Source organism: Litoreibacter ponti, from assembly GCF_003054285.1.
In the GTDB taxonomy this organism is placed as follows: Bacteria; Pseudomonadota; Alphaproteobacteria; order Rhodobacterales; family Rhodobacteraceae; genus Litoreibacter; species Litoreibacter ponti.
This window is the reverse complement of sequence record NZ_QBKS01000001.1, coordinates 1389817-1501363: the sequence shown is the minus strand read 5'-3', so window position 1 is coordinate 1501363 and position 111547 is coordinate 1389817. Positions and strand designations below refer to the sequence as shown.

The 111547-nt window shown below is 58.9% G+C and carries 110 protein-coding genes, 2 tRNA genes and 1 pseudogene (1 of these 113 cut by a window edge); 53 read left to right on the top strand and 60 right to left on the bottom strand.

All coding sequences use genetic code 11. From position 1 onward, the window contains the following. Window positions 1-84: 84 nt before the first annotated feature. The 9 genes from brxL to C8N43_RS07495 all read right to left on the bottom strand — a co-directional run bounded on the left by brxL (window position 85) and on the right by C8N43_RS07495 (window position 14871). On the bottom strand, window positions 85-2181 hold the full coding sequence (gene brxL, locus C8N43_RS07535; protein WP_211308572.1) for a BREX system Lon protease-like protein BrxL: 2097 nt from the start codon (window positions 2179-2181) through the stop codon (window positions 85-87). After that, entirely contained in the window at window positions 2178-4706 is a 2529-nt protein-coding gene (locus C8N43_RS07530; RefSeq protein WP_107845006.1) for a PglZ domain-containing protein, read from the bottom strand. The genes brxL and C8N43_RS07530 overlap by 4 nt, the downstream gene beginning before the upstream one ends. 3 nt (window positions 4707-4709) lie before the next feature. Beyond that, window positions 4710-6419 carry a hypothetical protein gene (locus tag C8N43_RS07525; protein WP_211308571.1) on the bottom strand — a complete coding sequence of 570 codons (1710 nt, stop codon included), beginning with the start codon at window positions 6417-6419 and terminating at the stop codon, window positions 4710-4712. A 173-nt stretch (window positions 6420-6592) separates the two neighbouring features. Further along, a complete protein-coding gene (locus tag C8N43_RS07520; RefSeq protein WP_107845005.1) occupies window positions 6593-8482 on the bottom strand; it encodes an Eco57I restriction-modification methylase domain-containing protein in 1890 nt (629 codons plus the stop codon). Window positions 8483-8484: 2 nt separating this feature from the next. After that, a complete protein-coding gene (gene brxC, locus C8N43_RS07515) occupies window positions 8485-12111 on the bottom strand; it encodes a BREX system P-loop protein BrxC (RefSeq protein ID WP_107845004.1) in 3627 nt (1208 codons plus the stop codon). A 27-nt stretch (window positions 12112-12138) separates the two neighbouring features. Then, a complete protein-coding gene (locus tag C8N43_RS07510) occupies window positions 12139-12714 on the bottom strand; it encodes a BREX protein BrxB domain-containing protein (RefSeq protein WP_107845003.1) in 576 nt (191 codons plus the stop codon). Further along, window positions 12695-13483 (bottom strand): DUF1819 family protein, encoded by a 789-nt coding sequence (locus tag C8N43_RS07505; protein ID WP_107845002.1) that lies wholly within the window; start codon window positions 13481-13483, stop codon window positions 12695-12697. The genes C8N43_RS07510 and C8N43_RS07505 overlap by 20 nt, the downstream gene beginning before the upstream one ends. Then, window positions 13480-13992 carry a BrxE family protein gene (locus C8N43_RS07500; protein WP_211308570.1) on the bottom strand — a complete coding sequence of 171 codons (513 nt, stop codon included), beginning with the start codon at window positions 13990-13992 and terminating at the stop codon, window positions 13480-13482. The genes C8N43_RS07505 and C8N43_RS07500 overlap by 4 nt, the downstream gene beginning before the upstream one ends. Further along, the gene (locus tag C8N43_RS07495) at window positions 13993-14871 is read right to left on the bottom strand and encodes a BrxR family helix-turn-helix transcriptional regulator (RefSeq protein ID WP_107845001.1); all 879 of its coding nucleotides are present in this window, start codon (window positions 14869-14871) and stop codon (window positions 13993-13995) included. A gap of 617 nt (window positions 14872-15488) precedes the next feature. On the opposite strand from C8N43_RS07495, the gene C8N43_RS07490 reads away from it, so the two are divergent. The 7 genes and pseudogenes from C8N43_RS07490 to C8N43_RS07460 all read left to right on the top strand — a co-directional run bounded on the left by C8N43_RS07490 (window position 15489) and on the right by C8N43_RS07460 (window position 21501). Continuing rightward, window positions 15489-16367, top strand: a complete 879-nt coding sequence (locus tag C8N43_RS07490; protein ID WP_107845000.1) for an ArdC family protein — start codon at window positions 15489-15491, stop codon at window positions 16365-16367. Beyond that, window positions 16364-16567 (top strand): hypothetical protein, encoded by a 204-nt coding sequence (locus tag C8N43_RS07485; RefSeq protein ID WP_025060004.1) that lies wholly within the window; start codon window positions 16364-16366, stop codon window positions 16565-16567. The genes C8N43_RS07490 and C8N43_RS07485 overlap by 4 nt, the downstream gene beginning before the upstream one ends. Next, window positions 16564-16767 (top strand): annotated as a pseudogene (locus C8N43_RS07480) (hypothetical protein); the annotation flags it as partial. The gene C8N43_RS07485 and the pseudogene C8N43_RS07480, both read left to right, overlap by 4 nt. Before the next feature lie 7 nt (window positions 16768-16774). Continuing rightward, complete coding sequence (locus C8N43_RS07475; protein WP_107844999.1) at window positions 16775-17056, top strand: hypothetical protein; 282 nt, start codon at window positions 16775-16777, stop codon at window positions 17054-17056. Window positions 17057-17230: 174 nt separating this feature from the next. Next, on the top strand, window positions 17231-17821 hold the full coding sequence (locus C8N43_RS07470) for a hypothetical protein (protein WP_107844998.1): 591 nt from the start codon (window positions 17231-17233) through the stop codon (window positions 17819-17821). Beyond that, window positions 17808-19616: a relaxase/mobilization nuclease domain-containing protein gene (locus tag C8N43_RS07465; RefSeq protein ID WP_107844997.1), complete on the top strand. Its 1809-nt coding sequence runs from the start codon at window positions 17808-17810 to the stop codon at window positions 19614-19616. The genes C8N43_RS07470 and C8N43_RS07465 overlap by 14 nt, the downstream gene beginning before the upstream one ends. Beyond that, window positions 19609-21501, top strand: a complete 1893-nt coding sequence (locus tag C8N43_RS07460; RefSeq protein ID WP_107844996.1) for a type IV secretory system conjugative DNA transfer family protein — start codon at window positions 19609-19611, stop codon at window positions 21499-21501. Before C8N43_RS07465 ends, C8N43_RS07460 begins: the two co-directional genes overlap by 8 nt. Window positions 21502-21598: 97 nt before the next feature. Here the strand turns inward: C8N43_RS07460 and C8N43_RS19460 are convergent, their stop codons facing one another. From C8N43_RS19460 to C8N43_RS07385, 16 genes are all read right to left on the bottom strand, one after another. Further along, window positions 21599-22564 (bottom strand): hypothetical protein, encoded by a 966-nt coding sequence (locus tag C8N43_RS19460; RefSeq protein WP_146174186.1) that lies wholly within the window; start codon window positions 22562-22564, stop codon window positions 21599-21601. Between the two features lie 4 nt (window positions 22565-22568). Continuing rightward, window positions 22569-23657 carry an AAA family ATPase gene (locus C8N43_RS07455; protein ID WP_107844995.1) on the bottom strand — a complete coding sequence of 363 codons (1089 nt, stop codon included), beginning with the start codon at window positions 23655-23657 and terminating at the stop codon, window positions 22569-22571. Further along, a complete protein-coding gene (locus C8N43_RS07450) occupies window positions 23654-24826 on the bottom strand; it encodes a DUF262 domain-containing protein (RefSeq protein WP_211308568.1) in 1173 nt (390 codons plus the stop codon). The genes C8N43_RS07455 and C8N43_RS07450 overlap by 4 nt, the downstream gene beginning before the upstream one ends. 150 nt (window positions 24827-24976) lie before the next feature. Further along, window positions 24977-25975, bottom strand: coding sequence for a TrbL/VirB6 family protein (locus tag C8N43_RS07445; RefSeq protein ID WP_107844993.1), 999 nt, complete (start codon window positions 25973-25975; stop codon window positions 24977-24979). 9 nt (window positions 25976-25984) lie between these two features. After that, entirely contained in the window at window positions 25985-26176 is a 192-nt protein-coding gene (locus C8N43_RS07440) for a DUF4177 domain-containing protein (protein ID WP_107844992.1), read from the bottom strand. Then, on the bottom strand, window positions 26169-27164 hold the full coding sequence (locus C8N43_RS07435; RefSeq protein WP_107844991.1) for an ATPase, T2SS/T4P/T4SS family: 996 nt from the start codon (window positions 27162-27164) through the stop codon (window positions 26169-26171). Before C8N43_RS07435 ends, C8N43_RS07440 begins: the two co-directional genes overlap by 8 nt. A gap of 2 nt (window positions 27165-27166) precedes the next feature. Next, window positions 27167-28483 carry a TraB/TrbI/VirB10 family type IV secretion system protein gene (locus C8N43_RS07430; RefSeq protein WP_107844990.1) on the bottom strand — a complete coding sequence of 439 codons (1317 nt, stop codon included), beginning with the start codon at window positions 28481-28483 and terminating at the stop codon, window positions 27167-27169. After that, the gene (locus C8N43_RS07425) at window positions 28476-29171 is read right to left on the bottom strand and encodes a TrbG/VirB9 family P-type conjugative transfer protein (protein WP_107844989.1); all 696 of its coding nucleotides are present in this window, start codon (window positions 29169-29171) and stop codon (window positions 28476-28478) included. Before C8N43_RS07425 ends, C8N43_RS07430 begins: the two co-directional genes overlap by 8 nt. A gap of 3 nt (window positions 29172-29174) precedes the next feature. After that, complete coding sequence (locus C8N43_RS07420; protein WP_107844988.1) at window positions 29175-29825, bottom strand: VirB8 family type IV secretion system protein; 651 nt, start codon at window positions 29823-29825, stop codon at window positions 29175-29177. Between the two features lie 4 nt (window positions 29826-29829). Beyond that, on the bottom strand, window positions 29830-30609 hold the full coding sequence (locus tag C8N43_RS07415; RefSeq protein WP_107844987.1) for a type IV secretion system protein: 780 nt from the start codon (window positions 30607-30609) through the stop codon (window positions 29830-29832). Continuing rightward, window positions 30606-31754: a lytic transglycosylase domain-containing protein gene (locus tag C8N43_RS07410; RefSeq protein WP_211308567.1), complete on the bottom strand. Its 1149-nt coding sequence runs from the start codon at window positions 31752-31754 to the stop codon at window positions 30606-30608. Before C8N43_RS07410 ends, C8N43_RS07415 begins: the two co-directional genes overlap by 4 nt. Window positions 31755-31897: 143 nt before the next feature. Beyond that, the gene (locus C8N43_RS07405; protein ID WP_107844986.1) at window positions 31898-34264 is read right to left on the bottom strand and encodes a VirB4 family type IV secretion/conjugal transfer ATPase; all 2367 of its coding nucleotides are present in this window, start codon (window positions 34262-34264) and stop codon (window positions 31898-31900) included. Next, window positions 34254-34532, bottom strand: a complete 279-nt coding sequence (locus C8N43_RS07400) for a VirB3 family type IV secretion system protein (RefSeq protein ID WP_107844985.1) — start codon at window positions 34530-34532, stop codon at window positions 34254-34256. Before C8N43_RS07400 ends, C8N43_RS07405 begins: the two co-directional genes overlap by 11 nt. Before the next feature lie 7 nt (window positions 34533-34539). Beyond that, a complete protein-coding gene (locus tag C8N43_RS07395) occupies window positions 34540-34830 on the bottom strand; it encodes a TrbC/VirB2 family protein (RefSeq protein ID WP_107844984.1) in 291 nt (96 codons plus the stop codon). After that, a complete protein-coding gene (locus C8N43_RS07390) occupies window positions 34830-35408 on the bottom strand; it encodes a lytic transglycosylase domain-containing protein (RefSeq protein WP_107844983.1) in 579 nt (192 codons plus the stop codon). The genes C8N43_RS07395 and C8N43_RS07390 overlap by 1 nt, the downstream gene beginning before the upstream one ends. 64 nt (window positions 35409-35472) lie before the next feature. After that, window positions 35473-35799 (bottom strand): hypothetical protein, encoded by a 327-nt coding sequence (locus C8N43_RS07385; protein ID WP_107844982.1) that lies wholly within the window; start codon window positions 35797-35799, stop codon window positions 35473-35475. Window positions 35800-35992: 193 nt separating this feature from the next. Here C8N43_RS07385 and C8N43_RS07380 point away from each other — a divergent pair, with 193 nt between their 5' ends. Beyond that, a complete protein-coding gene (locus C8N43_RS07380; RefSeq protein ID WP_107846283.1) occupies window positions 35993-36250 on the top strand; it encodes a hypothetical protein in 258 nt (85 codons plus the stop codon). A gap of 213 nt (window positions 36251-36463) precedes the next feature. On the opposite strand, the gene C8N43_RS19455 is transcribed toward C8N43_RS07380, so the two are convergent. The 4 genes from C8N43_RS19455 to C8N43_RS19445 are packed head-to-tail and all read right to left on the bottom strand — an operon-like array spanning window position 36464 to window position 40781. Continuing rightward, window positions 36464-37240 (bottom strand): alpha/beta hydrolase family protein, encoded by a 777-nt coding sequence (locus C8N43_RS19455; protein ID WP_146174184.1) that lies wholly within the window; start codon window positions 37238-37240, stop codon window positions 36464-36466. Further along, entirely contained in the window at window positions 37233-37910 is a 678-nt protein-coding gene (locus C8N43_RS07375; RefSeq protein ID WP_107844981.1) for an HAD hydrolase-like protein, read from the bottom strand. The genes C8N43_RS19455 and C8N43_RS07375 overlap by 8 nt, the downstream gene beginning before the upstream one ends. Beyond that, a complete protein-coding gene (locus C8N43_RS19450; RefSeq protein WP_146174183.1) occupies window positions 37900-39642 on the bottom strand; it encodes a hypothetical protein in 1743 nt (580 codons plus the stop codon). The genes C8N43_RS07375 and C8N43_RS19450 overlap by 11 nt, the downstream gene beginning before the upstream one ends. Further along, window positions 39624-40781, bottom strand: a complete 1158-nt coding sequence (locus C8N43_RS19445; RefSeq protein WP_158269938.1) for a hypothetical protein — start codon at window positions 40779-40781, stop codon at window positions 39624-39626. Before C8N43_RS19445 ends, C8N43_RS19450 begins: the two co-directional genes overlap by 19 nt. 433 nt (window positions 40782-41214) lie before the next feature. Here C8N43_RS19445 and C8N43_RS07365 point away from each other — a divergent pair, with 433 nt between their 5' ends. The 4 genes from C8N43_RS07365 (at window position 41215) to C8N43_RS07350 (ending at window position 45189) form a co-directional block, all read left to right on the top strand. Beyond that, entirely contained in the window at window positions 41215-41400 is a 186-nt protein-coding gene (locus tag C8N43_RS07365; protein ID WP_107844979.1) for a hypothetical protein, read from the top strand. A gap of 101 nt (window positions 41401-41501) precedes the next feature. Continuing rightward, complete coding sequence (locus tag C8N43_RS07360; RefSeq protein ID WP_245912943.1) at window positions 41502-42596, top strand: KamA family radical SAM protein; 1095 nt, start codon at window positions 41502-41504, stop codon at window positions 42594-42596. Between the two features lie 3 nt (window positions 42597-42599). Next, a complete protein-coding gene (locus C8N43_RS07355) occupies window positions 42600-43820 on the top strand; it encodes a DedA family protein (RefSeq protein WP_107844977.1) in 1221 nt (406 codons plus the stop codon). Continuing rightward, window positions 43813-45189 carry a hypothetical protein gene (locus C8N43_RS07350; protein ID WP_107844976.1) on the top strand — a complete coding sequence of 459 codons (1377 nt, stop codon included), beginning with the start codon at window positions 43813-43815 and terminating at the stop codon, window positions 45187-45189. The genes C8N43_RS07355 and C8N43_RS07350 overlap by 8 nt, the downstream gene beginning before the upstream one ends. 383 nt (window positions 45190-45572) lie before the next feature. Here C8N43_RS07350 and C8N43_RS07340 read toward each other — a convergent pair whose 3' ends face one another. Both C8N43_RS07340 and C8N43_RS07335 read right to left on the bottom strand, forming a co-directional pair. Beyond that, the gene (locus tag C8N43_RS07340; RefSeq protein WP_107844974.1) at window positions 45573-45773 is read right to left on the bottom strand and encodes a hypothetical protein; all 201 of its coding nucleotides are present in this window, start codon (window positions 45771-45773) and stop codon (window positions 45573-45575) included. 2 nt (window positions 45774-45775) lie between these two features. Beyond that, window positions 45776-45988, bottom strand: coding sequence for a helix-turn-helix domain-containing protein (locus C8N43_RS07335; protein WP_107844973.1), 213 nt, complete (start codon window positions 45986-45988; stop codon window positions 45776-45778). 416 nt (window positions 45989-46404) lie between these two features. On the opposite strand from C8N43_RS07335, the gene C8N43_RS19800 reads away from it, so the two are divergent. After that, window positions 46405-46788, top strand: a complete 384-nt coding sequence (locus C8N43_RS19800) for a hypothetical protein (RefSeq protein WP_245912940.1) — start codon at window positions 46405-46407, stop codon at window positions 46786-46788. A 2-nt stretch (window positions 46789-46790) separates the two neighbouring features. Here the strand turns inward: C8N43_RS19800 and C8N43_RS07325 are convergent, their stop codons facing one another. Next, window positions 46791-47105, bottom strand: a complete 315-nt coding sequence (locus tag C8N43_RS07325; protein WP_107844971.1) for an Arc family DNA-binding protein — start codon at window positions 47103-47105, stop codon at window positions 46791-46793. 84 nt (window positions 47106-47189) lie between these two features. Between C8N43_RS07325 and C8N43_RS07320 the strand changes: the two genes are divergently transcribed. The 3 genes from C8N43_RS07320 to C8N43_RS07310 are packed head-to-tail and all read left to right on the top strand — an operon-like array spanning window position 47190 to window position 48628. After that, window positions 47190-47384 (top strand): Arc family DNA-binding protein, encoded by a 195-nt coding sequence (locus tag C8N43_RS07320; RefSeq protein WP_107844970.1) that lies wholly within the window; start codon window positions 47190-47192, stop codon window positions 47382-47384. Window positions 47385-47408: 24 nt separating this feature from the next. Further along, window positions 47409-47600, top strand: coding sequence for a hypothetical protein (locus tag C8N43_RS07315; protein ID WP_107844969.1), 192 nt, complete (start codon window positions 47409-47411; stop codon window positions 47598-47600). Further along, a complete protein-coding gene (locus C8N43_RS07310) occupies window positions 47597-48628 on the top strand; it encodes a site-specific integrase (protein ID WP_107844968.1) in 1032 nt (343 codons plus the stop codon). Before C8N43_RS07315 ends, C8N43_RS07310 begins: the two co-directional genes overlap by 4 nt. Before the next feature lie 68 nt (window positions 48629-48696). On the opposite strand, the gene C8N43_RS07305 is transcribed toward C8N43_RS07310, so the two are convergent. Then, window positions 48697-48770 (bottom strand) — tRNA-Cys (locus tag C8N43_RS07305). A 132-nt stretch (window positions 48771-48902) separates the two neighbouring features. On the opposite strand from C8N43_RS07305, the gene C8N43_RS07300 reads away from it, so the two are divergent. The 3 genes from C8N43_RS07300 to C8N43_RS07290 all read left to right on the top strand — a co-directional run bounded on the left by C8N43_RS07300 (window position 48903) and on the right by C8N43_RS07290 (window position 52049). After that, window positions 48903-49556 carry a protein-L-isoaspartate O-methyltransferase family protein gene (locus tag C8N43_RS07300; RefSeq protein WP_107844967.1) on the top strand — a complete coding sequence of 218 codons (654 nt, stop codon included), beginning with the start codon at window positions 48903-48905 and terminating at the stop codon, window positions 49554-49556. Between the two features lie 73 nt (window positions 49557-49629). Further along, window positions 49630-51000, top strand: coding sequence for a TolC family outer membrane protein (locus C8N43_RS07295; protein WP_211308566.1), 1371 nt, complete (start codon window positions 49630-49632; stop codon window positions 50998-51000). A gap of 74 nt (window positions 51001-51074) precedes the next feature. Next, complete coding sequence (locus C8N43_RS07290) at window positions 51075-52049, top strand: hypothetical protein (protein ID WP_107844965.1); 975 nt, start codon at window positions 51075-51077, stop codon at window positions 52047-52049. A gap of 17 nt (window positions 52050-52066) precedes the next feature. Here C8N43_RS07290 and C8N43_RS07285 read toward each other — a convergent pair whose 3' ends face one another. After that, on the bottom strand, window positions 52067-53527 hold the full coding sequence (locus tag C8N43_RS07285) for a cobyric acid synthase (protein WP_107844964.1): 1461 nt from the start codon (window positions 53525-53527) through the stop codon (window positions 52067-52069). A gap of 55 nt (window positions 53528-53582) precedes the next feature. On the opposite strand from C8N43_RS07285, the gene C8N43_RS07280 reads away from it, so the two are divergent. After that, window positions 53583-54158, top strand: coding sequence for a cobalamin biosynthesis protein CobQ (locus C8N43_RS07280; RefSeq protein ID WP_107844963.1), 576 nt, complete (start codon window positions 53583-53585; stop codon window positions 54156-54158). Here the strand turns inward: C8N43_RS07280 and C8N43_RS07275 are convergent. Beyond that, a complete protein-coding gene (locus C8N43_RS07275; protein ID WP_107844962.1) occupies window positions 54155-54610 on the bottom strand; it encodes an Lrp/AsnC family transcriptional regulator in 456 nt (151 codons plus the stop codon). The genes C8N43_RS07280 and C8N43_RS07275 overlap by 4 nt on opposite strands. Window positions 54611-54730: 120 nt before the next feature. On the opposite strand from C8N43_RS07275, the gene putA reads away from it, so the two are divergent. The 4 genes from putA to C8N43_RS07255 are packed head-to-tail and all read left to right on the top strand — an operon-like array spanning window position 54731 to window position 60566. Further along, on the top strand, window positions 54731-58078 hold the full coding sequence (putA, locus tag C8N43_RS07270; protein ID WP_107844961.1) for a bifunctional proline dehydrogenase/L-glutamate gamma-semialdehyde dehydrogenase PutA: 3348 nt from the start codon (window positions 54731-54733) through the stop codon (window positions 58076-58078). A gap of 42 nt (window positions 58079-58120) precedes the next feature. After that, window positions 58121-58861 carry a rhomboid family intramembrane serine protease gene (locus C8N43_RS07265; protein ID WP_107844960.1) on the top strand — a complete coding sequence of 247 codons (741 nt, stop codon included), beginning with the start codon at window positions 58121-58123 and terminating at the stop codon, window positions 58859-58861. Beyond that, entirely contained in the window at window positions 58858-59718 is an 861-nt protein-coding gene (locus C8N43_RS07260) for a glycosyltransferase family 10 domain-containing protein (RefSeq protein ID WP_107844959.1), read from the top strand. Before C8N43_RS07265 ends, C8N43_RS07260 begins: the two co-directional genes overlap by 4 nt. Further along, window positions 59715-60566 carry an alpha-1,2-fucosyltransferase gene (locus tag C8N43_RS07255; RefSeq protein ID WP_107844958.1) on the top strand — a complete coding sequence of 284 codons (852 nt, stop codon included), beginning with the start codon at window positions 59715-59717 and terminating at the stop codon, window positions 60564-60566. Before C8N43_RS07260 ends, C8N43_RS07255 begins: the two co-directional genes overlap by 4 nt. Here C8N43_RS07255 and efp read toward each other — a convergent pair. After that, window positions 60563-61126: an elongation factor P gene (gene efp, locus C8N43_RS07250; protein WP_107844957.1), complete on the bottom strand. Its 564-nt coding sequence runs from the start codon at window positions 61124-61126 to the stop codon at window positions 60563-60565. The genes C8N43_RS07255 and efp overlap by 4 nt on opposite strands. Before the next feature lie 215 nt (window positions 61127-61341). Here efp and C8N43_RS07245 point away from each other — a divergent pair, with 215 nt between their 5' ends. Continuing rightward, a complete protein-coding gene (locus C8N43_RS07245; protein ID WP_107844956.1) occupies window positions 61342-61656 on the top strand; it encodes a DUF6280 family protein in 315 nt (104 codons plus the stop codon). A gap of 90 nt (window positions 61657-61746) precedes the next feature. Here the strand turns inward: C8N43_RS07245 and C8N43_RS07240 are convergent. Continuing rightward, window positions 61747-61832, bottom strand: a tRNA-Leu gene (locus C8N43_RS07240). 49 nt (window positions 61833-61881) lie between these two features. Next, window positions 61882-62445, bottom strand: a complete 564-nt coding sequence (locus C8N43_RS07235; RefSeq protein WP_107844955.1) for a tetratricopeptide repeat protein — start codon at window positions 62443-62445, stop codon at window positions 61882-61884. Between the two features lie 117 nt (window positions 62446-62562). Between C8N43_RS07235 and C8N43_RS07230 the strand changes: the two genes are divergently transcribed. Then, window positions 62563-63618, top strand: a complete 1056-nt coding sequence (locus tag C8N43_RS07230; protein ID WP_245912939.1) for an AbrB family transcriptional regulator — start codon at window positions 62563-62565, stop codon at window positions 63616-63618. 12 nt (window positions 63619-63630) lie between these two features. On the opposite strand, the gene metG is transcribed toward C8N43_RS07230, so the two are convergent. Both metG and C8N43_RS07220 read right to left on the bottom strand, forming a co-directional pair. Next, window positions 63631-65349, bottom strand: a complete 1719-nt coding sequence (gene metG, locus C8N43_RS07225; protein ID WP_107844953.1) for a methionine--tRNA ligase — start codon at window positions 65347-65349, stop codon at window positions 63631-63633. 93 nt (window positions 65350-65442) lie between these two features. Beyond that, window positions 65443-66666, bottom strand: coding sequence for an MFS transporter (locus C8N43_RS07220; RefSeq protein WP_107844952.1), 1224 nt, complete (start codon window positions 66664-66666; stop codon window positions 65443-65445). A 133-nt stretch (window positions 66667-66799) separates the two neighbouring features. Between C8N43_RS07220 and C8N43_RS07215 the strand changes: the two genes are divergently transcribed. Further along, the gene (locus C8N43_RS07215) at window positions 66800-67354 is read left to right on the top strand and encodes a hypothetical protein (protein ID WP_158269937.1); all 555 of its coding nucleotides are present in this window, start codon (window positions 66800-66802) and stop codon (window positions 67352-67354) included. On the opposite strand, the gene C8N43_RS07210 is transcribed toward C8N43_RS07215, so the two are convergent. Further along, a complete protein-coding gene (locus C8N43_RS07210; protein ID WP_107844950.1) occupies window positions 67346-67948 on the bottom strand; it encodes a YceI family protein in 603 nt (200 codons plus the stop codon). The two genes, C8N43_RS07215 and C8N43_RS07210, sit on opposite strands and share 9 nt — an antisense overlap. A 515-nt stretch (window positions 67949-68463) precedes the next feature. Here C8N43_RS07210 and C8N43_RS19440 point away from each other — a divergent pair. Next, a complete protein-coding gene (locus tag C8N43_RS19440; RefSeq protein ID WP_146174181.1) occupies window positions 68464-69042 on the top strand; it encodes a VPLPA-CTERM sorting domain-containing protein in 579 nt (192 codons plus the stop codon). 170 nt (window positions 69043-69212) lie between these two features. Here C8N43_RS19440 and C8N43_RS19435 read toward each other — a convergent pair whose 3' ends face one another. Beyond that, window positions 69213-69476, bottom strand: coding sequence for a hypothetical protein (locus tag C8N43_RS19435; protein ID WP_146174180.1), 264 nt, complete (start codon window positions 69474-69476; stop codon window positions 69213-69215). Between C8N43_RS19435 and C8N43_RS07205 the strand changes: the two genes are divergently transcribed. The 3 genes from C8N43_RS07205 to C8N43_RS07195 are packed head-to-tail and all read left to right on the top strand — an operon-like array spanning window position 69458 to window position 71501. After that, complete coding sequence (locus C8N43_RS07205; RefSeq protein ID WP_146174179.1) at window positions 69458-69844, top strand: hypothetical protein; 387 nt, start codon at window positions 69458-69460, stop codon at window positions 69842-69844. The two genes, C8N43_RS19435 and C8N43_RS07205, sit on opposite strands and share 19 nt — an antisense overlap. A 3-nt stretch (window positions 69845-69847) precedes the next feature. Further along, a complete protein-coding gene (locus tag C8N43_RS07200; RefSeq protein ID WP_107844948.1) occupies window positions 69848-71101 on the top strand; it encodes a glycoside hydrolase family 108 protein in 1254 nt (417 codons plus the stop codon). Next, the gene (locus C8N43_RS07195; protein ID WP_158269936.1) at window positions 71082-71501 is read left to right on the top strand and encodes a hypothetical protein; all 420 of its coding nucleotides are present in this window, start codon (window positions 71082-71084) and stop codon (window positions 71499-71501) included. Before C8N43_RS07200 ends, C8N43_RS07195 begins: the two co-directional genes overlap by 20 nt. A gap of 298 nt (window positions 71502-71799) precedes the next feature. Here the strand turns inward: C8N43_RS07195 and C8N43_RS07190 are convergent, their stop codons facing one another. From C8N43_RS07190 to nanR, 7 genes are all read right to left on the bottom strand, one after another. Continuing rightward, window positions 71800-72636 (bottom strand): phosphogluconate dehydrogenase C-terminal domain-containing protein, encoded by an 837-nt coding sequence (locus C8N43_RS07190; protein WP_107844946.1) that lies wholly within the window; start codon window positions 72634-72636, stop codon window positions 71800-71802. A gap of 31 nt (window positions 72637-72667) precedes the next feature. After that, a complete protein-coding gene (locus C8N43_RS07185; RefSeq protein ID WP_245912938.1) occupies window positions 72668-74014 on the bottom strand; it encodes a four-carbon acid sugar kinase family protein in 1347 nt (448 codons plus the stop codon). 2 nt (window positions 74015-74016) lie between these two features. Continuing rightward, window positions 74017-75273, bottom strand: coding sequence for a ribulose-bisphosphate carboxylase large subunit family protein (locus C8N43_RS07180; RefSeq protein WP_107844945.1), 1257 nt, complete (start codon window positions 75271-75273; stop codon window positions 74017-74019). After that, the gene (locus tag C8N43_RS07175; RefSeq protein ID WP_107844944.1) at window positions 75270-76850 is read right to left on the bottom strand and encodes a TRAP transporter large permease; all 1581 of its coding nucleotides are present in this window, start codon (window positions 76848-76850) and stop codon (window positions 75270-75272) included. Before C8N43_RS07175 ends, C8N43_RS07180 begins: the two co-directional genes overlap by 4 nt. After that, window positions 76851-77498, bottom strand: coding sequence for a TRAP transporter small permease subunit (locus C8N43_RS07170; RefSeq protein ID WP_107844943.1), 648 nt, complete (start codon window positions 77496-77498; stop codon window positions 76851-76853). Between the two features lie 97 nt (window positions 77499-77595). Next, the gene (gene dctP / locus C8N43_RS07165; RefSeq protein WP_245912937.1) at window positions 77596-78615 is read right to left on the bottom strand and encodes a TRAP transporter substrate-binding protein DctP; all 1020 of its coding nucleotides are present in this window, start codon (window positions 78613-78615) and stop codon (window positions 77596-77598) included. Between the two features lie 325 nt (window positions 78616-78940). Beyond that, on the bottom strand, window positions 78941-79678 hold the full coding sequence (gene nanR / locus C8N43_RS07160; RefSeq protein WP_107844942.1) for a transcriptional regulator NanR: 738 nt from the start codon (window positions 79676-79678) through the stop codon (window positions 78941-78943). Between the two features lie 494 nt (window positions 79679-80172). Here nanR and C8N43_RS07155 point away from each other — a divergent pair, with 494 nt between their 5' ends. The 5 genes from C8N43_RS07155 to C8N43_RS07135 all read left to right on the top strand — a co-directional run bounded on the left by C8N43_RS07155 (window position 80173) and on the right by C8N43_RS07135 (window position 85631). Beyond that, the gene (locus tag C8N43_RS07155) at window positions 80173-81117 is read left to right on the top strand and encodes a LysR substrate-binding domain-containing protein (protein ID WP_211308595.1); all 945 of its coding nucleotides are present in this window, start codon (window positions 80173-80175) and stop codon (window positions 81115-81117) included. A gap of 117 nt (window positions 81118-81234) precedes the next feature. Further along, entirely contained in the window at window positions 81235-82764 is a 1530-nt protein-coding gene (locus C8N43_RS07150; RefSeq protein WP_107844940.1) for an amidase, read from the top strand. Beyond that, complete coding sequence (locus C8N43_RS07145; RefSeq protein ID WP_245912934.1) at window positions 82736-84049, top strand: TRAP transporter large permease; 1314 nt, start codon at window positions 82736-82738, stop codon at window positions 84047-84049. The genes C8N43_RS07150 and C8N43_RS07145 overlap by 29 nt, the downstream gene beginning before the upstream one ends. Window positions 84050-84073: 24 nt before the next feature. Continuing rightward, window positions 84074-85048, top strand: a complete 975-nt coding sequence (locus tag C8N43_RS07140) for a TRAP transporter substrate-binding protein (protein WP_107844939.1) — start codon at window positions 84074-84076, stop codon at window positions 85046-85048. A gap of 55 nt (window positions 85049-85103) precedes the next feature. Continuing rightward, window positions 85104-85631: a TRAP transporter small permease gene (locus C8N43_RS07135; RefSeq protein ID WP_107844938.1), complete on the top strand. Its 528-nt coding sequence runs from the start codon at window positions 85104-85106 to the stop codon at window positions 85629-85631. Window positions 85632-86120: 489 nt separating this feature from the next. On the opposite strand, the gene C8N43_RS07130 is transcribed toward C8N43_RS07135, so the two are convergent. After that, complete coding sequence (locus C8N43_RS07130) at window positions 86121-86783, bottom strand: ImuA family protein (RefSeq protein WP_107844937.1); 663 nt, start codon at window positions 86781-86783, stop codon at window positions 86121-86123. A gap of 109 nt (window positions 86784-86892) precedes the next feature. Between C8N43_RS07130 and C8N43_RS07125 the strand changes: the two genes are divergently transcribed. The 7 genes from C8N43_RS07125 to C8N43_RS07095 all read left to right on the top strand — a co-directional run bounded on the left by C8N43_RS07125 (window position 86893) and on the right by C8N43_RS07095 (window position 93359). After that, window positions 86893-87933, top strand: a complete 1041-nt coding sequence (locus C8N43_RS07125) for an aldo/keto reductase (protein ID WP_107844936.1) — start codon at window positions 86893-86895, stop codon at window positions 87931-87933. 66 nt (window positions 87934-87999) lie between these two features. Continuing rightward, on the top strand, window positions 88000-89331 hold the full coding sequence (locus C8N43_RS07120) for a DUF5691 domain-containing protein (RefSeq protein WP_107844935.1): 1332 nt from the start codon (window positions 88000-88002) through the stop codon (window positions 89329-89331). Window positions 89332-89439: 108 nt separating this feature from the next. Then, the gene (gene bcoG, locus C8N43_RS07115) at window positions 89440-90345 is read left to right on the top strand and encodes a 3-dehydrocarnitine:acetyl-CoA trimethylamine transferase BcoG (RefSeq protein WP_107844934.1); all 906 of its coding nucleotides are present in this window, start codon (window positions 89440-89442) and stop codon (window positions 90343-90345) included. Beyond that, on the top strand, window positions 90342-90887 hold the full coding sequence (locus C8N43_RS07110) for a lipocalin family protein (protein ID WP_245912933.1): 546 nt from the start codon (window positions 90342-90344) through the stop codon (window positions 90885-90887). Before bcoG ends, C8N43_RS07110 begins: the two co-directional genes overlap by 4 nt. After that, window positions 90884-91180 (top strand): hypothetical protein, encoded by a 297-nt coding sequence (locus C8N43_RS07105; protein WP_107844933.1) that lies wholly within the window; start codon window positions 90884-90886, stop codon window positions 91178-91180. The genes C8N43_RS07110 and C8N43_RS07105 overlap by 4 nt, the downstream gene beginning before the upstream one ends. Beyond that, entirely contained in the window at window positions 91177-92616 is a 1440-nt protein-coding gene (locus C8N43_RS07100; RefSeq protein WP_107844932.1) for a carnitine 3-dehydrogenase, read from the top strand. Before C8N43_RS07105 ends, C8N43_RS07100 begins: the two co-directional genes overlap by 4 nt. Next, window positions 92613-93359, top strand: coding sequence for an SDR family oxidoreductase (locus C8N43_RS07095; protein ID WP_107844931.1), 747 nt, complete (start codon window positions 92613-92615; stop codon window positions 93357-93359). Before C8N43_RS07100 ends, C8N43_RS07095 begins: the two co-directional genes overlap by 4 nt. 59 nt (window positions 93360-93418) lie before the next feature. On the opposite strand, the gene C8N43_RS07090 is transcribed toward C8N43_RS07095, so the two are convergent. Beyond that, the gene (locus C8N43_RS07090) at window positions 93419-94333 is read right to left on the bottom strand and encodes a helix-turn-helix domain-containing protein (RefSeq protein WP_107844930.1); all 915 of its coding nucleotides are present in this window, start codon (window positions 94331-94333) and stop codon (window positions 93419-93421) included. A 100-nt stretch (window positions 94334-94433) separates the two neighbouring features. Between C8N43_RS07090 and C8N43_RS07085 the strand changes: the two genes are divergently transcribed. Beyond that, window positions 94434-95342 (top strand): fatty acid desaturase, encoded by a 909-nt coding sequence (locus C8N43_RS07085; RefSeq protein WP_107844929.1) that lies wholly within the window; start codon window positions 94434-94436, stop codon window positions 95340-95342. Window positions 95343-95366: 24 nt separating this feature from the next. Next, window positions 95367-96257: a DMT family transporter gene (locus C8N43_RS07080; RefSeq protein ID WP_107844928.1), complete on the top strand. Its 891-nt coding sequence runs from the start codon at window positions 95367-95369 to the stop codon at window positions 96255-96257. Here C8N43_RS07080 and C8N43_RS07075 read toward each other — a convergent pair. Further along, the gene (locus C8N43_RS07075; RefSeq protein WP_107846278.1) at window positions 96254-96538 is read right to left on the bottom strand and encodes a GNAT family N-acetyltransferase; all 285 of its coding nucleotides are present in this window, start codon (window positions 96536-96538) and stop codon (window positions 96254-96256) included. The genes C8N43_RS07080 and C8N43_RS07075 overlap by 4 nt on opposite strands. A 52-nt stretch (window positions 96539-96590) precedes the next feature. Here C8N43_RS07075 and C8N43_RS07070 point away from each other — a divergent pair, with 52 nt between their 5' ends. Next, the gene (locus tag C8N43_RS07070; RefSeq protein ID WP_107844927.1) at window positions 96591-96983 is read left to right on the top strand and encodes a rhodanese-like domain-containing protein; all 393 of its coding nucleotides are present in this window, start codon (window positions 96591-96593) and stop codon (window positions 96981-96983) included. 118 nt (window positions 96984-97101) lie between these two features. Continuing rightward, window positions 97102-98040, top strand: a complete 939-nt coding sequence (locus C8N43_RS07065) for a helix-turn-helix domain-containing protein (RefSeq protein ID WP_107844926.1) — start codon at window positions 97102-97104, stop codon at window positions 98038-98040. Window positions 98041-98172: 132 nt separating this feature from the next. On the opposite strand, the gene C8N43_RS07060 is transcribed toward C8N43_RS07065, so the two are convergent. From C8N43_RS07060 to C8N43_RS07050, 3 genes are all read right to left on the bottom strand, one after another. Then, window positions 98173-98481 carry a hypothetical protein gene (locus C8N43_RS07060; RefSeq protein ID WP_146174178.1) on the bottom strand — a complete coding sequence of 103 codons (309 nt, stop codon included), beginning with the start codon at window positions 98479-98481 and terminating at the stop codon, window positions 98173-98175. 200 nt (window positions 98482-98681) lie between these two features. Then, on the bottom strand, window positions 98682-99782 hold the full coding sequence (locus tag C8N43_RS07055; RefSeq protein ID WP_107844924.1) for a class II histone deacetylase: 1101 nt from the start codon (window positions 99780-99782) through the stop codon (window positions 98682-98684). After that, window positions 99782-100018 (bottom strand): hypothetical protein, encoded by a 237-nt coding sequence (locus C8N43_RS07050; protein ID WP_107844923.1) that lies wholly within the window; start codon window positions 100016-100018, stop codon window positions 99782-99784. The genes C8N43_RS07055 and C8N43_RS07050 overlap by 1 nt, the downstream gene beginning before the upstream one ends. 126 nt (window positions 100019-100144) lie before the next feature. Here C8N43_RS07050 and C8N43_RS07045 point away from each other — a divergent pair, with 126 nt between their 5' ends. Further along, on the top strand, window positions 100145-100852 hold the full coding sequence (locus tag C8N43_RS07045; RefSeq protein ID WP_107844922.1) for a M48 family metallopeptidase: 708 nt from the start codon (window positions 100145-100147) through the stop codon (window positions 100850-100852). Beyond that, complete coding sequence (locus C8N43_RS07040) at window positions 100849-101229, top strand: diacylglycerol kinase (RefSeq protein WP_107844921.1); 381 nt, start codon at window positions 100849-100851, stop codon at window positions 101227-101229. The genes C8N43_RS07045 and C8N43_RS07040 overlap by 4 nt, the downstream gene beginning before the upstream one ends. 51 nt (window positions 101230-101280) lie before the next feature. Here C8N43_RS07040 and C8N43_RS07035 read toward each other — a convergent pair whose 3' ends face one another. From C8N43_RS07035 to rimO, 3 genes are all read right to left on the bottom strand, one after another. Further along, window positions 101281-101586 carry a hypothetical protein gene (locus tag C8N43_RS07035; protein ID WP_146174177.1) on the bottom strand — a complete coding sequence of 102 codons (306 nt, stop codon included), beginning with the start codon at window positions 101584-101586 and terminating at the stop codon, window positions 101281-101283. Between the two features lie 504 nt (window positions 101587-102090). After that, on the bottom strand, window positions 102091-102759 hold the full coding sequence (locus tag C8N43_RS07030) for a DUF4386 domain-containing protein (protein WP_107844919.1): 669 nt from the start codon (window positions 102757-102759) through the stop codon (window positions 102091-102093). A gap of 289 nt (window positions 102760-103048) precedes the next feature. Beyond that, window positions 103049-104425: a 30S ribosomal protein S12 methylthiotransferase RimO gene (gene rimO, locus C8N43_RS07025; RefSeq protein ID WP_107844918.1), complete on the bottom strand. Its 1377-nt coding sequence runs from the start codon at window positions 104423-104425 to the stop codon at window positions 103049-103051. 124 nt (window positions 104426-104549) lie between these two features. Between rimO and C8N43_RS07020 the strand changes: the two genes are divergently transcribed. Beyond that, the gene (locus tag C8N43_RS07020; protein ID WP_107844917.1) at window positions 104550-105224 is read left to right on the top strand and encodes a VPLPA-CTERM sorting domain-containing protein; all 675 of its coding nucleotides are present in this window, start codon (window positions 104550-104552) and stop codon (window positions 105222-105224) included. A gap of 84 nt (window positions 105225-105308) precedes the next feature. Here C8N43_RS07020 and C8N43_RS07015 read toward each other — a convergent pair whose 3' ends face one another. Further along, a complete protein-coding gene (locus tag C8N43_RS07015; protein WP_245912931.1) occupies window positions 105309-106376 on the bottom strand; it encodes a hypothetical protein in 1068 nt (355 codons plus the stop codon). Window positions 106377-106920: 544 nt separating this feature from the next. Here C8N43_RS07015 and C8N43_RS07010 point away from each other — a divergent pair. Next, window positions 106921-108909 carry an AsmA family protein gene (locus C8N43_RS07010; RefSeq protein WP_107844916.1) on the top strand — a complete coding sequence of 663 codons (1989 nt, stop codon included), beginning with the start codon at window positions 106921-106923 and terminating at the stop codon, window positions 108907-108909. 169 nt (window positions 108910-109078) lie between these two features. On the opposite strand, the gene C8N43_RS07005 is transcribed toward C8N43_RS07010, so the two are convergent. Then, window positions 109079-109648 carry a GcrA family cell cycle regulator gene (locus tag C8N43_RS07005; RefSeq protein WP_107844915.1) on the bottom strand — a complete coding sequence of 190 codons (570 nt, stop codon included), beginning with the start codon at window positions 109646-109648 and terminating at the stop codon, window positions 109079-109081. 419 nt (window positions 109649-110067) lie between these two features. Between C8N43_RS07005 and C8N43_RS07000 the strand changes: the two genes are divergently transcribed. After that, window positions 110068-111243 (top strand): aspartate aminotransferase family protein, encoded by a 1176-nt coding sequence (locus tag C8N43_RS07000; RefSeq protein ID WP_107844914.1) that lies wholly within the window; start codon window positions 110068-110070, stop codon window positions 111241-111243. Continuing rightward, a protein-coding gene (gene argF / locus C8N43_RS06995) for an ornithine carbamoyltransferase (RefSeq protein ID WP_107844913.1) crosses the window boundary here: on the top strand, window positions 111243-111547 show its 5' portion. Its footprint extends 601 nt past the window's final position; the window shows 305 of its 906 coding nt (coding positions 1-305); it begins with the start codon at window positions 111243-111245; its stop codon lies beyond the right edge, outside the window. Before C8N43_RS07000 ends, argF begins: the two co-directional genes overlap by 1 nt.

The following is a 111547-nucleotide window of genomic DNA, read 5'->3' as shown; positions in this document are numbered from 1 at the left end:
CCTCGCAAGGGAAAGAGGTCGACTCAGAGTGAGCTCGCTACTCACAGTGGTGCTTGGCTGGATAAGTATATTGACGTGGAAACACTAATCGTCAATTTCGACCTTGAAGATATCAACCTTTGTTTCCAGGCACTTTCTTAAGCTTAAATCGCTTGCTCCAACCTCGAACCAGCTGCTGGGGCGCTGGTAGAAATCTAAGCCACGCCCAATTTTGATTATCCAACCATTATCAAGGCGAATTTCACGGTCGTGAATATTCGGATTGAGTTCAACATCTAGTACAATGTCCACCTCCAACAGGCTTTGCTTCAAGTCATCAAGCTTTTCATGTATTTCTGCGAGCTGGGTCTTGTCATCATAGCCGGTTACCAAGATTATCTTTTTTACTGTTCCTGATCGCAATGCCGTTTCGCAGAACCGAACAAAATTCTGAATTTGGTGCTGAAGGCGAATGTATGGGTCCTCTATAACTATCGACTTAACGCCAGAAAGATAGGGGCCGATGATCGATTCGTAACTGTGGCCCGTGTCTCCATACATTATGGTGAAGTGTTGTTCACGAAGCTGTGGCGGAACAGCAATTGTTTCGTCCAGTGTTGATGGTGTCGGCTCGCTCTGAACCTTGGGTGCGCTAGTCGTCGACGCTTGGTCTCCATTCGGTTGGGATTCCGTCTGCTCAGAAATGTCGAGCCTTCTCCTTGTCGGTTCCTGAGTGGCTGTCGCGTCTTTTGATTCAGGACAGTGCACAATTACCTCTGTCCCATCGGACTTGAAGTACGAAAGATTTATTAAGGCAAACTCATCGTCTGGTTTGCGTTTGTTCATCTGTTCCTTTACCCGGCGGCGGCATTCCATTGCATACGCAACATATTCTTCGAATTCCACGTCACTCGGTGCACCATTCGGATGAAGTATCTTCAAGAACGCCGCGACAGTTTTCTTGATGCCTTTCTCGTCGCGGCCCTCGACGGCTTTACCCAGGCGAATGCGGCGGTTCACCTCTTCATATCTGTTCGTATGCTTGAATTGATAATGAAAGGCCTCAGCAAGGTAGTCCGTGATAAACCCGTACCTATTGGTCAGGAATGAACTGCTGTTCTTTGGAAACTCCCAGCCAGGAATATATGCTGCGAACCGGTCCATTATTGCCAGATCAAGTTCAGCTGGCAGTGGCTGGAAAAGGTCGTATTCAGTCGAGTTGACGACTTGGCTGACTGACAGATCGATGTTGCCTACAAAACTGAGGCTTGCATCTGCAATGACTTCCGCGCCACGAGAAAATCGTCCATTTGCCATGAAGTCCTTCATGATTTGGATCGTATCGGGATCCCGGACCTTGATCCCACCAACTTCATCAAATGCCACGGTGTCCCAGTAGCCAACCAAGCCAACCTTACGACGAGCGTTGTTATAGAACAGCGTCGCTTTTGTTGCTTGACCGCCAGATATGAGCGTCGCGTAAGGCGAGAATTCACTGAAAAAATATGACTTTCCGGTTCCGCGAGGGCCCAGCTCGATATAATTGTAGTTGGGTTCCACAAGCGGAGCCAGCCGAGCCACGAAGTGCATTTTGACTCGTTGAGAAAGCTTGGACGGTTCCAGGCCAACCGATCTCATGATGACGTTGAGCCAATCATCTCGGGTGAAGGCGCTGCGGCCATCTGTGTACTGCTGAAAGTCAAAGCGCGAGAGCTGAATCGGGCGCAAGTCTTCTATGTAGAACGCGTAGTCATCTTCCTCGATGTCATTATGTGAAAGTGTTACCTCAGCCCAAATTCCACCCTCGAGGAGCCGTTCGTTGTCCCTATAGAATTTTTCTCCAATTGCAATTCTCTGGGAATTGAAGTTCTCCAGCGATGCCCAGTGCCGTTTTTCTTTTTCAACGTATCTAACGTGTACCTTATCAATGAAGCGGTGCTTTCCCTTGGTTGCCACCTTCGATTGAGCGGCATTGGCTTCGTCGGGCCTTACGTAATTATCCTGAAGGGTAGCAAGAACGGCTTCCATACCTGCATCCATTTCAGCCTGATCGTCGCTTGCGCAGTAGCGCGCCAGGAGAAACTCAAGCACGAATGTTGGGACGTTTGTGCCCTTTTTAATCCGATGAAGCAGATCTTTTCGAACCACCTTGCCATCGAAGGTTGACGTGAGGCTCTGGTCCAGTTCGTCCATATCATTCATACGGTATAGTCCGTCTCAAGATTCAGCGCGCTTAGGCTCGCTAGAGTTGTTGGGTTCAGGGCCTTTATCGAGAATTTTCCCTCAAAGTCAGGATCCATTCGTAGCGCGATCTGCTTGCGCTGGCCCGGCGTCAACGTGATTGTGCGTGTTGCGGGGTTCACATCACCACCGGCTCGCGGCTCACCAACCACATTCCCCTTTCCGTCCTGGGCTTCGATAAGGACCTCGACACTTTCTTCTTGAGAGAACATGTCGTCAGAAACCAATGCAATTTCCACTACTGGCACTCGTGTCGTAATTCGTTTCGCGCCGTTTTTGTAGCTGAGTTCGACGCTCATTTTGGCTGCGCTCGAGTGCTCTTCATTATCGAGGCGGGCAATGATCACAGGTACAATGGCCTCCGCCAAGGAAGCTCCGCCGTGGAAGTAAAGGTGTCCAGCTCTGTAGGGAGCCATGCTCTTGGGGAGCGCGATCTGCACAAAGCTGCCTCGAATACCAAGCTTTTCAGAGTTTAAAACAACACTGTGAGAGTCGCTGTTTCCATTTCCAAGCAGGGCCCTGTCATGCGCATTTATAGGCCAATTTCCTTGTGGCTTGGTGCAAACGTCACCGGCTGCGGCATGACTATTGAGGAAAAATCCATGGTCCGTGACGATCACGGCCTCTTTGAACCCCATTCCACGTAGCTTGTGCAAGGCCACACGAATGAGCTTCAAAGTGCTTGGTATCAATCCAAGGGTGGTCTCAGGATTGCTCTCAAGCTGACTATCGATCTCTGTTGATCGTAGCACTAGGAGATCAACGGTGGGCGTGATCTTTGGCTTTCCACGAACGAAGTCGCCCAGAGGCATCTCCTGGAACCGATCACCAAGTTTCTTTCGAAGCACATCCATTCTTTGGGTGACGTTCCCAACCTTGGACGTTCCAAGTTTTGGGGCCAGCGCGTCGCTTTCGATCTCGAGCGAAAGCTGTGTGCGGGCACCAGGAAGAAGGCTGGCCATACCGACAAGGGTTATCGTCGGTAACTGAGCATAGGCAGCCTGCAGCTCGACTGGCCCGTCTTCAGACAGCTGCTTTTCGAGTGTTACGCCAAGTTCATACCGTAGGGCGTCGACCATGAGGTAAGCAATTCTTCGTCCATTTTCCTTCAGGCGGTCGGCCAGAAGTCGGTCATAGACGTCCGAATTGGCCAATCTGCCTTCCGGAGGCCAACCCGCGCTCTCGATGTGCTTAATAAATATTGTTTGGATTTTTTCCGCCAGGCGACGATATCGCGACCGGGCCTGGTCAATGACTTCGTGCATGATGTCGTGGGGATCGAGAAAGTCTCCAACCGCCTGCTCAAATTCGCGTTGAAGGCGGTCCGCTTCTCGCAGGCTTCCAAGATAGAAGTCTAGCAAATCTGCTTGTGATCGGGCGTGTTCCGGTAGCTGGCGTTCGTTGTCGTCACAGCATTCAATCAGCGCCAGGCCGGTCCGGATCAATTCCCACTGTGCCTGGCTTTCTCCTTTGCCGATCCAGACAGAGTTCCTATGGCGACCGATGATGCCGCGGGTCGTGTCAGTTTCGTTGTTTGAGATGCCCTTGATCGCCGCCTTGAGGAAGGTGCGTTCCTCGAATGGGAACGTGTCGCGATCGCCAAGGTCATCGATGTCGCGGCACTGCTCTGGAAGAGAAAGCTCAACCTCAATGGCCTCTGCGCGCTCAATGTAGATGTCCCGCGTTGCGGGGTTGGTGCGGAGGCGATCGCACACATCCTCGACGATCGGCTTTGCTTCGATCGGCGAGTGAGGAACGCCCTTGAGTGTCTCAGGCAGGGGAACCGGCAGATCAAAGACGAACTCGCTGAAGAGAACGAACCTCCAGAGTTCGTCGGCAATCGACGTCCAGGTTTTGCCTCGCGTCTTGACGCTCATCCCCAAGGTCGCGCGCAGGAATTCCCGGGCTTCGTCGCTCCAACCTTCTTGCGACTTGAGGGCGTCGGCTTGCCTAGTACTCGGCGCTAGGAGCGCTGTCAGGATTTCGCGGCCGGAATCGACTCTCAGTGCGGCCCTTAGCTGTGGCCAGCTGGCACCACCGCCGATCGCATCGATCACAGAGAAGGACGGGCCATTAGGCGACCCTGCGAAGACACGGCGGATTTCCGTCGCATGATCTGGCTTCGCGCGCAGGCAAAGGCTCAAGTAGTCGTCACCATCATCCTGGGGAAAGACAGTTCCACTTTGCGCATAGATTGAGAAGGGGTCAGCCTGCTTTTCTTCATCGGTTTCCGTGCGCCGCTGCGGGACATAGACCACCAGCGCGTCAATCTCACGCTTCGCCTTGCCGACTTCACGCAGAGCCATGATCGCTTCCTGGCGGCTCTCGATGCTGCTTTCAGAGGCGTCAATCACACGGATGCGGTCATCGCCAAGCCCCAAGCACAGGTCGTGGTACCGGTGATCGGGGTCGTAGACGACCATGCAGCCCGCTTGCAGAAGGCGGGGGCGCAAAACGGTGTCGCGGATGAAGGTTGCAATGCTCATTCGTTACCCATCTTTCTTGCGGCCGCGGGCCTTTGTGGGTTTGGGTTCGGGCTCGACGTAGAGGTGTTCCAGGTCATGCGCGATGGCGAGGGACTTGTCGGTCTCGCACTTTCCGCGCACGCGGTCGGGCCAGTAGGCCATGGCGAGGTGGGCCCAGTCGTAGTCGCCTTTTTCCAACTTGGTCCAGGTGTCTTTCAGGACCTTCTGCCAGGGCTTGTGACGGAACAGCTGCCAGAGCGGTGAGGCGGTGATCTGGACGCCGTCATCCTGGTTCGGGCGGTAGGTCTGGGCGATGGCCAACAGGGTGTCGCGCAGCTCGATCAGTTCGAGCTCGAGGCCCTGGAGCGCCTCGAAGCTTTTCTCGTCGTCTCGGGACCGGGCGCTGCCTTTGGTGCGCAGGGCGGCGACGTCCTGGCCGACTTGGCTGAGCTTCGGCTCGATGAAGTCGTTAACGGCGGTAAAGAGGGTCTGATCGGTCAGGCTGGGATAGTAGAGCCAGAGCGTGTAGCTGCCCGAACTGGTCGAAATCGGCCAGTAGATCGGGGCCTTGCGACGGCTCTTGCTGTATTGCTTGAGGTGCAGGGGGAAGAAGTCGCGTTGCAGCCAGCGGCGCACATCGGCGGGCACAGGGGCTTCGACGCGGGCGAGCACTTCCTCGATCAGGCGGGCGAGGTCATTCGGATGCCCCTGGTCGTCCACCAAGATGCCGGAATGGGCATGGAATGGCTCTGCGTCGTGGGGCAGCATGCCGGGGCTTTTCGCGGGCAACGGATCGAACGGGTCCGGCTCGGGCGGTGCCTCGCGTTCGCCAGTGGCCAAGCGCCAGTCCAAACGGCCAAAAGCGACGCCAGCGGCCCAGCTGAGCAGACCGTCCGTCTGGTCGATCGCTTCGGCCCCATCGTCGTCTTCGCTTTCGTCAGCGTCTTCGGCTCCGTTGCTGTTGTCCTCCTCCGTCGAAGCGGAAGGACCGAGCGCCGCGGCGCGATCTGCGTCACTGAACCCATAGAGATCAAAGGCGATGTCATCGATCTCGGCCTGGATATCGGCCAGCTCAGTTTCAATCGAAGGTGGGTCGTAGTCTCCAAGACGTGCGCGCAACGCCGCGGGCAAAAGGAAGGCGTGAGACGTCTCATCTATAGTGTCTAAGTTGCGTTTGAGTGACCAGGAGCGATACGCCAGACGCCCCATTTCCTCGGAAGCGTCAGCAGCCAAATCGGGCCATGGTAATACTTGCAAAATGCCAACAATAAATTCTGGATAACCAAATCTACCAAGTGCGACTTTAAAAATATAGTCGAATGCTTTGCTATTGGTCAGGGCCAAACTGGGAAGCAGGTTTTCCTCTGCAAAAAATGCGCAGTATCCTCGAGCAGAAAAACTGCCGCCACGAGAGAGAACTTGTGGTGAAAAGCTGCGCGCACGCAGCGGCCATGTCAGCCCGGCCAGCCCAAAATAGGTACTGCCATCCATTCGAGTTCCAGGAATGGACTTAGTCGTATATCCTGCTCTTAACTCTGCGCCTTCAGTGTGCCATTTCAGGACTAGCTGTTGATCCACATAGTATGGTGAATGGCTTCCACCTTTTGCAAAGGGCAGCCAGCTTTGACCGCGTGTCTCCCACCACGCTCTGACAAAACGATCATCGTTTCCAGTTGTCAGACCATGTTTTACGAAGCGATCCTTGGCTTCAAAAACATCAAACTGGGCAAACATGCTTCGCACATCTTCACTTACCCAGTATGCGAAAGGCGCACCTGGTACCGAACGAAATGAGTCCGGTGCTATCGTGTAAATTTTCGGTCCGTCTGCGTTACGCCTTAGATCGTCACATGCTTCTCGGAGACTCGTAGATTTTTCTTCATCAGCCAAGAGGCGCAGAAATACAGTCATGCCTGCTTCTCCAATACATACGCCGCGGCTTCGACCATGGCATCGTCCATCACGCCCAGCCCCAGATCCGCCATGACCTCGGGTCTTGCGATGCCAAGCACAACTTCTTCACGCCATTTTTGAAAACTGGATAGAAAAAAACAGGTTCGGGATGTGATAGCGCCAATCCGTGCTTCGGCCCTCATGAGTTCCAAGCCGCGCTCTACAAAGATCGATAGCAAGTCGTTTTTGCTGTTCGGAAAAGCTTTCGCCAAGCTTGACTTGGTGTTTGCCGCCAGCGCCCCAAAGGGTGGATTCATAACCACCACGTCGAACACTTCGCGGCAGTGGTCAATCATCCTCAGGCCCTGAAGCGCATCCTCTGCGAATAGACGCCCCTGATAAGTGGATCGCGCCGCGCGCGCGAACTCGGTCAGGGCTTCTTGCAATCGCGTCTCGGCCTTCTGCCATTGCGCCATGTCCTCTTCGCGGAAGAGGTCGCCATGCTCGCCAAACACGGCGCGTACAAGGGCAGGCAATTCCTTCTCAACCTGCAACAGCACCCCAAGCTCTGGCAGACCCTTGAGCAGGAACAGCGTCTTCTCGAACAGCTCTGCATCCAGGGGATCGAGTTTTTCCATGAACTGATTGCGCAGGTCCACCTCGGACGGGGGCGCGACGGCCGCCACCACATGCCCACGCCCTACCTGGGGCCGGTCCTTGGCCTTCACGCCCGCCTCATGCCAGGCCCGCTGCGCCCGCAGCCAAAGCGCCAGCGAAGCGATCTGCGCCGCGCGCGGGTCGATATCGACGCCATAGATGTTGTGTTCGATGATCAGCCGCGGCACATCGTGCAGGAAGGCCTCCTGGTCGGTATAGGTCTGGCTGAGCGGTTTCAGATCAGCGCTGCCACCCGTTTCGGTATCCAGGCAGCCGGGGCCATGGGTCTGCTCCCACGCCCAGGCCTCGCGATAGATCTCCAGAAACAGATCAAAGGCGTAGAGCCCGAAATGCATCGAGCCGCAGGCCGGATCGAGCAGCTTGATCGTGCGCGGGTCGCGCAGGCGTTTGGCGGGTTCGGGCTGCTCGTCCGGTTTCACCAGCAGGTATTGGCAGCGGTCGCGCAGGTCGGTCTGACCACCCGTCCAGTTGAACCAGAGCCGCCCCAGCGTGTTATCGACCAGGAACTCCACCACATAGCGCGGGGTGAAGAACTGGTTGCGCACCGCCAACTCGCGGCTGTTGCGCGGCGCTTGGGACGCATCGCGCATCGCTTTGCGCTCTTCCTTCGAGTTGAAGTACTGGTAAACCCAACCGATCGTCTCATCTTCGGCCCAGAGCGGTTCGATCTCGCCGTGATTGATGAGAGTGAGAACCTGGATCAGCGCGGCCTCACGCGGGAACAGGCGGCCCTGGGGCGAGAAGCGGTCGAAGAGGCCGGGCAAATCCTGTGACAGCTCGTCAAAGACACTTTGGAGATAGACGCGGTAGGCGTCGCCGGTTTCACCCAGGCCGGTGCCTGCCAGCCGGGCGTAGAGCTGGAAGCCCTTGGCCTGGTAGCCGTTGCCGACGGATTCCATCAGCAGCCCGCGGGCCTCGGCCATCCTAAGGGCCGCGAGTCGGTTCAGGACGGTGAAGGCCTGTTCGCGCACGATGCGGTCGAGGCCAGCCTTTGTGTCGGTGTCCGCGCTGGCGCAGTAGTGGGCCAGCGTGTCGCGCAGGATCCGCGCCGTCTCGCGCTGTTGGTCGTTGATGTGGCGTAGGCTTTCGAGCGGGGAAGCCGTGCCGGAAATCGGATCCAGCCCGTAGTCGTTCTGGAGCTGACGAGTGAATTCCTCTTCCAGCGTGCGGCGGGCATCGGTGACGAAGCGTTGGAGGCGGTTACGGGTAGATTGATCAAACGCCATCCTTACTCCTCACTGCCGAAGCTGAACGAGACTTCAATCTCGTCGTAGAGCGCGAGCTGGGCTTTGATCTCATTCAGTTTGAGGATGAGTGCGTCCAGGTCTGCGGGCGATGTCATTTTGGTGGGCACAGAAATCGCCTGTTCGAACTTGGCCGGGCCCTTCTTGCCTTTCTCGGCGCGCTCATCCTCGATCCGCTGGCGGATGCGTTCCTGTCCTTGTCGCTGGATCGAACGCCGAAGCTCGTCGATCGTGCTGCTGATGTCATAGTCACGGGCAAGCAGCTTGCGCAGGCCCGCAAGGTCGTGGGTCGCCGTCAACTCAAGACCGTCCAGCTGGCCGATGGCGCTGCCGCGCTCTTCCTGGGTCAACTCTCCCCATTCAGGCACGCGTTGAAGCTCTTCCGCACCTTCCTTGATGCGTAGTTTTTGCTGGTCTGAAAGCGAGATTACAGCCTCACGGACGCGGCCTTTGACGTGCGTGAGCAGCGAACTGAAGTCCGCGCTATGCTTGAAGAAATCCTCCATTTTGAGGCGTTCGGAGAGTGCCGACAGGTCTTCGCTCAGCTCGTTCCGCAGCTCACCCGGCACGCCTGTATCCGGGAGCGCTTCGATATCTTGGCGGTGCGACTGGAGCTCGCGCAGGGTTCCATCAAGGCCATTGTCCAGCGCACGCTTTACCTCAAGTGCCCATTTGAGGTTGTCGAAGAGTGCAGACGTCTCCGAGCCGAGGCGTTGTGGCGCGTCTGAGGCGTCGGTGAACATGACGTCAGCAAGTTCCTGGTTCATCACTCGGGCACGGTCGCCGCCAGCAAGCCCCAAACCGCCGAGCTTCTCTCCCAACGAGCCGTAGTCGTGTTGGAAGCGTGGGAAATGCTTGGCGGCGGCTTTGCTGATTTCCTGTTCAAGCGGAATGACAATGTCGCCGATTAACTCGGTTAGTCGATCTGCCGCGCGGCCAAGCGTTTCATTGGACGGGCGCTCATCCCGAAGGGCAACGCCTATCTGTTTGAACGAATTGTTTGTCTTGAGCGCGTCGATGGCCTGCTGACCAGCGGCGGTCACTTCTCTACCAGAGACCTTCAATTTGATTTCTCCGGCCATCAGCATGGCGGCAAGAATGTAGCGGGTCGTGTCAGGTGACCATCCGAATGGATCGCTACTAAAGTCGTCTAGAAGCCGCTTCCCATCTACTGTGCCGCGTTTGTCGATGTAGTCTCGAATGCTTGTCATCGCTTTGTGGTCGGTCTTGAAAGATGCTCGACCGGAGGTGGTTTGAACGAGGCCAAGCGGATCAATTCCGCTGCTTATCGCGGCGGGGTTGGCTACCTTCAGGAATTTCTCAGCAGTATCGGTACCTGCACGAACAGGAGCCTCGATGTAGCGATCGAACACCTGCGTCGCCACATCATTCAGGAGCTTCTTGGCTGCATCCAGCAGATTGGGATCCAGAGCAGACACAGCAGTCGCCTGGCCACGAAAAACGAACGATCCGGCCTGGAGCGTTTGCTTGATTTTGCTTTGAAGTTGCGTGGCTAACTTGGCAGCCCTGTCCAATTGGCCAGAACAGTAGTCGCGTACTTCCTGGTCGGGTTCGTTCCGATGAAGTTCGGCAATGCGTTGACACCGATAGATATCGTTTGCCAAATCGTCCATTTCTGGATTTGAGCGGGCAAGCAAGCCGATGATGTTCCGCCCGGTACGGCTGCGAGAGTCGTCGAGCATCCTATTGCGCGCTGCGTCGTAGTCGGTGGCAGCCTCCAGCTCCAGGACCGTCTGGACGGTGTTTTGATCTCCAGCAAGGCTTGTTACGGCACTGCCAGATTGAACTTTGATCCCGGACGCAACAGCCAAAGTCCCGTGGAGGCTGACCCTTGGCAACGGGTCGAATACTTCACGAACAGAGTCGCTAAAGATCCGCCGAACATCGACGGAGCGAAGCGCCAGCGCTCCACGCTCTTGCTCAATATCGCGAAGTTTCTCACTCAAGAAGACAAGGTTTCCGTCCTTCTCTCCGAGCGGAACCAACACGTCGCCGAGCATCTCATCAACAGCTTCTTTCACCTTGTCGAGTTGGGATGCTGAGGTGATTGAGGGATGCATCAAGCTGGCGACATTCTGGACGCTCACGGGCAAATTCCCGAGGATCTGAAGAACCGCGACTGATTTAGCGATATCCTGATGGAGATCGCCATCTGGGAAGCGAATGAGAACTTTCCCAATGGCCTGATGCACTGACGGGAAAGCCCGTCGAATGTCCTTCTCAAGTTCGTCGTAGAGCGTAACGGTCGTCGCAAGCCAGCCAATTGGCTGATCTGCCATGGCGGTTGATCCGCCTTCACCCTTCAGAACATCCTGGACGACCTTAATGGCGGATCGAAGGCCAATGCCTCCAGTCGACTTGGCTAGTGCACCGAGCAGATGGAGAAGAATATCAAAGTGCGCGGGAAGGAAGGGGTACAGGTTTATGAACGTCTCACGGCTGAAGTCGGCATCGTAGTATTTCGCATCTTGGAGCCTCGTGTTTTGCCGAAGCGCTTGACCATGCGCGTCAAACAACTTCCCAAGTTGCTCCTCTCCGCTGGGTGATTTTCCAAGCAGGCGCCGGTAGCAGATTTCCTTAATATCGCTGGATTCCAGATCGATCTGAATCGGAAAACGATCCTTGAGCTTGTAGAGCTTATCTGAGTTGAGTGCGGCCCGTGGATCGTCTTCCGTGAGCGTTTGCTGGGCCGTTGAGATGATCCAGGCTTTGCCATCTCCGAGACGTTTCAGGTTCTTGGCAAGACCATCCAGATTGAGGATCAGGTTGTCGCGGGAAGCAACATATTGACCCACCTCATCGACGATAAAGATGATGTTCTGCTTGCCACTCTTGGAGCGAACAATGTCGATCATCTCCTGGACGCGTTGGTCTTCAAACTGAAAGAATCCTTCCGTGCTCGAAGAGAAGCTCTTCGCCTCTGGGAACAAAGCCGGATACATCACGTGCGCGATTTTTGGGATTAGGCCATCAATAGCCAGGGGGTTGTTCTGTACGCGATCCCATGTCGCGCCTGGCAGTGCTTCTGCGACGAGACGATATAGCTCCTCGGTACGGCCATCTTTTTCGACCATTCGCTCAAATGCCGCGACCTTAAGGTTGCGGGAGTAGCCAGCCCATTGAAGCACCTTAAAGTAGAGGACGGTGGACACGTCCTCCATCGTCGCGCCTGCCAGCATCTCGCTTGCCAGGTCGAGCATCACAACGGCCGCGGGGAAACGCTGTGCAACCGTGTTCAGCAGGGCTTTGGTTTGCGGCTTATGCAGACGATCCTGCAGATATTTGATGAAAGGCGTTCCTTCGATCGTGCGCTGGTCATCGAACGCGAGGCCAAGGTACTTCGTGAACGAGCTTTTGCCCGATCCATAGAAGCCGGAAACCCACACGCCCACTTCATTTTCGCCGCCTGTCTCCATTGCGAGTTGCATGCGATCGAGAAGCCGTCTGAACTGCTCCTCTATGCTTTCGGTCACAACGTATTCGGCAATCTCTGACTTCAGGCGGTCTTCCTGAGCAGTGCCATAAGTGATGACCTTCTCGATGGTCCTGTAGATGTCTTTGCTTGGATCGAAGAGAGATCTAATGCTCATTTTGGTATCCCTGAAACCTTTCTGCCTCTAGCCGCCAACGTGGACAGAGCGGTAATTGCCGTCTTCGGGGTAGAACCCGAGAAACTTGAGGCGGGTCTTGCCGGTGCGAACCCCTGGGTAGAGGAAGATCGTCGGCACATGAAACTTGCCTTGGAGTTGGCTCTCGATCGCGCCAATCCGAAGGAAAGGATGCAGCGCCTCAAGGTCTGTGACCAAAAGCAATGCGCTTGTGTTGCCCTCAAGGGGCTTCAGAGCGTCCTTCAGCCTGCGCAATAGGCCGCCACCATTTGCAACAATATCTGCCAGGGCCAGGTTCGTTCGAGCCCAATCACCTGGGGAAGCTTTGTCTTGTTGAACGCACAAGGACCAGAAGGGGTCTTCCTGCAGAAGTTCCCACAGATTCTCGGCCACCGAAAAGACGTGAACGTCCCATCCTTCTTGGTGCAGCTTTGCCTCCCAAGCTGGCGTTTGCCGCTTAACTTCCAAAATTTGGTCTGGAGAAAAGATGAGGTAGTAGATCGGCTCGAAGCTCGCGTGCCCGAGCTCGCGGCCATGCCGAATCCTCTCACGAAGTTCGTCAAAGTCAGCCCTTAGCGAGGACATCGCAAAGCTCCTCCATGTCGTGTTGCTTCCAGCCAACCCGCACGACATCTCCCGCGGATTGGATAATGATGAGACCTTTCAGAGAAAGACGTTTCATTTCTTCAAGCACGTCGTCCCTCTCCAACCCAAAGAGCTTCCAATCATCATGGTTCAGAATGGCGTTGTCGCCGATGCCACGGAAATGTAGCTCGTAGGCAAGATATGCGCTCGTCGTGGCTGAAATCCGAAACGGAAGAATGCGCCGACTTGATCGTAACCCACGCTCGAGCAATCCGTAGTCTGCGCAACATCCAGTTAGGTACGCAGACACTCGTCGGATCGTTGATTCAGACCACCGTTTCGATGTCTTGCCATCGTCAATTCCCCGTTCAACGAACGCCCGTGCGTCTTCGCTGGAGATCTCTTGGTAGCCGCCCGCATAACGTGCCCAGTAGACGTCGCGAATGAAGTCGCCAAGAATGGGGTTCGCTCGGCTGGTAAAGATGAGCATGAGCTGAACAAGCTCTGATGCGGGGAGTTCGGCGGATAGTTTCTTCAAATGCAGCGCGGGCTCGCCATCAGCCGTCAGGTATCGCGGCGCGAAGCATTCTGAGACAATGTTTCGTAGGCGGCGCGCAGTAATCCCCGGAAATCTCCCAGATTTCAGAGTAATATCATGCAACTGGCTCGCCGACATGCCAGGTGACCACAACTCGAGAAGAGCTCTGGTCTCGTTCACAAGACCCAGCCCTGCCTGCAATTGAGTTGTGTATGGCGCCCGTTCCATCATGCGACCAAGTAAGGAAGAGCTTGCGTCTCGGATGACAGCGCCATCCGGTAGATCTTGCCAATCTTGTCCAAGAGAGCGGATGAGCGGAGTTCGTCGATCTTTCCAACCAGAACAGGTCCGACAGCCTCATCAGCTATTCCATTGCTGACCTTGGAAAGAGCGCTCAGAGCGGATGCTTGATCAACGATCAAGCTGGGATCAAAGAGCTCGAGCAGTTGTGCCTGCACCATTTCGTGCAGGTCTTGTTCGATCTCTTTTGGAAGCCGAAAAATATGGAATGAACCCACGCTCAAGTTTTCGTCGTGGAACCGACGTGCCGCTTCCACTGCGCCATGGTACTGTGCCAGAGGAGCCGTTCGCGAAAACACCGGTTCGAGAAACCGAATGCTTGAAGCCTCGTAAAACGATGTTGGCCACCAATTGCACTGTGACTTCTCGCCAAGAAACCCGACAAGATATCGAAGCTTAATTATTCGCTGCATAAAATCAGACTGCTCACGAGGAACCATCTAGCCCTCTCTTTCTATAGAACTGCCTGGTGCCAGGCCTGCAATTGGGGACACCAAGACAATTTGCTGTTCTTGGGGAGGGCGGGCTGCAGCGTTACTGTCGAGCCCAAGCCGTTTGAGCGCGTAGTACAGCAGCGCGCGTCGAACCTTGATCTTCGCCGTGCCATCGCGCATCCCATAGTCCAGCGCGATCACCTTCTTCTGGTCCTCAGAAAGTTTAGGGTGGGGGCAAATCTCAAGCGTGACGTGCTCTTGCCAGTCCGCATCGGCAGCATCCGTGACCTCACTGGCTTCAACACTGCGCGCCGAGATGATGCGAGAGAGTAGGAAGTCCTTGAATACCTCGTCCGTCCTACAGAACGCCCGAGTGTGCCATCGGAAACCGTCGAACCCGATGGCGTGAGGTGCGATCCATCGCCAGCTCGGCTCGGGGCGCGAAAGGGACTGATACTTCACCTCGATGGCCTCGGATCGGCGGATGGCACCGACAACGGATCGCAGGGTGACAGGGTTCACGCCACGGGCCGGGGTTGGCGCAGCATCATAGGATGGCAATTCAGCGATCCAGGTGTCGTCGCTGTCCATTATGCCATCTGCCAAAGACCGCAGCTGCGCGAGGTAGCGACTGGCGTCAGGTTTCAGGAACTGTGCAGAATAGTCAGGTCCACGAACATAGGCCCGCTCGCTCTTGTCATAGACCATGTTGTCCGGAGCCAGACCGATATAGCGGTTCAGGTCGGCGGAGGCTTGGTTCACCGATAATCCAAACTGCTCCATCAAGTCGCTGCGATTCACATGCCCCTCCCAAAACAATCGAAACTCGATGAACTCGAGGCGCTGCGCGACTCCCCAACGAAGCTCCGATTTTCCGCTTTCCACTTCGCACTCCCGAATCGGCGCGTATGATTAATGTACGCGCACATTTTTTGTGCTGTCTGAACGATAGCGGGGAGCTATGTCGTGTTCAATCGAAATGCTTGGTGTGATTGTCTTTTTCCAGCCGTCGCAACTAGGAGTCTTGGCGGAGATAGATTTATGCAAGTATTTAACAGCGGCAGCTACTTGTATTTTGCCTTAATTTGAGCCCACGCTTAAGCGCGCGGGCAACCTCACCCAATAGACTGCACCTGGGCTCAACGGGCCGTTGTCCCGCTCACCCCGTTCCAGGCATCTTTCCTTTTGTTTGGTCCGCCCAACATCCCTGACCGTGGCGGTCAACCTTAGTCCATCCCCAAAATCAGCCACCAATTTCCCCTGTCTCGCGGGCGAGCCATTCCTCGCGGGGCAAATTGGCGTCTGATTTTGGCGCAGACATTTTCTTTGCAAATGTGGCCGATTGACAGCCCCGTTCAAGGCCGTGGGTCGGGCTTTGCCCTCTCCCACTCTGTTCCGCCGAATACATGCGTATTCGGTCAGATCAGGTGGCCGAGGCGCAGCCCATCGGCGGAAGGGGGCGCGAAGCCTCACCCGCGTCACTTTGATCAAGGAGGCCACAAATGGCACCGAAGTTTGATGTTTATGCCCATGTCACAGACACCATTATTGCAGAGATCGAGGCGGGCACGCCGCCATGGCGCAAGCCGTGGACTGGGAGCGCGTCCGGCATTGCCTTGCCAACCCGTCACAACGGCGAGGAGTATCGCGGGATTAATGTCCTGATGCTTTGGGTCATGGCCGCCAAGCAAGGCCATGTGTCCAGCCGCTGGATGACCTACAAACAGGCCCAAGAGCTGGGTGGACAGGTCCGCAAGGGCGAAATGTCGTCCACCGTTGTCAAATACGGGACATTCACCCGAGAGAACGAATTGGGCATTGAGGAAGAGCTGCCCTATGCGCGCGCCTATCGTGTGTTCAATGCGGATCAGATCAAGGGCTTGCCGGAGGAATACTACATCCGGCCCGAGGCCCCGCGCGACCTTGGCACGGCGGAAGATCCGGAGCTTGAGGCGTTTTTCAGCCGGACAGGGGCGGAGATCGTCACCAGCGACGACCCGCGCGCCTATTTCAGCCCCGCCAAAGATCACATCCACATGCCGAAGATTGCCACCTTTGACAGTGCGACAGGCTACTATGGGACGTTGGCCCATGAGGTGATCCATTGGACCGGAAGCGAAAAGCGGCTGGAGCGGATCAAGAAATTTGCGAACCGCGAAGCCTATGCCTTTGAAGAGCTGGTGGCAGAAATCGGTGCTTGTTTCCTAGGTGCTCAGATTGGTGTCGCGCAGGAGTTCGACCAAAGCGCCGCCTATGTTGAAGGGTGGTTGAAAGCTCTCAAAGAGGACAAGCGGGCGATTTTTCGCGCGGCGTCTGGGGCGCAAAAGGCTGCCGATTTTGTCCTAGCAGCGGCAGGTCAGAGCAAGGAGGTGGCAGCATGATCCCTGACTATCACAGCGATGACTTTGCGACGGCGCGTTTGGAAGACACAGTTAGCTTGCGAAGCGCTGCCCGCGAGGCACGCGCCACGCTCTACGCGGTCTTGAACCGGCTCGAGCTGAACGATCTGGACGGCGAGGAGCAACCCTATATCGACGATTGTCTTGGGGCTCTTGCAATCCTTGAGGAGGCGTTGCGATGACTTTGGAAGAGATCAAAGCAGCAGTGGACGCGGGCAACCGCGTTCACTGGGTCAACTGCGGGTATGTGTTGACGCGTGATGGCCTCGGGCAATACCTCATCACCTTCACGCATAACGGGTCAGCTATCGGTTTGACCAGTCAGGATGGCACCCGCCTGAACGGCAAGCCTGACGAATTTTTCATCGAAGAAAGCGCCGAGGTTTGCCATGCAGTATTCTGACATCAGGCAGGCGGCCCTAGAGGGCCGCGCCAGCGTGCATCTGCATGGGTTCTGCAATCTGTTCGATGGCGGGCAGGAGTACTGTGATGATCCAGCACTGATCGATGGCTGGGCGATCTATGTCCGAGTGGAGACCCCGGACGACCCGCAACAGCCCTTTGATCTACACGAGCTGCCCGACCATCAATCCTATGTCAGCGCCGAAGGCGCGGCCCGCGCAATAGCGCTGCAATTGCTTGGCGATGCTGAGGCGTGGAACCACGACTAGTGGTGCCATGCCTTGCGCATGTGGCCGGGCTTTACCCGGCGGTCGCAACCTGAGGCTGCTCCAAACGGAATACAGGCAGTTGATGCAATATTATAATATTGCATCAATTATGGCGAAATGCCATAACAGGGCTGCCTGTATGATGCTGGCAAGAAATAGGGGTGATTACTTCACATGGGCCGACCGCGCGCACCACAGCACAAGCGACTGACGCAAAACCAGCGTTTCGCCATCGTGCGCAAGCGTGCCGAGGGGGTGCAGATCGAAGATCTGGCCCACGAATTCGGCGTCACGACCCGCAGCATCTTCTACACGTTGAAGGCCGATCAAAGCCGCAAGCTAGATGCACGCGTGCGCTCCGAGCTGGTGAATGTCCGGCTCACGCCAAAGGAGCTGGCGGGCTTCGATGCAGTGCTGACGCGGCATGATATCACCAGCCGCGCCGAGGGGCTGCGGCGGCTGATTTATGCGTCAAACGATCTCTTCGTTCCTGACGATGAATTGGCCAATCAGATGCAGGGGCTATCGGCCTCGCTCAATCGCACCGGCAACAATATCAACCAGATCGCGCAGCGCTTGAACGAGGCAAAGCGCCAAGGCAAGACGCCGCCCTATGGCAATTCTGCCCATGCCCAGGTTCGCGCTTTGGCAGGGCTGATTTTCGACATCGCGGACCAGGTTCAAGACATGGCGCAGCGCCGCCGTAGCGCACTTTCGGGCGAGATTGGCCGCATTCTAGGAGGCTTTGCCGATGGCCCGGAATAGCGCCGTTGCTGCCGCGCAGGAGGCCTTTTTCGATCGTGACTGGAGCCGCATTCGCGGCAGCGTCCCGCGCGTCCGTGCCAAGCAAATGGCGCGCGCCGCCATGGGGCATTCCCCCGCGATCTTCAAAGCCATTCGCGACGGTGGCACGCACAACAAAGCGCAGTTGCGCAACCAGCTGGAATACCTGACCACAAAGTCGAGCTTTATCATCGACAGCCGTGGCACCTATGACGGCCAAAGCGTCTTGTCGGCCAAAGAGATCGAGCAGGTCACGCGTCGGTTTTCCGCGCAGTGGAATGAAGGGTTCCATCCCAAGCTGGGGCACACTTCTCATCTGTTGATGGCTTTCCCGATTGGCACGCGCGGCGAAGATGTCGCAGAGATCACGCGCGAGATTTGCGAGCGTTTTTTTCAGGGCGACGGCAGCCACTTTGACTACATCGCGGCCGTGCACGAGGACCGGGATCACCCGCATGCCCATATCGTTCTGAACCGGCGCAGCAAGGATGGCGAGTTCTTCTTTCTGAAGGAAGGCCACCACTTCAACTACGACAGTTTTCGCGAAGCGATGGTGGAGGTATCGGACCGCTATGGGCTGCGGCTTGAGGCGACGCGAAAACTCGAGCGTGGGATCACGACGAAGAGTCCAGGCGATGTAGAACAGCGTCGCGCGGAAGCCACGGGCCAGAAGTTGGCCGAGCGTGAGCGCGTGGGGCCAGAGCTTGACCGTGCCTTGGCTGAAGTCGCGCAGAACGCGCGGCTTTATCGCGGCCTTGCTGCCGAGGCCTCGCGCGAGAACCAGCATGACATAGCAGCAGCCTTGGACAAGGCCGCGACGCTTTTGGCGCAGGGCAAACCGATTGAAGCAGATGGAAAGGTATATGGCATGGCCGAAGAACAGCATTCCTTTGACGAGGTCGTGGATGCCTTTCACGACAAGATCAACCAGGCCGAACGCATTGTGGCGGATGCCCCGGTGGAGCGGCGTGCCGCGCTTGAGCATGAGCTGAACGATATCTATCGCTCTTTGTCACATCTGAGCCCAATGGGAACTCAGTCCCATACCTTGCTCGAGGACGCGTCCCAAAGTGGGATCTATTCCGCTCCGAATATGCGGGCCGAGGCCCAAGGCGTTTTGCAGGATCCAGCTCTGGCAGAACGTCTTCAGCAGGCTTTGAGGGGCACCGGCATTGAACCGCAAGAGGTGACACGTCGTGTCGAAATCGGCGCAGGCAATGCCGCGCTCGAGCGGCAATGGCTTGGACAGGATTTGAATGCGATTGCCGAGAAGGAAGGCTTTGACCTGTCTCGCGCTGATGAGCTCGAGAAAGCAATCGACCGTCTCGACCAGGTGCACAGTGATCTGGGCCGCTTGTTGGCCGAGACGCAAGTTCTCAAAGACAGTGGGACGGCGGTAGCAGACCGGCAGGAGCCCACCGTAGAACGGTTGCCGCCGACCACCGCTGACATCCTGAGCCGCTTGAGGGACGAGCCAGCAGCAAATCCATTCCGAAATGACCTGGAACGCGAGACTTTGCGTGCTGAGATGGAGGAACTGATCGGTGAAGAAAACACCCCCGACTTGGCAATTGGCGATGAGACCGCGCTGGAGGAACATATCGAAAACCGCCTAGACCGGCTCTATGCGGCCAAGGCATATCTGCAGAGCGATGCCGCTCTGGCGAGCAGCGTGGCGATGGAGCATGTCCTCGACGAGATCGCCAATGAAGAAATAGACGTCCGACGCGAGCGACATGTCGATGCCGACAGCGAAAAGGGTGTGAGGCATGGGTAAGGCGCGGATCGCACTCGGCGTCTTGAGCTTTGCTCTTCTCGGAGCAGTTCTCGGGTATGTTCTGGCGTCGGCCTTTCTGACGTTTCGCTGGTTCGGGTTCGGGGCGGATATCGATCTTCTAATGCTTGCGCGCGGCTATTTGGATTTTCGGACATCCCATCCGGACGATATGCAGATCGTTCACCTGATCGTGGGGATCAGCACCTGCGCCGGTGTTTTGCTTAGCGCTGTGTTGATGAACGACGCGCTGACCAAGTTCGGTAAAACCCACTGGCAGCACATGTCAGAGATGAAGCGGAACGGCTTTTTCGGCAAACCTGGCCACGGCTTTGTTCTCGGCAAAATGGGTAAGCCCAAAAGCCGCAAACCTTTCGTTATGTCCAAGGTCTTTCCCCATGCCCTGATCGTAGCCCCGACCGGACGCGGCAAGACCACGGGCTTCGTTATTCCCAACCTGCTGACCTATCAGGGCAGTGCCGTGGTGCTGGACGTGAAGGGGGAAAACTTCGAAGCGACCGCGCGCCACAGGGCAGCGCAGGGCGACAAGGTATTCCGGTTCGCGCCCACAGATTGGAAGGAGGGCCGCTCGCACCGCTACAATCCTTTGCTGCGCATCTCGGCGCTGGACAACGTTGACCGCCAGCAGATGGACCTGCAGCTCCTGGCGTCTCTCTTCCTGCAAGCTGACAACGACCGGGTTCAGGGGCTTCTTGATGGTGGTATCGATTTGTTCGTGGCAGCAGGGCTTCTGGCGTTCGAGCGCAAACGGCCGACCTTGGGCGAAATCTACCGCATCACGGCCTCAGGCGGTGATAAACAGAAGGAATATCGCCGCCGTGCCGACGAAGTAGTCAACCCAGCCGCCAAGTTGATCTTCATGCGCATGGCTTCGACCAACAACGATACGCTGACGTCCTACCTATCGCTCTTGATGACATCTGGCCTCAAGCAGTGGTCAAACCCGGCCATCGACCGTGCGACCGCTACGTCGGACTTCGATTTTCGCGATATCCGAAAGACGCCTTCTTCGGTCTATCTTGTGGTTGAACCGCTGATGGTGAAACCGCTCGCGCCGCTGATCCGATTGTTCTTCTCGGACTTGCTGGCATCCCTGCAGGACCATGAACCCGGCAAGGACGAGCCCTGGCCGGTAATGATCATGCTCGATGAGTTCAACCGCCTGGGCAAAATGCCGATCGTTCTCGACAGCATCGAAACCCTGAGGTCCTACCGGGCCAATCTCGCGATCGTCACCCAGACCATCCCTGCGCTCGATGAAATCTATGGTGAAAACGCCCGCCGCGCCTTGCAGGGTAATGCGGGTATCAAACTCTATCTGACCCCATCAGATGAAAAGACCATCGAAGAGCTCAGCAAGGCCGTCGGCAAAACCACCAAGCGCGTCGTGACCCGTTCGCGCTCGGTTGGCCGCAACCCTTTTGCCGGGCGCAGCATGTCCGAGCGGACCGAAGAAACCGCTTTGCTGCCCGAGGATGAAGCGCGGCGCATGGATCTTGATGACATCGTTCTGGTCGTCGACGCGCAAATGCCCGTGCGCGCCAAGCGGATCAAGTACTATGAGGATCGGTTCCTTAAGCAAATCTTCGACAAGCAGACCGGCGATCTGCCGTATCCGTCCGCCGGGGACCAAATGCGCGGGCTGCAAGGACAGATCAAGGCGCTGGAGGCGAAGATTGGGGCGCTTGAGGTGCCGAGAGCGGTTTCAAATGAGGGCTCTGACGGTGGCGGGAAGCGGCGCGAAGAGATCGATGGTTTGGCCAACGAAGAACCGGGTGCTGTGTCAGGCGAAAAGGCGAATTTGGATGAGTATCAGGCAGGAACAGATCGAGTGGAGAGGTTTATGAAAGACGCGACACAGGGATGAAGCGCGGGAAGCGGCCGTTCGCCGCTGCAAGAGAGTTCTCAACAATCATTGATGGAAACAATGGCTTTGGTCCTTCAATTGATGAGAACGCCGATAGTCAAGCCTTTGTGAGCTTTGGCCCTAAATAGAGAACTTTTAGCCTTATCGCAGCTGCTGGAACCGGCCAGTCAAAATGTAACCTAAACACTCGATGGCTGATCTTGCCGTGGTAATGAGCAAAGATGTTGTCTCCACCGTTCGGGTCTGGAAATGTCATCTGGTTCCTAAAATCGCGCTTATTGGTCGTAGATTCGGGCGAAAAAAGTGCTCGCTCACCGTGAAAATGCGTCTGGAGAATTTCTAAGGAAACTGGGCCCTCATTTCCTGCATCGTCCCGCCCGCACATGTATGCATTTAGATATTCTAGCAAGACGTAGAAGCGATCGCGAATGATTGGGTCAAACGGCTCGCGCGAAAGGCGAGGCTCTTCGTACAATGCATTTGGAAGGTCAAGTCTAGGAAAGCGTTGTCTCGCTTCTTCTATCATCTCCCGCCAGTTCGTGGCTGGTCCTTGCTCAAAAAGCGCGCGTGCAACTGCGGCTTCCATCTCCCAAAAATTCTCGACTGTGTATGTTCCAAGAGGCGCATCCTCGAAGCCATGGACAACGCAAAGCGGTGAAAAGGCGAAGTTTGGCGTTCCGCCGGGGAAGCTAATTGTGAAGACAGACTCGCCTGATTTGACACGGCGAGCAGCCTCTCCAAGACCGCCATCGGTTACTTCGATACCCAGACATTGGAACAGATCTTCATCTTCGACTAAGCGGTCCGCCTCGATGAACGGGCCATTGCGACCAACCCAAGCCAGAACGGCGCTAGCTATCGGGGATCCGCGCCATGACTGCACAACTTGTCGAACATTGCGCTGATGAGAAACAGGTCGATCAGCCAAATACGGCGTTGTGCGAATTCCAGCTAATGAGGGAGAGCGAACGCGTGCTGCCATAAGCTGCTCAAGTAGTTGCCGAAATTCAGTTTCGTCTTGAAACTGCGCTTGGACGGATAGTTCATTTAGATAGATGCGCATCCGCTCAGATCCAGCCAGCAAGCCTGGATAGGTCCTTTTCGCTTTGATCAAAGAAACCTTCTGGCCATTCGTAAATGTCTCCGCCCGCTCCGATTCCCGGCGTTGTCACCCCGTGGTTTTTGCCATTTGCTCCCTTGAAGAAATGGATGCGCAGATCAGATGGCGGCAGATGTCCATCGCGTAGAGCTAACCGCACACCATTTAAAAGATGATCGCTATGCGTCTCCACTACGATCTGAACGCCCGCATTAGCAAACGCAGCTAGTATTCGACCCATTTGAGACTGAGCAGAAGGGTGGAGATGAGCTTCAGGGCTGTCGATCACAATCACCTGTTCCGAGCTGGCTGCCAATAACGCGACGAGTATTGGAAAGGCATAGGTCAAGCCATAACCGATATTTGATGGTCTTTGCCATGATCCGAGCTCAGACAGTCGAAACTGAAGGTTCATTTGGGAAGTAGTCGTTACATTCTGAACATTAGCTGCGGCACCTGGAAACAGGCTGGCGAGCCAAGAATCCAACTGTTTACGAAAAGTTGCCGCTTCCGACCCAGGGAAATGTCGCAAAGTGTCAACGTCCTCATCGGCTAATTGGTCGAACCAGTATGGGGCAAACCGTCCGTCATGGCCAACATCGGGAGCTTCGACACTCTCCGGGATCGGGAAAGCATCTTCCGCACCTATGCGGACCGCACCAAGAAAAGAGAGAGTTCGAAATACACGTTCTAAATTTTTGCTCAAAGGGTTCCCCGAAGGAACCGGCAATGGCAATATTCGATCGCCTGCCCTTAGACTAGGCTCCACCGCAAAGCTACCTTCATCGTCTTCGACTTTAAGCTGCATCCGTCGTTCTGACTGTTTCGATGATATGTCACCTGCGGTACCGAGTCTCACCAGTGGCCCATTGAGCGGCAGCGCATCCAATCTGGCTAGTCGCAGGGCCTGAGCGAAGAGTAATAGCGGCTGCAGCGCTGTTGATTTTCCGCCACCATTAAAGCCGGTCACTAACGTCAACCGACCCAACTCCAACCGCAAGTTATCAAAGCACTTGAAACCCTCCATTGAGACCGCATGCACTGCTCGTTCGTTCATAATTCAGCCTCTTGTAAGTCAGCAACAGCTCCTTCCATCATGCCAAAGCGTGCCCGGACCTGTGTAGAACTATTGGTTGAATAGGTGATGGCGGTTACAAATTTTTCATCGCCTAGCAATCTGATTATCTTATCCCGTAGAAGGTTTTTCCGCATTTCATCAAGTGAGCCAAGCTCAGCCATCGTCACAGCGCAAACTTCAAATAGTGAGATGTTAATGACGCTGCGGGTTGCTGCCGGGCCATTCGCAAGCGATTTGCGGAATGCATGTTCTTTGAATATCTCTTGATTTAGCGACATCGAATTTTCAAATTGAGTGTGTAATTCGTTTCGTTCGACATCGCTAAGCGTGGCCAATGCCGCCAATCCCTTTGCCAAGAAGGTGTCCATGTCGCCACGATAATCGCTAGTCGTTAAAAGCTTAAAAGCGCAAAATCGATTGATTGCCTCGCGATCCCGCATTGTTCGAGCATTTAATGAACGCCCTGTCGCATTCCGGAAGATCGGGCTTTCCGCTGCTTTCTTGAGCCATACCGTCGCAGGCCCGTTATACAGCGCATTTCGCATCTGCTGTCGGGTTAGTGGCTCACCGCTATTGACCCTTTCGAAAATATCAAGTCGTGCTCGTTCTGGCGCTTTGGCATCAAGAATATACATTGTGAGGGGCGTGTCCAAAACACGCTCCTGAAGCGATACTGGAAGTTCTTTGAATAGTTTTCCTTCTAGTGGGTGATCGGAATCACTTTCTTTCGCGCCAAGGCTCGTTAGTCGAAACTGATCGTTGATAAACCGGTAGAAGGTCGTTAGGCGCTGCAGTCCATCGACTACAATGATCCTTCCGTCTTTAGCCTCAGCGACATAAAAGACTGGCAAAGGTATACGCATAATACAGCTTTCAATCAGCTTTGACTGCTTAGGGTTTGACCAAACAAAATCACGCTGAAAGTCTGGATCGAGGATATAGCGCTCGCGACGGATGCGATCGACAACGTCACCTACTGTCCGCGGTTCAGAGCGTACGAATACGGCGTCCAGCGGGTAATCTGCCCACCCAACATCAAGTGGGTCGTCTACGCCCTCTGGTTCCTCAATTTTGTCGTTGTTTGTTTGATCCATATGGGAGTCGCTCGCATTCTTGTTCTCTTTCCTTCGTAGTAACTTGTTTTTCATTTTCCGCAAAGCCAGCATCCGAGACTGTATCCCAGCTTAATCGCAAACATGCTCGTGTGGCTTTCATGTGTAAGTCGAGGATGATCAGCGGCTTCCAAGGAGTTGCCACTATGCAAAATTCGCGCTGAACAAAGGGCCGCAAAGGGCCGCTCACACCAACCGCTTGGTCCGTTCCGCCACTCTCTGAACCATCGAAACACCTGCACCACCCGCTTGCCGTATCCCGGCCCCTGCAATCTCCGCATTCGACCTGGTCCCAAACCGCGCCCGTGCCCGCGAGCCTTTGGTTCCGATCAAGCCCTTGGCGAACCCGCCAGGACCGGGAATGCTTGGCGGCCCGACCATCATGAAATTGCCCGAGATTGAACGGACGATCAGCGGGGTGGCGATGATCATGCCGCCTGCGAGGAATATCATCATGAAGAAGGGCACCAGCGCGCCGATGTTGCTTGCGCCGGACGGATCTCCGAGTTCGGTCATCAGCGAGCGCGACATCCCGACGACCGTTGAAAACACACCTGCGATCACGAGAGGGTAGAGCGCGTAGGACACTGTGCTCGATAGCCAGCGGTGGAAATAGTCCTTGCTGACGTCGAACAGCGAAAGCGCGATCATGATGGGGGCGATGCCGATCATGAAGGCCAGCATGATCTTTGCGAAGATCAGGACAAGGCCGCAGAGCGCGCCGATGACGCCCAGAAGAAACGCACCAATCGCGCCGATAAGAGCCCCAGCCATCCAATGCATGTTGTCTCCGGCGGCGTTCAGGTAGTCGCCAAATTCCTCGATGAGATCGTCGAAGGCCTCGGCAAAGTAAGATGCACCTGCGCCGCCGCCGCCAAGTCCTGCCACCATGCCGCCCGCGAGCTGGTCGAGTCCGTTGATGAGGGCACTGGCTACTGCGTTGAATTGGACCCAGTTCATCGCAAAGAGGGAGATCAGCATGAGCTTCAGGGAGAACCAGAACGCGGTCCGCCCATCCATGGATTTGTACTGAAACACCATGTTGAGGAAGACGCCGATCACGGCGAGCGTCGAGGCCACGGCAATGACACCGCCCAGCTGACCGGCGACGTTGCCAAATGTGGTTTGGGCTGCGTCGTTCAGAAAGTTGTCGGTTGTCTCAACCATCCAAGTGACGACGCCCATTGGGTGCTCCTATGCTTTCTCGGTCGGTTTGACACGCCAGATGTCGCGTTTCAGGAAAGCCTTCAGGATGTGTTCGCCATCGAAATCCGGCATGACGGAGACCAACTCCCAACCATCCTGGCCAAGAGCGGTCAGCTGCGCTTCGATCTTCGGTGGCTTGGTTTTGGCGGTGTTGATCTGTTCAATCTTGTATTCAAACATGGGCTGTTTCCTTCGAATGGGCCGGATCAATCGGCAGGTAGAATTCGGTGATGCCGCGCGTGCCTTCATGGCGACCGGCCTGGATAATCACATCGATCGAGCGAGTGATGTAGTCGTTCATGTCCTGGTATGTCATGGGCACATCGGTTTTCAGGGCGGCGATCGCTAAGCGTTGAACAGCCAGTTGCGGTGTTTCGGCGTGCAGCGTGGTGAGTGAGCCACCATGACCTGTGTTGATAGCCTCAAGGAAGGTCATAGCTTCTTTTCCACGCACTTCGCCCAGGACAATACGGTCCGGGCGCATGCGCAGGGTGGAAGTCAGCAGGACATCAGCGCTGCGCGTGGCTTCATCGCGATCAGACATTAGCGTGACGGTATTGGGTTGCGTCGGACGCAACTCAGCGGCCTCTTCGATGGTAACGATGCGCTCGTCGGCAGGCACGAAGGAGAGGATCTTGCGCGCCGTGACGGTCTTGCCGGTCGAGGTCCCGCCGGAAACGATCATGTTGAGCTTGTGAGTGACGCAGAACTTGATCGCGGCGTCGATGTCGCCGGTGGCCACGACATCTCGCAGCTCGGCATTGCGTTGTCGCCTTGCGCTCTCATTGCTGCGCTCTTTTCCGAACAGGTAGGACAGCTTGATCTGATCCAATGGCAGGTCCGCAAAGAACCGCAGCGAAATCGCGTAACCGCCATCGACAGCGGGGGGCTGGATGACTTGCGCGCGGATCGGGCGGTCGCGATAGGTGATGCTGACCGAGACGATAGGCTTGGTCCGGCTGAGCGTGGTGTTCGCGGCGGACGCAATCTGATTACCCAAGTCCTTGATCTCGTTCTGCGAGAGCTGTCGACTGACGCGCCGCATAAAGTGATCCCCCTGAAACTCGGCCCAAAGCGTGCCGTCAGGGTTGATACAAAGCTCGATCAGCTTTGGATCGCGCGCTTCGAGGATCTTGTCCATTGAGCTTTGCAGATAGCTGGCCGCCATGATCAGAAAATCTCCAAATCGCGGTCGACCATCACGGTGACGCGGGCACCATGATCCACATAGATCACGGGCGAGACGGAGAGATATTCGCCAATCACGCTTTGAGCGCTGTCTTGCAGGTCTTCGCCAATACCCTCTAGCACATCTGAGGTGATCTCATCTTCGGTGTTCTGGGCTGCCACGGCGGGCAAGGCTCCGATCAGCGATATTAGGGCGGCTGACCCGAACCGCGTGCCAAAGCGGCTGTCGACGAAACCAGTTGTGCCGGAGCGCCCCAGTTCGTCGCCACCGAATGCGCTGATTTCAACGGTTTGGTTGCTGGGTAGAATGATCCTGTCCCAGGCGATCGTCACGCGTTGCTGTGCGATATCGAGGCCAGATTGATACCGTCCAATCAGCCGCGCTCCGCGTGGGATCAGGATTCGCGAGCCGTCATACGCATGGACATCTTCCGATACCATCGCGCGGACCTGACCGGCGAGCGAGCTGTCGATTGCGGTCTCCAGCACGGCCTGGATCATCGTGCCCTGAACAACGGTGTTTGACGGGTTCACGATCAACTGGGCCTGCGCCACCTCAGCGGGTTCAGCGCCATTGCGGACAAAGTCTGTGTCGCCATCAAGCCGCCGCTGCTGCGCGGCGGTCTCTGCATTGCCGGTGCCCGAACCGCCAAAGGCGATGATTGGGCTAGCAATACGGGCTTGAAGTTCCTCAAGTTCGGCTTGCCGCCGCCGCTCGAGCTCTTGAAGACGCAGCTCTTCGGCCGTGTGGCCGGTTGGAGCGGGCGTGCGCGGGGTTTCCAGGCGCGCAAGTTCCAGATCATTCTGCAGTCGCTGGATTTGTCGTGCACGTTCTTCCAATTCCTCGCGCAGGGCGGCCTGTGTTGCAGCTGCCTCACTGCGCAGGGCATTGATCTCTGCGCCCAGGGAATCCAATGCCTCGAGGTCGACAGTTGGGGCTTCAGCAACAGGTGCGTTGCGCAGGGTTTCAAGTTCTTCCCGCATGGCGTCCATTTGCGCGCGCAGCTCGTCTGTTTCGCTGTCTGGTTCTGACTCTGCTGGAAGTGGCGATGCGTCAATCGGTGCAGGGGTTGGTTCAAGGTCTCCAAACCCCGGACCGGCCGCTTGGAATTCATCCGGTGAGGCTGTTTCCAGGCTTTCGGGTTCAGAGCCGCCAGAGAACAGCAGCAAGAGGCCGCCAAGGGCGGCGATTGCCCCAATGCCGAGCGCAACGGTGATTAAAGACGGACGCGCCTTTGGGTTTTGTGGTTTTCCTTCAAGCGCTTCGAGGCGTTTCTTAAGCTCAGCTGTTTCACTCATCGTGGTTTGCCTCGCTCATCTCTTGGACGCAAATCTCGTCCTCGCCGAGCCTGAGGACCCATCGATCGCTGACACCTGACACGCGGATCACACCGTCTGGCCGCACGAGCGCATTCACGCTGCGCTCATTGCCACCGGACCAGCGAAAGATCGCGGGTAGCGGCGCGTTTGCGGCGAAGCGGAAATAGGTGAAAGTTCCGTCGTCCCAGATTTCGCGCGGGGTGATCTCGGATCGTGCGCTGACGCCGTAGGCGTGGTTTGCAGGCTGGCTTGCGGCTACACGCGATTGTTGAGGGGCCGCCTCGGGATAGGTAAAGCGGATGACATAGAAGGTCGGCGAACTCGCCTCGGTGACGTTGAAATAATAGCTGCGCCGGTTGGTGTAGACGGTGATGTTGGTATGCGCTCCGCTCGTGACAGGCTTGATCGCAAAGGCCTGGCCGCCGGGCACGCCGTCCAAAAGGAAGCCTTCAGTGTCGCCCGCAATGATCGAGCGGATGGTCTCGCCCTGGCCAAACTCGATGCTGGTCACATGGGTTAAGCTGGTGCGGATGCGGTAGACCTGTCCATCCTGATAGGTGGCCAGCCGGACGCGGGCATCATAGGGGCCTTGTCGTGGCTGCGTTTCGGCAAAGGCGGTGCCAGCAAGCGGAACAATGAAGACGAGGATCAGGAACAGGCGACGCATGGTTTACTCCAGACGATCCGAGCGGATCGCGTATTCGGTGACAGTGAAGCCGAAAGGGTTCTGCCAGACGTCGTCGATCGACCGGCTATTCTCGGGCCGAAACTCAAACATCAACGTTGCGGTGAAGAGCCCGTTTTGAGAGCCGCGCGGCGAGTTGAGCCGCTTGCGAAGACGCACTTGGGCACGGTTGGCGCTGATATGAGTGATCGACAGAACCTCAACCTCAAGCCGGGCATCTGCGCCATAGCTGTCCGGTGGATAGGCCTCATGGCCGCTGGTCCAAAGCGCGCGCAGCCCTGCGGCGGCCGCACCGTCCGACTGGTCCAGGACCCGCCGCACCCGCACGTCATTGTCGAGCTGATTGTATGTCTCTCGATCAATGACATAGCGGTAGACCTGTGCCTCGATGATAGCGGGGCGTTCCGTGAGTGAGACCGCTTCAACCACGGCATTGGGGAGGGCCATGCCGGTTTCGCTATCAAAAGGCACGATCATGGGCGGCGGGTCCGCGTCGAACAGGGCGACAAGGGCAGCAGCTAGGCAACCTGCCATGCCAAACGCCATGCCTGTCAGCCCCAGCTTCTGCCACATGAGCTCTCGTCGTCGTGCGCCGTAGACGAGCTCTTCTTCGATAATTTCTGCCTCACTGTTCATGGCGTCAGTCCGCGCGCAGGTCTGGCAGGGTGAAGTCCATATAGCGGCGCTCTTCGGCCAGGGTGGCGGCATCCACGACGCCGGATTGGCCCGCACCGACGGTCTGAATAGCTTCGAGCTCCCACATGCGCGTCATGGCAATCGCCAGCTCGGCCGTGACGCGGGTGTTGTGATCGACGGCTTCCTTGAGCGTTTCCATGTCGGGGATTAGCGAGACCAGCTGCTCGACCCGTTCCAAGGATTGCGCGGCCTCGTCATAGCTGTTTTCAGCCGCTGCCGACATCACCGCCCCGGTGCCCGCCTGGCTAGCGATGCGTTCCGCCCCTGGATTGCCGCTGCTGGCCATGTCAGAAAGGGTATCTTGGTCAAAGCCTGCATCCTCCAGAGCTTGCGTCATGCGCCCTTCCATCTGAGGGGCCGCGTTGCCGATGAGGCCGCTGAAATCGCCGCTTTGGATTTGCCGGATGGTGCCAAGGAGGTCGCCGAATTCCTGATCGAGAAGCCCATCGAGATCACCACCCATGGCCATTTCAATGATATCCGTCGCGCCGGTCAGGGCTGCGTAGGTCTCATTAAGCGTGTCGAGTTGCTGCTGCACCAGATCGAGCTGTTCGAGAAGCGTGTCGAGCTGGTCGGTCTGGATCCCAAAATCCTCCAGCATTTGCTGCAGCTGGCGAATTTCCTGCGCGATGTTGCGTGTGTCGACCGTGGGAACGCCTTGGGCAAACAGGGGTGAGGCAACCAGCAACGCGCAGGTGGCAACGGTAGAAAGAAAGCGGATCATCGGAGAGCCTCCAGATCAAAGTGCATGAAGTCTTGTTCGCGCACCTGGGCGGCTGCCAAAGCCAGCTCTGCCGCGCTGAGCGGGCGGGTATGAGCGGCCTTGAGGCGCGTGCGAATTGCGAGCAGGCGAGCGAGCTCGGCCCGCGCGTAGGTATTGAGCGACATGGCCGCGTGAATGTCGTCGGTCTCACCAATGCGGGTGATGATGTCCTGCACGCGCAGCGCAGCCGCTTGCACCGAGACCAAGGAGAAGTCGCCATAGACGCCTGCGCCGAACGAGTTCAGGCTCATGGTGGAGTTGGCGAGCAGAACCGGATCAATTGTGCCGAGTGCATCAACACCGCCGACGCGTGCAAGGTAGAGATTGTAGCGTTCGGGGATCACCTGAACGTAGTGCTGGGTTTCGGCAAAGGGCGGCACGCCGCCGTAGCGCTGCACATTGCCAGGACCGGCATTGTAGGCGGCCAGCCCGTGAATGATGTTGCCGTCAAACATGGCCAGCATCTGAGCCAGGTAGCGCGCGCCGCCGGTGACCTGGATGTAGGGGTTTTCGTAATAGGCTGGATATATCCCGAGATCCTGCGCCGTGCCAGGCATGATCTGGGTCAGGCCAAATGCACCAACAGGCGAGCGCGCGCCGATGGTGAAACGGCTTTCTTGCCAGATCAGCGCCTGCAACAGGCAGCGCCATTGCTTGGGCGAGAGACCCGCCGCACGCACGCCGGACATATGGTGCGTTTCCTGAGCCGCGCGAATGATCAGCTCTTCGATCGAGCCGGAAGCATCGCCGAACATTTGGGCTGCGCCGGGGTTTGGGTCAACCGGGCCGTAAAGCGTCTCTGCGGCGCTTTCAGGTGATGAACCAGCTTCCAAGCTCGCGATCAGCGCGCCTGAGTTCCCGCTGGCAAGCGTCGAGGCATCAAGAATGTCTTCCAGCGCTTGAAGTTGTTCTTGTTCCAGCTCTTCAAGCTCTTCTTCTTTGGTCAACCGATCCCGCTGGAGCGCCAGATCTTGTTCGCCCTGCTGCAACACGCGCTCACGCTGCAGGAACATGCCCGCATCGAAGGTTGGCACACCTTGGGCAAAGGCCAATGGCGCGGCAAGCGACAACAAGCCCGCTAGGATATGCGGGCGAAAACTATTCACTCAGTCCACCAATCGGCCCGAGCGGCTCGAAATTGCAATTACTGCGACTGACCTCAGCAAAAGAGTTGAAGCATTCAGCTTCTGACGGCCGGTATTCCGCACAGGCTGTCAGGGTCAAAAGGGTGAGGGTCAGCACGCACAGTCTACACATCAATCTGTCTCCAAAATTCGGGGTTCTGGCGGTAATCCGCGCCCACCAGCGCTTCGCCTTTTTCCATGCCGCCAAGGATCGTGAGGTATGGGCCAAGGGCGTTGAGATCGGCATCGATAACGACGGAGCCTTGATCGTCGCGCACCAAGGCCAAGCGGGAGTTACTGCCTGTGCCAAGCAGAACGCTGAGCTCTTTCTCTGAAAGGCCCAGCATGGTGTAGTCGCTTGCCGAGGCGCGGATATTGGGAAGCAAGAGTTGCGTCGGCACGGCCTCGACAATCGTCTTGCCGGTGCGGGTTTTCTCAAGCTGGCTTGCGTATTGGGTCATCATTACGACGACCGCGTTTTGTTTGCGCGCTGTGACCAACCAGTTGCTGAGCCGGTCTGCGAAATACGGGTTGTCGAGCGCCTTCCAGGCCTCATCGATGATGATCAGCGTCGGTTTGCGATCCTCGATCACACGCTCCACCCGCCGAAACAAATATGACAGGACCGCCATGCGTTCTTTCTCGCTTTCGCTGTCGAGAATTCCGGTTAGGTCGAACCCCACGACATCGCCGTCGAGCGAGAAGGTATCCTCAGAGCTTTGCCCGAAAATCCAGCCAAAGCGGCCATCTGCGGTCCATTCCTGGATCCGCTCGAACAGATCCCCTTCATCTGCCCCGGCCACAAAGAGTGAGGCCAAATCCTGCCAGTTGCGCAACGCGGCATCGCTCGCCCCGGCGTTCTGGCGCGTCACCTCTTGAATGCGGTTGATCTGAACCGGGCTCAGGGGTTTGTCGGTGCGATGCAGCAGCGTGGCCAGCCAATCGGAAAGCCAGGCTTGCCCGCGCCCATCGATTTCGGTGCGCAGCGGGTTGAGACCTGTCGCTTCTCCTGCCTTGATAGCGCTGTACCGCCCGCCATTGGCCCGCACCGCCATTTCCATGCCCGCGCGATAGTCGAAGACAAAGACGCGCGCGTCGCAGCGCCGGGCTTGGGTCATGAGGAATGCAGACAACACCGACTTGCCAGAGCCAGGGCGGCCGAGGATCAAGGTATGTCCACCGGTTGGCTCTTTGTCCGGCTGACCCGTCTCATGATAGTTGAACAGGAAGCCCGAGCGTTCAGGCGTCGGGAACAGGGTAATCGGTTTGCCCCAAGGCACTTTGTGTCCGGGTTTGCCCAGTTGTCCGCGATGAAGCGCTGCGAGGTCGGCAAAGTTCGTATTGGTGATGGCGGCCTTACGGCTGCGCATCTGCCCATTGCCCGGATGCTGCGCGAAATAATGGGTCCGAGCCGCAAAGCTCTCGTTGACCAGATTGACGCCTTCACTGGCTGCGATGTTTCGCACTTCGGCCGCGATAGCCTCCAGCTTTTCCTCGGTCTCGGCGAAAACCGTGACCGTCATGTGATGATCGCCAAAGCTGAGCCGTTTGGATTCCAGATCGTCCAGCGCGTCGACCAGTTCTTCAGCAAGAGAAATCGCGCCATCATCGCTGGCCTTCATCAGGCGCTGTTGCCGCTTGATCCGGCTGGCCATGATGTTGCTGTTGATCGGTGTGAAAGAGTGCGTGACCACCATGTCGACAGGCAGGTTTAGCTCATCGAACATGGTGCAGTTGGTTTTGGCTGGATAGGTCTTGATCGCGAAACTGGTGCCAAACCGCTTGCCCGCCGTCCCATCGTCGAGCGTAAAACCTCGTCCCTGAAAGGTGACACGGGTATTGGCCACATCCTCGGCAATGATGCCATAGCGGGATTTTGCGAAGAGCGGACGCTCCTGGCCAATATTGAGCGCTCCGAGGAACCCGAGCAGTTCGCCGCTCTCAGCCCCAAGCAGGCGCGGGTTCATCTCCGCGAAGGATGAGAGCAGAAACCCAACGACTTCCTCGAGTTTGCGCAGCTGCTTTGCCGTCTGGTCTTTCAGCTGAGCGATCGCGTCTGAGCGCTTCAGGCGCAGCCGTGCGCCGAGGGGAGGACGTTTCAGCACGGTGAGTGTGAGCGTCTTGTCCCGCAGACCCGCCCGCGTCATCGCCGTTTGCCAGCGGGTATCCAACTCTTGCGCAAACCCTTCATTTGGCACCGGTGGTAAGGCGGTCTCAATCGCTTTTGAGACCTTGTGGACGTAGAAACTGTAGTCTGACCCGATCTGCGCGATGATCGCGGCGAAGAGCGCGCGGATCTTCTCCAGATGCGCGTCATCGCTGGTCATGCTGTTGACCCCATCGAGGCAGATGCATTGGAACAACGCATTGCCGCGCGTGCGGATCGTCACGTCATTCACGAGGCTGACATAGGGCAGCATGCTGGCCATCGGCCGCTCATTGCGCGCCCAGTCTGGCAGCATGGCAAGGTCATCCGAAGGGTCATGGAGCATAGCTGTCCCCCGAATGGATCTTGCGGTTCGGGGTGGGCGGCGTTTCCTGCAGCGCTGTGACCATCACCTCAAGAAAGGCCGGATCCCAGTCAGCGGCTTTCCACAGCGCGGGATAGGCCAGAGCGGCGATAAGGATCACCGGCCAGCTCTGGACCCACAGAAACAGCAACACAAACCCGAAGAGCCAGACCATGGCATACATGATTGGCAAGCCAATGAGCTTCGGTGGCCGGATCAGGCCCAGGAAGAGGCGGGTTTGCGTTGCCATGCCGATTTTACGCGCCCCAGATTGCGGTCACGATGGTCGGTGCGGCCGCAATTCCTGCGATAGCGACCAGGACCCAGAGAGCCTGGCGGAAATCCAGAATGCCGAAGAGCCAGGAGAGGAACACACCGATGAGGGCTAAGGTGCCGATCACAATGCCCAATGGGCCGGTGATCGTGTCGACGATGCCTTGCAGAAGGTTCTGCACCGGCGAGAGATCGATACTCTGTGCAAGAGCGGGGTTGGCAATCAGCAGACTGGCCAGAGCCAGCGACAGGATCGTGCGGAAATGTGTGTGCATCAGGAGGCTCCAATCAGTCGATCACGCACGGTCATGACTCGGCGCACGTGATTTTGGGTTTCTCGGTAGGGAGGGATGCCGCCATAGCGCTCGACCGCGTTCGGTCCGGCGTTATAGGCGGCAAGCGCGAGTTCGGGCGTGCCGAACTGTGCCAGCATCATGAGAAGGTAACGAGCAGAGCCATCCAGGTTGGCCTGCCAGTCATGCGGATCTACGCCAAGCTGAGCGGCCGTCGCAGGCATCAACTGTCCAAGGCCAATCGCGCCTGCGGAGCTGCGCGCATTCGGGCGATAGGCGCTTTCGATCTCGATATTAGCTTGGAAGAGTGCCTGCCATTCGGAAACAGACAGACCCGCGCTGCGCAATGCCGGGTGCCCGCCATAGCGATGCGCGGTGCTTTCAAGGGCTGCAAGGATTTCGGGGCGGGGAACAGCGCGGGTTGGTGCGGGAGGCGGAGCTTCGGGCTCAGGAGCTGCGAAAACGATCAGTTCTGGTGGGGTTGCGCCTATCCCGTCTACATAGCTTTGTGCAAAACCTGTTTGGGGGGCTTTGCTCTCCAGCTGGCCATCAGCCCGCATGGAAAGCACGAAGCCTTCAGAATAGGCGGGGGCAGCAAGGAATGCTGCGAGGACGGCAAGTAACTTAGTCCGCGTTGTCCAGCTGATGCGAGGCGATCTTGCCTTCGACCATTGGGATTGAGACGATCGAAACGCCAAGGCCAGCAAGGAAACTGGACAAGCCGTTGATTGTCTTGAACTCTCGGGCAGCCATGTTGTTGCGTGCAGTGACGAGCAGGCGACGCGTCTCGCCATCGGGCGAGACGCAATGCACGGTCCAAACCCCGGACCACTGAGCACCTGTACGTTTGGGCGTAACCCGGCACACAACATCCGCCGAATGACCCTCGGCAAGCAGCGTGCGCAGCCCGTCTTCACTGACAACATTGGGGGCGTCTTGCATCAAATTCATAGGATCGAGCCTTGCAGAATTGTGCATTGGCCCGGCAGTCCCTCATGGACTACCCAACCGATACAATATTATAATCTTGCATTCAATAGGTGCAATTTGAGTTTTTGCGCCTTTCATGCGTTGAAACGAATTTACTGCAACGGAGTGGCTGAGCCAAGATAATATGGCGCTTTTGAAACAAACATGTGCGGCTATGATCGCCTTGATCTGGGGCTCTGCTGCAATCGCGGGCGCTTGCCTGCCACCTGCGCCACCTTGGATGCCTACCGATCTCGATGACGTGAGGGCCTATGCGGACCTGTTGAAGCACGATGCGGAGACGTATTTCACTGATGCCGAGCGGTACTTCCGTTGCCAGGACCTGGAGCATCGTGAGGTCTTCGAGCAAGCGCGCGTCGCCAGCGAAGACTACGCGCGTCTTTTGGAACTTCTGGACGACGTGAGGAATTGAAACCCGTCCTCACCTATAGAAAGATGCCGTTCAACAAAGCGGCGGCGAAGGCTTGATGTGCGGGACCTATCATTTAGCCACGTTCGTCCGTTAACGACCCAATACCGGATAGCAGCCATTTGATGGTGGGCATGGGACTGGCGTCGAACCTTCTCGATCTCGATGCGTCACTTGGAAGTTACCACTGTATTTCCCACCAGATTGACAGTGCGTTTAAGTTATCCCGCTCATTTCCAGTGCTGGCTGCATTAAGCCCGCTGGACCATGAGCAACACCAGAAACGCGTTTATTAAAGAATTCATAATCTCCTCGGATCACTGAACGAACAATTTCCTCTCCATTCTTTTCCATTAACTCATGGTTGAAATATGGATCCGCCGCACCGCAAACCATGAAAACCCTTTCGATTTTCCCAGCTTCCCGCTCAAAATCGCGGTCGCTAGAGCCAGAGTATAACTCCCTCCATTCGCCCTTTCCACCCAACCTATATGTGAACGGTCTAGTCTTCTGAATGTAGGAAAATTGCTTATCTACGTCCTCGTTCAGACCAATGCCGTCTAGGCTACTCGAAAAGGCAATTGCTGGCCCGAGCAAGAATATCTCCCGCACTTCTTGAAGGGGACTGCAGCCATGGAGCGCCGCATAGGCTCCGAAACTATGCCCAACCAAAACACTTATAGGCTCAACACCAGAGATATGTTTCCCATTTTTTGCATTCGGTAGAGTGCCGGATTGCACCATCGCTTCCAACTTACCCAAGACCTCAAAGCAAGCTGCCGGAGTACATTTACCAGAACTGTCGTAGGAGCCTGGAAAATGTGGCTGCAACACAGAAAAACCGAACTTTACAAGCTGCTGAACCGGGTCCGTCTGGCCCATGCTTCCCGGAAAACCATACAGATAAACCGCTGTACCAATACTTGGGCGGCCCTCTGGAACATACAGGTCTGCGCAGAGCCCATCGTGAATGATCCTATGCTTCTTAATCATCGGCCGACTCCATCGCAAGATTCATCATTTCTAACAGACACTTACCATCCAAGGTATCCAAAGACGGCACATCAAGACTATGCGGCACTCGATCCAACTTCAACAGCGAGGGGATTCCGGCCGACCTCGCATGCCGAACAGCGGCCTCCGCATCATCGATGTAAAGTACACCGTGAGGATCAAGCGACTTAGACTCTAGCCACTCGCTCAGGCACTCTGCACTCTCCGACTTAGATGGCCGTAACCTAGCGCCACATATCACATCGGTAAAAAAATCACTCAGTTGGACCTGACTTAGAATTCTTTCACATGCCGAAGTTGTAGCCAGACAAACCAGCCTTTCGCATTTTTTTGAAGCATCAAGAATTAAACTATGGGCGCCGGGCAAAATATCGGTCGGTGAAATTCTTTGAATTAAGATATCCCTTAAAATGCACTTGACCTGAACAAGATTTTCAATGTCGAAGTCTTGAATTTCCACATCTAGTTCGCCGAAGAGTCGAACTAACGCATCACGTGTTTCCACACCCTTATAATTCTCAAAATTAACTACACTAACATCTTTTCCAAAGTTTGCAGCTATTGCTGTCCATGATGCAACATGGACACGAAATGTATCAAGAATTACTCCGTCTAGGTCTAAGACCACTACTCTGGGTTCAGATAGCATCAAGCACTTCCAATTTGAACGGATGAAAAGGGATGCCCTTTCTCTGTTTGATCAGTTCGCGCAGAACTTCTGCGCCACAGGCCTTGGTATGTGTCGCGCAGAAAACTAGGGGGTGGGCCTTTAGAACACTGGCGCAAAAAAACGAAGCAAACTTGTAGTACTCTTCCAGCAAGTGCTGCGAATAGAGATCAGTGTTCTTCACCGCCTTGCGGAAAGACTTCGGAAGCTCCACCTTCTCCCTTACATCTAGTTTGAAGGTAGATACATCCCTCAATTCTTGAAGGCATGAAGAGAAACGTGATTCTAGAGCCTGCTCGGAAATACCCCAGGATATCAGAGACCCACAAATCTGATCAAATATCTTTGCAAAATGATCCGAAAAAGCAGCCATTTGCACTGCACCTTCTTGATCAACAAAACCAAAGTCGGACAGTCTATCCAATCCAGAATCCGTCACAACTCTTGGACTATATGAGTTCGAGCAATCACAAACAAATTTCAGCAACTCAACAGTATAAATTAGGTTCCATCCAAGAAGAGATATTGGTACCGACGTATTCCCACCATTGTAACCGGAAACGCTCCCGACGAGTCGGCCGTCATCCAGTTCGCATCGAGCTCTTCTCCGAAATTTGGAAATCAATGGCACGACTAGGCGGCCCTGACGCTTGGAAAGTTTCTCCCTTGAAGCTGGAAAAAGCGACACCATCTCCCGCCAGTCTTCTAGGTCTTCATGATTAACATTCGATCCGAGTAACGATCGACAAGCCGCTGCAACAGCTGGAGACGAATACTCGATCAGGGAGTATCCTGTAGGTTTAAGTCGTTTCGCAGTGCTGCTGTTGGCGAGCGATCTCAGCTCGTCGTAAACGACCATTGGAGACAGAAATTCCACTCCGTCTGCATCAGCAGAATCTAATTCAATGAAGAACCCTTTAGCGTACCACGGCAAGTGTATTGCCGGCTTCGAGAGAACCATCTGAACCGGTCCTCTAAGAAATATAGCTAGTTCATTTTTTTCGACTTTCTCAGACAAGTCTCTGGCTGCGTACTCCCCACTCAATCCAATAAAAACTATGCTCTCCCCATGCATTTCTACTCTATCAAGTTTTTGCTCCGCTTCAGCGTTCCGCTCACGAAGAACTATCTGTCCCCCAAAACTCAGTCGCGCTTCAAGTAGGGATTTCCGGGACATTTCCTTTTGGATATGGTCGCATATGGCGTGAAGGTCATTCGCTTGCAGGCCATCCTTTCTAGCCTTTGAGAACCCGCTGAGTGTATCGACATCGATGTCATAAAGGTCAAAGATACACGTCAATAAAGTGGAGGTGATGCGTGCCCATGCACTTTGACCAGATGTAGTAGGAACGGAATTGAATTCATGGATCGCCCGATCTGCCACTTGTTTGAATTCTATTTTCGTACTCTCATCGACACAAAATTCTTCCTGATAACTCGCAACCGTCGCGTTCACGGCTTTCACGACGTCGTGATCATCAAGGCCGTCTAGTGGAACAAATTTTTGCCGCCAAATCCCATCTTCGCAAAATTTCCAATCTAACAAGGGAAGTGCCGCCCGGGAAACATACTGCCTATGTGCGCTACTTCCCAAATCAAAGCTCTCATTGACCTCAAGCTCAATCTTAACCCGCTCTTCGCAGGTTCGCGCTATAAGAACAGCCATTAGGTCGCTGGGAAATACTGATGAAACGATTACTCGGAACTTGTCCATAAATTCCTCACGAATGACGCAAGCGCTTGGACTTCCGTCTCCTGCCCTCGGTATCCTGCCTCAAAGATTTGATCAAAATGAGACCGTTCCGGCCCAATTTGTGCTGGGTCGCTTATCAATAAGCCACCTGATACAGGTCCATTTTCTTCGAGACGTCGTCCGACAATGAGGCAATTTGGAAATACGATCTCCACACGAAAGAAACCCACGTTGTGACAGCGAATGCTGGGACCTCGATCATAGCTTTCGCCCCAGACTAAACGGATCCTCTCCAGCATATCATCTATGAATTTTGTCCGCTCAGTCGGCTCGACGAGCCGGTTCACTTTGTCTATGTATCTGTTTGTATTTCGAAAAAATATCCTGTGCTCATGCAGGCGTTCTCCCGCATGTGAAACAACCGCCTTATAGTATATCGCCTCATAGTTGGGGGTCGTGGAGCGCCTATTGCGTCTTTCTACAACCCAATCGGGATGCAAAAAGTTTGGGCCCACCGTCGTGGCTCGGTAGCTTGAAAGATCGCCGCTGACTTCGGCGGTTATCGCATTCATGAGCTCAAGACGGGAGTTGAGAATTTGGCTTGTTGAGGACCTGTCGCTATGTGTGTTCGCTTCGGCGGCAAAATGACTATGGGTTTCAGATTGCGCTTTGACTTCTCGCTTCGCACCAATTCTTGGTTCCCTTAGGCTTGGCGCAGCAAATGGCTTTTGTACTTTCTCTTTCGAACTCAGTGCTTCCAGTTCAAACAAGCATGAAACGACTTCATTGCGATATGATTGGAGATGAATAATTAGTTCGCTCATCCTTTCTTGAAAATTCTTCCGCCAAAAAGCCGATACTTCGTTGTAGTCGTCTTGTTTCTCGGGCCTCACTAACGGTTTGGAATGATGAAACAGGCGATTGGGATCTCCTGAAAAGATCGCGATCAAGTCATCTGTGCGTCTCAGTTGATTTTTGGGTGTCCCAGTGCGAGGCGACGCGTTCCGCCAAGTAGATAGCTTTCCTTTGAAGTCGCCCTTAAAGATCTCCAAAAGCGCTGGCACTGATGGCCGCCCCTTGGGTGTGCAATACTTGTAGTTCTTCCCATCTTTCAGGTTCTTCGCTGCCGCATCAAAAAACGCGTCGACACTGTCTACCAAGCTTCCTGGCGCTAGTGGTCGATTTGAATTCTTGTGGTTCACACCCCACACCTGCCAAGTTGATTCGTGGTTAAAGCACACGTTCTACCATACTGCTTTTTGTTGGCGGTGATAGTTGGCAGTTTGTGTTGTGTGATTTGGGAGGGTCTTTTGGCCTGAGAGCACACGAGCGATCTGTCGGAAGATCCAAAAGTCGCTGTGGCCGGTGTTGTTACCTATTCTCTTGATCACTGGATCACTGCTTGTCTTCCCACCGCAAGACCAGAACTGCTTGCAACGTCCCCGTTTGCGATCCTGCCACTCAAGTATTGGCGTTGATTCTTGGCAGTTAGCAATGGTGATACAGCACCAATCAAGACGATGTATTTGCACATAAAATCAGATGTTTAGCCTTTGGTCCACCGCGATCAAACATGTTGAAAGGAGACATGGCATGGCTACAACCACTGAAGAACACATTCAAATTAATCTGTATGTGCCTCCGAGGTCTTTGCTTGCGACAGAGATCCAATGGATGGCCTTCTATTCTCCGCACCTCGATTTCTCGCTCGCACTCCATGAGGTTGAACAGGAAGAGAATGCGACACGCCTCTTCCAAGATCAGGGGGCGTGCGCATGAAAACCGGGTGCTCAATCTACAGAAAGCCTCGCCCCATTGAGGGGGCAGAGTTCCCACTGTCAGACGCTGCTGATCAATTCCGACGTCGGTTCTTTCCCAACGTGACCACCGCAGAGTGGAACGACTGGCGCTGCCAGATGCGGCTTCGTATCCGGTCACTCGTTCAGGTCGAGCAGGTGTTCCAACTTTCCGATGATGAGCGCGCCGCGCTGTCGCAGCATACGACTGGGCTGCCGGTCGGCATCACACCGTACTACGCCAGCATCATGGGCTTGGACGATCCGTCCGAACCGCTGCGCCGCACACACATCCCCGTTGAGCAGGAATACCTGAAAAATCCGGGCGAGGCGAATGACCCCTTGAGCGAGGACCAAGACACCTCAACCCCCGGCCTGGTGCACCGCTATCCTGACCGGGTGCTGTTCCTGACGACCGGCACTTGCTCGACATATTGTCGCTACTGCACGCGGTCGCGGATGGTCGGACAGGCCGGCGGCGAGTATCAGTTCTCGACCCGGCAGGCGGAACAGGCGCTGGCCTATATAGAGGCGCACCCAGAGATCCGCGACGTTCTCCTTTCTGGTGGTGATCCTTTGACGCTGGGCGACGAGAAGCTTGACTGGCTTCTCGGGCGGCTCCGTTCGATCCCGCACGTTGAGTTCGTGCGGATCGGCTCAAAGGTTCCTGTCGTGATGCCAATGCGGATCACGCCGAAGTTGACCGCGATTCTTCGTCGGCATCATCCGCTTTGGTTGAGCGTGCATGCTACACATCCTGCCGAATTCACGCCCGAAGCGACTGAAGCGCTCGCGCGGCTGGCCGACGCCGGTATCCCGCTCGGCTCTCAGACAGTGCTGCTCAAGGGCATCAACGATGACGTCGGCACGATGAAGACGTTGATGCACGCGCTCCTGAAATGTCGCGTTCGCCCTTACTATGTTTACCAGTGCGATCCGATCACCGGCTCGGCGCATTTCCGAACTCCGGTCTCAAAGGGACTCGAGATCATTGAGGGGCTGCGCGGGCACACCTCGGGCTACGCGGTGCCGACCTTCGTTATCGACGCCCCTGGGGGCGGCGGAAAGATACCGCTGTCGCCGAACTCCGTTGTCGGGAGAGACGGGGCAGACTTGCTCCTGAAAAACCACAAGGGCGAGATCTTCCGCTATCCCGATCCTCACGGTTCGGAGGGTTGAGCCATGGAGCAGATCGACAGCTTTATTGCTACCTTCACGGCCTCCGAGTGGGTTTACTGGGTGATCTTCGTCCTCGCGATCGCCGAGGCTTCCGCGCTCACCAGCTTCTTCCTATCCGGAACCATTGGGCTGGTCGTTGTGGGCGTGTTGATCGCCCAAGGGATGCTCAATCCGATCTTCTCGATTGCGGCAGTTTACATGGGCACTCTCATCGGCGACGTGACAACCTTCTTCCTGTCGTCGCAATTGCAACAGGTTCGGTATATCCGTTCGGCTATTGAACGATTTGAGCCCGTCCGTGAACCACTTGGGAATGCACCGGTGCGCTTCATTCTCGCCGGCCACTTCACACCATACCTGCGAGCAGTCCTGCCTGTTCTGGCAGCGGGCAAAGTGGCACCATCACGGTTCCTGCTGATCGAGGCGTTTGCGGCCCTTGCGAGTTCTTGTGGCTTCATTGCCCTTGGCTACTTCAGCGCGAACGTGCTGAGCCGGATCCCGATCGAAAACGCGCTTGCTGGTGTCAGCATAGTCGCCGCGATGTTCCTAGTTGCAATCTGGGTCTACACGCGGAAGCCATTTTGTCCGCTGAAGCGTCCGCCCAATCGGCGATGGTTCAATTTTCGTCGGGCGGTGTATTTCTACGTCTGGTATCTGCCTTGGCATCCTATCCGCTGGCTGGAGATCTGGTTGCGTGGAACGCCTTCCAGGCGGCTCAGGCGCGATCTAGCTACCGCGTTTCCCGATGTTCGCCCCGGGGACGTCTTCTTGATCCGGCTGCACACACCTGCGCCTTGGGGACGCTGGGCCCACACTGCGATGGCCATCCAAGAAGAGCGTTTCGCTCACGGCTTCAGCAAGGTGGTTACCGACCATTCGATCACCTGCTTGCCCGTCCGGTACGCGATTGCTCACCTCCGCCCGCGCTGCACTGTCGAAGCCGCAATGAAGGCCGCAGATTGTGCACGTTCAAAGATTGGGTCGCCAGTCACGATCACAGCAGGGCGGCACGAGACCGATCGCTTCTCATGTTCCTCACTGGTTGTCTTTGCCTTCCGCGAGGCCGGTATTGAACTCGTCGACCCCAGGATCGCGCGAGTGGTGCCCGACGACATCTTCACCTCGCCGCACATGAAGCTGGTGCGCATTGTGGCCACCGAACAGGTCAGCGGACTTACACAACGCTACGTTTTCGCCGCTCGGAAAGGATCTGACCATGAATGAGACGCTGTCCCCTGCGAACCGCATCGATGGCAACCGGGATATCGCGATTTGTAGCGAGTTGGCGAGCTTCATGCCCTGCCGCTTTTCACCTGCGCCTATGCCAATCTCCGAGGAGACAATCCGCCGTTTTCGGATTCTGGGTCGCCTGCTGATGCAGTTCTATATGGCCCAGAACAAGCTTTATCTGGAAAGCTTGGACGGCAAGGCGCCCGAGTGGGTCGCCAAATACGTCGACAATGGGAAGCCTGAAGAGATCGTGCGCCTTGGCCGGGCCAAGGCCTTTCGCGGTGCTCTACCCCCAATTATCCGACCTGACGTGCTGATCTCCAACGGACGCTTTGCCATTTGCGAATTGGACTCTGTGCCTGGAGGTTTCGGTCTTACAGCACGCCTTGCCGAATGCTATCAGCGAGCCGGCCATAAGATCGTTGGCGACATCCCGATCAATGAGGGTTTTCTGAAAGCCGTCCGAAGCACGAAGCTCGGACCGGCTACTTCGGTGGTCATTGTCGTCTCCGACGAGTCGCACGATTACCGCGACGAGATGATCTGGCTGGCAGACAGGCTCCGCGGCGAAGGTCATTCGGTACACGTCGCACATCCGCGGGACCTGTCCTACACTGAGGACGGGGCCTCATTTATGGTCGACACGAGAAGAGTGTCTGCTGATATCGTCTACCGCTTCATGGAGCTTTTTGACCATCAACAGATCTCAAAATGGGAACTTTTGACCTTTCTTGCACGGGGTAAACGGCTGAAACTCACCCCACCGCCTAAACCGCACCTGGAAGAGAAGCTCTGGTTCGCCTTGCTTCACCATCCTGCGTTGGAGGCTCATTGGCGGAATCATCTGGGCGACGACACTTATGCTGGCCTATGCGAGGTGATCCCGCAGACGTGGATCATGGATCCTGCACCGCTTCCGCCCTACGCCACCATTCCAGGGCTGGAAATCGATCGTGCGCCTGTGCAGAGCTGGTCGGAGCTTCATAGTCTCAGCCAAAAACAGCGTCAGTTCGTCATTAAGCCGTCCGGGTTTTCTCCCGATGCGTGGGGAAGCCGTGGCGTTATCGTCGGCCACGACGTGAGCCGCGAGGTTTGGCAGAGCAAGATCAACGAGGCGCTGACAAGTTTTCCCGCACCTACCTCGATCCTCCAGCGTTACGCTGCGCCAGATCGGATCGAATTGTCCGCATCAAAGAGCCCTGGCTGCATCGAAGTGATCGAAGGACGTGCTCGCATAACGCCCTACTACTTCGCGATAGACGGGGAAGCGGTGCTATCGAATATCCTTGTCACGCACTGCTCACTGGAAAAGAAGAAGATACACGGCATGAGCGACGCCGTCATGACCGTGTGCGGAATGTGAGAATTCCGCAGCAGCCGGGACCATGCTAGTTGCCTTGGTCCCGGCTTTAACACGCCGCGCCTCACCCAGAGATTTCGCATGCCCGCGACTGCTCCCTCATCACCGCGTAGTCGCTGAACATCTCCGCTACGGCCGACCCTTCCGGCAGCTGGGCCAGTTCCTCTGCCGCCCGCGCCTGGAACTCCCGGCTGTATTCTACGACGGGCGAACAGGCTCCGAGGCTTCCGACGTCAGAAGCGCCCATTCCGCAGCCGCTCAGTCAGATCGTCGCGAGAACGCTAGTGACAACTTCATGACCCAAATTAATGCTTTGCCCGGAGAGATTCGCAGAGCGGACACTTCAGGCTCCCGCAAGCACGACCGCCTCGGGCTCTTTCCAGCCATTAGCCGCGCTTTGTACCAAGGTCCGGATTAATGGCTTGATCTTCGAAAGTTAGCGAAGCTGCCAAGCCGTCTTTATACATCGCGGCCTGCGTCTCGCCATTGTCCCATCTATACAGCAGACCGATTTCTTCGCCTGTTTTGATGCATGTAATGCGGCCGATGGCTTCGGCCGTTGAGCGAACATTTTCAAGTTCGGGCAAAACTAGCCTCTCTCGTTAAACAAATCCTTTGGTGCGACTTCGAGGGCAAGTGCTATCTGCTCCAGAATATCAACTGATATCGAGACTCTCGCGAGTTCGATCTCGCTGACGTAGCTGCGATCTATGTCCGCAGCCAAAGCTAGTTGTTCCTGGCTCATACCTTTGGAATTTCTTAGATTCCGGATATTTAACCCAACTTCTTCCCTCAATCTCATGGCCTGTATTCGGCCAGATCGCTGAGATTGCTCTACGGAATATATTCCACAAAGCGCGCGCGAGCCTCACAAAGGGGATACTCGCATATGGTGTAAAGGCGGAGTGTGGCCGTAAGGTAGCAATAATGTAGTAATGAAATCAAAAGGCATATATTGATATGTGGTGCAGACTTTTCAGAAATTGGACTGCCGGAACGGCTTTGGCTCTGCTTTCAGCCGTGGCTCCGCAAGCGGCGAAAGCCTATCAGGTTGATTGCGCCATTTTGCTTTGCCTGGCAGGTGGTTGGCCCGCGTCAGCCGAATGTGCTCATGCCCGTGCCGTGTTCATCCGTCGGATCACGCCCTGGCCGATTGAGCCGCCGTTGCAAATCTGGCGTTGTCCGATGGGTGTTTCTCAGCGTGCGCCTTTACAAAGTATGGCCCCGAAAACTTGGGAGGCCAGCAACCAAACAGGTCAGACGCTAGGCCAAGTCATTTTGGCAAAGGTGGTCGAAGGCGGTGCCGATATCGACATCAGTGGCTTGGAATTCGACTTCGTACGCTCGATCCGCGTTTGGGATGTGCGGCACTACAGCCATCGAGAACGCGGTCGCGACGACGATTGCTCTGAGAGTTACAACATGCGCCTCGGGACCTACGGCACGCAGGGCGAATTCGGCTGGCAACGCACCACGCCAGCGGCTGCCCCGCAATGGGTTCTGCCGTCGCGGCGCTGTTCGTCATCAAATTGGCGGCGCGGGGTCGGCGTTGAATGGGAGGACCACGAAGGCAATCACGGGTATGAGTGGGTGGCCTACTAATGCTATTCCCCGATATCCTTCATGCGTTCTGAAATATCGCCCGCAATACGCTCGTATAGGGCGGCTTGCTTATCTCTGGGTGAGCCCGGTTTCGGGCTTCTCCGTCGAATTCGTTTGGCGAGCCAGAATAGCATTCGGGCTGCGGGGTCGCTGATGTTTTCCGGGACTGGTGTGGGATAGTTTTCTTCAAGGAGGGCAACTACTTCTGCGTTCATGCTGCGATGGTTGCTCTCGGCCGCAAGCCGTACCCGGTCACGAAGGCCATCCGGCAATCGCACGATGAACTTGTCCTGATTTTGAGCACTTTGTTCTGACATGGTGGCACTGTGCCATAAAATTCGATTGACGCAATAGTGGCTAAATGCCACTAACGGGTTGTGGTTTCAACCTGGAGGCGTTTCATGAACAGTCGTAAACCAATGCAGCTTCGGCTTCCTCAAGAGCTCAAAGAGTGGATCAAGGCGGAGTCCGATCGCAACGGCAACTCCCAGAATTCTGAAGTGATCCGCGCCATTCGCGCGGCAAAGGATAGGCGCTCTACACCTGGATCAATTGGAAATATCATTATGGATCAGGGCGATAATGCGCGTTGTTAACCCGGTGAGAGAGGTGTTGTTACTATGACCAAAGCAAGTGCACAGACGAAAGCGAAACAAGCGGCCTCGGCCTTTATCCGCGAGGCGCGGGAGGCAGGTTGGCAACGCGCGAAGTTCGAGATCAAACCCGATGGCAGCGTCATCGTTGACGCCAACATGGTGGCGGCCGAGGTAGCAGATGACTTCCTCAATAGTGATTTGAGAATGGGCGAATGACCCGCAAGAGCCTGCCAAAATACGTCTACAATGACAGAGGATACCTTCGGTTCATCCGGCGGTCGCGTGGTATCTCCGTCATGATGCACGAGGAAGCGGGCACGCCGGAATTTTGGGATCACTACAATCGGTTGCTAAAGGGCAAGCCAGCGCCAGCACCGGTGAAGCGCAATTTCGAGGCGCTGATCCTCAGCTACTATGAGAGCGACGCGTATGAGAAGCTGAAGCCCCGGACGAAATCAGACTACCGGCGTTACATCAGCCACATTCGTGACATCTGGGCCGAGAAAGACCCGGCCAGGATCGAAACCCATCACATTTATGAACTGCACCGGGCAAATGCGGATCATTGGCGGCAAGCCAACTATCTCGTCCAGGTCATGGTCGTCTTGATGAACCACGCACGATTGATTGGCTTCATCAAGAAGGAGCACGGCAATCCGGCAAAGGGCATCCCACTCTTCAAGCAGCAGAGCGACGGGTGGGAGCCTTGGCCAGACGATGTTCGCGCCGAGTTCGAAGCGCTGGCTTCCAAACGGGCGCGGCTGGTCTATGAGCTTTGCGTCGGCACAGGTCAGCGTATTGGCGATGTCGTGAAGATGAAGTGGGACCATTTCTCCGACGAAGGATTCGATTTCACTCAAGGCAAAACCGACAAGCCGCTGTGGATCCCGCTCACGGATCGACTCAAGGCCCATCTCGACGGACTCGCGCGAACGGATGGCACTGTCGTGACCGACCCCAAAGGTCGACCGGTGAGCTACCGTATCGTTGCGGAGGAAATGCGCACCATCAAAAAGAAGATGAAGCATGAGAAGGCGAGCTACTACAAAACGCACGGGCTCAGGAAAAACGCGACGATCGAGCTTTATTTGGCTGGATGTGATGACGAGATGGTCAAGGCTGTCACCGGGCACTCAGGCGTTGAGATGCTGAAAAAATACGGCGGGCCGATCCGGCAAAGGGAGCTCGCGAAGCGCGCTCAAGAGGCGAGAAATCAAATGGAACGAAGCAAGAGCGAAACGTGAAAGTTTCAACGGTTGTTTCAAAAATGGCAGTGAAGGAGAGGTAGGATGACGCAAGTCATTGATTTTATTGGAGGCGAGTACCGGAATCGAACCGGTGTACACGGATTTGCAATCCGCTGCGTCACCACTCCGCCAACTCGCCGAAGCCTCCGCTGAGAGCCTCTTAGACCAGCGAAAATGGACACGCAAGCCCCACAACCGGCACTTGGCCGTTGCCCGGCATGGCTTTCTATGGCAACACAAAATTAACTGAAACTAGACTACCAGGTTTAGTATGATCGATTACGCCAAAAATCGCACGATGATGGTCGACACGCAGGTGCGGCCTTCCGATGTGACCAAGTTTCCCATCATTGACGCGCTTTTGTCGGTGCGCCGCGAAGCGTTCGTGCCCGAAAACAAGCGTCACGTGGCCTATGCGGGCGAGAACCTCGCCCTGGGCGCGGACCGGGTTTTGCTGGAGCCGCGCAGCTTTGCCAAGCTGCTGGACGCGCTGGATATTCAGCGCGGCGATGTGGTGCTCAACATCGGCTGTGGCTTCGGGTATCCGGCGGCGGTGCTGGCGCATATGACCGACGCTGTCGTCGCGCTGGAAGAAGACGAGACTATGGCGCGTGACGCCGAAGACGCGCTTTTGCAGGAAGGGATCGACAACGCTGTCGTCATCACCGGACCGCTCGCGGACGGGGCGGCGAAGCATGGACCCTATGATGTGATCTACATCGAAGGCGCCGTCGCTCAGGTGCCGCAGGCGGTGCTCGATCAGCTTCGTGATGGCGGCCGGATCGGTGCGATCTTTACCGAAGGACAACTCAGCGAGGCGCGGGTCGGCTACAAAACGGATGGCCGTGTCAGTTGGCGACTGGCCTTCAACGCGGGCGCGCCGGTGCTGCCCGGTTTCGCAACGGAGCCGTCCTTCGCGCTATAGTACGGATTGAACATCAATGTCTTGGCGCGTTTGGGGGAGTGGGTCGAGGCGGAAACCAGTAAGGTGGCACCGCATGAAAACTGCACGGAACTTGACCAAGACATCGCTTTTTGCGCTCGGACTGGCGATTGCGCCGCTCCAGCTGTCCGCAGAAAGCCTCGCCAGTGCGCTGACCGCCGCCTACAACAATTCCAATCTCCTCGAGCAGCAACGCGCAACCCTACGCGCCAATGACGAGGACGTCGCAATCGCGTTGTCTGCGCTGCTGCCACAGATCGCCGCCGAAGCAGATTTGCGTCTGAGCGATCCGGTCCAGCCCGGTGCCGACCAGCTGAGCAGCTCCATCGCGCTGACGTTGCAGCTGCTGGTGTGGGATGCGGGCCGGTCGCAGCTGACCATTGAGGCCGCCAAGGAAACCGTGCTTGCCGTGCGCGCAGCGCTTGTGCAGCAGGAACAACAAGTCCTTCTGGATGCGGTGAATGCGTATCTACAGGTCCTGCGCGACGGCCGGGTGGTGCAGTTGCGTGAGAATAATCTTCGCCTGATCACACAAGAACTGCGCGCCGCCCGCGACCGGTTCGAAGTGGGCGAAGTAACCCGCACCGATGTCGCCCAAGCGGAGGCCCGTCTGGCCGAGGCTCGTGGCTCGCTTGTGGATGCGCAAGGCCAGCTCGAGATCAGCCGAGAGCTTTACAAGATCGCCGTCGGCCGTCGCGCCAGCGGACTTGATCCGATTGCGCGCCTGCCGAAATTGCCCAGCTCGTTAGAGGCTGCGAAGGCTCAGGCGCGCCGCATCAATCCGCTGATCGATCAGGCACAGCACCAGATCAAGGCCGCCGAGCTGAGCTTTGCCGCGACCAAGGCCGCGACCCGGCCTTCGATCTCGCTCAATGGCTCTGCCGGGCACAGCTCGAACGCGAACAATTCCGCCAATATCGGGCTGACGATGTCAGTGCCGATCTACCAGGGCGGGCAATTGTCGGCCCTGACGCGTCAGTCATTGGCCGCGGTCCACAGCGCCAAGGCAGGGTTGAACCAAACCGTGCTCCAGGTCGAACAGGGCGTCGCCAACGCATGGTCGCAGCTGTTCGTGGCCAATGCCCAAGTCGATGCCGCGGATCGCCAGATCCGTGCCGCCCGGATCGCCTTTGAAGGCGTACGTGAAGAGGCCAAGCTTGGCGCGCGCACCACGCTCGACGTTCTTGACGCCGAGCAGGCGCTGTTCGACGCCCGCACCAACCGCGTCGTGTCCGAAACACAGGTCTATTCCGCGGCCTACACCCTGCTGTCCTCGGTCGGGGTCCTTACGGCGGATGCGTTGGGCCTGAACGTCGATCGATATGACCCGTCAGAATATTACAACGCGGTGCAAAGCGCGCCGGTCCCCAGCTCGAAGCAGGGCAAGAAGCTGAACCGTATTCTTCAGCGCTACCAAAAAAACTGAAGAATTGATGCATCTGTTGTCAGGCCGCTGCCGCTTGGTTATCTTCAAGAAAAACGCGTAGAGGCTTGAGTAAAATGTCAGATTCGGTGACGAAATCCGATGTCGAGGACGTATTGTCCTCCATCCGCAGGCTTGTGTCCGACACCGCAGCACATGAGCGTGACGCCGAAGACACACCTGATACGGACGAGGAATCGCGCGCGCCGGAAGCACTTGTTCTGACTTCCGAGCAACGTGTGAACAACGATCGCGAAGACGACGTTGAGCTGCCCGAGGCCTCCGAGATGACCAATTTGCGCGAGGCTGTTTCCACGGAAGAGGGCGAGCAGGACGGGATCGACTGGCCCTCCATCGCGGGTGCAGATGAGTATTACGAGGATGACGAAACCGAGGGCGAGACGCCCATCGTTGATTTCATCCGCCACGACAGCCTGACCCCACGCGATGATGTTGCAGAGGAGGCGCCTGAAGTCGCCACCGAAGAGGAGAACGATCAGGACGACGCCACATCAGATCGCCCCAGCGAAGGCTGGTCGCCGCAAATCGTCGCGGACAATACGGTGGCCGCTGATGAGATCGACACGCCGGATTGGATTTCGGCCGGTCACGCGGATATCGACGACGCGGATCACGAGGAGGTGGCGGAAGCATCACCCGAACAGGACTTCGAAACGCCGTCCGAGGAGGACGAATTCGAGGACGCCGAAGAGCTGCCGGACGATGAGCCGGAAATATGGAACGTCGAAGAGGCAGAGACCGTCGAAGACGATGCCACCGACCCGGACGAGGAAAGCTTGGTCGAAGAAGCGGAATTCGCAAGCGCCGCAGCGGCATCGGTCATTGATGCAGATGAGGCGGAGCTTGAGGACGGCCCGAGCCTTGGTGATTTCGACGAAGGGCTGATCGATGAAGATGCCTTGCGTGATCTCGTGGCACAGATCGTCCGGGAAGAGCTGACCGGCGAGCTTGGCGAAAAGATCACTCGCAACGTGCGCAAGCTCGTTCGCCGTGAAATCCACCGCGCGATGCTGACGCGCGAATTCGACTAGGCCAAACCCTTAGATCGTCAGTCCGGAATGTCGGTGGCGAGCCCAAGTAGGGCCTCGATGTCGAGATGCTGTTCGAGATGATCGGCCAAGGTATCAAGCGTGTCCTCGACCGCCGCGCCGTAGTTTCCAACCTCAGACGTGCCGCCAAGACTTTCGAGATATGCGCCCCGGAACCCGTCGGACACGAATATGCCATGCAGATAGCATCCTTTGATCCGACCGTCGGCTGATGCGGCACCCGTCGCGCGTCCTTCGATCTCCAGCCAGGAACGCGCGCAATCGGGGCCGCCGGTCTCCCCAATATGGATCTCATAGCCGGTCACGACGGCACCGCTGGCCGGATGAGAACCTTCGACCTCCGCCAGATGCTTATGCGGCGCCATGACCGTCGTGACGTCAAGCAATCCTAGGCCGGGCACCGAGCCGGGCGCGCCCTCGATCCCCTGCGGGTCAGAGACGATCCGACCAAGCATCTGATACCCCCCGCAAATCCCAAGAACATGCCCGCCGCGCCGCACATGGGCGAACAGATCCGTGTCCCAGCCCTGTGCGCGGAAATCGGCAAGATCGCCGATGGTGGATTTCGATCCGGGGATCAGAACAAGGTCCGCGTCTCCGGGCAGGTGGCGGCCGGGCTCGATAATCTCGACCGAGACGCCGGGCTCCATCGCAAGCGGGTCGAGATCATCGAAATTAGCAATGCGGGACAGCTTCGGCACCGCGATTTTGAGCCCCTCCGCCTTTGCGTTGGAGGTGATATCCATCACGTCCTCGGCTGGCAGTCGCCACGCATCCTTGAACCACGGAAGCACCCCGGCGGAGGTCCAGCCGGTGCGGTTCGCAATCTCGGTTAAGCCATCGTCAAAGAGTGACACGTCCCCGCGGAACTTGTTGATCATGAAGCCCTTGATCCGGTCCCGGTCGGTCTCCGGCAGGATCGCGTAGGTCCCGACAAGCTGCGCGATGACGCCGCCGCGGTCTATGTCACCGACCAACAGGACCGGCGCGTCGACCGCCTCTGCAAAGCCCATATTGGCGATGTCGCCCGCGCGCAGATTGATCTCGGCAGGGCTGCCCGCGCCTTCAATCACCACCAGATCGCAGTCCGCTGCCAGACGCCGATAGCTTTCGACGCATTTGCCCAGAAGCGTAGGCTTGGCCTGCGCATAGTCTCGCGCCTTGAGGGTCGCAAACCGTTTGCCCTGCACGATCACTTGCGCGCCGATCTCGCTTTCGGGTTTCAACAGCACCGGGTTCATATCGGTGTGCGGGGCCACGCCGCAGGCCAGAGCCTGCAGCGCCTGCGCGCGGCCGATTTCCCCCCCGTCCGAGGTGACAGCGGCGTTGTTTGACATGTTTTGCGGCTTGAACGGGCGGACGGTCATCCCGCGGCGGCTGAACAGGCGGCACAGCCCGGCCACGACCATGGATTTGCCGACATTCGAGCCCGCGCCCTGCACCATGATTGCCTTGGTCATCCCGCCCTCCTAAGCTGCTCTGAGATGCCGCCCCCCGCTCAGGAAGTAAAGGCCCATGAACACCCCAGCTCACCTGATCTTCGGGGCCGCGGCCTTCGCCCGGCCCGGCGAACGCAAGGTCACGGCGGCGGCTCTCCTTGGCGCGCTTTTGCCCGATGTTTCGCTTTATGCGATGGCCGGATGGCACCTTTTGGTGCTGGGCACCGACGCGCGCGTGGTCTTCGGGCAATACTACTACTCGCCGGAGTGGATGGCGGTGTTTTCGGTCGACAATTCCTTCCTGATCTGGGGCGCGCTGCTGGGGTTCGCCCTGTGGCTGAAACGGGAATGGGCCGTAGCCCTTTGCGGAGCGGCGCTGTTGCATCTCGCGCTGGACTTTCCGCTGCATGCGGGCGACGGGCGGCCGCATTTCTGGCCGCTGTCGGATTGGATATTTGACAGCCCGTTCAGTTACTGGGACCGCGCGCATGGGGCGGCCATCATCGGCCCGTTGGAGACACTGATGTGTCTCGCGGCCCTCGTGATCCTGTGGCGCAGGTTTGCCACGCCGCTTCCGCGCGCGGCGATCACCACCGCGGCGGCGCTTCAGCTGTCGCCGGTGATCATCTGGATGTTTGTCTTCGGCAATTAGAGCGCGTCTTCCTTCACCGCTTCCATCACCACATGGGTGGAGGTGTGCGCGACATGGGGCAAGGCGCTGATCCGCTCCCCCAGCACCCGGCGGTAGCTGTGCATATCCGACGTGCGCACCTTCAAGAGGTAGTCGAACTTGCCCGCGATCATATGGCACTGCTCGATCTCCGGCACGCTGATCACCGCCTGATTGAACGCCTTCAGGGCCGCCTCGCGGGTGTCTTCGAGCTTCACTTCAACGAAGGCGATATGCGCAAGACCGAGCTTCACTGCGTTCAGTTGTGCGGTGTAGCCGCGAATGTAGCCGGCCTTTTCCAGCCGCCGCAACCGCGTCTGGGTAGGGGATTTGGACAGATTGATCTTCTCGGCCAGATCCGTGACCGTGATCCGCCCTTGTGACGAGACCGCCTTCAGAATCGCGGTGTCGTACCCATCAAGCTCTTCAGCCATTTAGCCCGTCCTTTGCTGTGATTGCGGGAAGGAAGTGAGGTGATCCTCTACATCAAGGTGTAAAATTTGCAAAACAAAAGTTATGATAAGGCAAATGGCCTTTCGCATAGGAGCTGCCCCATGTCCCGCCAAGCCCATATTGACCTGCGCCACGAAATGAGGGCCCACATGCTGCCCGACGAGCGCAAGGTGCTGGCGCGTTTGATCGCGATGGCCGGGCTGTCGGCAGAGGACCGCGCTCGCATCGCAGCCTCCGGGGCCGATCTGGTGCGCGAGATCAGAAATTCCGCCAAGCCGGGGCTGATGGAGGTCTTTCTGGCCGAATATGGTCTGTCGACCGACGAGGGCGTTGCCTTGATGTGCCTCGCGGAGGCTTTGCTGCGCGTGCCCGACGCTGACACCATGGACGCCCTGATCGAAGACAAGATCGCGCCGTCGGATTGGGGCAAACATCTGGGCCATTCCCACTCCTCGCTGGTCAATGCCTCGACCTGGGCGTTGATGCTGACGGGCAAGGTATTGGATGACGAGCGCCCCGGAATTGCCGGGCAGATCACCGGCATGGTCAAGCGGTTGGGTGAGCCAGTCATTCGGACGGCCGTGGCCCGCGCGATGAAGGAGATGGGCCGCCAATTTGTTCTTGGCGAGACGATCGCCAAGGCGATGGACCGCGCCTCCGGGATGGAGGCGAAAGGGTACACCTATTCCTACGACATGCTGGGCGAGGCCGCGCGCACCGACGCCGACGCGCTTGATTACCTCGCCGCCTATCGCGACGCGCTGCACGCCATTGCCAAGGCGGCAAAGCACAGCGATATCCGCGACAATCCCGGCATCTCCGTCAAGCTCTCGGCGCTCTTCCCGCGCTACGAGGCCCCGCACCGCGACGCGGTTCTGGAGACCCTCGTGCCGCGCTTGACGGAGCTGTTGCATATCGCGGCAGAAGCGGGCGTTGGCCTGAACATCGATGCGGAGGAGGCCGACCGGCTGGACCTGTCGCTCGACGTGATCGAGGCCGCTCTGTCTGATCCCAAGCTCATGGGGTGGCACGGATTTGGCGTGGTTGTGCAGGCCTACGGGCCCCGCGCGTCGTTTGTGATAGACTGGCTCTACGCGTTGGCCGAGCGGCTGGATCGCAAGATCATGATCCGGCTCGTCAAAGGTGCCTATTGGGACACCGAGATCAAGCGCGCGCAGGTGCTTGGCCTCAAGGGATTCCCGGTCTTCACCCACAAGCCCGCCACCGATGTTAGCTACATCGCCAACGCGCGCAAGCTGCTGGGGCTGACCGACCGCATCTACCCGCAATTCGCCACCCACAACGCCCATACGGTTGCGGCGATCCTCGACATGAGCACGGATCGCGACGCGTTCGAGTTTCAGCGCCTGCATGGCATGGGCGAGCGGCTCCACGATATCGTGCTGGCCTCGCGCAAGACCCGTTGCCGCATCTACGCGCCGGTGGGGGCTCACGAGGACCTGTTGGCCTACTTGGTGCGGCGGCTGCTGGAAAACGGCGCAAACAGCTCTTTCGTCAACCAGATCGTGGACGAGGATGTACCGGCCGAGGTCGTCGCCTCCGATCCGTTCGAGGAGATCGACGATCTGAGCTTCCCGGCAGTGACCCTTCCAGACGCGATCTTCTGCGACCGGGCCAATTCGCGGGGCTGGGACTGGACCGATCCGTTGGAGATGGCCGAAATCTACGCTGCCCGCACGCCATTTGCGGAAACGGTCTTCGAAGCCACGCCTCTGCTGGCATGCGCACAGAAAGGTGCGGACGAGCAGCGCATCACCTCTCCATCCACGCCCGCCGATCACGTCGGCACAGTTCGTTTGGCGGCGCCGGAGGACGCCGCTGCCGCCATCGCGGCCGCAGAACCTTGGGACGCATCGCCGCAAGACCGCGCGGCCACCCTGCGCCGCGCCGCCGATCTCTATGAGGCGAATTACGGGCGCATCTTCGCACTTCTGGCGCGCGAGGCGGGCAAGACCATGCCGGACTGCATCGGCGAGCTGCGTGAGGCGGTCGACTTTCTGCGCTACTACGCGGGCCAGATCGGGACAATGACCAGCCCTGCACGCGGACGCTTCGTTTGCATCTCGCCATGGAACTTCCCGCTCGCGATTTTCACGGGCCAGATTGCAGCTGCACTGGCCGCGGGCAACGCCGTCTTGGCCAAACCGGCCGAGCAGACGCCCCTGATCGCCCAACTGGCCGTGTCGCTTCTGCACGAGGCTGGCGTGCCGCGCACAGCGCTGCAACTGCTGCCCGGCGGCGGCGAGATTGGAGCCGCGCTGACCGCCGATCCGCGCGTCGATGGCGTATGTTTCACCGGCTCGACCGCGACGGCAATGCGCATCCATCGCAGCATGGCCGAGACGGGCAACCCGACCGCGCCGCTGATCGCCGAGACTGGCGGGCTTAACGCGATGATCGTGGACAGCACCGCGCTGCCAGAGCAGGCGACGCGCGATATCATCGCCTCCGCCTTCCAATCGGCGGGGCAGCGCTGCTCCGCCCTGCGATGCCTCTACGTGCAGGAGGACGTGGCCGACAAGCTGATCGAAATGCTCAAGGGCGCAATGGACGCCCTGCATGTCGGCGCGCCGTGGGAGACGCGGACCGATGTCGGCCCGATCATCGACGAGGCCGCACGCGCCAAGATCGCGGATTATATCGAGGCCGCACGCGCCGAAGGCCGGGTTTTGCACCAGCTCGAGACCCCGGGGCAGGGAACCTACGTCGCCCCCGCGATGATCCGCGTCGACAGCATCGCCCAGATGCGCGAGGAAATCTTTGGCCCCGTCCTTAACATCGCGACGTTCAGCGCCGAGGCGCTCGACCGTGTCATCGATGACATCAACGCGACGGGGTACGGGCTGACCTTCGGCCTGCACACCCGCATTGACGACCGCGTGCAAGAGATCGTGGACCGCATCGAGGCGGGCAATCTCTACGTCAATCGAAACCAGATTGGCGCTGTTGTCGGCTCCCAGCCTTTCGGAGGCGAGGGGCTGTCTGGTACGGGGCCGAAGGCGGGCGGACCGCTCTACATGCACAAGTTCACGACGGGGACGCAGGGGTTTGCCGCCCGGTCTGAGCCGCAAGACATGCCTGGGCCCACGGGCGAGACCAACCGCCTCTCCGCCGCGCCGCGCGCGCCGTTCCTGTGTGCAGGCCCCGATGTGCAGGCACAGATGGATGCGGTGCAGGCCGCAGGCGGCGTCGCGATCGAAGGCACGCCGGAACAGGCGGATCGCGACGGTATCGCAGGTGTGCTGTGGTGGGGCGATGCAAAGACAGCGCGCGAGATCCGGCAAACGCTCGCTGGGCGTGACGGCCCGATCCTGCAGCTGATCACCGACACGCCCCGGCCCTGCGACACGCTGGCCGAGCGCCATGTTTGCATTGACACCACCGCGTCGGGTGGCAATGCGCAGCTCTTGGCCGAGGTCTCTGCGTGACGCCGTATTGACCTCCGCGGGCCGATGCGCGAGCGTCGGCCCATGTTCCCGATCCGCGACCACAACCCGTCCGAGCGCACGCCTTACGTCACCTATGCGCTCATCGCGTTGAACGTGGTGATCTTCCTGAGCTACTGGCCGCTCTTCAACGACGAGCGCGCGCTCGCGGCCTTTTACGACACGTGGGGCATGCGCCCGATCGAGATCGTCAATGGGATCGAGACCTACACCTTGTTGACCTCGATGTTCCTGCACGGCGGGATCATGCATTTGGCGGGAAACATGCTGTTTCTCTACATCTTCGGCGACAATCTGGAAGAGGAGATGGGCCATTTGGGCTTTCTGCTCTTTTATCTGCTCGGCGGGCTCGGCGCGGATTTGGGACAGGTTCTGGCGAACCCGTCCAGCGGTGTGCCTGTTGTCGGCGCCTCCGGTGCGATCGCGGCGGTGATGGGGGGCTATCTCCTTCTGTTTCCGAAGGCCAAGGTCGATATCCTGATCATCATCGTGATCATCTTCAAAATCTTCCCCGTTCCCGCGTGGGTGATGCTGGGGGTCTGGTTCGCCCTGCAATTGTTCAACGGCGTCTCAAATCTTGGCATGACCGGGGGTGGCGTGGCCTATTGGGCGCACGCAGGCGGGTTTATTGTGGGCTTCGCTTTGTGCCTGCCGCTGTGGCTCAGGCGCGGTGGCCGAGACTATTGGCAACGCACCGACGGCCATCCGCCGCACCCGGAGGCCAGCTACAACAGTTCTCTGCCCAAAGTGATCCGCCGCAAATGAGCGCAGCTTTCGCCGTTGTTCCCTATGGCGCATGGCCCACGCGCGGTATCGCGAAGATGCCGCTCGACGCCTTGGAATGGCCGTTGGGCCGCCCCGATCGTCTGGCGACGGGCTGCGTGAGCGATATGGCGGCGACCGATCACCTGATCACCTATCCACGCAAGCCGATGTTCTACCTGCCGTGGTTCGGGGTGCGTGCACAGGTCTCGGTGATGATCGTCGAGCCTGACAGCAACCATGCTCACCACCTGAAGTCCGCTCGCCGCCTGCATTGGCGCTTTCACCGTGTCCTGACGAAGAACAAGGCGACTTTGGCAGCCGTGCCGAACGGCATCCGCTTCGTGGCGGGTGATACGTTCCTGAGCGACTTCGACCAGATCGACACCACCAAGTCCAAGGACGTCTCCCTCATCGCCTCGGCCCGCAATGATCTTGAAGGCCACAAACTGCGCCATTCGGTCGTCGAGCGCATCCGCGCGACAGGTCTGGACGTCGATATCCTTGGCCGTGGCTACGCGCCGTTCGAGCTCAAGGAGGACGGGCTCGCGCCATACCGCTACTCCGTGGTGATCGAGAACTCCCGCGAGCCGTCCTATTTCACCGAAAAGCTCATCGACGCGCTCATTTGCGAGACCGTACCGATCTACTGGGGCGCGCCCGATATCGCGGAGTATTTCGACGCAACGGGCCTTATGATTTGCTCGGATGCGGACGACATCATTGCAGCACTTGCACGGATCAGCCCTGATGATTACGCCGCGCGGGCGGATACGATTGCGGCCAATCGGGCGGTTGCGATGAACTATGCGAACACCAACAAGCGCGCGGCAGAGGCCGTGCGGGGAAGCCTTACATGATCATCGCGCGTATCTTCGGCGGCCTCGGCAATCAGCTGTTCCAATACGCCACCGCCAGAGCGCTGGCCAAACGGGCCTGCGCGCCGCTTTGGCTTGATATCCGGCTTGCACCGCCCGGAGATCATTGGGAGTTCGCGCTGAACCATTTCGCCATTGAGGCGAAGATTGCGCAGCCGGGCGAGTTGCCGCCGGACAAGAACTCAAAGCTGCGCTACGCCGCGTGGCGATACCTCGGGGGCAGTCCGAAATTCACGCGGGAGCGGGGCCTGGGCTTCAACGAAAACATCCTCTCGTTGCGAGGGGACGTCTACCTCCACGGCTATTTCCAGTCGGAGAGGTATTTCGAGGATTTCCCGGGCTTGCGTCAGGAGCTGACGATCAAGACGCCGCCCAGTGACGAGAACAGGCGTTGGGCCGATGATATTCGTGCGGTGCCCTCGGTGTCCTTGCATTTGCGCCGCGGCGATTACCTGACGGCGAAAGGCGCCGGGTCGCACGCGTCATGCGATGCCGCCTATTACGAGCGCGCGCTGAACCACGTGGCCGAAAAGATGGATGCCGAGCCCAAAGTCTTCGTGTTCTCGGACGACCCAGACTGGGCGCGCGACAACCTGAAGCTGCCGTTCGAGATGCGCGTGGCGGGGCATAACGGGTCGGACAAGCATTACGAGGACATGCGGCTGATCTCGATCTGCCGGCACAACATCATCGCCAACTCGACGTTTTCATGGTGGGGGGCTTGGCTGAACGACAACCCCGACAAGGTGGTCGTGGCGCCGAAGGTCTGGTTCGCCAACCCGAAGCTGGCGAATCCCGATATCACGCCCGAAAGCTGGATACGCCTCTAGGCGCGCTCGGAATATTCCATCGTTTCGGTGTCAACCACGATGGCTTCGTCCACGCCCACGAAGGGCGGCACCATGATACGCACGCCATTGTCGAGCACGGCGGGCTTGAAAGACTTTGAGGCGGTCTGACCTTTGATGACCGGCTCGGTCTCGGTGACCGTGCAGGTGACTTTCTGCGGCAGGGAGACGTTCAGCGCTTCGCTCTCGTAGTATTCCACGACCGCAACCATGCCATCTTGCAGGAAGGGGCGGCGCTCGCCCAGCAGGTCGGCGGGCAGCTCGATCTGCTCATAGGTCTCGCTGTCCATGAAGGTCATCATGCCGTCGGTCTCATAAAGGAATTGCTGGTCCTTTTGCTCCAGCCGGACCCGCTCGACCTTGTCGGCGCTGCGAAAACGCTCGTTCAGTTTCGAGCCGTTGCGCAGATTCTTCATCTCGACCTGGGCGAAGGCACCGCCTTTGCCGGGCTTCACATGGTCCACTTTGACCGCAACCCACAGGCCGTCATTGTGCTCCAGCACGTTGCCGATCTTGATCTCATTGCCGTTGATTTTTGGCATTGTGGCATTTCCTTGACGAAAGCTTGATGAAAATTGGAACAACCCTATATCTGGGGAGTTAAGGGGAGACAAGGTGACTAGATAGGGTTAGGGGTTTGTGAAAGCTATGCGCGCAACGCATACGTGCCATTCCTAGAATGCAATGACGAATCGGCAAATACCTGTCACAAGGGTCGCCACGCCCAGATAGCAAGAGCAATAACAAAGGAAACGAAATGGCTGCTGATTTCGTTGATGGCAACGCTTTCAACTTCGAACAAGGTCAACGCGCCCGCAAACTGTTTGCCGCCGTTGTCTTGGCCGCACTTGATGATGCAATTGCGGATGACAAGAAATATGGGAACGGCCCCGAGCAGATCGCTCGTTGGGCGCGCTCACGCGATGGCCGTGAGGTCCTGAGCTGCGCCGGGATCGACCCGAACGAGCGGGTCGTGTCCGGCCTGATGGCTTTCGTCGGCAACGGCGTGCGGACCTCGGTCGCGCTGTCTCGCGAAGAGAGCGAGCGCCGCAATCAGGCCGAAGCTGCATAACGCCTGTTGCATATCACTTTGAAAAGCGCGTCCCTCGGGGCGCGTTTTTTCGTTTCAGCTCACCATAGAGCAATTTTCAATTGATAAAGTTGGTACCCGCGGCCGGACTCGAACCGGCACGGCCATACGGCCCAAAGATTTTAAGTCTCATGTGTCTACCATTCCACCACGCGGGCACGGGGCAGGGTGGCGCGACCCTAGCGGTGGGCCGCGCGCGCGAAAAGCCTAAAGCTCGACCTCTGGCACAGTTTCTTGTGGTACGGGGGGCAAGGGGGTGACCCGGTTGCGCTCCGGCAGCCAGGGGTTCAGCTTCAACGCCTCCCTCAGCACCAGCTGCCCCTCGCGGTCGCGCCCCAGCTGGATCAAAGCCAGCGCCCGCCCGGTCAGCGCCCCGATATGATCGGGCGTGATGGCCAGGGCGCGGTCCAGATCTTCCAGAGCGATTTCGTAGTCGCGCCCGATGAAATTGATGAAGGCCCGCTGGTTATACCCTTCGGCATAGCCCGGGCAGTAATCGATCAGGGTGTTGAAGTCTTCCAGCGCGCCGCGCAGATCGAAGGCCTGCCGCCGCTCCATCCCGCGCTGCAGGATTTCCTGAGCGGTGGTGTCCGGCGCGGTGCCCCAAATGTTCCATAGCTCGTTTGAATACTCGCGCGCGACCGTCTCATTCGGCGCGTCCGCCAAGAGCGCCATCAATTCTGTATGCCGTGCAGAGCGTTCGGGGTTCGGCGGGCAGGCGGCCTGTGCGGCGGTCGTCAGCAGAAGGCAGAAGATGAGAAGCAATCGCATGCGCCCATCGTTGCCAGACAGCGCGCGCCGGTCAAGATACGCGTGATCAGCTTTTCGTGGGGGTCCACATTTGCGCCCGCCAGTGGTAGCCCCTTTGTCATGTTGAACCGCCCCACCTTGCCCGAGCTCCGCGTCACGGCGTTGTCCCTGGTGGTCGGCGGCCTCGGCGCGGCGCTGGGCTGGCTGGTATCAATGCCGCTTTATCTTCTGACCGGACCTGCGCTCCTGGTCTCGGCCCTGTCGCTGCTAGGGTTTCGCTTCGCCATCGCCACGGGCGTGCGGGACGTCGCCTTCCTGTTCATCGGTATCGGTGTGGGCGCGGGCGTCAACGCAGACGCTGCCGCGGCCGTTCTGCGCTGGCCTGTGGCCTTCGTGGCGCTCGCCATCATGCTGGTGATCGCGATGGCCGCATGCCGCGCGTTGCTGGTGCGCGGGTTCGGGTTCGAGCCGCGCACGGCGGTGCTTGCATCGGCGCCGGGGCATCTGAGCTTCGTGCTCGCGCTGGGCGAAAGCTACCGTGTCGACACCGCGAAAGTGGCGGTGGTGCAATCCGTGCGCCTGTTGCTGTTGACCCTCGCCGTGCCGGTGATCGCCGCAATCATGGGGCTTGATCTTTCCCAGGGCATGCTGCCCGCGGGCGCGGAGTTGAGCCTGCTCCATCTCGCCATCCTATGCGCGCTGGGCATCACTCTGGGCTGGTGCCTCGAGCGGCTGTGCGTGCCCGCGCCGCTGCTGATCGGGGCGATGATTGTCTCGTCGCTGGGGCATCTGAGCGACCTCGCACCGGGCGTGCTGAACCCTCAGTTGACCTTGGTCTGTCTGGTGGTGATGGGCACGCTCATCGGCTCGCGTTTCTCCGGCACCACGCCCGCGCAATTGGCGGGCTATGCGGGCGGGGGCACCGCAATCACTTGCCTGACCGTCGGGCTATCCGTGCTGGCAGCGGTCCCGATTGCGCTTTGGCTGGGAATGCCGATCCCCCATGTATTGGTGGCCTTCGCACCGGGTGGTCTGGAAACAATGATCGTCATGGGGGCGGTGCTGGGGGCGAACCCGGGCTTCGTGGCGGCCTGCCACGTGGGCCGTCTTTTGATCCTGAGCATTCTGATCCCGAGCTTCACCGCCCGGGCGGGCTCAGACTTTTCAAAAAAGTCTGATCAAAACTCTTCTTAAGAGTTTTGCCGCCTAGGCGCGTACGCCTGCGAACCGGGCCTGCCAGTCTTCGCGCTGCTCGTCGGTGATCTTGGCGAAGAGGACCTCCGGTACGGTAAATTCGTGGCCGGGCGCGAGGGCGGACAGGGCGACATTCATGTCCTCCGGCCAGCTGGTCTCCAGCGTGTTCATCCCCATCAGCATCTTCGCCGAGGCCGTCGGGATGAACGGCGCCGACAGCACCGCATAGACGCGGATCAGGTTCAGCGCGAGGCGGATCTGCGCCGCGGCGCGGTCCGGGTCCTCCTTGAAGGTCGACCACGGGGCGACCTCTTGCAGATACTCGTTGCCTGCGACCCAGATGGCGCGCAGCTCGGCGGCCGCCTTGCGCACATCCATCGCCTCCATATGGGCCTCGTAGGCGCGGGTGCGGGTTTCGAGCGTCGCGACCAGATCCTCCTCATCGGGACCGGGCAGCCCGCCCGCAGGCACAGCAGGTCCGAATTTCGCGTTGCAAAACTTCGTGACGCGGCTGACGAAATTGCCCAGCACATCGGCCAAGTCCTTGTTCACTGACGCCTGGAAGTTATCCCACGTGAACTCGCTGTCTGAGGTCTCGGGCGCGTGGCTGAGCAGCCACCAGCGCCAGTAATCCGCATCGAGGATTTCCAGCGCCTGATCCATGAAGATGCCGCGGCCCTGGCTGGTCGAGAACTGCCCGCCGTCATAGTTGAGGTAGTTGAACGACTTGATGTAGTCGACCAGCTTCCACGGCTCGCCCGAGCCCATGATCGTGGCGGGGAAGCTTAGCGTGTGGAAGGGCACGTTGTCCTTGCCCATGAACTGCACGTAACGCACGTCATCCGCGCCCATGTCGGTGCGCCACCAGCGCTGCCACGCGCTGTCGTCCATATCGCGGGCATCGGCCCATTCCTTGGTCGCGGCAATATATTCGATAGGCGCGTCGAACCAGACGTAGAAGACCTTTCCTTCCATCCCTGGCCAATCCTTTTCGCCATCCTTGACCGGCACCCCCCAGTCCAGATCACGGGTGATCCCCCGGTCGCGCAGGCCGTCGCCGTCATGCAGCCACTTCTTCGCTATGGACGTGGTCAGCACTGGCCAGTCAGCCTTGCTGTCGATCCAGGCATCCAGCTGATCCTTCAGCCTGGACTGGCGCAGGTACAGGTGCTTGGTCTCGCGCACCTCAAGATCGGTGGAGCCCGAAATGGCCGAGCGCGGCTCGATCAGGTCGGTCGGGTCGAGCTGCTTGGTGCAGTTCTCGCACTGGTCGCCACGGGCTTTGTCATAGCCGCAATTGGGGCAGGTGCCCTCGATATAGCGGTCGGGCAGGAAGCGGCCATCGGCGTTGGAATAGACCTGCTTCTCCGACACTTCCTCAATGAAACCATTGGCCTTTAGCTGGCCCGCGAAATGCTGGGTCAGCGCTTGGTTTTGCGGGCTCGACGAGCGACCGAAATGATCAAAGGACAGCCCGAAGCCTTCGGCAATTTTGCTTTGGGTCTCATGCATCTGCGCGCAGAACTCGGCCACCGGCTGGCCCGCTTTTGCGGCCGCCAGCTCTGCGGGCGTGCCATGCTCGTCGGTGGCGCAGATGAACATCACCTCATGGCCGCGTGCCCGCATGTAGCGCGAGTACAGATCGGCGGGCAGCTGCGAGCCCACCAGGTTTCCCAAGTGCTTGATCCCGTTGATATAGGGAATGGCGGATGTGATCAGGATACGGGTCATGGGCGTCGTCCTTGGCGATGGTCCGCGAGATGTAGCCTAAGCCCGGGCTGCCTGCCAGTGTCGGATTTTGAGTATTTCGGCCAAAACGAAGCCCTATTTACGGTCCCGCTGGCGCCGCAGGAGCCTTCCGATGGTGAACGAGGTGCGCGGCGCATAGACATAAGGTGTTCGATCTCTGGGCGTGGCCCGCACCCTCATACGGCTCAAGCCGAAGACGACCAGCAACGCGTGCCCGCCCGCCATCAGGATGAACAGGGCAGAGGGGCCGAACGCCTCCATCAAGGTTGAGGCCACGACGGGTGAGGCGATGGCGCCGACCGCGTAGAAGAACATCAGTGCTGCTGACAGCTCAACCCGTTCCTCCGACGTGGCGAAATCATGGGCGTGGGAGGCGGAGACGGAATAGATCGGAAAGGTCGTCAGCCCGAACAGCACCGCCGCAATCATCACGGCGACCGTGCCGCCCGTGCTCGACACGACCGTGACCGCGCAGGAAAAGATCGCCGCGGCGCTCATACCGATCAGGACCCAGCGGCGATCGAACTTGTCGGCAAGCCAGCCCGCCGGGATCTGCGCAACTGCGCCTCCGGCGACGAAGGCGGCAAGGAAAAGCCCGATCTGGTCGGGGCGTAGCCCCACTTCCTGACCGTAGACCGGTCCGATCATACGAAAGGCCGCCGAAGACAGGCCCGCCACGATCACGCCAGCGACGGCGAGCGGCGAGCGCGCCCAGGCCAGCGCCGGGCGCAGGCGCGGGGCGGCAGGGGTCTCGGGTGGGCGGGCCGTGGTCAGGGTCAGTGGCAGCAGCGACGCGCAGCACAAGAGCGCCAGCAGATTGTAGGAGACGTAGCTCGCAGGCTCCAAAACGCCGATCATCAGCTGCGCCAGCAGTGACGCGCCCATGTCCACCGCCCGGTAGGTGCCCATCGCGCGCCCGCGGGTCTCGTTGGTGACTTTTGATTGCAGCCAGGCCTCGATCACCGTGTAGCAGCCTGCGACGCACAGACCGGAGGCGACCCGCATCAGCGCCCAGGCATAGGGGTCGACCACGATCATATGGGCCAGCAGCCCGATGGCCCCCATGGCCGCGAAGGCGGAGAAGGCGCGCGAATGTCCGACCGACCCCATGGCGCGCGGTGCAAACCAGCAGCCGATGAAGAAGCCCACGAAATGCGCTGATCCTAGCAGGCCAACCTCGGCGCGGGTGAACTCCAGCGCGAGCCCCGACAGGGCGTCCAACGGGCCCACCGCGCCGGAGCTGAATTGCAACAGGGCCACGGACAGGAACAGGGCGGCAAAGGAAATCAGAAGGCGCATGGGGCTCGCGGTGGTAGGACACCCCCGCCTTGCGCCCGCCGGTTGGCCCAAGCAAGCGGTTTTTCGTCAAATGAATGTCGCTTTGTGCCTTTATGGCTTTTCTCATGGCGCTGGCTGAGACATGCTTGGCCCATTGTTTGAAGATATTTTGAAGGACGACCCGTCGATGATTACAGCGAAGCAATACGGCGCGATGATGCGCCAGCAGGGCATCAACTGGCCCGCCCCGGCGATTGGCCCGGCCGATCTGGCGCAGCCCGGCATATCCGTCTTTCAGATCGGCGGGCGCGATCTGGGCAATGCCTTCGTGCTGTCCCGCAAGGGGTGGGCGACGGTCTACGTGAAGCCCACCTACACTGGCTACCGCAAGGCGTTCGATGCGGCGATGCCCGCGACCTCCCAGGGGCGCGAGGTGGATCACCTTTGGCCCAAGTCGAAGGCGCAGAAGGGTGACTTTCTGGCGCTCGGGCGGATCAGCCAGCTGTCGAATGGGGGTTGGAACGACGACGAGACGCATCAGGCCATGGCGCAGAAAGTGCGCAATATGTCCACGAAGAACCCCCATGGCTTCGTGTCGCGGCTCACCGACCTGGAGCGCGGATGGGCGGTCGTGACCTGCTACATCCGACCCTTGAAGGAACTGCGCCAAACCGCGCTGACCAAGGCGGATGCGGGCGATCTAGGCTAGGGCAACCCGCGCGATGATATCGAGGTCGATCTCGTCGCGCACCAGATCAGCGTAGCCATTGGCGCCGAAATCGGATCGCCGGACCTGCCCCTTGACCCGAAAGCTCAACCGGCTGAGATCGCCGGGATCGGAGCCCGCGCGCCGAAAAAGTGCGGCGTTGAGCGTTACCGGCTTCGTGACCCCGCGAATGGTGAGCGCCCCGTCGATCTTCGCGCCGTCCGATAGGCGGCCCTGACCGCCAAGACGCACGGCGGTCGAGCGGAAGCGGATGGTCGGATGGCGGCGCGCGTCCAGCACGGAAGCCGCCTTGAGCGCCTCGGTCGCGAAGATCATGCCCGCACGGGCCCGGGTCACGTCGACGACCACGTCGATGGAGGAGCGCTGCAGCGCCTCCGGGTCGATGATCACCTTGGCGGATTTCACGGGCATCGAGCCCTTCGTGGCGACGCCCGCGAGCGTGTAGACAAACCCCACTTCGGATTGTGCGGCCAGCAGGGCGTAGCGCATCGGTGCCGCCCCCGCGGCAAGGGGGTGTGCCGCTACGGGAAGGACGGCAAGGCCCGCAATCAAGGCGCGGCGGGTGAGCTGAGGCATGGGTGTCTCCGATCTGCGTCTTGAGTTAATACACCGTCCTCGCCGATTTGGATGCACACGTGCTGTCACGGCTGCGTTTGCGCTACGTGGGGCGTGTTGGTGCTTGGCGGGTTTTCGGACGAAGCGGTCGTTGGAATACGAGCCGCAGATCATCGGGCCGGGCGAAGGGCGGACCATACATCTCACAGATCGCAAAGCAATGTGTGAGAGGCAAGCGCCCCAAGCGAGTGCCTTCGGCCTCATTCTGGGTAGTTTCAAAGCGAGGTTTGGAACACACTGAGCGACTGTTTCGCCGACGATGCTGTCCCAAAGGCTGATCGCGTTAATATTTAGTTTATTCTGAGGCTTGCGAGGCGAATAAACTACACAGTGTTTTTCTCTGTTTAGAGCTAAATAAACTAAAAAATTGACAATATTTCGAATATCTTAAAACATGCTTCTTAGTCGATATTCGACCGCGCGACCTTTAGGCGTTTCGGAATGTTCTACTTGTTTAATTGTACTTGGGGTGCCAAATGACTAAATTTACACAGAAAATAAAGTTCGCTGTTGCGTCCGTAGCAACGAGCCTTATTGTCGCTAGCGCTGCGAGTGCTTCAACCTTAGCAAATTTTGTAGCAGAATTTGATGCTGCTGATGATCTTCTTCGACTATCCGGGGACATTACGAGCACTGCTTCCACTTTTAGCCAAATCGGATTTGACTGGGACGGTGCATTGGATGGCTTCGACTTTTCCAGCGCGACACTTGTGAGCAGCAATTTAGGCGGATCGATAGGCACACCAGTGGGTGCAACTTCGGCTGGGTCTTTTGGAGTTGTAGGGATACCATCAGCGCCGTTGACCGCTCCAGTGAGCTTCGACTTCCTGGTTTCTGTTTCGGGGATTGATGGTCTTTTTGCGACTGAGTTGATAGACTTTGTAATTTGCGATGTATGCGCGCCGGGTTCTTTGGGGTTTGAAAACATTCAAGACGTTGGGACGGCAGTTGCCGCCGATCTGGAAGCGCCGTCTCCGGTACCGCTACCCGCTGCAGCTTGGATGCTGTTAATAGCTCTCGGGAGTCTTTTCTCATTTAAAAGACGGGGTGCCTAGAACGTCCGATGGGCGAGGCCAACTGTTTGGCTGCACTTCTGGGTGGCCTCTTCTTCGCTTAGGAGTTTTTTCGATACCTTGAAAGTCCAATTTGGGCTCACATCAGACATCCGCAATCGTGCCGCTGCCATGTGCGGCAGGACGTTTTTTCGCATCTTTGCTGCCCTGACTTAGACGCGGATGTCGGCGTCTTGGGTCGCCTTGGGAGTGATCACCTCCGGCCCGCGCGCGCCCAGGGCCAGCCGCCATTGCGCCGGGGGCGCACCCCGGGCGCGTAGCCGCTCCAGCAGCCAGCCGCGGCGGGCGGCACTGTGGCGCGGGGTCATGTGCCAGCGGCTCTCCACCCCCGGCGCGCCGCCGGTGATCTGGCCGTCCCGGTCGGTCTGCGCGTCGTGGCGTGCGCCTGTCCGCCCTGTTGCGGGTAGTCGACACATGGCACGAAGACGTCCACCCTGATCTGAGGTGGTTCGACGCGCTGGACGCAACGGAGACCTTGGATCAAAAGTCGATCTCGCCGGGTGAGGCGCTGCACGGCGCTCACCTCCTGTGGCCGAATGTGACGCGGCAGATGTCGCCCGACGCGTATGAAACCTTTGCCTCCTTGTTGGCATGCGACGCCCCGCTTGTAACCAACGATGGTCGGGCCGCGGTCTTGCACGCGTTGCTCAGCCTGCGCTTTGGATACTGGTATCTGTACGAGCCGATCCTGCACGCGCTTCAGGCCGCAGCCACCGATGAAGGCGCGAGTTTCGCCCCCTTCCTGTCTGCCGCGCGTGCCGTGCCTGCGCTCAAAAGCGGCTGACCCATGCTACAGGACAACGCTCACACCGCAACCAACCGTGGCGTCACCCAAGCCGCCGCAAACGCCGCCGATGCCGAACGATCTGTGGGTGCCGTTGAGGGCGTAGAACAGGGTTGCCGGGGGTGGGTCGAACTGGACTCGCGCTACTGGCATGTCAACGACCTTGGCGTCAGCGCACGTATCGAAGTGCATCGGATCACCGGCGGCATACCTGGCGGAAACGACGAGGCGACAGAGTTGGTCCAAACGCATGAGTTGCACTATGAAGCCGAAGCCGGCGAACGCCTAGATGAACCATCCTCCCCGGCTGAGGCTTTGACGGACGGGAATTGCCGCATCTTGCTGGGCGGCGAAGACGGGTTCGAAGCCGGGGCGTATTACCGCCTGAAGCTGACTCCGCGCGACAATCCGGATCAAGCCCGCAAATTCGTCATTCTGCCTGCGGTCGTCGCAGATGATGATGTGACAAGCGTGCCCGAAGGCACACCTGCCGCTGATCTGGAACAACGACGAGCCATCGCAGACGACACCACTGGTCAACGGAGCGCGCCATTGACCCTTGCCACCACGGTTGACCGGTATATGCGCGTGCCTGACGGAAGTCCGTCGAGCGCTGCGCAGTGGACAACCACACCGTTTGTGATGCCCTGCGCTGAAGCCACACAACCACATCAGATCGATCTGCGCTGGATTCATTTCTTCAACCCGCGCGATTTCATCTATGACCATCTCCTCGATCTCGAAGGGGGGGGTGTGAATGATCCCGCGGATCGCGGCGGCGCGACAAACAAGGGAATAACAATCGCAACCTGGCAACGCTTCTCTCAAACGCTGTTTGGCATTGCCGGCACGGTCGAGACACTCAGAAACATCACCGACGATCAGGTCTATGAAATCACTTTGGCGGGATATTGGCGTCAATTCTGGTGCGACAGGATCAACCAGCACGATATCGCGATCCAGTATCTGGATACGTGCTTTAACGGTGGTGGCGTGAATGTGCTACAACGCGCGATAAACCGCGTGGCGAATGCACAGGGCAAACAGAACTGGACAACCACCGTCGATAGTTCAATGGGGTTCAACACGCTGAAACAAGCCAATCGCATCATAGAATGCGGACATACCAGGGATTTTTATGTGGCCTACAGGGAAGAGAGAATTGCGCGTTTTCATCGGATCGTGGCGAACAACCCCAGTCAGCAGCGTTTCATTAGAGGGTGGATCAACAGGGCCAATGACTTCGATGCATTCTAGAATCCGTTCCCTGGCCACCGTTTTTCTGCTGTTTCCCGCCGCGCTTTTTGCCGATGACCCGTCGACGACAAGCTGGGTGGCGATGTCTACAGACCCGAGTGTGTTCGATGGCAGCATAATCATCTCGGAGGACGGAAAAAAGCGTAGCCTGACCTATTCATTTGTTTATGACGCGCAAGTTATCAATTCGAACATCGACACCCCGGTACCGATGCAGGCGACCACCGAAGCGTGCTGGATTGGGGACGTGCCGAACGAATTTGCCCCTTCGGACGCGCTGCCAGTGGAAGTGCTGTTCTGTGAGCGTGGCGATCGCGCGTATTGGGCGCTACTGGCAAGCGGCCCCCGCGCCGCACGGCTGCCCGCCTGGCTTGAACTTGAAAGCTGGTCTTCGGACTAACACCGGTAGCAACTCTGCCAACCGCCGTTTCTTCAGCCGTTTCACGGGCGCTGCGGATCTCCACCATCGACCCAGCGCATGACCGCAGCGCGGACGGAGCCGACCTTTGCAGGTGCGGCTATTGCTCACGCAGAAAACCCTCGCGACTGCAGCACAAGAAACTCTGCGACCAGGGAGATTTTCCCAAAGCCGCCATTTATCAGAGCCATTTTGATCCAAAACAATCCACTGTTTCACCGCACCCGTAGTATGTTAAATACGTCTGACCGCATGATTGCCGGACGTCACCAACATTTGATCAATCACAAATGGATTTCACAGATGCCTTCACAGCCTCGGCTGAAAAAATGTTGTCCATCCATCCATCCTTGAAGATCACAGGTTCGGCCTCTTCGATGGCTTTCATACAGCCGTCCGACAGCTTGCCACCGGGCTGGACACCGAAGGCCACGGCCAAAAGGATCGTCAGGTGGCCAAGCAGGAAGTCCTCTGCCGCCTGATAGGGAATACCCCGGCGCGCGGCCTCATCCGTGGCGTCTTTCAAGACTTTGGCAAAAGTTGCCCCGACTGATTCCGACAACGCCGGTTCCAGAAGAGCCATTTGCTCGACCGTCACACGGTGAGACCGCATGACAGGGCCATAGAAGACCCGGGCGATTTCCTCACATTTTGCATAGTGTTCTTCCGGACCTTGAGCCAGGGCACATACGATGTGTTGCTTTGCCGCGATGCCACCGAAGTAGTCGGTCTTGGCGTCCGTTTCAGTTTCGTCGTTGAACAGCGGCGGGTGGCAAGGGTGCGCAACGAAATACGTGATGTCGTCGCGTTCCGGCAAAGTGTCGGCGTGGGGTGCTGCGGCATCCAGCATGATCACGGCGGTGCCCGGCTTCAGCTCGTCCACAAAACCTGAAAGCACCTTGCCAATAGCCCGATCCGGCACGGCGAGGATCACGGTGTCCGCGGCACTCAAGGCTTGCCCTTGTTCTACACACGTCAAACCCGTTTCAGCTTGGAGCCGGGCCTGACCCTCAGGGTTCACTTCTACGGGAAGCAGGTCATATGGCGCTTCCTTGAGGTTCATGGCCAGACGTACGCCCATTTTACCGCCTGCGCCGAAGAGAGCGATGCTTGTCATGCTTTTGTTCCTTTTCTTTGTGAGGCTTGCATCAAGCATCCCCTGATTTAGCGTGAATGAAGAAGTCGGGGGCACCCATCTGGCCACCCTTCAAAGTGACTTCGAGGCCATCGATCTTTGGCGCGCGAGCGCTGTGGATACGGCAAAGAGGTGCGCCCGGTGCGAGGGGCGCTACTGCCGACAAGGCCTCGGCGTGCAACGCCGTCAGCGCGTGGCCTGACGTATCCCCACCGCCGATTGCTGCGCGTGGCAGGCCTGTTTCAAGCCGGATTTCTGCAACCAGATTGCCTAAGGCTCGACCCAAATTTTCATTGGCTTCGGCATTGCTGATCCCGGCGCGATCTATCGCCTCGGACATGCGTGCGAGGGAAGGATCGTTTGGTCCACGGGCAGAGGTCACCAGAACATCTCGGCCTTCGGACAGAAGCTGCAATGATGTTTGTCGCACGCGATCCGTCTCGGCTTGCAGCGCGTCCGGGTCGACCGCCTGCGTGGCATCAAAGTCGAGTATCTCGAACCCTTTGGCCTGAGCAAAGTCAATCTGCGCTGCGGTCGTCGGCGCGCAGGACCCGGAGACGGCAAAAAGCTGATCAACCGGGGTGAGCCGTGGCGTAGCGTGTTCCTGCGCAAGCTGGCCCGAGGCGCGCCAATGGGCGACAAGCGCGTATTCCACCCCTTGTGACCCAATGGCGAAGGATGTGTCGCCTTCCGCGATTATGCGTCCGGCTTCCTGCAATGTCGCGTCGTCCATCGCATCGAGCGCAATGATCTCAGCACCGCTGGAGATTGCTGTCCTCAACGCGGTATCCGCCTCGCCGGTTGTCATGGTACGGAAATCGACACAACCCATTCGCAAATCGGTCTGGCGGGACAAATGCCGTCCCAGATCGGCTTCATCCATGGGCGTTATGGGATGGCGAGACATGACCGGGTGGCGGTCAAGGCGATGCACTCCATCCCCCGCTGCCGCGAACAAGTTCCCAAAGATCTGGTAGCGCCCGATAGCAGGAGCGCCGACCACAAGCGGTATCCATTCGGGATTGAATATCTGTTTCCCCAATTCCGCCGCTGCTCCAATAGAGCCTGTTTCGGGCGCACTGTCGAAGGTCGAGCAGACCTTGTAGTGCATTAAATGCGCGCCAAGCTTTTTCAATCCTTCGAACACTGTCGGTAAATGTGCCCGCATCCAGGCTGGATTTTTAGAACGCGCCACCCCTGCCACCCCGACAGCCTGCAACTCAGGAAAGCGGGACAAAACCTCCTCGCCCGGCGCCTCCAGGAACAACATCGTCGGAATACCCGCAAAACTCAGCACCTCCATTACCGCTGAAGAGCCGGTGAAGTCATCGCCATAGAATGTGAGCAGCGGGGCGGTCACGATTAGTAGGCCTCCAGGGCTGCGGCAAGGGCTGGGTGATCCTTGGCATAATCCTGCACTTCAATGCCGGACAGGGCCGCGTCATAGGCCTCCCGCATCGCCATCACACCCGCAGCAACGCCATCCGGGTGCGCGACTACGCCGCCACCTGCCGTCACGAGCAAATCGGGCGATCCGGCTGCTGCCAATGTGGCTGGTGCCTGATGCACGGTCTGGCCGGAAGAAAAGACTGGTACGGCCCGCATGGGGTTGGCCTCAAACATAGGATCAGACAAGGACCGTGCCGAAGCGATGACGCTGTCATTGTCTTCGGTGAACTTGTTGTCGATCCCGTTGACGTGCATGTGGTCTGCACCAGCCAAACGCCAAAGCTTAGACCATGCGGGATAGGCCCAACCAAGCACCGGGGACCGCGTGAGCGCGCCCCAGCCACAACGATGCGCGTGGATCGGCAGCTCCGTATGACGGCCAAGTGCGATCATGCCCGACATACCGACCCCGGTGACGCTCGCCATGATACAGGTGCCGCCTTCGGCCAGAACCAGATCGTGGCGGCGGCGCATCTCGTCAATTTCGCCGGTCAGGTTAAAGGCCACCATCGTCTTCTTGCCTGTCCGGTCCGCAGCCGCGTTGACCGCAGCCATCACGGCATGGACCCGATCATCGAAGGGGCACGCGGGGCCGTCGGCCTGTAATTCGTCGTCCTTTATAAAGTCGATGCCGCCTTCGCAGAGTTCGGCAGCTAACGCACCCGTCGCTTCGGCACTTAATCCAACGCTGGGTTTGATGATCGTCCCGATCAACGGTCGGCCTTCGACACCGGCAAGTCTGCGTGTACCATCCATCCCGAACTTCGGCCCCGGATAGGCCGCCGCGAAAGCCGATGGCAGACGAACATCCAGCAAGCGGAGGCCGGAGAATGGCTTCAGCTCAAAAAGGTTGCCCGCGATCGTTGCGATCAGGTTCGGTAAGGATGGTCCGAGATTGTCCAAGGGCCATGACAGGGTGACGTGTGCCTGCTGGTAGACTTGGCCGTCTATAGTTTGACCTGACCCTGGCAAAGATGGTGCTTCAACCGTGCCCAACAACTCCAAACGCTCAACCCGTGCTGCAGCGCGTTCCTTTAGTTCGGGTGTCTCCCCCGGAACCGGACGGAACGTGCCGGAAGACTGCTCGCCCGCCATGATTTCCGCGGCTTGTTCGGGGGGATATGCCGTTTCAATCAGGTAGTCGGCTTCAATGCGAGTGGGATCGGTCATAGGAACAACGTCGTGATTTGAGGCACAAACAGGATCAGCATCAAGACGACAATCTGAATGCCAATGAAGGGCAAGAAGCTTCGGAAAATCTGAGGCAGCGTGATATGCGGTGGGGCGACGGATTTCAGGTAAAATGCAGCACCGCCAAATGGGGGCGACAGGAAGCTCACCTGCATGTTCACGCAGAACAGAACGCCGAACCAAACCTGCACCGCGAGTTGGCTATCAAGGCCACCAAAGAGGCCAAGCTCATCACGCGGCAGCTTCAGGACAATAGGCAAAAAGACCGGCATGACCAGCAGCACAATGCCCGTCCAGTCCATGAAGGCCCCCATAAATAGAAAGACAAGCATCATGATCAGCAGAACGCTGAGCGTCGAGATGTCCATTCCAACAATGAGATTGGCAACGTATGTCGGACCGCCCGAAAGCGTGTAGGCACCTGCGAGCGCCGTTGCCCCGATGGTGACCCACATGATCGTGCCTGTGGATTTGAACGTGCGCATCGAGGCTTCTTGAAGAATACGCCAGGAAAACTCGCCGCGAATGATGATCAACAGCAAGACAGCAACTGAGCCGATTCCGGCAGCCTCTGTAATGCCTGTGACGCCGCCATAAATGGACCCAAGCACGACAAACACGACCAGAAGCGGGGCTACCATGCCCTTACCGCTATCCCACGCGGCTTCGGCAGTTTGTAGACCGATCCCGAAGACCAGCAACCCGACCAATCCTGCCGACACCGCGCCTGCTTTCATCAGATAGCCCGCGCTTGCATAGCTCGTGTCTTCGTCAACAAGCCCGGCGGCATTGAAGTACACCCCCCGTGCCACCATGATCGCAGCGGCAGCCGCGACAATGATCAGGATCAGAGACAGGCCATAAAGGCGCTTTTGCGGGCCAGTCAGATCGCCTTCGCGTGGTTCGGGCAATGGGGCAAGATGCGGTTGTAGGTTGGTGCGGATCAGGATGTAGGCGATGTAACATCCGGCCAGAATAAAACCCGGCACAAAGGCTGCCTGAAAGAGCGCGTGGATCGAAGTATCGGTGATCAGCCCGTAAAAAATCAGAACGATGGATGGCGGGATCATCGTGCCAAGACTGCCGCTCGCGCAGATCGTGCCGATGGCGAGGTTTTGATCATAGCCCAGCCGCAGCATTTGTGGCAGCGCGATCAGGCCCAGCAATACGACTTCGCCCCCGATGATGCCAGACATGGCGGCCATGACTACAGCCATCAAGGCGGTCACCACGGCGATGCCACCACGGGTGCGGCTCATCCATTTCTCAAGCGTATCATACATGTCCCGCGCGATGCCGGAGCGTTCGAGCAGATTGGCCATGAATATGAAAAGCGGTACGGAAACCAGCACATAGCTTGTCGTGATGCCGTAAATCCGTTGGCCGAGAAGGTTCAACGGACCAGTTCCGAAGTTGCTGAACAGCAGGTCCGGCCCAAATTTCATTACCATGACCACGACGGCCAAAAAGCCAGAGGCGAAGCCTAAGGGCATACCAATCGCCAGAAGGACGAGCATGCCCATCAGGACGACCAGAGATATCGTTCCAATGTCCATTTATTCGGTCCCCTGGCCGGGTTTTGCTTTTTGTTGGCTTACGTCGGGTGTCTGGCCAGAATGACCCTCTGCTCCACCTGCTGGCCGGGCTGCTAGATGGTCTTCTCCCAAGTCCTCAAGAAGATCCTCAATCCCTTCAACGAACTGCCGCTCGCCTTGGTCCTTGTTCCAGTCGTAAATCAGGTTTGAGATCGCCTGCAGCGCAAGCAGCGCCATAGTCACAAGGATCAAAGGTTTGATGGTGGCGGGAATGGGAGGGTTGAATTTGGTACCAAAGCGCTCCCAGGTCATCAGCTTTTCGAGCGCCTCATCGAAGCTGCCCCAGATCAGTGCAAAGGCAAAAACACAAATGCAGATGGTTGAAATCACATCGAAGGTGCGGCGCAGCCAACGCGGAGCCAGATCGTAAAGAATGAAAATGCGGATGTGACTACGCTGCTGCATAGAATAGAGACCGGCGAACATATAAACCGCTCCCGCAACCCAGAGAGACGTTTCGTTGACCCAAAGCGTCGGGCGCTGGAATACGTAACGAAGGACGACTTCAAATAGAATGATTGCCACGATGAAGGCAGGCAGCCACATGGTGACCCGGCTGATGGCCCAAATGAGTTTGTCCAGCGGACCCGTTGTTTCGTGTTCAACCACGGTTATTCCCCCCAATCAGCCGGTTCAAAGCTGAGCGCGCGATGGCTGCATTGGCGACAGGTGCCGCCAATGCCAATTGCTTTGTCGAAAGCTCGGGTTACTCGACCAAGCCGATCCGGCGCAGGAAGGCTTCATGGCTTTGAACCATCTTTGTGGCTTCCGGTGATTTTGCGCCCCATTCCTGCCACGCAGCCTGCGCGGCAGCGCGGAAGGCCGCACGGTCTTCTGCAGACCAGTCATAAGTTGTGACGCCCATCTCTGGCATCTTGGCCAGGGCTTCGCCGTTCAGGACCAGCGTCGAGATCATCAAGTCCATCGCGACGTTCTTGTAGGCCACTTCGATGATACGGCGCTGCTGGTCGGTCAGACCTTCCCAAACGTCAGTGCGGCAGGCCAATTGGTCCGATGACATGGAGTGGAACCCAGGGAAAGTGGTGTGCTTGGCCACATCATAAACACCGATATTCAGGTTCGTCGCCAATGTGGAGGCGTCCGCACCGTCAATGATGCCGGATTCGAGAGCGGTAATGACCTCGGTGAAATCCATCACGATCGGCGAAGCGCCAAGCGACGCAAAGATGTCAGATTCCATGCCGGGAGGAGAGCGGAACTTGAAGTCTTTCAAGTCTGCCACACCACGAAGCGGACTGGTTGAGTTCAACGATTCCTGCCCGCCGACATGCGCGCCGATGAAGGTCATGCCATGGGTTGCATAGAGCTCGTTGATTGCCTCGCGACCACCGCCCTGCTCAACCCACGCTTGATACTGTAGCGGCGTATCGTAACCGCCCATCGTATCTGCCACGAATTGAAACGCCGCGTTCTTACCTGTCTGGTAAGAACCGTTCGTCATGTCGCAATCAAGGATTCCATTCTTCGCCGCGTCGAAAGTCTCGGCTGATGGAACAACAGACGAAGAATAGAACATCTCGATCTGCAAATCGCCGCCGGACATTATCGCAACGTCATCAACGAATTTCTGAATTGCAACGCCGTATGGCGACGATTGGCTTTGGTGGTTTTGAATCCGCAGCGTGGTCTGTGCGGACGCCACGGTGCTCAGCAAGGCAGTTGCTGCTACTCCGGCCAACAGAGTTTTGGTCATGGTCTTGAGCATAATAGTCCTCCCTAGTGCTCTCATGTTCGGGCCCCGTCGGCTTGCTGCCGATCCGCGGTAACGCTGGTTCCGGTTCCCGTGTCGAAACGAGCCTTGATGATGATCCCAAAAGCAAAGCTTCTCAACTGGTATGATCAGTATATCATCATCAATCTATGTCAAGGCGGGGGCTGCTAGAGCTTGAGTCGCACTTCGCGCTTGCCGATATCTATTTTAATTCAGAGTCTTAACGGCAAAACAAAGCCACTTCGCAACTGATCAAGCAGCGAATTGGCAAGTATGAAGGGCAAAAGAATTGTGCGGTTTGACTACGAATCCCTAAAAATCAGGTCTCAGAATTCGTGTATAGCGGATCAGATCGGTCCAGATGTTCACGCATCAATGCTGCCGCGGCATCCGCATCGCGAACCTCTAAATGATCGACCAACTTCGTGTGCTCCAACAGTGTCGTGTCTTCGCGACCAGACCAATGAAGCAACGGTTTATAGTACTCAAAAAGCCAAGTCAGCATCGGGCGTGTCACCGCTTGCAGCAGCGGGTTTCGCGAGGCATTGGCGATTGCAGTGTGAAACGCGATGTCGGTTTCGATGAATCCTTTGGGATTGTTCAACTGGCTTTTTTGTCGGTCAACCAGCGCCCGCAGTTGACGCACGTCGTCGTCGTTGCGCTTTTCCGCTGCAATTCGCACGGTGCCCGCCTCAAGGATTTTCCTGACTTGCTTGAGGTGCTCCAGATTGGAAGGCTGAGCTGACAGAAGCAGTTTTGCGACATCGTCCACCTGGTCTAGTGCAATATTGGCACTTAGCTCGTTTACCCGGCTTCGCTCGCCATGCGAAATCGTGATAACACCCTTATTCGCCAGCGTTTGCAAAGCTTCGCGGACAGCGGGGCGACCAACGGCGAATTTCTCCATCAGCTTTCGCTCTGACGGAATCGTATCGCCCGGCTTAAGCTCTCCGGATACGATCATCTCCCAAAGCCGATCAAACACTTGATCAGAGAGCTTTTGACGCGTGATGGGCTCGACATCAAATTCCGTTTGTTGTGACCCGTTGCGTGCCATGACTTCGCTGACTTCCTCTGAGGTACATCCGGGCGAGCCTACATCCCCAAAACTGGTATGACAAGGTAACCTGAAACCCGCATAAGGCTCTGCGACTTCCCGACCAACACTGAGGCGCGTTTCTCCAAGACAGTCAAAACCAGCTACCTTTGTGAACTGTAAATTCGGGAACTCGCCAACTCGCATGACTGCTTTAACGCGACGAACGGCATGTGCTATTCGTCGCTTTTCTCAGATGTCGATCCGTTCCGCGATAAGCAAACTATCCCAGATGCTGCGAACTGTACCAATGATGGGAATGAGTTATACAAGGCTTTGGATACCTTGTCCGCGAGGGTGGTAGGATTGCGGACCAAGTTAACACTATGCATGACGGTCTACGAATTTCGCGTTCTATCGACCTTTTTGTCAGCTTTGCATACCCACCAAATCTGTGTCTCAATGTAAAATCTATGACACAGTTAAGTTGGCTTTAGGAAGAGGAGCGACAAACTCTGGGTAAGGGCTTTCAACAGGGCATCACACTTCGGCATTTGCGTGCTCTTGTAGCGCTCTCGGATTTGAAACTGGTCGCACGAGTGTCAGAGGCGCTTGGGGTGACTCAGCCAGCAGTCTCAAAACAGATCGCCGAACTGGAAAAGATCGTCGGCGTACCTGTTGTCACGCGGGACCGAAACAGGCTCAACCTAACCCCCATTGGCGTTCGCCTTGCGGATCATGCGCGCCAAGCACTTAGTCAACTTGATCGCGCGGCTTTTGACATTGAAGCAATGACAAGTGGTGTCTCGGGGTCTGTCTCTATCGGCGTTGTCAGTTCGGTTGCATCCACCTTGTTGCCCGGCACCATTGCTCTGTTTAAGCGCAGCACCCCGCAAGCAAACGTATCCGTTTCCGAAGGGCATTTTATTGAACTATTGCCGCAGCTCGAGGCAGGAGCGTTAGACTTGGTGATCGCGAGGATTTGGCAGCCGCAGGAATTGGATGGGATCGACCAAATGGCATTGATCTCCGAGCCTGTGGTAGTTGTCGCCGGGCGAAATCATCCGCTTGCGAAAGCCGGTGATGTGACATGGGCCGGTGCCGCCAGTTATCCTTGGATACTGCCGCAACCAAATTCGGTTGCGCGCCAGGCAGTCGACGCACTTTTTGCCGCGAATGGACTGCCGCCCCCAACCAATACAATTGCGTCTTTGTCACTCGCCCTGAACCTTGAACTCTTACAGACAATGCCTGCGCTTGGCTTTCTCCCGCAACGACTGGCAAAGGCGCAGGCCGCGCGTGGTGAAACTGTGACACTACCACTTGATACGCACGACTTGCTGTCAGAAGCACGCTGTTATTGGCGCAAAGATCAGATCGCGCGAAATGCTACGTTATCGTTGTTCTTGAAGTGCCTGCAACAAACGACCGAAGATGTTCAAACCATTCCTTTTAGTTAATATACTTGGCGTGAAATTCACTATTTTTTGCAAAAACCATTCATTACCTTAACCAAACACACAGTTTGGGAGGGCTTGCGTGTCTATTCGGATCATTGCCACAACTGGTAAAAGCCTTTGAGCCAGACGGATTTGCTCACGCTCTCGGCTTGCGAGGTGCTTGCGGCCTTCAGTGCCAGAAGCCTGACGCCTAGCGAATATCTGGCGGCGTGCCTTGAAGCGATTTCTTTTTTCAATCCCAAGATAAATGCACTGGCTGCAGTGGATACAGAGGCCGCAGTCGATCTCGCAGCCGCCGCGACGATACGCTGGGAGGCCGGATACCCGATTGGGCCACTTGATGGATTGCCGATTGGCGTAAAGGATTTGCAGAACACCAAGGGCCTACTGACAACGCACGGCAGCGTCCGGGCTCGTGGTCATGTCCCCAACGAGGATTTGCCGATGGTTGCTCGTCTGCGGGCGGCCGGAGCAATCATCCTCGCTAAAACAAATGTCCCTGAAATGGGGGCCGGAGGAAACACCCGCAATCCGGTCTGGGGTGCCACGGGCAACCCGTTTGATGCAAATCTGATTGCGGGGGGGTCGTCTGGCGGCTCTGCTGCTGCGCTGGCAGCGAGTCTTCTACCGCTTTGCACCGGGTCTGATACCGGCGGGTCGCTTCGGATGCCTGCAGCGCTTTGCGGTGTTGTTGGGTATCGCCCGTCCGTAGATGTGATCGCACACCCCACGCGGCCTCTGGGGTGGTCGGGCATTTCTGTGCTGGGGCCGATGGCGCGCACCATGGATGACCTGACCTTGATGTTGGACGTGTGTCAGGGCCATGATCCTGACGATCCATTATCAGCGCCGTCGGCACCCGAACGCTTCAGGGCCCTGCCTTCCGTGGCTTTGAAGGACTTGCGCGTTGGTTTCAGCGAAGACTTTGGTGGTGCACCTGTAGATCAGAGCATTCGCGAGACCTTCCGCGAGCGCCTGGATATTCTGCGACCTCACGTTAAAGAGTGTCGCGCGGCAGACCTCAATCTGGGGGATATGGACCGCTGTTTCGATATTCTTCGCGCTGAAAGTTTTGGTGTCGCATTTGGCGAAGCGGTTCAGGAAGACCCGGACAGCTTCGGCGCTCACATCAAAGATAACGTCGCACTTGGACACAGCTTGTGTTTGGCCGACCGGGGTTGGGCTCATGCCGAACAGACCCGGATTCTGCGCAAGTTCAACCGGCTGATGGCCGAATTTGATGTGATCGTCCTGCCAACCTCACCGGTATCACCGTTTCAATGGACCCAGTCCCACGCCGCCGAAGTCGACGGACAGAAGATGGATATTTACTATCGCTGGCTGGCGCTCTGCTATCGCGGCTCCTTGGCGGGTGGACCGTCGATCACACTGCCTTGTGGACGCGACGCCGCTGGAATGCCTTTCGGCCTTCAGATGTTGGGGCCTGTACGCGGTGATGACGGGTTACTGGCAGCGGCAAGGGCATTTGAAACCCTCTTCAACAGCACTGCCAAGACAGCGCGCCCTCTTGCCAACATGGAAACCCTTGTCCCCTCGGCAGTGGACCTGCGGTCCATCGTTACGCATCCGCCCGAAGTGACAGCAAAGCCTGTTCCTAATGCGCGCCTTGTGCGCACGGCTGTGTGACATGTGGCTGATCCCCATCATCTTTGTTCTGCTGCTGATCAGCGGCACTGCATTTGCCTATCTGATGGGGGCGGTGTCTGTCGTGACCTTTATCGCAGTCGGCAAAACACAGTTCCTGTCGATCCTGCCACAACGCATTTTCGCCCAGCTTGACGTCTTTGCCTTCATGGCGATGCCGCTGTTTATCCTGACCGCCGAAATCATGAGCCGCGCAGGCGTGACGCGCAGCCTGATCGATTTTGCGATGGCCATCGTGGGCCGATTTCGCGGCGGTTTGGGGCATGTAAACATTCTAACCAGCGTCTTCTTTGCAGGCATCTCGGGCTCTGCCATCGCCGACAGCGCCGCCCTGTCGCGCACGTTCGTGCCGGAAATGAAGGCACGTGGCTATGATCCCTACTATGCAGGCGCCATCACCGCGGCGTCCTCAATGATCGGGCCGATCATCCCGCCATCGATCATCATGATCATCTATGGCGGCCTGACGGGGGCATCTGTCGCAGCTCTGTTCATTGCAGGTGTTGTCCCTGGTCTGATGCTCGCCGCTGCACTCATGATCCTTAACGCCATCATCGCGCATATCAAAGGGCACCCCGGTGGCGCCTCGGCCGATCTGCCGCGATTCCTGCCGAGCCTGCTGAACGCGGCACCTGCATTGTGCCTGCCAGTCGTGATCCTCGGCTCGCTTGTCTTCGGGTTAGCAACACCAACGGAAGGATCGGCAATCGCTGTGTTCTTCGCGCTCATGGCCGGACAATTCTACAAAGGCTTGAACTGGCGAATGATCTTTGACGCGGTGGAAGCCACGGCAAGAATGACCGGCACGATCTTTATCATTCTCGCAGCGATTTCTGTGCTGGGCTATCTGGCAGGGCAATTGGGCTGGTCACAGGCTTTGGCGACGTGGGTCGACTCTTTTGGACTGACTGGCACAAAATACCTGTTCTTCCTCGTGGCCATCTTCCTGATCGCGGGCATGTTCATGGATACACCGGTGGCCTTGACCCTTTTGATCCCGCTATTTGCACCGCAAGCCTTGGAACAGGGCATAAGCCCGATACAACTTGGCATCGTGTTGTGCTTTAACCTATGCGTTGGCCTGATTACGCCACCACTTGGCAAATGCCTTGTGGTCGTATCCGCGTTGACTAACCTCAATTACTGGCGGCTGGCATATGCTGCGCTGCCCTTCATTTTCGTTCAGGTGCTGTTATTGCTGGCGCTGGTCTATTGGCCCGCGATCAGTCTCACGTTGCCGCGCCTGTTCGGATTTTCCGTGAACTAACCAATCCAAAAGGGAGGACGACCCATGAAACTCAAAGCACTTACAATGGCAGCATTGCTTGCGATGGCTACACCTGCGTTGTCAGAGGTGAAAATTGCACTGGACAGTAAGCCGGACCTGGAAACATCAGGCTCGTACAACTGGGCATTTGCCTTTGGCAATGCGCTTAAGGAAGCGGGTATGGACGTACGCGAAATGCCACGCGGGTCCGTAGGAAATGAAGCAGAGAAATTCGATCAGGTCTCTACCGGTTTGCTTGAAATCTCGCTTTCAGATGTGCGCGCTGCGGCGCAGGTGGATCCGTTCATCTATGGAGTCCGCCTGCCATACATCTTTGAAGATATTGCGCATATGGACCGCGCATTGGCTGCGGGTAATGTTTACACCCGCATCAATGAAAATCTCGCGAAACAAGACGCGGTTCTTTTAGCTTTGGCCCCGCTTGGCCCTGCGTCCGGCGTAATCACCACCACACAGGCCGTGCGTTCTCCGGCGGATATGGCCAGCCTGCGGATGCGGGCCTTGGATGATGCGCAGATCGCGATGTATGAAGCTTGGGGCTCCAGCGGGACGATCGTGCCATGGGGAGAAGTCCCTGCCGGTCTGCAAACAGGCGTAATCGACGGCTACCTGAATTCGCCCTTCGTGCCAGTGATGTTCGGTCAAACGGATTTCATCAAAAACTTTGCTGATGCAGATGTGATCTGGCCGTTGCGGGCGGTTATCGCGTCCAAAGACTGGTACGATGGGCTGTCAGATGCGGATCGTGCAAGCGTTGATGCAGCCGTTGAAACCGCAGATGCGGCGGCCCGTGAATGGCTGGCAGCGGCGTCAGTCAACGGACTTCTCGCGCTTGAAGAAAAGGGCGTGACAGTACAGCGCCTGACGCCAGAAGAGCGTGCTGTCTTCCGTGAAGCATCTTTGCCGGTTTATGATTCAGACCTGATGACCGCAGAGGATACCGCCCTGTGGAAGAAACTGTCTGACGACAACCGTTAAACCAACGAGCGGGCCGCGCCTTGCGGCCCGCTTCCTTTCAGGTCGGAGTAGGAAGATGCGCCACCTCATCATAAGCACCAGCGACAGTTTGCATTTGATCATGCGCCGCGTCGCTATCTTTGCCGTTTGTCTGATGTTTGTGACGGTCGTTGTGCAGATCATAGCACGATATGTCTTCTCCTCGCCGCCTGTCTGGACAGAAGACGTCGCCCGCTACGCGATGGTGTGGACGGGACTTCTGGGCGCGACACTGTCGTTCAAAACTCAGTCGGATGCTGTGCTGATGCAAAGTATCTTTCCGGAGCCGCCTCACATTCTGGCGATATTCGCAAAAGCAGTCCAAAGCGCTGCCGTTCTGACCTTCGTCTTACCTGTAATCTACTTCTGCTTCATTGGCTTGAAGGGTGGCTTTGCGAAAGGATATCTTGCCCGGCAATCAGGCCTGACGGCAGATACGCTCGGAATACCAATGGTATGGATTTCTGTGGCGGTCCCTTTGTCCATGATCATCATACTTATTCACCTATTCGCTAGATGGGCAGGCGATGACGTGACTGAAAACTCTACCGCTCAGCTTGACTAAGACACATGTGTTTGAGCATTTGGGCCCTTTGGCTGGGTTCAAGTTGTGTGATGCCCAATGTAGTGGCTGCCTCGTGCTTGGAGCTGTTTTCTGTCGATCGGAAGGACGATCCTCAACCGGTCAAACGAACTCCTTTTTCGATAGGAATTGAATGTCTGCGACGCGCCTCATTTCGAGTCATGCTCCGCACCAACAAGCGGACGGTGCAGGCAAAAACTCCATAGGAGCGACCCTTGATCCGAAAGCCCCAAAGGTCTGAAGGGTTTCGTAGTATGTTAGTTCGACCGCAAATCTTCGCTGCGTTGTGCATGAATGGCCGGTTCTCCCGCTGCGCGCCGAGACGAAATTTCTCGCTCGTTCGGCATATCCCGCGCTGCAAGCGCACGCAGCGTGATAACCGAACTCACAGAATGGGCTCACATCAGTCATCCGCAATCGTGCCGCTGCCATGTGCGGCAGGACGGTCTTTCGCACCTTGGCCGCTCTGACTTAGACGCGGATGTCGGCGTCTTGCGTCGCCTTGGGAGTGATCACCTCCGGCCCGCGCGCGCCCAGGGCCAGCCGCCATTGCGCCGGGGGCGCACCCCGGGCGCGTAGCCGCTCCAGCAGCCAGCCGCGGCGGGCGGCACTGTGGCGAGGGGCCATGTACCAGCGGCTCTCCACCCCCGGCGCGCCGCCGGTGATCTGGCCGTCCCGGTCGGTCTGCGCGGGGGTCAGCATCAGCCCTAGAGGGGCGAACTTGCCCTCCGCCGCGCCGGTCTCGGCGGCTAGATGCAGGCGGCGCACAGGCGTCAGCCCCGGCGGGCCGGGCAGCTCGCACACGACCAGGGGCAGGGCGCCGGCGCGCAGGGCTTCCTCCATCGACCACAGCAAATCCTCCGGCCTGCGGCAGGTCACCGTCAGCACGCGCCCGGGCTCCAGCCCCAGCCCCATCCATTGCGCCATCCCGTCCGGGTAGATCTGGTCGGGAATCCAGCCCGGCCTGATCCACAGGATCGGGCCTTGCGTCTGGCTCGCGGCCCACAGCGCAAAGCCGCGCCGCGCGCCGCCGCAGACCTCGTGCGCGCGGGCGAGCGGCAGCGTGATCTCGCGGTGCAGGCGCAGGGCAGGGACCTCGCGCGCGGGGCGACGTTGAAGCAGCGGGTGAGTCATACGTCGCAATATATATGTTCGCTAAATGTTCTCAAATTGTTTTTCGCCTTGCCCCCGCGGCAGGGCGGCGTAGCTTGCACCTTCAGACGCAATTGAAGGAGCCCGCCCCATGAAGCACGTCCCCCTTGGCCGCACCGACTTGATGGTCTCGCAACTCTGCCTGGGCTCCATGACCTGGGGCGCGCAGACTGACGAGGCGGGCGGGCACGCGCAGATTGATGCGAGCCTCGAGGCCGGCATCAACTTCATCGACACGGCGGAAGCCTATCCGGTCAACCCCATGACGGCCGAGACGGCGGGCGATACAGAGGCCATCATCGGCAATTGGTTTGCCAAGTCCGGCCGCCGGGACGAGGTGGTGCTGGCCACCAAATGCGCAGGCTCCGGCGGGGTATGCCGCGACGGCGCGCCGATCTCGGGCGCGACCGTGCGCGCGGCGGTCGAGGGCTCGCTGAAGCGCCTGCAAACCGACTATATTGACCTCTACCAGCTGCACTGGCCCAACCGCGGCAGCTACATGTTCCGCCAGAACTGGCGCTATGACCCCTCCAGCCAGAACCGGGCAGAGGTCGTGGCCCATATGGAAGACGTGCTGGCCACGCTCAAGGCGTTGGTGGCCGAGGGCAAGCTGCGCCATTTCGGCCTGAGCAACGAGAGCGCCTGGGGCACGATGATGTGGCTCAAGATTGCAGAGGAGATGGGCGCGCCGCGGGTCGAGAGCATCCAGAACGAATACTCCCTGCTCTGCCGCCTCTATGACACCGATCTGGGGGAGCTGAGCCATAACGAGGATGTATCGCTGCTGGCCTTCTCGCCGCTCGCGGCGGGCTACCTGACCGGCAAGTATCAAGGTGGCGCGGTGCCCGAAGGCTCCCGCAAATCGATCAACGAGAAGATGGGCGGGCGCGCGTCGGAGCGGGTGCTGGACGTGACGCAGGCCTATCTCGATCTCGCCGCCAAGCACGGGCTGGACCCGGTCCAGATGTCGCTGGCGTGGTGCTGCCAACGCCCGTTCCCGACCATTCCGATCTTTGGGGCGACGGATATGGACCAACTCCAGCACATCCTTGACGGGCGCGATTTGGTGTTGTCCGACGAGGTTCTGGCCGAGATCGATGCCACACACCGCGCCCACCCGATGCCATATTAGAGGCTCAATTCAGGCAAAAAGAACCGCCAGATCAGACCTGTCATATCGAAGGGGAGGGCAGGCCTCATGCTGATCACATCGAAAGCTGACGGCGTCTTTGCGAAGATCCGAAAGAGTTGGGCGAAGAACTTGCGCCGCACCTCGACCCACGAAGTAATGCGCGTGAGCAAGGCCATTGCGCGCAAGATGCCCGACCTCGACTTGCCCGTCATGCCTGCGCAGGCCCGCACCGCGTTTCGCGATGTGCTGATATATGAAAGGCCGCCGGGGAACGGTTCTGTAGAGCAAACCTTAACCCTCGCCCAGGCGCGCGGATATGTGGCGCATCCTTGCGACTGGGTGCCGTCTGCGATGAGCGACTACCAGTTTCCAGAGCTTTACGTCCCGTGGGCCGTTTGGCTGGCAGAGCAAGGCTACACACCATTCTACATTGGCGTTCCCTTGACGGAGGCGAATTGGGACCGATGGAAACCTGATCCGCGCCGCGCAGCCTTCAGACACCTGCGGCGGCGTGACCGGGCTGCGGGTGACGCGCTGCTGATGGGCCCGGGCGCAAAAGCGCCGGCAGCCGAGCGCCTGGATCTCCTGCGCGAGATTGGAAGCGGCGGGATTTTCTACGGCCTTTATCCTGATGACGTGCCAATTGTGCGGCACATGCTGAATGATCGCTCCGAAAAGGTGCGCGATCTGGCGGCTGAAAAGCTGGCAGAGATGGACGGGCTGGAGACCCGCGCCGACCATGCGCGCGTCCTTGCGCGGCATTTCAAGGTTCAGGGCAGGGGGCCGTCGCCGAAGCTGAACGGCGATGACACCGCGCTCAAGGTTGTTGTCTCGCCCGAGCTTCACGAACCAAACATGATGCGCCACATCCACAGCACGGATCTGGAGACACTGGCAGAAGTTCTTGGCCTTACCCCGATGGAGCTTGTCTGCGCTATTGATCCTGAGAACTTCAAAAGCGATTTCTGGGGCTTTTTGATGCGGACAAGGGACATGAAAATTCGGGCAGCCTACCTGCATCGCTTGGCTGAGGCCGGTCTCGAGACGCCGGGCCGCGCCGTTCCGGATGGAGAAGCGGAGCTCGCGCAGAGGGCGCTTGAGGTCGCCCTTGCGTCGGAATACCCGTCCACGGTTTTCGACACTTTGGGGGACAAGGCCGGCACGCTCGACGTCGCAACGGTCCGGCGCATCAGCCATTTTCGCAGGTTTGCGTCCTCGATCACCGAAGAGCTGGAGACCGGCGGGCTGCCCGTGAACATCCAATATGATCCGCTGCGCATCGTGGCCTTCATTGCCAGCAAGGACGCTGCTGCGGAGCTGTTGCAAGAGGCGCTTGATCTCGGGATGGACCCGGACAACCCGCGCCTGACAATGCTGAAATTCAACCTCGCGCTCTAGCGCTTGCTCGCTCATCGCGACGCCTCGATGGCGCAAACGGGCTTGCCCTGAGCCGCACTTTGGCGTGAGGTGCGCCAAACATCGCTCGATCAGGGGAGGAGCGCGCCAATGCCGCTAGAGATGAACCGCGAGGTGTTTATCACCTGCGCCGTGACGGGCTCCGGCTCGACCCAGGACAAAAGCCCCCATGTGCCGCGCACGCCACAGCAGATCGCCGACAGCGCCATCGCGGCAGCCCGTGCAGGCGCGGCGATGGTCCATTGCCACGTGCGCGACCCCGAGACCGGCGCGCCGTCGCGGTGTCTGAAGCTGTATCGCGAGGTCACCGACCGCATCCGCGACGCAGATGTCGACATGGTGCTGAACCTGACCGCGGGCATGGGGGGCGACATCGTCTTCGGCGCGCCCGACCCACTGCCCACCCAGTCTGGCACCGACATGGTCAGCGCCGAGGAGCGCGTGGCCCATGTGGCCGAATGCCTGCCGGAGATTTGCACGCTCGATTGCGGCACGATGAATTTTGCAGAGGCCGACTACGTCATGACCAACACGCCCGGCATGTTGACCGCCATGGGCACCATGATGACCGAGCTCGGCGTGAAGCCCGAGATCGAAGCGTTTGATACAGGCCATCTGTGGTACGCCAAGCAGCTGGTCAAAGACGGCGTGCTCGACAGCCCTGCGCTGGTGCAGCTCTGCATGGGGGTGCCTTGGGGCGCGCCGGATGATCTCAATACCTTCATGGCGATGGTCAATAACGTGCCCGACGATTGGACCTTTTCGGCCTTCGGGCTGGGGCGGCACCAGATGCCCTATGTGGCGGCTTCGGTACTGGCGGGGGGAAATGTGCGCGTGGGGCTGGAGGACAACCTGATGCTCGACCGCGGGGTGCTAGCAACCAATGCCGACCTCGTCACCCGCTCCGTCGAGATCATCGAACGGCTCGGCGCAAAGGTCATGGGGCCGGACGCGGTGCGCGAGAAGCTGGGGCTGACCAAACGGGCCCCTGCGTGAGGTCGCTTGCGCTGTCTCTTGCCGTGGGGCTTGCCGCCTGCACGCCCGGCCCGCGCTTTGTGCCCGATGGGTATCGGGACCAAAGCGTTGCGATTACGTCTTCGACCCGGTTTGACGCGGCGCGATTTGCGGGGGATTGGGTGATCATCGAGAGTTTCGATCCTTCCCCGCGCGAGGTTTTGGCGGACCGGGTCAGCTTCACGCCAAGCCAGATCGGGTACAGCTACATCGAGAGCTACAGCAAGGCGCCGCCAATTGACCCGGAGCTTGCCGCCACAGTTGAGCTTTCGGCTCCGGCGGAGGCGACGATCGGAGCGTTTGGGCGATTGTCATTCGTCGGCGAGTTCAGCGAGGCCGACCCGATCTGGGTCATCTGGGTGGACAAGGATCACCGCACGGCGGTGCTGGGCACGCCCTCGGGGCGGATGGGGATGATTATCAACCGAACGCCCAGGCTGCGGGCCGACCGGCTGCGCGCGGCGCGTGAGATTTTGGCGTTCAACGGCTATGATCTGACCCAAATCCGAAAGGTCAGCCCGTGACCGTGGTGCTTCTGATCGGGATCGCGGCGGGCGCAGGCATCGCATGGCTGTTCAAAGGCAGCCGTTCGTTGTGGTGGCCCACGCTGGGGTTCGCGGGGATGGGCGTGATCGGCGCGGTGGCGTTCATGGTCGCAATGGAAAGCGCGACGCTGGCGCAGCTGCACAATGGTGAGATGCCGCTCGGCGCGAGCCTTGGGGGCTTGGCCGTGCTGGTGTCGCTCTCGGGGCTCATCGGTATCGCGGTTATGGCACTCCGCCGCCTCGGCGGTGCACGGAAAGGGAGAGACGCATGAGCGTAGCTGCAATCTTGGGCGGGGGCGTGATTGGTGGCGGCTGGGCCGCGCGGTTCCTGCTGATGGGCTGGGACGTGCGGGTGTTCGATCCGGACCCGGAGGCCGAGCGCAAGATCGGCGAGGTGCTCGACAACGCGCGTCGCGCGCTGCCGAGCCTGTCGGACCGAGCGATGCCTGCGGAAGGAGCTTTGAGCTTCCATAGCGACTTGGGCGACGCGGTTGGCCCCGCCGATTGGATTCAGGAAAGCGTGCCGGAGCGCCTGGAGATCAAACATAAGGTTTTTGCCGAGGTGCAGATGGCATGTCGCGCGGATGCGGTCATCGGCTCGTCCACCTCCGGTTTCAAACCGTCGGAGCTGCAGCAGGGTGCGGCGCGCCCGGGGCAGATCGTCGTGGCCCACCCGTTCAATCCGGTCTACCTCTTGCCGCTGATCGAGCTGGTGCCGAGCGCTGCGAATGATGCGGCGCTGATTGCGCGGGCGAAAGATACCCTGACCTCCATCGGGTGCTTCCCGCTCCATGTCCGCAAGGAGATCGACGCCCATATCGCCGACCGTTTCCTCGAAGCCGTCTGGCGCGAGGCACTGTGGCTGGTCAAGGACGGCGTCGCCACCACGGAAGAGATCGACGAGGCGATCCGCATGGGGTTCGGCCTGCGCTGGGCGCAGATGGGCCTGTTCGAGACCTACCGCATCGCGGGCGGCGAGGCGGGGATGGCGCATTTCATCGCGCAGTTCGGGCCGTGTTTGCAGTGGCCATGGACGAAACTGATGGATGTGCCGGAGCTGACGGATGAGCTGATCGACCAGATCGCCAGCCAGTCGAATGCGCAAAGCGGGCAGCACTCGATCCGCGAGCTGGAGCGTATCCGCGACACCAACCTTGTGGCCATGATGCGCGCGCTGAAGGCGCAGGATTGGGGCGCGGGGGCGGTGCTGAACCGGGCCGAGCCGCCTGCGCCAGAGGTCGGTGACATTTCGCAGCCGCTGGTCACCGTCGAGCGTGCGGTGCCGCTCGATTGGACCGACTATAACGGCCATATGAACGAGGCGCGGTATCTGCAAGCCTTTGGCGACGCCACGGACCGCTTCATGGAAATCGTGGGCTGCGATGCCGACTACATCGCGTCGGGCGGAAGCTATTTCACCGCCGAGACCCATATCCGGCATCTCGACGAGGTCCACGCGGGCGCGCGCATCCGGGTCGAGACGCAGGTGCTGCTGGGCGAGGGCAAGAAGATGCATCTGTTCCACCGGATGTTCGAGGCCGAGCGGGAGTTGGCCACGGGCGAGCACATGCTGATCCACGTCTCGCTTGAGACCCGGCGCGCGAGCGTGCCGTCGGACGCGATTGCGACCCGGCTGAGCGAGATCGCGGCGGCACACGCCGCACTGCCCGTACCGGACGGCGCAGGCGCGGCCGTGGGCAAGCGGTGAGGGTGATCATTACAGCGGGCGGGTCCGGGATCGGGTTCGCTATGGGGCAGGCCTTTGCCGCGCAAGGTGCACAGGTCTGGGTGACGGATTTGGACGTGAGCGCCGTGCCGGAGGGCTGGCACGCGACTGCCGTCGATGTATCGGACGAGGCCGGGATGGCGGCGCTGTTTGCCGATCTTGAGACGGAGTGGGGCGGGCTCGACGTGCTGTGTGCCAATGCCGGGGTGGCGGGGCCAACGGCGCTTGTCGAGGACGTTGAACTGGAGGATTGGAAGGCCTGCGTGTCGGTCAATCTGGAAGGCGCGTTTCTGGCGGCGAAATTCGCGGCACCCTTAATGAAGCGGCAGGGGTCGGGCGCGATGGTACTGACCTCGTCCACTGCGGGCATCTACGGCTACCCCAACCGCGCGCCCTATGCGGCGGCGAAGTGGGGGGTGATCGGGCTGATGAAAACCCTTGCGATGGAGCTTGGCCCGTTCGGCATCCGCGCCAACGCGATCTGCCCCGGCGCGGTCGAGGGTGCGCGGATGGAGGGCGTGCTGGAGCGGGAAGCGGCGGCAAAGGGCATGACCCGGGACGCGGTCTATGCGGGCTATGCCAGCGGCACCTCGATGCGGTCTTTTGTCGAGGCGGCGGACGTGGCGAATATGGCGGTTTTCTTAGGCTCTGACGCGGCGCGATTAGTGTCGGGACAGGTGATCGCCGTGGACGGACACACGGAGAACCCGGACCCAAAAGTCTGAGCTTCGTGAGCCAGAAACGGTAACCCATGGGTTACCCGTTCATGATTGATTTACGGAGATTAATGGTCTGCCCGTGCCGAAAGCGGCTGGACTGAGGTGCTTGCCGGTCGGTCTTCATCCACGCTGTTAACCAACATGCGCAAAAACTCGGGGATATCGCGCGATGACATCTCTGCCTCGCGCACCAGCCCGTCGAAATGCGCGGTGATGGCCTGCACCCGCTCGCGGTCTCTGAAGGCAAGGTAGTTCCGCCCAAGATAGATCACTGCCAGAAGCGGCCCGAAAATCGTCACCGGGGCTGAGAAGAGCTTGCGTGCGTCAAAGGCGTGCAGGCGCAGGCTGGGGTATAGTTGGTCATGCAACTCCAGCAGATGCACGAGCTGCGCGCGACGAGTGTCGCGGGGAAGGTCGAAGTAGTACCCGGTTCCGTCGGCGAGGCTGTAGAGCTCGTAGAGCGGCAGCGCGATTTCGTAGTCAGAGCCCGCGCGGCGCATCCAGTTCAGCCGGTCCTCGGACGCGCCGATGGCCTGCGCGGCGGTGCGCCCCAGATGCGGGGTGTATTCCCATTCCAGCATGGGCCGGGTCTTGAGCATGTCGGGCAGAAAGGCGGGCACATGGCGGATCTTGTAACCCGCCGCCTCTTGATGCCACGCAAAGATCTGCTCGTCGATCAGCGCGCGGGGCGCTTCGGTGAAGGTCAGGGCGGATGCCATGATATCCGCTGCGCGCTCGGGTCGATCGGTAAGACCTAGAAGCCAGTCGGCGGACACGCCAAGCACCCGGGCGCATTCGGCTACAACTTGCGCATTTGGAAGCCGTGCGTCCTGGGCCTTTAGCAACTGCGAGATGGTCGATCGGTCCACGGCGACGGCGCGGGCCAGCCCGGACTGGGTCTGGCGTGCCTCCCCCATGGCCTCGGCAAGGCGGAGGCGGAACAGCTCCGCACGGTCTCTTTTGTCCAGAATATCCTGCATTTGGTGAATTAAAACACAGATGCAGATGAATGTGAACCAATCGCTGAATTCCGCCGATGCCTATGCCCGATCTACTCTTCACGCGGGGAAGGGTTCAAAAATGACGAGTAAGACGCGACCAGCGGTGGAGTGGCCCACGGTGGCCTTGTTGCTGGCAACCTACGGGGTGTGGGCGGCGGCGGTGTTCTGGCTGCCGGAATGGTCCTTGCCGGGCGCGGTCGTTTTGGCCGGGCTGGCAATCACGCAGCACGCATCCTTGCAGCATGAGGTGATCCATGGGCACCCGTTCCTAAACCAGCGCCTGAACGCGGGCCTCGTGCGGCCAGCGCTGTCCCTGGTGATCCCGTATGGGCGCTTTCGCGACACGCATCTGGCCCATCACCGGGATGCAAATCTGACCGATCCCTATGATGATCCAGAGACCAATTTCTTATCCGAGGCCACGTGGCGGTGTCTGCCCGAAGTCCTGAAGGCCGTGCTGCGCTTCAACAATACGCTGCTTGGGCGGGTGAGTGTGGGACCGTTGATCGGGTTGGTTTTCTTCTTTGTGAGCGAGGTCCGTGGGTGGAACCGGCGTGCTGCGCGGTCGTGGGCCGCGCATGTTCCGATGGCTTTGGGCGTGGTGGCGCTGGTCGCGGTCTCGCCCATACCGATCTGGGCCTATCTGTGTGCCGTGTATCTAGGGCTGGCACTGCTGAAAATTCGCACGTTTCTCGAACATCGTGCCCACGACATGAGCCGCGCGCGCTCTGTCATTGTCGAGGATCGCGGGCCGCTGGCGCTGCTGTTTCTCAACAATAATTTCCACGCGGTCCACCACATGCATCCGCATGTGGCGTGGTACGATCTGCCCGCCATGTACCGCGCCGGGCGGGACCGGTTCCTCGCGTGCAACGGGGGCTACCGCTACAGCTGCTACGGATCAGTCTTCGCGCGGTATCTGGTCCGGGCGAAGGACCCGGTGGCCCATCCAAACCTGCGGCGCGTCACGGAGAAGGTGGACGCCTGAGCCACGCTGTGCGAGGGCTGAGCCATGGCCCTTTGGATCTACGTCTCCGTCTTCGCAGCGTTCATGCAGAACCTGCGCTTCATGCTGCAAAAGCACCTGAAGGCAACGAAGCTATCCACGGGCGGCGCGACCTTTTCGCGGTTTCTCTTTTCCAGCCCGTTGGTGGCCGCTGGCATCGGGGCATATCTGTGGGCGGGTGACATCGCGGTGCCGTCCTTGTCGCCCACCTTTTTTGCTTACGCCGTCTCCGGCGGCATCGCGCAGATTTTGGCGACCGCCTGCGTGGTCGCGCTGTTTGCAGAGCGCAACTTCGCCGTGGGCATCGTCTTCAAGAAAACGGAAGTTCTGCTGACCGCCCTGATCGGGCTCGTGGTGCTGGGTGAGGGGGTATCCGCATGGGGCGTGGTTGCGATCGCGATCGGCTTTGCGGGTGTCCTTCTGCTGTCGGACCCGCCCAGGGGCGGCGCGCGGCTGTTTAACAAGGCCGCGGGGTTCGGTCTGGGCTCCGGGCTGCTGTTCGGGGTCTCTGCGGTGGGCTACCGGGGCGCTGCGTTGCAGATCGACAGCCCCGATGTGATCGTGCGCGCGGGCGTCAGCCTCGCCGTCGCGACGGCCTTTCAGACTGTGTTGATGGCCGCATGGCTGGCTTGGCGCGACCGCGGGGAGATCACCCGGGTTCTGGCCTCGTGGCGAGTGTCATCGCTGGTCGGCGTCACGTCGATGTGCGGCTCCTTTGGCTGGTTCGTGGCTTTCGCCCTGCAGAACGCAGCCTATGTCAAAGCCGTGGGGCAGGTGGAGTTGGTATTTACTTTCCTCGCCTCCTACTTTGTCTTCAAGGAGCGCAGCACGGGTAAGGAAATCGCGGGCATCGCCCTGATTGTCGTCAGTATTCTTGTGCTTGTGGCCTCGTTCTAGACCTGAAAGACGTCCGCCGCGTCCGGATGGCGACGGCGCCAGGCATTCACGAACGGGCAAAGCGGTACGATCTTGAAGCCGTTGGCGCGCGCGTCGGCCACGAGGTTTTCGGCCAGGCGGCCGCCGAGGCCTTGGCCCTCCAGCTCTTTTGGAACGGCTGTGTGGTCGACGATAATCGTACGCGGTGACAGGATCGAGAATGTCATCTCGGCCTCGCCTTGCGCGGTTTGCAGGGCGTAGCGGCCCTTGCTGCCGGTGACGGTCTTGGTAATCTCATCCATGCCGACAGCGTAGCGATGCGCGGGGCGAACACCAGCCGGAAGGAGCGCCCGCATGGCCTTGAAGATGACCGCCGCCCAGATGGTTGCCGCCGCACGTGCGCGCATCGAAGAGATCGAGACGCCCGACGCCATCGCGCTGGTGGGCGACCCGAGCGTGGTCTTCGTCGATATCCGCGACGTCCGGGAACGGCAACGCACGGGCGCGATCCCCGGGAGTTTTCATTGCCCGCGCGGCATGGCGGAATTCTGGGTCGATCCGGATAGCCCCTATTTCAAGGATATTTTTGCCCGCGAAGACGCGCGTTTCATCTTCCATTGCGCCTCTGGCTGGCGGTCAGCCCTGACTGTGGCCACGTTGCAGGATATGGGGTTCGAGGCGGCGCATCTCCGCGAGGGCTTTTCGACTTGGGAGGCGCAGGGCGGGCCGGTGGACCGTCCGGAATAGCACCGCAGAGCAATTTTCTGCCCTTGCACAAACTATGTGCATCTGTGCGGTTGACCAAAGGACAATTCCGGCCATAATTGAACTATTCAGTTTAGTTTAGATGTGAGCGCCACGTCCCATGGGATTTCAGCCCCGTCTCAATGACCGTCGCCTGTTCGAACGGGTTGGCCCGCGCGCCTCTGCGGGGCTTCCGATGCTGCCGCTCAAGGCGCCGGAGCCGGTCCTTGCGCGCACGAGCCTCGATGGCGTTTTGCGCCTGGAATATTGCGACGCCGGGCCGGGCGGCGTTCCGGCAGAGATCGGCCACGACTATACGATGATCATTCCCGTGCAGGACTGCCCGATCCGCGTCATCTCGGAGGTCGACGGCCAGGTCGAACGGCTGACGCTCAACAGCGGCGATATTGCCTTGGCCCATGTCGGTGCCCTGACAGGCTGGACCTGGCTGGACCCGGCGCAGGTGATCTTGATCCATATCCAGCCAGAGGCGTTTCGCCGGTTCACGGAGACCGAGCTGAAAGTGCTGCTGACCGGCTCCGATCTGGAGGGGCGGATGGTGATCCACGATCCGGATCTGCGCAGCGCCGCGGACCGGATGCGGGCGACGCTGGTGGCCGGCGATATCGGCGCGGATGTGGTCTTTGACGCGCTCGCGCGGGTCTTTCTTGTCCTTCTGGTGCGTCGCTACGGTAAGCGCCAGCAAGTCCAGGCGAGCTTTGGGCCAGAATTCGGCGTGCAGCATTATGCGCGGCTTGTGGAATTCATCGAGGCGCGGCTGGAGAGCAAGCTGACCCCGGCCATGATGGCCGAAGAGCTGGGCATGAGCGAGGCCGCGTTCGCGCGCAAGTTCAAGCTGAAGGTGGGCCAGACCCCGATGCGGTTCGTGAACCAGATGCGGGTCGAGGCCGCGGCCCGGTTTGTGGCCAGTGACACCGGCTCTCTGGCGGAAATCGCGGCGCGCTGCGGCTTTGCCGACCAGGCGCACCTGTCGCGGACCTTCAAGAAGGCCCACGGATGCTCGCCCACAGCCTATCGCGCGCGGGTTGGGGCGCAGTAACGCACATTCATCTTCAGAACAAAATAACGCCCCGGCCTGCTTGGGAGTTCAGGCCGGGGCGCATCAGCGGCGGGGCAGCCATTGGGCCGGGACAGCCCATGAGGGGGAAGGCGCCGCCCCGCCATTCGGGGATCAGTCGTACTTGCCGATATACATCTTCGACAGCTCGGCGCTGGTGAAGTCTTGCGCGTCTACGCCCAAGGCCGCGGCCAGCTGGCGGTCACCGATCGAGATGCCACGGGTCGGGAACTCTTCCGGGCGCATCGTGCGCTCCGCGGGGCTTTCGTTCTCGAAATTAGCCATGGCCTTGTCCATCGCCGCGGGAGAGGCGATCGCACCTGCACCTTGCGCGCCAAAGATTTCGGCCGGGCTTTCATCGGCAAGTGCCGGGGCGGCCAGCAGGGCCAGGCCTGCGGCGGCCATCAGGGAAAAGCGTTTCATCATGTGTACTCCTAGTTTGGTCTATGCGCGGTGCTGTCTGCGCCGCTTGATGACCCCAATCTAGGGATGCCCGCGCCCGGTGCCTTGAACCTGAGCCGCGATGATTTGAACGAGAGCCGCAAAGTGAGGGCAAGGGCACTTTTTCAGGCCGTGCGCTGGCCAGACCTGACCACGATTTTGTGAACGGAACGGCGCAGGACCTAGAAGAAAAACTGCTCGAGATCAGTGATGAAGCTGCTGTGCATCGCGGCGAGCCGATCGGAGGGCTGGCGCTGCGCGAACACCTCCGCGAGCGGGTCCGGCACCTCGATCTCGCTGCCGGAGAGCTGCTGCATGACGTGGTGGCCGCAAAACGGCACGTACACTTCGGAATATCCCCCCTCGTGTGAAAGCATCACGCGCCCGTCGCACAGATCAGCGGCAATCTCCATCACTTGCGCGGTCATCGCACGGAAGGTCTCTGCGGTGGCCAACATTCGGCTGAGCGGATCGACCGCGGCCGCATCAAACCCGCAGGCCACGATAATGACGTCGGGGCGGAACTCCTCCAGCGCGGGGATGACGAGCCGCTCCATCGCTTCGAGGTAAAGCGCGTGACCGCCGCCGGGGGGCAGGGGGATATTCATGTTGTAGCCCTCGCCCGCGCCGACTCCGCGATCCTCGGCGTCACCGGTGTCGAGCGGGTAGTTGCGTTCCTGATGCAGCGAGATCGTCAGCACGTCGTCGCGGTCGTAGAACACCGCCTCGGTCCCGTTGCCGTGGTGCACGTCCCAGTCAAGCACGGCGACCCGGTCGGTCAGCCCATCCGCAAGGGCGGCCTCCACCGCGATGGCGATGTTTGCGAACAGGCAAAAGCCGTTGGGAAAGTCCGGCATGCAGTGATGTCCCGGCGGGCGCGAGAGCGCGTAGGCATTGTCGAGCGTGCCGTCGAGCACCGAAAACAGCGCGTGTTTGGTCAGGCCTGCCGACTGCGCGGCGATCTCGAAACCGCCTTGTGCAAACGGTGTACGCAGGCCGATCTCGCCGCCGCCCGTATCCGACATCTCCTTGAATTTGTGCAAGTAACTCTCGGGATGCACCCGCGCGAGATCCTGCCATGTCGCGGCCTCGGCGCCGCGCATCTGCAATTGCGCGCCAAGCCCGGACACATCGAGCAGAGCTTTCAGCCGACGCTTGCTCTCCGGGCTGTCGGGGAAGCCGTTGGCCATGGGTTGCACGAAGCCGCCCACGGGCAAGGTCAGCGCGTAGTTCCCGCCGGTGTGCCAAAAGCATTTCTCGTCAAAGAAGAAGCCCGTGCGCATCACGCGGGCCGCTCCAGCCGGTAGCTGCCTTCGGGCAGGTTCAGCGCCGCGGCGATGTCATGGGCCTGGCGCAGCGAGAGCGTGATCTTGTGCACCCGGTCGGTATGGGGGTCGAGCTGTTCCAGCGTGACGCAATCCTCGAACGCGTTGATCGTGACATCGCCCTGCAGATGGCTGCCCCCCTCGTCGATCAGGGTGATGACGGTGGCGTCGAACTCGTGCTCGATAGTGAACATGGCGGCTCCCTTGCTTTGGCCCACCGTAGGGCGGGGCCGCGCCAAAATGCAATTGCGCGTGTGCGGGGCTTGGCGCGCGCGCGGCGCGGCGCTACATTCGAGGCCGAACAACAAGAGGTTTCGAGCATGCGCATTCTGTTGCCCGTGATCGCCGCAGCCGCCCTTGGCGCCTGCACGGTCGAGACGACGGACACCCAACCCGCCCAACCGGCGCCGACGCAGACCGCCACGCCGGAGCCGCCGCGCGTCTCGTCGCGCACGGCCGTGGCCAACTTCCGCTCCGTCGTGCGCCAGGTCGAGCCCGTGGCCGAGCGCGAATGCCGCGCCCGCGCGCCCGAGCTGAACTGCGATTTCAAGATCGTGGTCGACGAGCGCACCAACCAACCACCCAATGCCTTCCAGACGCTTGATCGCAACGGCCGGCCCATTCTGGGCTTCACCATCGCGCTGATCGCGGACGCCCGGAACCGCGACGAAATTGCGTTTGTCATGGGCCACGAGGCCGCGCATCACATCGAGAAACACCTCGCCCAGCAGCAGCAATCCGCTGTGGGCGGTGCGATCATCGGCGGCATCATCGCGGCCTCGGTCGGGCTTGATGTCAACACCGGCCAGCGGGTCGGCGGCACCGTGGGCGCGCGGGCCTATTCCAAGCAAAACGAGCTGGAGGCGGATGCGCTGGGCACCGTGATCGCCAAGCGGGCGGGGTATAATCCGGTCCGCGGGGCGCAGTTCTTCACGCGCATCCCCGATCCCGGTGACCGCTTCCTTGGCACCCACCCGCCCAACGCGTCGCGCATCGAGACCGTGCGCCGGGTGAACGCGCAGCTTTGAGCTTTTTCGCCCGGGAGTGGCGGCGGCTGAAGAACCGCTGCATCTGGTCCTGGGCGGGGCTTGTCGCCATCTGGCGGGGTGAGCCGAGTTTTCGCTTCTGGAGCTTTATGAACGCCTGTTCAGCGGCGGTGGCCTTGGTGCTGCCCCTGAGCGCGGAGGGGCGCGCGCTGATCGTGGCTTTGGGCGTGCTGGTGCTGGCTGCGGAGGCGCTGAATACAGGGATCGAGGCCGCGGTGGACCATACCTCGTCAGAGCGTTCCGACCTTGCCCGCTACGCCAAGGACGCCGCGAGCGCGGGGGTGGCGCTGACGGCCGTTGCGGCGGGGCTGGCTTGGGTGTTCCTGATCGCGGGGGTCGTGGCAGGGTCTCCCGCCTGAGCGAACAGGCGGGAAACATTTTTTGTTTTCAGTGTCTTTTCGTGCGACGGCTCAGGCGTGGGCCGCTGCATGCTCCCAGTCTGCGATGACCTCGAAGCTTTGCGGATGGGGCTGCTCCACCAGGAATTCAGAGAACTCCGCCCAGAGGGCCTTGATCTTGGCCTGAGTCTCCTCGGAGACTTCGGAAAGGGTGGTGGTGGAGACGACATAGCCCGTGCCCGTCTCGTCGTTCATGACGTTCAGGAACTGCTGCTGTCCCGGCAAGGCGAGGATCTTTTTCTTCAATCCCTTCATGACCTTGATGGCGGCGGCCTTGCTGCCGGGCTTCATTTTGTAAGGCGTAATTCGAGCATACATGATGCTTTCCTTTCAATAACACAGGACTTTTCAAGGAACGTCTGCCCGGCCGAACAGATCGGCAGGACGGACAATGATAACATAATTCGGCGCAAATTGCACCGACGGGTCCGAGGGGTGGGGTATGGGGCCGTAGCCGCTCTCTGCATGTCTTCGCTGGGCGGTTAACGCGCCGTGCGCAGGGGATGCGGGCGCGGCAACGGCCATGGCCCGGGCCGCGTGGTTAACGCCTTGTTTGGTTGGGTTTTGCGGGGTCGGATCGCTGTCGGCTTCGCGTCGGACTTCCGTCGGGCTTTGGTCTGGCAAAGCCTACGTTTTGGAGAGTGTTAACGCAGCGTGCGGTGGGAAAGGTTAGCAGGGGGATGGGTGAGGATCACCCATCCTACGGGTTTGAAGTCCGCAGTGCGGAGTGAGGCGGAAACTCGGCAAACGTTCTTCAACAACGGTCTTACTGCTCGTGATCGACTGCGAGACACTACTTGGTAAAAAAAACCAAGAGCGCCTTTAAGCTGTTCCGGTTATGTCTCTTGGACACGTCACAGGTAGACTGTTTCTCTTCTTCAAGAGCCATATGAACAGCGCACCTTCTGCGACCGCCATCGTCACCATGATTAGTACCAAGGCGTATTCAGGCAATTGGATATCGATGAAGAAGACTGCGTAAGTGAGGGAGGCGATAATAAGCAAAACACCAAAGAGTCTTGGGATATATCCCGAAACAAAAATCACATAGCCCAGCAGAAAGATATGGGATGCGAAGAAAATATAGCCCACGTCCTTGATGGCTGCATAATCATAGACGTCGATCATCTGAAAAAGCAGCGCGAAAACTCCGATCATCAATGCGCCCGCATATAGCAATCGGAGCGCACCAATCAGTGCTGCAAGCCTCCTATTTGCAGGTTTGAGAACAACATAGAGACCAAGTCCAATGATGGAGTCTAGTATCAGTACGGCCAGGTAACCGATCGAGGCGAACACGAGCATTTTGGGACTCGCCTCAATGTCGTGTGCCAAAGCAGATGTATCTCCAGGCACAACGAAATTGGCGAGTAGGACGTCATCAACCAGAGTTACGATAAAAACTGATATCAAGAACGCAATACCAACACCCATCGCCGCCGTTTTGGCGGACGTCGCAGGAGCGAAGCTATTTGATATTTGCCGTCCCATTCAAACGTTACGCTCTGATGGTATCATTCTGACAGAATGCGATTTCCCGTTTCGCAGGATTGATTTCTGTCAAATCTGGCGACTGGGGAACATGTCGGCTTTGTCGGAAACGCCGTAAATGCGAAATTTCTCAAGTGTTAGGACGGGCGCGTGGCAGGCCGTCATTGGCTCCAAGAAAACGGCCCCGGGGCTCCGCCCGTTAATCGCGGAAATGATCCCCCGGATCATTTCTCTTTCGCCCCCGGGGCTCCGCCCGTCGAATGACCGAAACGATCCCCCGGATCGTTTCCTAGGAAGTCATCCGACCCCACAAGTCATATTCTCCGGCCTCGTCCACCTCGACCTCGACCATATCCCCCGGCTTCAACCCCTCGAACCCTTCGTCGATGAACAGGTTGCCGTCGATCTCTGGGGCGTCGGCGGTGGTGCGGCAGGTGGCGCCGTCGGCCTCGATGCTGTCGACCAGAACCGTCATCCGGGTGCCGAGTTTCGCCGCCAGCTTGGCCTCGGATATGGCCTGAGCTTTCTCCATGAAGCGGTCCCAGCGGTCCTGTTTGACCTCGGCCGCGACGTGGTCGGGCAGGGCGTTGGAGCGCGCGCCATCGACGTTTTCGTACTGGAAGCATCCGACGCGGTCGAGCTGGGCCTCGTCGAGCCAATCGAGCAGGTGCTGGAACTCGGCCTCGGTCTCGCCGGGGTAGCCGACGATGAAGGTGGAGCGCAGGGTGATATCGGGGCAGTCCGCGCGCCAGGCGCGGATTTCGTCGAGCGTGCGGGAGGCCGCGGCGGGGCGGGCCATGCGTCGCAGCACATCCGGGTGGGCGTGCTGGAAGGGGATGTCGAGATAGGGGAGGACCGCGTTGCCGGAATCGGCCATCAGCGGGATCAGCTCGCGCACATGGGGGTAGGGGTAGACGTAGTGCAGCCGCACCCACAGCTCGTCTTGCGAGGCGATCTGGCCGAGGGCGCGGGCGAGGTCGAGGATCGGCGCCTTGGCCTCGCGGTCCTTCCAGTCGGTGCCATAGGCGGAGGTGTCCTGGCTGATGATCAGCAGCTCGCGGGTGCCGGCCTCTGCCAGCTTCTCGGCCTCGCGGAGCACCGCCTTTTGCGGGCGGGAGGCGAGCCTGCCGCGCATGTCGGGGATGATGCAGAACTTGCATTTGTGGTTACAGCCCTCGGAGATCTTGAGGTAGCTGTAATGGCGCGGCGTCAGGCTTACGCCGGTGGCGGGCAGCAGATCGATGAACGGATCGGGGCTGGGCGGCACGGCCTTGTGGACGGCGTCGAGCACCTGCTCGTACTGGTGCGGGCCGGTGACGGCCAGAACGGAGGGATGGGTGCCGCGAATGTAGTCCTCCTCCGCGCCGAGGCAGCCGGTGACGATCACGCGGCCGTTCTCGGTCAGCGCCTCGCCGATGGCGTCGAGGCTCTCGGCCTTGGCGCTGTCGAGGAAGCCGCAGGTGTTGACGATCACGGCTTCGGCGCCCTCGTAGTCGGGCGAAATCGCGTAGCCCTCGGCCCTGAGCCGGGTCAGGATGCGCTCGCTGTCGACGAGGGCCTTGGGGCAGCCGAGGCTGACCATGCCGATCCGGGGCTGGTTGGTGTCGTCGCGCGGAACGGTGGCGCGGGCGAGATCAGGGCGCAGGTCAGGGGGATTTTGGGACATGTGCGTGGTCTCCACCGTCAAAAAGGCCAAATTCCCTGTGATTTTTCTGATCATTGAGGGCGTGTGCCACAACTATGCCGTTTTTCGCGGCTACGGAACCTCAATCAATGGTTAACGGTGCGACATGAAACCCGTCCTTCTCTCCCTCGCCTTGTTGGCGGCCAGCGGCGCGCAGGCGTCGATCATCACCTTCGAAGACGTGGCCTCCGGAGCGGTTGTCACGCGGGCCGTGTCGACGGACGGGCTGATCGGGGCCAGTGTTTCCGCGTCTGGCGGGGACGGCACGGCGCGGGCCTTTGACACGAACGATGCCGTGTACGAGGCTGACCTTACGGCACCATTCCTGAAGGATGGCACGACGAAGGGGGCACGGAGCCCCGGCAACGTGCTTGTGGTGCAGGAGGACAAAGCTCTGGCCGATGGCTTGCCCGACCCGAGTAGCGCGGGCGGCGCGATCACCTTCCTGTTTGACGCGGCGGTGAGTTTCCTGGGCTTCGAGCTATTTGACGATGTGAAAGTCACGATCACGGCGGATACCGGGGCCTCGCTGAACCGCACCGTGCGCCAGAATGGCAAGTACAAGAAATTCCGCTTCGACAAGAATGGCGCGAACCCGTTCGAGCGGGTCCAGAGCCTGACGTTCGATTTCAACGGCGGCTCCGGCGCGATCGACCGTCTGCGTTTCGCGCAGGCACCTCGCGTCGAGGATGATCTGCAGCCTGTACCCGTGCCCGCCGGGCTGCCGCTGCTGCTGGCCGGGCTCGCTGGCCTTGCGCTGCTGAGACGCTGGGGGCGCTGAGCGGTCGTGAACCGGATCGCTGCCACTAGTGATCTCTTGATTGCCGCCGAATTATTGATCGGGTCGACAGCGTTCCGGTTGGAATCAAGAAGCGTCTTGTTCTGCTTCTTCCGAGATGCTTGAAATTGATACGTCGGCGCTTTCATGTCTGTCGGCTTTGATCTTCGGCGCGCTCTTTCTCCAAGCAACAAGATTTTGCCCAATATCCCGATAGAACCGAGGTACGACTTCTTCTAGATCGGCGATAAAGTTGGCCTGTTGCGTGAACCGCGCACCCAGCCGTTTCGAGAAAAACAAATGAAACGACAAGACTTGTTGACCTGTTTTCCCATCGTCGATGAGATCCGGATTTTCGAGTAAAGTTGCGCAATCGAATTGGGTCGGTTCACTTCTTCCAGGCCAGTTGCAACGGATCGAAACACCTTCCGGAAGGTGTTTGGGTAACTGTCTGAGTAGCCAATTCAATCGTGCCTTCGAGGATTTTCTGTCTTCAGGGGCCTTTAGGGTCATCCCAACATCGACGGTCCTTCTTGATAGGTCAGCAGATATTTCTAACGGAGCTGCAGCGTCAGGAATATCAACGAGCAGAAATAGGGAATTGCTTTCGCGTAGGTTGGCAAGCTCGTCTTTCTGACGAAGGAGAGGGTCTAGCTTGTGCTTTTTTGGCATCCTCTCCTGAACGTGGGTCTCCGTAAGCCGTGTCAGAATTAGGGACAGGTCCTTCGTTTCTTGATGCCATGCTTCAATGACTGTCTGTGCATCTGAGGACTTGGCAGGAATTTTTCCACCTGCAGAGACCAAGCGGTTCAATTCAGTCCACTCAGGAGGCATTCGGTCGAACCCTTTGACACCAGCACTGTCATCGCTGAGGAACCGTCTCAGTTCGTTGAGTAAGAGCGCCTGATCGCTATCCGCAATCTCCTCGTTCGCGAGTAACAAATCCACATTTGTCAGGATGAACATCCATGACCAGTGAAAGGCTGGTATCTTTGATCTGCTCTTTCGGATTTCAGGTAATGGGTGGTTTTGTGGGGCAGATGCGAACTCGTTTGAGATCGTGATGACCGCGTCGCAGTCGTTTTCCTTAGCGATAATGCGATATTTCTCGACCTGTTCGATGCCGAGAGTTGAATTCCCGACTTTGGCTTCCACCAATGCTCGCCACTCGCGCGTTCCATTTCTCACAACGATGAGTCCATCAGGTCTATCGTTCGTTTTTGTAGGGTCCGATTTGAAGACAACCTCAGTATAGCACTCAATTGCTGACCTCTTTCCCAGTCGAACACCGAGGGAGCCGAGTAACTCGCGTCCGAACTCGTCTACGCGCGATAAACAAGATAAGACTATCGAAGTTGTCCTTCCTTCTTTTGACGTTGTTGCAAGAACAGGAAAAAGGCGGGCGATCTCGCCCTGCTTCAAGTATTCTGGACGCATAAATTTCTGCCTATAGTGTAAGAATTTAAGTAGTTTGAACTGATTTTGAGATGCAAAGCAACTTTTGCGAATTCTGGAGCCAACTCAAGACAGTCTTCGGGTACACTGCACTTTTCTTCCTCGGCCTCAGGCTCAGCCTCGGGCTGCGGCAGCGGTTTCAGTTGCGGTGGTCGGTCGATGGGTGAACTCACCCATCCTACGAGTTGTGCAACCGGGTGTGGCGGCCTAGGCTGGGGGAAATCCCATCAGAGGAGCAGGCCGGATGCGGTGGATTATCAGGATCGTCGTGACGCTCGTCACCCTTGTCATGCTGGCGGTCGGGGCCTTGCTTTTGATCCCGTCCGACCGGATCGCGCGGATTGCGGAAGCGCAGTTTGAAGAGAACACGGGCCGGGCGCTCAGCATCGCAGGCGAAGTGCGCCCACAGATATTCCCGCGGCTGGGCGTCTCTCTGGAAGACGTGGCGATCTCCAACGCGGAATGGTCGACGCAGGGGCCGCTGCTGGAAGCGGCCTCGATGGAGATGGGGGTCACGCTGTCCTCGCTGATCGGTGGCGAGATCGTGGTCGAGGCCTTCGACATCCAATCCCCGGTGATCCGGCTGGAGCGCAACCGCGACGGCGTGGCGAATTGGGACTTTATCACCGAGCTGGGCAGCGCCGAGGAGGACGACAGCGGCGGTGGCACGCCCGATCTGTCCCTGCCGCTGGCGCAGATCACCGATGGTTCGGTCAGCTACCGCGACGCCGTCTCCGGCACGCAGGAGCAGATCACGGCGCTGGACGCGACGCTGGAGCTCGCAGATATCAAGGGCGCGGGGGTCGTGGCGGTCTCGGCGCTTTACAAAGGGCAGCCCGTCTCGATCAACGGTACAATCAACGGGGTGCAGCAGCTTCTGGATGGCGGCGTACAAGGGGTCGATCTTGCGCTGAGCGCGGGGGGCAACTCGGCCAAATTTCAAGGCAGCGCAGGCATGGACCCGGTGCAGGCCAAGGGCACCCTGAGCGCCCAGATCACCGACCAGCCCGCGTTGTTCGCGCTTGGCGGCCAGACGGCCCCGCGCATCCCGGTGGGCCTGGGACAGCGGGTGTCAGCGGCCGGTGAGTTGACCCTGACGCCCGACAACAAGGTGTTCTTGCGCGGCGCGACGCTTGATCTGGACCAGAACCGCTTCACCGGCGATCTGGACGTGGCCCTTGGCGGCGACAAACCCCTTGTGACCGCGCGGCTTTCGGGGGGCGATATCGACTTTTCGTCGATGAGCACCGATGAGACCAGCGGCGACGGTGCGGCCAATGCGGGCGCGGGCGGCTGGTCGGACAACCGCATCGACGTCTCCGGCCTGTCGGGCGTGGACGGGCAATTCTCGCTGAAAGTGAACAGCCTCGATCTGGGCTCGATCCAGCTGGCGCGCACGGATATCGCGGGCGATCTGGACCGCGCGCGGCTGGTGCTGAGCCTTGGGGAAGTGGGTGTGTTTGACGGTGTCGTTTCGGGGCAGTTCGTGGTCAATGGCCGCGGCGGGCTGTCGGTGGGCGGCGACCTGCAGGCATCCAGCGTGGCGATGCAGCGCGTACTGCGCGACTTTGCCGGGTTCGAGCGGCTGGTGGGCGATGCCGGGCTGTCGCTGAAGTTCCTGGGCGTCGGCAACACGATGAACGAGATCATGAACTCGCTGAGCGGCTCGGGGCGTATGACCGTGGGGTCCGGCGAGCTGCTGGGTCTCGACATCGCGGGGATGATCCGCAATCTGGACGCGTCGTTCGAGGGTGAGGGCTCGAAGACCGTGTTCGACGCGATCACCGCGAGCTTCACGATGGATGGCGGCATCTTGCGGAATGACGATCTGAACTTCGTGGCGGAGTTGCTGACGGCGACCGGGCGCGGCTCGCTCGATCTGGGAGGGCAGACGATAGATTACCGGGTTGAGCCGGTGGCGCTGGCGGGGCGGCTGGCCGATGGCATCCGCGTGCCGGTGATCATCGAAGGGCCGTGGTCGAACATCCGCTTCCGCCCCGACCTCAAGGCGCTGGTGGACCCGCTGCTGGAGGCCGAGAAAGAGAAGTTGAAAGCACAGGCCAAGGCCAAGGAGGCGGAGCTGAAGGCCGCCGCCGAAGCCAAGGTGCAGGAGAAACTGCGCGAGGAGCTTGGCGTCGAGCGGCGGGACGGCCAGAGCGTCGAGGACGCGCTGAAGGAAGGGCTTGAGAACAAAGCCCGCGATGCGTTGCGGGGGCTGTTGGGCGGGAACTGACGTCGTAGCGACGGGTCTCGGCGGCCCAAGAGTCTTGACATCATGTGGTCTGCGTAACGGCCCTTGAGACGGGGCGTTCACGGGACTGGAGTGAGCTGGATTCTGAGCTTCTCAGATCAAGGCAGGGTTTTGCTTGGGTTCAGCACAGACTGTGCGCGGTCGGATCAACCTAACGGCGGCGGTCGCGGCGGGACGACATGGGCTGGAAGGCGACGCCGACATGGGCCTCGCAATAGGGCTTCCCGGCCTGTGCCGGCAGGCCGCAGAACCAGAAATCATCCGTCGCCGGGTCGCCCACGGGCCATTTGCAGGTCTTCTCCGTCAGCTCCATGACGGAGAGGCGCTTGGCCTTCTTTTCGACCTCGCGCACGGAGGCGAGCGCCTCTGGGCTGATCTCGTTGGCGGAGGGCTGCGGGGGCAAGGGCTGGCCTGCGGTCACCACCAGCTTTGGGCGTCCGATGGGCTTGTTGGCGGGCACGGAGGTTGCGGGCTTGGCCTCGGGCTCCGCCGTCTTGGGCTTCTCCGCGACCCTTGGCTTGGCGGCGGGCTTGGCCTTGGCGGCGGGTGCAGACTTCGCGGGCGAGGCCCCGCCGGAGCGGTTCGACAGGCCGAGGCGATGTACTTTGCCGATCACCGCGTTGCGGGTGACCCCGCCCAGCTCCTTGGCGATCTGGGAGGCGGATTTGCCCTCGCCCCACATCTTCTTCAGCACTTCGACGCGATCATCGGTCCAGGACATCTTTGCGGCCTCTCTCAAACGGCACACCGCCCCCGAAGGAGCGGCGGAAAATCATCTTGGGGAAAATAGGGCTGATGGCGGCGGGATACAAGCAAGTAGGGCGCGCGCTGAGGGCTTTGGGGCGAAGGGACCCGGTGCGTGGCTTTCGCGCCATGCCGTCGCCACGCCGATCATGGCAGAGAAACTGATTTGCCCGCAATTCTGACCCACCGGCGGCACTGCAAGAAATTTCTAGACAGGGGCGGGGCCGCGCCTTAGACGGGCTGGCATGATCACCGCCGTCCACACCACCAGCCGACGCCGACGCTTCTCGTAAGCGACCGATCCCCCTTGTGCGGGCTGCGCATGCCATTCCCAAATTGACTTGATCCGGAACATCCACAACACTCGGATTTCCCACGCGTAAAGGACCACACGCAATGATACCTGCCGTTATGCCGACCTATTCCCGGGCGCCCATGAGCTTTGAAAGCGGGGAGGGCAGCTGGCTGGTTGACCGTGACGGGACCCGATATCTGGACATCGGCGGTGGCATCGCGGTGACGGCGCTGGGCCACGCGCATCCAAAGCTTGTGGAGGTGCTGGCGGAGCAAGCCGGCAAGCTGTGGCACACGTCGAACCTGTACCATGTGCCCCAGCAAGAGGCGCTGGCCGAGAAGCTGCGCGACGCGACCTTCGCGGACACCATGTTCTTCACCAACTCCGGCAACGAGGCGATGGAGATGGCGATCAAGATGGTGCGCAAATACTGGTTCGAGAAGGGCCAGCCAGATCGCACCAAGATTATCACCTTCACGGGCTCCTTCCATGGGCGCTCGATCGCCAATATCTCGGCTGCCGCGTCGGAGAAGCTGACCCAGGGGTTCGGCCCGCTGCTTGAGGGGTTCGTGAACCTCGAAGCCGGAGATCACGACGCGCTTCAGGCCGCTTTGGACGACACCGTCGCGGGCGTCATCGTCGAGCCAGTGCAGGGCGAAGGCGGGATCATCCCGCTGCCGGATGCCTGCCTGAAAGGGCTGCGCGACATGTGCGACAGCACCGGCGCGCTGCTGGTCTTTGACGAAATTCAATGCGGGGTGGGCCGTACGGGCAAGCTGTTTGCCCATGAATGGGCGGGCGTGACGCCTGACATCATGGCAGTGGCGAAAGGCATCGGCAACGGCTTCCCGCTGGGCGCCTGTCTGGCCACGGAAGATGCTGCGAGCGGCATGGGCGCGGGCTCCCACGGGTCGACCTATGGTGGCAATCCGCTGGCCTGCGCCGTGGGCTCTGCGGTGATGGACCTGGTCAATGACGACGCGTTCCTGGGCGAGGTGAACCGCAAGGCGGGGCTGATGCGCCAGAAGCTCGAAGGGCTGGTGGCCTCGCACCCCGACATCTTCGAGCTGGTGCGCGGTGCGGGGCTGATGCTGGGCATCAAGTGCAAGGTGCCGAACGCGGATGTGGTCAATGCAGGCTACGCCCAGCATCTGCTGACCGTGCCGGGCGGCGACAACGTGGTGCGGGTGCTGCCCGCGCTCAACATCTCGGACGATGACATCGCCGAGGCCGTGGCCCGGCTGGACCGCGCCGCTACTGCGCTGGAGGCCGCGTGATGAAGCATTTTCTGGATATCCACAAAACCCAGCCGGGCGAGCTGCGGCGGATCATAGACACGGCCAAGCTGGTCAAGGATGCCCGCGCCGGGCGGCCCAAGGGCGCGCTGGACGACGAGCAGCCGTTGAAGGACCACATGGTCGCGCTGATCTTCGAGAAGCCGTCGACCCGGACCCGTGTCTCGTTTGATGTGGGCGTGCGCCAGATGGGCGGGCAGACCATGGTGCTGTCGGGCACCGACATGCAGCTAGGCCATGGCGAGACGATTGCCGACACGGCGCGTGTGCTCTCGCGCTACGTGGA

Bases quoted from the DNA above. Each gene is read 5' to 3' on its own strand.
- brxL (WP_211308572.1), bottom strand. From the start codon at position 2,181: ATGAATGATATGGACGAACTGGACCAGAGCCTCACGTCAACCTTCGAT.
- C8N43_RS07530 (WP_107845006.1), bottom strand. From the start codon at position 4,706: ATGAGCATTGCAACCTTCATCCGCGACACCGTTTTGCGCCCCCGCCTT.
- C8N43_RS07525 (WP_211308571.1), bottom strand. From the start codon at position 6,419: ATGTTTGCCCAGTTTGATGTTTTTGAAGCCAAGGATCGCTTCGTAAAA.
- C8N43_RS07520 (WP_107845005.1), bottom strand. From the start codon at position 8,482: ATGGCGTTTGATCAATCTACCCGTAACCGCCTCCAACGCTTCGTCACC.
- brxC (WP_107845004.1), bottom strand. From the start codon at position 12,111: ATGAGCATTAGATCTCTCTTCGATCCAAGCAAAGACATCTACAGGACC.
- C8N43_RS07510 (WP_107845003.1), bottom strand. From the start codon at position 12,714: ATGTCCTCGCTAAGGGCTGACTTTGACGAACTTCGTGAGAGGATTCGG.
- C8N43_RS07505 (WP_107845002.1), bottom strand. From the start codon at position 13,483: ATGATGGAACGGGCGCCATACACAACTCAATTGCAGGCAGGGCTGGGT.
- C8N43_RS07500 (WP_211308570.1), bottom strand. From the start codon at position 13,992: ATGGTTCCTCGTGAGCAGTCTGATTTTATGCAGCGAATAATTAAGCTT.
- C8N43_RS07490 (WP_107845000.1), top strand. From the start codon at position 15,489: ATGGCACCGAAGTTTGATGTTTATGCCCATGTCACAGACACCATTATT.
- C8N43_RS07485 (WP_025060004.1), top strand. From the start codon at position 16,364: ATGATCCCTGACTATCACAGCGATGACTTTGCGACGGCGCGTTTGGAA.
- C8N43_RS07475 (WP_107844999.1), top strand. From the start codon at position 16,775: ATGCAGTATTCTGACATCAGGCAGGCGGCCCTAGAGGGCCGCGCCAGC.
- C8N43_RS07470 (WP_107844998.1), top strand. From the start codon at position 17,231: ATGGGCCGACCGCGCGCACCACAGCACAAGCGACTGACGCAAAACCAG.
- C8N43_RS07465 (WP_107844997.1), top strand. From the start codon at position 17,808: ATGGCCCGGAATAGCGCCGTTGCTGCCGCGCAGGAGGCCTTTTTCGAT.
- C8N43_RS07460 (WP_107844996.1), top strand. From the start codon at position 19,609: ATGGGTAAGGCGCGGATCGCACTCGGCGTCTTGAGCTTTGCTCTTCTC.
- C8N43_RS19460 (WP_146174186.1), bottom strand. From the start codon at position 22,564: ATGCGCATCTATCTAAATGAACTATCCGTCCAAGCGCAGTTTCAAGAC.
- C8N43_RS07455 (WP_107844995.1), bottom strand. From the start codon at position 23,657: ATGAACGAACGAGCAGTGCATGCGGTCTCAATGGAGGGTTTCAAGTGC.
- C8N43_RS07450 (WP_211308568.1), bottom strand. From the start codon at position 24,826: ATGAAAAACAAGTTACTACGAAGGAAAGAGAACAAGAATGCGAGCGAC.
- C8N43_RS07445 (WP_107844993.1), bottom strand. From the start codon at position 25,975: ATGGGCGTCGTCACTTGGATGGTTGAGACAACCGACAACTTTCTGAAC.
- C8N43_RS07440 (WP_107844992.1), bottom strand. From the start codon at position 26,176: ATGTTTGAATACAAGATTGAACAGATCAACACCGCCAAAACCAAGCCA.
- C8N43_RS07435 (WP_107844991.1), bottom strand. From the start codon at position 27,164: ATGGCGGCCAGCTATCTGCAAAGCTCAATGGACAAGATCCTCGAAGCG.
- C8N43_RS07430 (WP_107844990.1), bottom strand. From the start codon at position 28,483: ATGAGTGAAACAGCTGAGCTTAAGAAACGCCTCGAAGCGCTTGAAGGA.
- C8N43_RS07425 (WP_107844989.1), bottom strand. From the start codon at position 29,171: ATGCGTCGCCTGTTCCTGATCCTCGTCTTCATTGTTCCGCTTGCTGGC.
- C8N43_RS07420 (WP_107844988.1), bottom strand. From the start codon at position 29,825: ATGAACAGTGAGGCAGAAATTATCGAAGAAGAGCTCGTCTACGGCGCA.
- C8N43_RS07415 (WP_107844987.1), bottom strand. From the start codon at position 30,609: ATGATCCGCTTTCTTTCTACCGTTGCCACCTGCGCGTTGCTGGTTGCC.
- C8N43_RS07405 (WP_107844986.1), bottom strand. From the start codon at position 34,264: ATGCTCCATGACCCTTCGGATGACCTTGCCATGCTGCCAGACTGGGCG.
- C8N43_RS07400 (WP_107844985.1), bottom strand. From the start codon at position 34,532: ATGGCAACGCAAACCCGCCTCTTCCTGGGCCTGATCCGGCCACCGAAG.
- C8N43_RS07395 (WP_107844984.1), bottom strand. From the start codon at position 34,830: ATGCACACACATTTCCGCACGATCCTGTCGCTGGCTCTGGCCAGTCTG.
- C8N43_RS07390 (WP_107844983.1), bottom strand. From the start codon at position 35,408: ATGCGGGCTGATGGCCAGCTGGAGAGCAAAGCCCCCCAAACAGGTTTT.
- C8N43_RS07385 (WP_107844982.1), bottom strand. From the start codon at position 35,799: ATGAATTTGATGCAAGACGCCCCCAATGTTGTCAGTGAAGACGGGCTG.
- C8N43_RS07380 (WP_107846283.1), top strand. From the start codon at position 35,993: ATGATCGCCTTGATCTGGGGCTCTGCTGCAATCGCGGGCGCTTGCCTG.
- C8N43_RS19455 (WP_146174184.1), bottom strand. From the start codon at position 37,240: ATGATTAAGAAGCATAGGATCATTCACGATGGGCTCTGCGCAGACCTG.
- C8N43_RS07375 (WP_107844981.1), bottom strand. From the start codon at position 37,910: ATGCTATCTGAACCCAGAGTAGTGGTCTTAGACCTAGACGGAGTAATT.
- C8N43_RS19450 (WP_146174183.1), bottom strand. From the start codon at position 39,642: ATGGACAAGTTCCGAGTAATCGTTTCATCAGTATTTCCCAGCGACCTA.
- C8N43_RS07365 (WP_107844979.1), top strand. From the start codon at position 41,215: ATGGCTACAACCACTGAAGAACACATTCAAATTAATCTGTATGTGCCT.
- C8N43_RS07355 (WP_107844977.1), top strand. From the start codon at position 42,600: ATGGAGCAGATCGACAGCTTTATTGCTACCTTCACGGCCTCCGAGTGG.
- C8N43_RS07350 (WP_107844976.1), top strand. From the start codon at position 43,813: ATGAATGAGACGCTGTCCCCTGCGAACCGCATCGATGGCAACCGGGAT.
- C8N43_RS07335 (WP_107844973.1), bottom strand. From the start codon at position 45,988: ATGAGATTGAGGGAAGAAGTTGGGTTAAATATCCGGAATCTAAGAAAT.
- C8N43_RS19800 (WP_245912940.1), top strand. From the start codon at position 46,405: ATGGCCCCGAAAACTTGGGAGGCCAGCAACCAAACAGGTCAGACGCTA.
- C8N43_RS07325 (WP_107844971.1), bottom strand. From the start codon at position 47,105: ATGTCAGAACAAAGTGCTCAAAATCAGGACAAGTTCATCGTGCGATTG.
- C8N43_RS07320 (WP_107844970.1), top strand. From the start codon at position 47,190: ATGAACAGTCGTAAACCAATGCAGCTTCGGCTTCCTCAAGAGCTCAAA.
- C8N43_RS07315 (WP_107844969.1), top strand. From the start codon at position 47,409: ATGACCAAAGCAAGTGCACAGACGAAAGCGAAACAAGCGGCCTCGGCC.
- C8N43_RS07310 (WP_107844968.1), top strand. From the start codon at position 47,597: ATGACCCGCAAGAGCCTGCCAAAATACGTCTACAATGACAGAGGATAC.
- C8N43_RS07300 (WP_107844967.1), top strand. From the start codon at position 48,903: ATGATCGATTACGCCAAAAATCGCACGATGATGGTCGACACGCAGGTG.
- C8N43_RS07295 (WP_211308566.1), top strand. From the start codon at position 49,630: ATGAAAACTGCACGGAACTTGACCAAGACATCGCTTTTTGCGCTCGGA.
- C8N43_RS07290 (WP_107844965.1), top strand. From the start codon at position 51,075: ATGTCAGATTCGGTGACGAAATCCGATGTCGAGGACGTATTGTCCTCC.
- C8N43_RS07285 (WP_107844964.1), bottom strand. From the start codon at position 53,527: ATGACCAAGGCAATCATGGTGCAGGGCGCGGGCTCGAATGTCGGCAAA.
- C8N43_RS07280 (WP_107844963.1), top strand. From the start codon at position 53,583: ATGAACACCCCAGCTCACCTGATCTTCGGGGCCGCGGCCTTCGCCCGG.
- C8N43_RS07275 (WP_107844962.1), bottom strand. From the start codon at position 54,610: ATGGCTGAAGAGCTTGATGGGTACGACACCGCGATTCTGAAGGCGGTC.
- putA (WP_107844961.1), top strand. From the start codon at position 54,731: ATGTCCCGCCAAGCCCATATTGACCTGCGCCACGAAATGAGGGCCCAC.
- C8N43_RS07265 (WP_107844960.1), top strand. From the start codon at position 58,121: ATGTTCCCGATCCGCGACCACAACCCGTCCGAGCGCACGCCTTACGTC.
- C8N43_RS07260 (WP_107844959.1), top strand. From the start codon at position 58,858: ATGAGCGCAGCTTTCGCCGTTGTTCCCTATGGCGCATGGCCCACGCGC.
- C8N43_RS07255 (WP_107844958.1), top strand. From the start codon at position 59,715: ATGATCATCGCGCGTATCTTCGGCGGCCTCGGCAATCAGCTGTTCCAA.
- efp (WP_107844957.1), bottom strand. From the start codon at position 61,126: ATGCCAAAAATCAACGGCAATGAGATCAAGATCGGCAACGTGCTGGAG.
- C8N43_RS07245 (WP_107844956.1), top strand. From the start codon at position 61,342: ATGGCTGCTGATTTCGTTGATGGCAACGCTTTCAACTTCGAACAAGGT.
- C8N43_RS07235 (WP_107844955.1), bottom strand. From the start codon at position 62,445: ATGCGATTGCTTCTCATCTTCTGCCTTCTGCTGACGACCGCCGCACAG.
- metG (WP_107844953.1), bottom strand. From the start codon at position 65,349: ATGACCCGTATCCTGATCACATCCGCCATTCCCTATATCAACGGGATC.
- C8N43_RS07220 (WP_107844952.1), bottom strand. From the start codon at position 66,666: ATGCGCCTTCTGATTTCCTTTGCCGCCCTGTTCCTGTCCGTGGCCCTG.
- C8N43_RS07210 (WP_107844950.1), bottom strand. From the start codon at position 67,948: ATGCCTCAGCTCACCCGCCGCGCCTTGATTGCGGGCCTTGCCGTCCTT.
- C8N43_RS19440 (WP_146174181.1), top strand. From the start codon at position 68,464: ATGACTAAATTTACACAGAAAATAAAGTTCGCTGTTGCGTCCGTAGCA.
- C8N43_RS19435 (WP_146174180.1), bottom strand. From the start codon at position 69,476: ATGTGTCGACTACCCGCAACAGGGCGGACAGGCGCACGCCACGACGCG.
- C8N43_RS07200 (WP_107844948.1), top strand. From the start codon at position 69,848: ATGCTACAGGACAACGCTCACACCGCAACCAACCGTGGCGTCACCCAA.
- C8N43_RS07195 (WP_158269936.1), top strand. From the start codon at position 71,082: ATGACTTCGATGCATTCTAGAATCCGTTCCCTGGCCACCGTTTTTCTG.
- C8N43_RS07190 (WP_107844946.1), bottom strand. From the start codon at position 72,636: ATGACAAGCATCGCTCTCTTCGGCGCAGGCGGTAAAATGGGCGTACGT.
- C8N43_RS07180 (WP_107844945.1), bottom strand. From the start codon at position 75,273: ATGACCGATCCCACTCGCATTGAAGCCGACTACCTGATTGAAACGGCA.
- C8N43_RS07175 (WP_107844944.1), bottom strand. From the start codon at position 76,850: ATGGACATTGGAACGATATCTCTGGTCGTCCTGATGGGCATGCTCGTC.
- dctP (WP_245912937.1), bottom strand. From the start codon at position 78,615: ATGCTCAAGACCATGACCAAAACTCTGTTGGCCGGAGTAGCAGCAACT.
- nanR (WP_107844942.1), bottom strand. From the start codon at position 79,678: ATGGCACGCAACGGGTCACAACAAACGGAATTTGATGTCGAGCCCATC.
- C8N43_RS07145 (WP_245912934.1), top strand. From the start codon at position 82,736: ATGCGCGCCTTGTGCGCACGGCTGTGTGACATGTGGCTGATCCCCATC.
- C8N43_RS07140 (WP_107844939.1), top strand. From the start codon at position 84,074: ATGAAACTCAAAGCACTTACAATGGCAGCATTGCTTGCGATGGCTACA.
- C8N43_RS07135 (WP_107844938.1), top strand. From the start codon at position 85,104: ATGCGCCACCTCATCATAAGCACCAGCGACAGTTTGCATTTGATCATG.
- C8N43_RS07130 (WP_107844937.1), bottom strand. From the start codon at position 86,783: ATGACTCACCCGCTGCTTCAACGTCGCCCCGCGCGCGAGGTCCCTGCC.
- C8N43_RS07125 (WP_107844936.1), top strand. From the start codon at position 86,893: ATGAAGCACGTCCCCCTTGGCCGCACCGACTTGATGGTCTCGCAACTC.
- C8N43_RS07120 (WP_107844935.1), top strand. From the start codon at position 88,000: ATGCTGATCACATCGAAAGCTGACGGCGTCTTTGCGAAGATCCGAAAG.
- bcoG (WP_107844934.1), top strand. From the start codon at position 89,440: ATGCCGCTAGAGATGAACCGCGAGGTGTTTATCACCTGCGCCGTGACG.
- C8N43_RS07100 (WP_107844932.1), top strand. From the start codon at position 91,177: ATGAGCGTAGCTGCAATCTTGGGCGGGGGCGTGATTGGTGGCGGCTGG.
- C8N43_RS07090 (WP_107844930.1), bottom strand. From the start codon at position 94,333: ATGCAGGATATTCTGGACAAAAGAGACCGTGCGGAGCTGTTCCGCCTC.
- C8N43_RS07085 (WP_107844929.1), top strand. From the start codon at position 94,434: ATGACGAGTAAGACGCGACCAGCGGTGGAGTGGCCCACGGTGGCCTTG.
- C8N43_RS07080 (WP_107844928.1), top strand. From the start codon at position 95,367: ATGGCCCTTTGGATCTACGTCTCCGTCTTCGCAGCGTTCATGCAGAAC.
- C8N43_RS07075 (WP_107846278.1), bottom strand. From the start codon at position 96,538: ATGGATGAGATTACCAAGACCGTCACCGGCAGCAAGGGCCGCTACGCC.
- C8N43_RS07070 (WP_107844927.1), top strand. From the start codon at position 96,591: ATGGCCTTGAAGATGACCGCCGCCCAGATGGTTGCCGCCGCACGTGCG.
- C8N43_RS07065 (WP_107844926.1), top strand. From the start codon at position 97,102: ATGGGATTTCAGCCCCGTCTCAATGACCGTCGCCTGTTCGAACGGGTT.
- C8N43_RS07060 (WP_146174178.1), bottom strand. From the start codon at position 98,481: ATGAAACGCTTTTCCCTGATGGCCGCCGCAGGCCTGGCCCTGCTGGCC.
- C8N43_RS07055 (WP_107844924.1), bottom strand. From the start codon at position 99,782: ATGCGCACGGGCTTCTTCTTTGACGAGAAATGCTTTTGGCACACCGGC.
- C8N43_RS07050 (WP_107844923.1), bottom strand. From the start codon at position 100,018: ATGTTCACTATCGAGCACGAGTTCGACGCCACCGTCATCACCCTGATC.
- C8N43_RS07045 (WP_107844922.1), top strand. From the start codon at position 100,145: ATGCGCATTCTGTTGCCCGTGATCGCCGCAGCCGCCCTTGGCGCCTGC.
- C8N43_RS07035 (WP_146174177.1), bottom strand. From the start codon at position 101,586: ATGTATGCTCGAATTACGCCTTACAAAATGAAGCCCGGCAGCAAGGCC.
- C8N43_RS07030 (WP_107844919.1), bottom strand. From the start codon at position 102,759: ATGGGACGGCAAATATCAAATAGCTTCGCTCCTGCGACGTCCGCCAAA.
- rimO (WP_107844918.1), bottom strand. From the start codon at position 104,425: ATGTCCCAAAATCCCCCTGACCTGCGCCCTGATCTCGCCCGCGCCACC.
- C8N43_RS07020 (WP_107844917.1), top strand. From the start codon at position 104,550: ATGAAACCCGTCCTTCTCTCCCTCGCCTTGTTGGCGGCCAGCGGCGCG.
- C8N43_RS07010 (WP_107844916.1), top strand. From the start codon at position 106,921: ATGCGGTGGATTATCAGGATCGTCGTGACGCTCGTCACCCTTGTCATG.
- C8N43_RS07005 (WP_107844915.1), bottom strand. From the start codon at position 109,648: ATGTCCTGGACCGATGATCGCGTCGAAGTGCTGAAGAAGATGTGGGGC.
- C8N43_RS07000 (WP_107844914.1), top strand. From the start codon at position 110,068: ATGATACCTGCCGTTATGCCGACCTATTCCCGGGCGCCCATGAGCTTT.